The sequence below is a fragment of the Microbacterium sp. PA5 genome (genome assembly GCF_049860775.1).
In the GTDB taxonomy this organism is placed as follows: domain Bacteria; phylum Actinomycetota; class Actinomycetes; order Actinomycetales; family Microbacteriaceae; genus Microbacterium.
Genome location: NZ_CP187567.1, coordinates 1,588,171 through 1,699,064 on the forward strand (window position 1 = coordinate 1,588,171; position 110,894 = coordinate 1,699,064).

Annotated in this window: 114 protein-coding genes and 5 tRNA genes (2 of these 119 only partly in view); 42 read left to right on the forward strand and 77 right to left on the reverse strand. The window is 71.2% G+C overall.

What is annotated here, in order from left to right:
• The 4 genes from ACPWUT_RS07375 to ACPWUT_RS07390 form a co-directional block, all read right to left on the reverse strand.
• On the reverse strand, positions 1–7 hold the beginning of the coding sequence (locus ACPWUT_RS07375; protein ID WP_284527329.1) for an ATP-dependent Clp protease proteolytic subunit. The gene continues 671 nt to the left of window position 1, outside the view; 7 of the gene's 678 nt are visible here — the first part of the coding sequence; the start codon lies at positions 5–7; its stop codon lies off the left edge, out of view.
• Between the two features lie 18 nt (positions 8–25).
• Positions 26–610 (reverse strand): ATP-dependent Clp protease proteolytic subunit, encoded by a 585-nt coding sequence (locus ACPWUT_RS07380; RefSeq protein ID WP_284527330.1) that lies wholly within the window; start codon positions 608–610, stop codon positions 26–28.
• Between the two features lie 166 nt (positions 611–776).
• The gene (tig, locus tag ACPWUT_RS07385) at positions 777–2,252 is read right to left on the reverse strand and encodes a trigger factor (protein WP_425842098.1); all 1,476 of its coding nucleotides are present in this window, start codon (positions 2,250–2,252) and stop codon (positions 777–779) included.
• Between the two features lie 69 nt (positions 2,253–2,321).
• Positions 2,322–2,398: transfer RNA gene (locus ACPWUT_RS07390), tRNA-Pro, on the reverse strand.
• Positions 2,399–2,491: 93 nt separating this feature from the next.
• Between ACPWUT_RS07390 and ACPWUT_RS07395 the strand changes: the two genes are divergently transcribed.
• A tRNA-Gly gene (locus tag ACPWUT_RS07395) sits at positions 2,492–2,565 on the forward strand.
• Positions 2,566–2,580: 15 nt separating this feature from the next.
• Here ACPWUT_RS07395 and ACPWUT_RS07400 read toward each other — a convergent pair.
• The gene (locus ACPWUT_RS07400; RefSeq protein WP_425842101.1) at positions 2,581–3,117 is read right to left on the reverse strand and encodes a gamma carbonic anhydrase family protein; all 537 of its coding nucleotides are present in this window, start codon (positions 3,115–3,117) and stop codon (positions 2,581–2,583) included.
• 148 nt (positions 3,118–3,265) lie between these two features.
• Between ACPWUT_RS07400 and ACPWUT_RS07405 the strand changes: the two genes are divergently transcribed.
• A complete protein-coding gene (locus ACPWUT_RS07405; RefSeq protein ID WP_284527333.1) occupies positions 3,266–3,748 on the forward strand; it encodes a Dps family protein in 483 nt (160 codons plus the stop codon).
• A gap of 68 nt (positions 3,749–3,816) precedes the next feature.
• On the opposite strand, the gene ACPWUT_RS07410 is transcribed toward ACPWUT_RS07405, so the two are convergent.
• The 4 genes from ACPWUT_RS07410 to ACPWUT_RS07425 are packed head-to-tail and all read right to left on the reverse strand — an operon-like array spanning position 3,817 to position 7,459.
• Positions 3,817–5,313 carry an amidohydrolase family protein gene (locus ACPWUT_RS07410; protein ID WP_425842105.1) on the reverse strand — a complete coding sequence of 499 codons (1,497 nt, stop codon included), beginning with the start codon at positions 5,311–5,313 and terminating at the stop codon, positions 3,817–3,819.
• The gene (locus tag ACPWUT_RS07415) at positions 5,310–5,960 is read right to left on the reverse strand and encodes an FMN-binding negative transcriptional regulator (protein ID WP_425842108.1); all 651 of its coding nucleotides are present in this window, start codon (positions 5,958–5,960) and stop codon (positions 5,310–5,312) included. The genes ACPWUT_RS07410 and ACPWUT_RS07415 overlap by 4 nt, the downstream gene beginning before the upstream one ends.
• Before the next feature lie 15 nt (positions 5,961–5,975).
• On the reverse strand, positions 5,976–6,971 hold the full coding sequence (locus ACPWUT_RS07420) for an Fpg/Nei family DNA glycosylase (protein WP_425842111.1): 996 nt from the start codon (positions 6,969–6,971) through the stop codon (positions 5,976–5,978).
• Positions 6,971–7,459 (reverse strand): ribose-5-phosphate isomerase, encoded by a 489-nt coding sequence (locus ACPWUT_RS07425; RefSeq protein ID WP_284527337.1) that lies wholly within the window; start codon positions 7,457–7,459, stop codon positions 6,971–6,973. Before ACPWUT_RS07425 ends, ACPWUT_RS07420 begins: the two co-directional genes overlap by 1 nt.
• Positions 7,460–7,514: 55 nt before the next feature.
• Between ACPWUT_RS07425 and ACPWUT_RS07430 the strand changes: the two genes are divergently transcribed.
• From ACPWUT_RS07430 to ACPWUT_RS07475, 10 genes are all read left to right on the forward strand, one after another.
• Positions 7,515–7,886, forward strand: a complete 372-nt coding sequence (locus tag ACPWUT_RS07430; RefSeq protein ID WP_284527338.1) for an ArsR/SmtB family transcription factor — start codon at positions 7,515–7,517, stop codon at positions 7,884–7,886.
• Positions 7,883–9,571, forward strand: a complete 1,689-nt coding sequence (locus ACPWUT_RS07435) for a SulP family inorganic anion transporter (protein ID WP_425842117.1) — start codon at positions 7,883–7,885, stop codon at positions 9,569–9,571. The genes ACPWUT_RS07430 and ACPWUT_RS07435 overlap by 4 nt, the downstream gene beginning before the upstream one ends.
• Before the next feature lie 71 nt (positions 9,572–9,642).
• A complete protein-coding gene (pepN, locus tag ACPWUT_RS07440; RefSeq protein WP_425842120.1) occupies positions 9,643–12,183 on the forward strand; it encodes an aminopeptidase N in 2,541 nt (846 codons plus the stop codon).
• A 108-nt stretch (positions 12,184–12,291) separates the two neighbouring features.
• Positions 12,292–13,224 (forward strand): ABC transporter ATP-binding protein, encoded by a 933-nt coding sequence (locus tag ACPWUT_RS07445; protein WP_284527340.1) that lies wholly within the window; start codon positions 12,292–12,294, stop codon positions 13,222–13,224.
• A complete protein-coding gene (locus ACPWUT_RS07450; RefSeq protein WP_425842123.1) occupies positions 13,221–14,042 on the forward strand; it encodes an ABC transporter permease in 822 nt (273 codons plus the stop codon). The genes ACPWUT_RS07445 and ACPWUT_RS07450 overlap by 4 nt, the downstream gene beginning before the upstream one ends.
• Positions 14,043–14,052: 10 nt before the next feature.
• On the forward strand, positions 14,053–15,405 hold the full coding sequence (locus ACPWUT_RS07455; protein ID WP_425842126.1) for a sensor histidine kinase: 1,353 nt from the start codon (positions 14,053–14,055) through the stop codon (positions 15,403–15,405).
• Positions 15,402–16,073 carry a response regulator gene (locus ACPWUT_RS07460; protein WP_284527343.1) on the forward strand — a complete coding sequence of 224 codons (672 nt, stop codon included), beginning with the start codon at positions 15,402–15,404 and terminating at the stop codon, positions 16,071–16,073. The genes ACPWUT_RS07455 and ACPWUT_RS07460 overlap by 4 nt, the downstream gene beginning before the upstream one ends.
• 42 nt (positions 16,074–16,115) lie before the next feature.
• Positions 16,116–17,207, forward strand: a complete 1,092-nt coding sequence (locus ACPWUT_RS07465; RefSeq protein WP_425842129.1) for a mechanosensitive ion channel family protein — start codon at positions 16,116–16,118, stop codon at positions 17,205–17,207.
• The gene (locus ACPWUT_RS07470; protein ID WP_425842132.1) at positions 17,204–17,674 is read left to right on the forward strand and encodes a globin; all 471 of its coding nucleotides are present in this window, start codon (positions 17,204–17,206) and stop codon (positions 17,672–17,674) included. Before ACPWUT_RS07465 ends, ACPWUT_RS07470 begins: the two co-directional genes overlap by 4 nt.
• On the forward strand, positions 17,671–19,356 hold the full coding sequence (locus tag ACPWUT_RS07475) for an FAD-binding dehydrogenase (protein WP_425842135.1): 1,686 nt from the start codon (positions 17,671–17,673) through the stop codon (positions 19,354–19,356). Before ACPWUT_RS07470 ends, ACPWUT_RS07475 begins: the two co-directional genes overlap by 4 nt.
• Positions 19,357–19,457: 101 nt before the next feature.
• Here the strand turns inward: ACPWUT_RS07475 and ACPWUT_RS07480 are convergent, their stop codons facing one another.
• Positions 19,458–20,129, reverse strand: a complete 672-nt coding sequence (locus ACPWUT_RS07480; RefSeq protein ID WP_425842138.1) for a hypothetical protein — start codon at positions 20,127–20,129, stop codon at positions 19,458–19,460.
• Positions 20,130–20,211: 82 nt separating this feature from the next.
• On the opposite strand from ACPWUT_RS07480, the gene ACPWUT_RS07485 reads away from it, so the two are divergent.
• Positions 20,212–21,057 (forward strand): acyl-CoA thioesterase, encoded by an 846-nt coding sequence (locus tag ACPWUT_RS07485; RefSeq protein ID WP_284528007.1) that lies wholly within the window; start codon positions 20,212–20,214, stop codon positions 21,055–21,057.
• A 15-nt stretch (positions 21,058–21,072) separates the two neighbouring features.
• On the opposite strand, the gene ACPWUT_RS07490 is transcribed toward ACPWUT_RS07485, so the two are convergent.
• Genes ACPWUT_RS07490 through ACPWUT_RS07505 form a run of 4 tightly spaced genes read right to left on the reverse strand, consistent with a single transcriptional unit; the run spans position 21,073 to position 24,307 of the window.
• Positions 21,073–21,552, reverse strand: a complete 480-nt coding sequence (locus ACPWUT_RS07490; RefSeq protein ID WP_284527348.1) for an acyl-CoA thioesterase — start codon at positions 21,550–21,552, stop codon at positions 21,073–21,075.
• Positions 21,545–23,224 carry an energy-dependent translational throttle protein EttA gene (gene ettA / locus ACPWUT_RS07495; protein ID WP_425842143.1) on the reverse strand — a complete coding sequence of 560 codons (1,680 nt, stop codon included), beginning with the start codon at positions 23,222–23,224 and terminating at the stop codon, positions 21,545–21,547. Before ettA ends, ACPWUT_RS07490 begins: the two co-directional genes overlap by 8 nt.
• A 24-nt stretch (positions 23,225–23,248) precedes the next feature.
• Positions 23,249–23,764 carry a DUF6993 domain-containing protein gene (locus ACPWUT_RS07500; RefSeq protein WP_425842146.1) on the reverse strand — a complete coding sequence of 172 codons (516 nt, stop codon included), beginning with the start codon at positions 23,762–23,764 and terminating at the stop codon, positions 23,249–23,251.
• Positions 23,765–23,803: 39 nt separating this feature from the next.
• Entirely contained in the window at positions 23,804–24,307 is a 504-nt protein-coding gene (locus ACPWUT_RS07505; protein ID WP_425842149.1) for a single-stranded DNA-binding protein, read from the reverse strand.
• 173 nt (positions 24,308–24,480) lie between these two features.
• Here ACPWUT_RS07505 and ACPWUT_RS07510 point away from each other — a divergent pair, with 173 nt between their 5' ends.
• Entirely contained in the window at positions 24,481–24,750 is a 270-nt protein-coding gene (locus ACPWUT_RS07510; protein ID WP_284527352.1) for a hypothetical protein, read from the forward strand.
• Here ACPWUT_RS07510 and ACPWUT_RS07515 read toward each other — a convergent pair whose 3' ends face one another.
• A complete protein-coding gene (locus ACPWUT_RS07515; protein WP_425842152.1) occupies positions 24,751–26,172 on the reverse strand; it encodes a PLP-dependent aminotransferase family protein in 1,422 nt (473 codons plus the stop codon).
• Positions 26,173–26,234: 62 nt separating this feature from the next.
• Between ACPWUT_RS07515 and ACPWUT_RS07520 the strand changes: the two genes are divergently transcribed.
• On the forward strand, positions 26,235–26,849 hold the full coding sequence (locus tag ACPWUT_RS07520; RefSeq protein ID WP_425842155.1) for a YczE/YyaS/YitT family protein: 615 nt from the start codon (positions 26,235–26,237) through the stop codon (positions 26,847–26,849).
• 15 nt (positions 26,850–26,864) lie between these two features.
• Here ACPWUT_RS07520 and ACPWUT_RS07525 read toward each other — a convergent pair whose 3' ends face one another.
• Complete coding sequence (locus ACPWUT_RS07525) at positions 26,865–27,077, reverse strand: methyltransferase (RefSeq protein WP_284527355.1); 213 nt, start codon at positions 27,075–27,077, stop codon at positions 26,865–26,867.
• 130 nt (positions 27,078–27,207) lie between these two features.
• On the opposite strand from ACPWUT_RS07525, the gene ACPWUT_RS07530 reads away from it, so the two are divergent.
• The 6 genes from ACPWUT_RS07530 (at position 27,208) to ACPWUT_RS07555 (ending at position 29,212) form a co-directional block, all read left to right on the forward strand.
• Positions 27,208–27,280 (forward strand) — tRNA-Arg (locus tag ACPWUT_RS07530).
• Between the two features lie 56 nt (positions 27,281–27,336).
• Positions 27,337–27,960, forward strand: a complete 624-nt coding sequence (orn, locus tag ACPWUT_RS07535; RefSeq protein ID WP_284527356.1) for an oligoribonuclease — start codon at positions 27,337–27,339, stop codon at positions 27,958–27,960.
• 34 nt (positions 27,961–27,994) lie between these two features.
• Positions 27,995–28,070, forward strand: a tRNA-His gene (locus ACPWUT_RS07540).
• A 25-nt stretch (positions 28,071–28,095) separates the two neighbouring features.
• Positions 28,096–28,446, forward strand: coding sequence for a metallopeptidase family protein (locus ACPWUT_RS07545; RefSeq protein WP_425842159.1), 351 nt, complete (start codon positions 28,096–28,098; stop codon positions 28,444–28,446).
• On the forward strand, positions 28,443–28,727 hold the full coding sequence (clpS, locus tag ACPWUT_RS07550) for an ATP-dependent Clp protease adapter ClpS (RefSeq protein WP_284527358.1): 285 nt from the start codon (positions 28,443–28,445) through the stop codon (positions 28,725–28,727). Before ACPWUT_RS07545 ends, clpS begins: the two co-directional genes overlap by 4 nt.
• Complete coding sequence (locus ACPWUT_RS07555; protein ID WP_425842163.1) at positions 28,724–29,212, forward strand: DUF2017 family protein; 489 nt, start codon at positions 28,724–28,726, stop codon at positions 29,210–29,212. Before clpS ends, ACPWUT_RS07555 begins: the two co-directional genes overlap by 4 nt.
• 24 nt (positions 29,213–29,236) lie before the next feature.
• On the opposite strand, the gene ACPWUT_RS07560 is transcribed toward ACPWUT_RS07555, so the two are convergent.
• Genes ACPWUT_RS07560 through gatC form a run of 6 tightly spaced genes read right to left on the reverse strand, consistent with a single transcriptional unit; the run spans position 29,237 to position 34,797 of the window.
• The gene (locus tag ACPWUT_RS07560; RefSeq protein ID WP_425842165.1) at positions 29,237–29,794 is read right to left on the reverse strand and encodes a hypothetical protein; all 558 of its coding nucleotides are present in this window, start codon (positions 29,792–29,794) and stop codon (positions 29,237–29,239) included.
• Positions 29,778–30,098: a hypothetical protein gene (locus ACPWUT_RS07565; protein ID WP_284527361.1), complete on the reverse strand. Its 321-nt coding sequence runs from the start codon at positions 30,096–30,098 to the stop codon at positions 29,778–29,780. Before ACPWUT_RS07565 ends, ACPWUT_RS07560 begins: the two co-directional genes overlap by 17 nt.
• Positions 30,099–30,154: 56 nt before the next feature.
• Positions 30,155–31,414: a DNA polymerase IV gene (locus tag ACPWUT_RS07570; protein ID WP_425836188.1), complete on the reverse strand. Its 1,260-nt coding sequence runs from the start codon at positions 31,412–31,414 to the stop codon at positions 30,155–30,157.
• A gap of 34 nt (positions 31,415–31,448) precedes the next feature.
• Positions 31,449–32,978 carry an Asp-tRNA(Asn)/Glu-tRNA(Gln) amidotransferase subunit GatB gene (gatB, locus tag ACPWUT_RS07575; RefSeq protein ID WP_425836191.1) on the reverse strand — a complete coding sequence of 510 codons (1,530 nt, stop codon included), beginning with the start codon at positions 32,976–32,978 and terminating at the stop codon, positions 31,449–31,451.
• Positions 32,978–34,501 carry an Asp-tRNA(Asn)/Glu-tRNA(Gln) amidotransferase subunit GatA gene (gatA, locus tag ACPWUT_RS07580; protein ID WP_425836194.1) on the reverse strand — a complete coding sequence of 508 codons (1,524 nt, stop codon included), beginning with the start codon at positions 34,499–34,501 and terminating at the stop codon, positions 32,978–32,980. The genes gatB and gatA overlap by 1 nt, the downstream gene beginning before the upstream one ends.
• Positions 34,498–34,797 (reverse strand): Asp-tRNA(Asn)/Glu-tRNA(Gln) amidotransferase subunit GatC, encoded by a 300-nt coding sequence (gatC, locus tag ACPWUT_RS07585; protein WP_425836197.1) that lies wholly within the window; start codon positions 34,795–34,797, stop codon positions 34,498–34,500. Before gatC ends, gatA begins: the two co-directional genes overlap by 4 nt.
• A gap of 95 nt (positions 34,798–34,892) precedes the next feature.
• Between gatC and ACPWUT_RS07590 the strand changes: the two genes are divergently transcribed.
• Entirely contained in the window at positions 34,893–36,605 is a 1,713-nt protein-coding gene (locus ACPWUT_RS07590; protein WP_425836199.1) for a long-chain-fatty-acid--CoA ligase, read from the forward strand.
• Between the two features lie 16 nt (positions 36,606–36,621).
• Here ACPWUT_RS07590 and ligA read toward each other — a convergent pair whose 3' ends face one another.
• From ligA to ACPWUT_RS07605, 3 genes are read right to left on the reverse strand one after another with little or no spacing between them, the layout of a single operon-like run.
• Positions 36,622–38,940, reverse strand: a complete 2,319-nt coding sequence (ligA, locus tag ACPWUT_RS07595) for an NAD-dependent DNA ligase LigA (protein ID WP_425836201.1) — start codon at positions 38,938–38,940, stop codon at positions 36,622–36,624.
• Between the two features lie 49 nt (positions 38,941–38,989).
• A complete protein-coding gene (gene mnmA / locus ACPWUT_RS07600) occupies positions 38,990–40,087 on the reverse strand; it encodes a tRNA 2-thiouridine(34) synthase MnmA (RefSeq protein ID WP_425836204.1) in 1,098 nt (365 codons plus the stop codon).
• A 42-nt stretch (positions 40,088–40,129) separates the two neighbouring features.
• Positions 40,130–41,299 (reverse strand): cysteine desulfurase family protein, encoded by a 1,170-nt coding sequence (locus ACPWUT_RS07605; protein WP_425836207.1) that lies wholly within the window; start codon positions 41,297–41,299, stop codon positions 40,130–40,132.
• A gap of 66 nt (positions 41,300–41,365) precedes the next feature.
• Here ACPWUT_RS07605 and glgX point away from each other — a divergent pair, with 66 nt between their 5' ends.
• From glgX to glgB, 3 genes are all read left to right on the forward strand, one after another.
• A complete protein-coding gene (gene glgX, locus ACPWUT_RS07610) occupies positions 41,366–43,456 on the forward strand; it encodes a glycogen debranching protein GlgX (protein ID WP_425836210.1) in 2,091 nt (696 codons plus the stop codon).
• An 84-nt stretch (positions 43,457–43,540) separates the two neighbouring features.
• Positions 43,541–45,592, forward strand: a complete 2,052-nt coding sequence (locus tag ACPWUT_RS07615) for a maltotransferase domain-containing protein (protein ID WP_425842220.1) — start codon at positions 43,541–43,543, stop codon at positions 45,590–45,592.
• Positions 45,589–47,724, forward strand: a complete 2,136-nt coding sequence (glgB, locus tag ACPWUT_RS07620) for a 1,4-alpha-glucan branching protein GlgB (RefSeq protein ID WP_425836213.1) — start codon at positions 45,589–45,591, stop codon at positions 47,722–47,724. Before ACPWUT_RS07615 ends, glgB begins: the two co-directional genes overlap by 4 nt.
• Positions 47,725–47,751: 27 nt before the next feature.
• Here the strand turns inward: glgB and ACPWUT_RS07625 are convergent, their stop codons facing one another.
• Positions 47,752–48,693 (reverse strand): tetratricopeptide repeat protein, encoded by a 942-nt coding sequence (locus ACPWUT_RS07625; protein ID WP_425836216.1) that lies wholly within the window; start codon positions 48,691–48,693, stop codon positions 47,752–47,754.
• Positions 48,690–50,477 carry a glycosyl transferase gene (locus tag ACPWUT_RS07630; protein WP_425836219.1) on the reverse strand — a complete coding sequence of 596 codons (1,788 nt, stop codon included), beginning with the start codon at positions 50,475–50,477 and terminating at the stop codon, positions 48,690–48,692. Before ACPWUT_RS07630 ends, ACPWUT_RS07625 begins: the two co-directional genes overlap by 4 nt.
• A 172-nt stretch (positions 50,478–50,649) precedes the next feature.
• Between ACPWUT_RS07630 and ACPWUT_RS07635 the strand changes: the two genes are divergently transcribed.
• Entirely contained in the window at positions 50,650–51,729 is a 1,080-nt protein-coding gene (locus ACPWUT_RS07635) for an AI-2E family transporter (RefSeq protein WP_284527374.1), read from the forward strand.
• A gap of 18 nt (positions 51,730–51,747) precedes the next feature.
• Here the strand turns inward: ACPWUT_RS07635 and ACPWUT_RS07640 are convergent, their stop codons facing one another.
• The 9 genes from ACPWUT_RS07640 to rpsB all read right to left on the reverse strand — a co-directional run bounded on the left by ACPWUT_RS07640 (position 51,748) and on the right by rpsB (position 58,395).
• Positions 51,748–52,461 (reverse strand): alpha/beta hydrolase, encoded by a 714-nt coding sequence (locus tag ACPWUT_RS07640; RefSeq protein WP_425836223.1) that lies wholly within the window; start codon positions 52,459–52,461, stop codon positions 51,748–51,750.
• Position 52,462: 1 nt separating this feature from the next.
• Positions 52,463–52,753, reverse strand: coding sequence for a hypothetical protein (locus tag ACPWUT_RS07645; RefSeq protein WP_284527376.1), 291 nt, complete (start codon positions 52,751–52,753; stop codon positions 52,463–52,465).
• A gap of 4 nt (positions 52,754–52,757) precedes the next feature.
• The gene (locus ACPWUT_RS07650; RefSeq protein ID WP_284527377.1) at positions 52,758–53,495 is read right to left on the reverse strand and encodes a lytic transglycosylase domain-containing protein; all 738 of its coding nucleotides are present in this window, start codon (positions 53,493–53,495) and stop codon (positions 52,758–52,760) included.
• Positions 53,496–53,555: 60 nt separating this feature from the next.
• Complete coding sequence (locus ACPWUT_RS07655; RefSeq protein ID WP_425836227.1) at positions 53,556–54,116, reverse strand: DivIVA domain-containing protein; 561 nt, start codon at positions 54,114–54,116, stop codon at positions 53,556–53,558.
• Positions 54,113–55,138, reverse strand: coding sequence for a phosphatidate cytidylyltransferase (locus ACPWUT_RS07660; protein WP_425836229.1), 1,026 nt, complete (start codon positions 55,136–55,138; stop codon positions 54,113–54,115). Before ACPWUT_RS07660 ends, ACPWUT_RS07655 begins: the two co-directional genes overlap by 4 nt.
• 7 nt (positions 55,139–55,145) lie before the next feature.
• Positions 55,146–55,700 (reverse strand): ribosome recycling factor, encoded by a 555-nt coding sequence (frr, locus tag ACPWUT_RS07665; RefSeq protein WP_284527380.1) that lies wholly within the window; start codon positions 55,698–55,700, stop codon positions 55,146–55,148.
• Positions 55,701–55,755: 55 nt separating this feature from the next.
• Positions 55,756–56,475 (reverse strand): UMP kinase, encoded by a 720-nt coding sequence (gene pyrH / locus ACPWUT_RS07670; protein WP_425836232.1) that lies wholly within the window; start codon positions 56,473–56,475, stop codon positions 55,756–55,758.
• Between the two features lie 86 nt (positions 56,476–56,561).
• On the reverse strand, positions 56,562–57,389 hold the full coding sequence (gene tsf, locus ACPWUT_RS07675) for a translation elongation factor Ts (protein ID WP_284527382.1): 828 nt from the start codon (positions 57,387–57,389) through the stop codon (positions 56,562–56,564).
• Between the two features lie 97 nt (positions 57,390–57,486).
• Positions 57,487–58,395: a 30S ribosomal protein S2 gene (gene rpsB / locus ACPWUT_RS07680; protein ID WP_284527383.1), complete on the reverse strand. Its 909-nt coding sequence runs from the start codon at positions 58,393–58,395 to the stop codon at positions 57,487–57,489.
• A 266-nt stretch (positions 58,396–58,661) separates the two neighbouring features.
• On the opposite strand from rpsB, the gene ACPWUT_RS07685 reads away from it, so the two are divergent.
• Positions 58,662–59,216: a murein hydrolase activator EnvC family protein gene (locus ACPWUT_RS07685; RefSeq protein WP_425836236.1), complete on the forward strand. Its 555-nt coding sequence runs from the start codon at positions 58,662–58,664 to the stop codon at positions 59,214–59,216.
• A 29-nt stretch (positions 59,217–59,245) separates the two neighbouring features.
• Here the strand turns inward: ACPWUT_RS07685 and ACPWUT_RS07690 are convergent, their stop codons facing one another.
• The 10 genes from ACPWUT_RS07690 to ACPWUT_RS07735 all read right to left on the reverse strand — a co-directional run bounded on the left by ACPWUT_RS07690 (position 59,246) and on the right by ACPWUT_RS07735 (position 66,942).
• Positions 59,246–59,827, reverse strand: coding sequence for a hypothetical protein (locus ACPWUT_RS07690; protein ID WP_425836239.1), 582 nt, complete (start codon positions 59,825–59,827; stop codon positions 59,246–59,248).
• Between the two features lie 31 nt (positions 59,828–59,858).
• Positions 59,859–60,773, reverse strand: coding sequence for a tyrosine recombinase XerC (locus ACPWUT_RS07695; protein WP_284527386.1), 915 nt, complete (start codon positions 60,771–60,773; stop codon positions 59,859–59,861).
• 41 nt (positions 60,774–60,814) lie between these two features.
• Positions 60,815–61,996, reverse strand: a complete 1,182-nt coding sequence (gene dprA / locus ACPWUT_RS07700) for a DNA-processing protein DprA (protein WP_425836243.1) — start codon at positions 61,994–61,996, stop codon at positions 60,815–60,817.
• On the reverse strand, positions 61,993–63,537 hold the full coding sequence (locus tag ACPWUT_RS07705; protein ID WP_425836246.1) for a YifB family Mg chelatase-like AAA ATPase: 1,545 nt from the start codon (positions 63,535–63,537) through the stop codon (positions 61,993–61,995). Before ACPWUT_RS07705 ends, dprA begins: the two co-directional genes overlap by 4 nt.
• Positions 63,534–63,896, reverse strand: coding sequence for a YraN family protein (locus tag ACPWUT_RS07710; RefSeq protein WP_284527389.1), 363 nt, complete (start codon positions 63,894–63,896; stop codon positions 63,534–63,536). The genes ACPWUT_RS07705 and ACPWUT_RS07710 overlap by 4 nt, the downstream gene beginning before the upstream one ends.
• Positions 63,897–64,002: 106 nt before the next feature.
• Positions 64,003–64,326: a DUF2469 family protein gene (locus tag ACPWUT_RS07715; protein WP_144807996.1), complete on the reverse strand. Its 324-nt coding sequence runs from the start codon at positions 64,324–64,326 to the stop codon at positions 64,003–64,005.
• A gap of 38 nt (positions 64,327–64,364) precedes the next feature.
• Positions 64,365–65,024: a ribonuclease HII gene (locus ACPWUT_RS07720; protein ID WP_284527390.1), complete on the reverse strand. Its 660-nt coding sequence runs from the start codon at positions 65,022–65,024 to the stop codon at positions 64,365–64,367.
• Entirely contained in the window at positions 65,021–65,773 is a 753-nt protein-coding gene (gene lepB / locus ACPWUT_RS07725) for a signal peptidase I (RefSeq protein WP_284527391.1), read from the reverse strand. Before lepB ends, ACPWUT_RS07720 begins: the two co-directional genes overlap by 4 nt.
• A gap of 167 nt (positions 65,774–65,940) precedes the next feature.
• A complete protein-coding gene (gene rplS / locus ACPWUT_RS07730) occupies positions 65,941–66,288 on the reverse strand; it encodes a 50S ribosomal protein L19 (RefSeq protein ID WP_284527392.1) in 348 nt (115 codons plus the stop codon).
• A 162-nt stretch (positions 66,289–66,450) separates the two neighbouring features.
• Positions 66,451–66,942: an MFS transporter permease gene (locus ACPWUT_RS07735; RefSeq protein WP_284527393.1), complete on the reverse strand. Its 492-nt coding sequence runs from the start codon at positions 66,940–66,942 to the stop codon at positions 66,451–66,453.
• 53 nt (positions 66,943–66,995) lie between these two features.
• Here ACPWUT_RS07735 and map point away from each other — a divergent pair, with 53 nt between their 5' ends.
• Both map and ACPWUT_RS07745 read left to right on the forward strand, forming a co-directional pair.
• The gene (gene map, locus ACPWUT_RS07740; protein WP_284527394.1) at positions 66,996–67,778 is read left to right on the forward strand and encodes a type I methionyl aminopeptidase; all 783 of its coding nucleotides are present in this window, start codon (positions 66,996–66,998) and stop codon (positions 67,776–67,778) included.
• 10 nt (positions 67,779–67,788) lie between these two features.
• Positions 67,789–68,880, forward strand: a complete 1,092-nt coding sequence (locus ACPWUT_RS07745) for an alpha/beta hydrolase (protein ID WP_284527395.1) — start codon at positions 67,789–67,791, stop codon at positions 68,878–68,880.
• A gap of 18 nt (positions 68,881–68,898) precedes the next feature.
• Here the strand turns inward: ACPWUT_RS07745 and trmD are convergent, their stop codons facing one another.
• The 4 genes from trmD to rpsP are packed head-to-tail and all read right to left on the reverse strand — an operon-like array spanning position 68,899 to position 70,881.
• Complete coding sequence (gene trmD, locus ACPWUT_RS07750) at positions 68,899–69,594, reverse strand: tRNA (guanosine(37)-N1)-methyltransferase TrmD (protein WP_284527396.1); 696 nt, start codon at positions 69,592–69,594, stop codon at positions 68,899–68,901.
• A gap of 1 nt (position 69,595) precedes the next feature.
• Complete coding sequence (gene rimM / locus ACPWUT_RS07755; RefSeq protein WP_425836257.1) at positions 69,596–70,213, reverse strand: ribosome maturation factor RimM; 618 nt, start codon at positions 70,211–70,213, stop codon at positions 69,596–69,598.
• Between the two features lies 1 nt (position 70,214).
• Positions 70,215–70,445 carry an RNA-binding protein gene (locus ACPWUT_RS07760; protein WP_284527398.1) on the reverse strand — a complete coding sequence of 77 codons (231 nt, stop codon included), beginning with the start codon at positions 70,443–70,445 and terminating at the stop codon, positions 70,215–70,217.
• Positions 70,446–70,449: 4 nt separating this feature from the next.
• Positions 70,450–70,881 carry a 30S ribosomal protein S16 gene (gene rpsP / locus ACPWUT_RS07765; RefSeq protein WP_284527399.1) on the reverse strand — a complete coding sequence of 144 codons (432 nt, stop codon included), beginning with the start codon at positions 70,879–70,881 and terminating at the stop codon, positions 70,450–70,452.
• Between the two features lie 183 nt (positions 70,882–71,064).
• Between rpsP and ACPWUT_RS07770 the strand changes: the two genes are divergently transcribed.
• A complete protein-coding gene (locus ACPWUT_RS07770; RefSeq protein ID WP_284527400.1) occupies positions 71,065–72,228 on the forward strand; it encodes a glutamate--cysteine ligase in 1,164 nt (387 codons plus the stop codon).
• Here the strand turns inward: ACPWUT_RS07770 and ACPWUT_RS07775 are convergent.
• The 4 genes from ACPWUT_RS07775 to ACPWUT_RS07790 form a co-directional block, all read right to left on the reverse strand.
• Positions 72,222–73,925, reverse strand: a complete 1,704-nt coding sequence (locus ACPWUT_RS07775) for a glycosyltransferase (RefSeq protein WP_425836262.1) — start codon at positions 73,923–73,925, stop codon at positions 72,222–72,224. The genes ACPWUT_RS07770 and ACPWUT_RS07775 overlap by 7 nt on opposite strands.
• Positions 73,925–75,100, reverse strand: a complete 1,176-nt coding sequence (locus ACPWUT_RS07780; protein ID WP_284527402.1) for a hypothetical protein — start codon at positions 75,098–75,100, stop codon at positions 73,925–73,927. Before ACPWUT_RS07780 ends, ACPWUT_RS07775 begins: the two co-directional genes overlap by 1 nt.
• Positions 75,101–75,199: 99 nt before the next feature.
• On the reverse strand, positions 75,200–76,750 hold the full coding sequence (ffh, locus tag ACPWUT_RS07785) for a signal recognition particle protein (protein ID WP_284527403.1): 1,551 nt from the start codon (positions 76,748–76,750) through the stop codon (positions 75,200–75,202).
• An 87-nt stretch (positions 76,751–76,837) separates the two neighbouring features.
• On the reverse strand, positions 76,838–77,788 hold the full coding sequence (locus tag ACPWUT_RS07790; RefSeq protein WP_425836266.1) for a TetR family transcriptional regulator: 951 nt from the start codon (positions 77,786–77,788) through the stop codon (positions 76,838–76,840).
• 58 nt (positions 77,789–77,846) lie between these two features.
• Between ACPWUT_RS07790 and lipB the strand changes: the two genes are divergently transcribed.
• Positions 77,847–78,488 (forward strand): lipoyl(octanoyl) transferase LipB, encoded by a 642-nt coding sequence (lipB, locus tag ACPWUT_RS07795; RefSeq protein WP_425836269.1) that lies wholly within the window; start codon positions 77,847–77,849, stop codon positions 78,486–78,488.
• Positions 78,485–79,504, forward strand: a complete 1,020-nt coding sequence (gene lipA, locus ACPWUT_RS07800) for a lipoyl synthase (RefSeq protein ID WP_425836272.1) — start codon at positions 78,485–78,487, stop codon at positions 79,502–79,504. The genes lipB and lipA overlap by 4 nt, the downstream gene beginning before the upstream one ends.
• Here lipA and ACPWUT_RS07805 read toward each other — a convergent pair.
• The 4 genes from ACPWUT_RS07805 to smc form a co-directional block, all read right to left on the reverse strand.
• Complete coding sequence (locus ACPWUT_RS07805; RefSeq protein ID WP_425836275.1) at positions 79,501–79,887, reverse strand: MmcQ/YjbR family DNA-binding protein; 387 nt, start codon at positions 79,885–79,887, stop codon at positions 79,501–79,503. The two genes, lipA and ACPWUT_RS07805, sit on opposite strands and share 4 nt — an antisense overlap.
• A 6-nt stretch (positions 79,888–79,893) precedes the next feature.
• Positions 79,894–80,394, reverse strand: coding sequence for a DUF2004 domain-containing protein (locus tag ACPWUT_RS07810; protein WP_284527408.1), 501 nt, complete (start codon positions 80,392–80,394; stop codon positions 79,894–79,896).
• A 59-nt stretch (positions 80,395–80,453) separates the two neighbouring features.
• Positions 80,454–81,326, reverse strand: a complete 873-nt coding sequence (gene ftsY / locus ACPWUT_RS07815; RefSeq protein WP_425836279.1) for a signal recognition particle-docking protein FtsY — start codon at positions 81,324–81,326, stop codon at positions 80,454–80,456.
• An 89-nt stretch (positions 81,327–81,415) separates the two neighbouring features.
• A complete protein-coding gene (gene smc / locus ACPWUT_RS07820; RefSeq protein WP_425836282.1) occupies positions 81,416–84,916 on the reverse strand; it encodes a chromosome segregation protein SMC in 3,501 nt (1,166 codons plus the stop codon).
• Positions 84,917–85,292: 376 nt separating this feature from the next.
• Between smc and ACPWUT_RS07825 the strand changes: the two genes are divergently transcribed.
• The 3 genes from ACPWUT_RS07825 to ACPWUT_RS07835 all read left to right on the forward strand — a co-directional run bounded on the left by ACPWUT_RS07825 (position 85,293) and on the right by ACPWUT_RS07835 (position 87,809).
• Positions 85,293–85,553, forward strand: coding sequence for a hypothetical protein (locus ACPWUT_RS07825; RefSeq protein ID WP_284527411.1), 261 nt, complete (start codon positions 85,293–85,295; stop codon positions 85,551–85,553).
• Positions 85,554–85,644: 91 nt separating this feature from the next.
• Positions 85,645–86,730 carry a GNAT family N-acetyltransferase gene (locus ACPWUT_RS07830; RefSeq protein WP_284527412.1) on the forward strand — a complete coding sequence of 362 codons (1,086 nt, stop codon included), beginning with the start codon at positions 85,645–85,647 and terminating at the stop codon, positions 86,728–86,730.
• Complete coding sequence (locus ACPWUT_RS07835; protein WP_284527413.1) at positions 86,727–87,809, forward strand: GNAT family N-acetyltransferase; 1,083 nt, start codon at positions 86,727–86,729, stop codon at positions 87,807–87,809. Before ACPWUT_RS07830 ends, ACPWUT_RS07835 begins: the two co-directional genes overlap by 4 nt.
• A gap of 9 nt (positions 87,810–87,818) precedes the next feature.
• On the opposite strand, the gene mutM is transcribed toward ACPWUT_RS07835, so the two are convergent.
• The 6 genes from mutM to ACPWUT_RS07865 are packed head-to-tail and all read right to left on the reverse strand — an operon-like array spanning position 87,819 to position 92,900.
• The gene (gene mutM / locus ACPWUT_RS07840; RefSeq protein WP_425836287.1) at positions 87,819–88,739 is read right to left on the reverse strand and encodes a bifunctional DNA-formamidopyrimidine glycosylase/DNA-(apurinic or apyrimidinic site) lyase; all 921 of its coding nucleotides are present in this window, start codon (positions 88,737–88,739) and stop codon (positions 87,819–87,821) included.
• A complete protein-coding gene (rnc, locus tag ACPWUT_RS07845) occupies positions 88,732–89,424 on the reverse strand; it encodes a ribonuclease III (RefSeq protein ID WP_284527415.1) in 693 nt (230 codons plus the stop codon). Before rnc ends, mutM begins: the two co-directional genes overlap by 8 nt.
• A 14-nt stretch (positions 89,425–89,438) precedes the next feature.
• Positions 89,439–89,648, reverse strand: a complete 210-nt coding sequence (gene rpmF / locus ACPWUT_RS07850) for a 50S ribosomal protein L32 (protein WP_050721097.1) — start codon at positions 89,646–89,648, stop codon at positions 89,439–89,441.
• A 2-nt stretch (positions 89,649–89,650) separates the two neighbouring features.
• On the reverse strand, positions 89,651–90,214 hold the full coding sequence (locus ACPWUT_RS07855) for a YceD family protein (protein WP_425836294.1): 564 nt from the start codon (positions 90,212–90,214) through the stop codon (positions 89,651–89,653).
• A 9-nt stretch (positions 90,215–90,223) separates the two neighbouring features.
• Positions 90,224–90,721, reverse strand: coding sequence for a pantetheine-phosphate adenylyltransferase (coaD, locus tag ACPWUT_RS07860; RefSeq protein ID WP_284527417.1), 498 nt, complete (start codon positions 90,719–90,721; stop codon positions 90,224–90,226).
• A 19-nt stretch (positions 90,722–90,740) separates the two neighbouring features.
• Complete coding sequence (locus tag ACPWUT_RS07865; RefSeq protein ID WP_425836297.1) at positions 90,741–92,900, reverse strand: ATP-dependent DNA helicase RecG; 2,160 nt, start codon at positions 92,898–92,900, stop codon at positions 90,741–90,743.
• Between the two features lie 61 nt (positions 92,901–92,961).
• Between ACPWUT_RS07865 and ACPWUT_RS07870 the strand changes: the two genes are divergently transcribed.
• Together ACPWUT_RS07870 and rsmD are read left to right on the forward strand one after the other, a co-directional pair.
• Positions 92,962–93,546 (forward strand): 1-acyl-sn-glycerol-3-phosphate acyltransferase, encoded by a 585-nt coding sequence (locus tag ACPWUT_RS07870; RefSeq protein WP_284527419.1) that lies wholly within the window; start codon positions 92,962–92,964, stop codon positions 93,544–93,546.
• Positions 93,543–94,124 (forward strand): 16S rRNA (guanine(966)-N(2))-methyltransferase RsmD, encoded by a 582-nt coding sequence (gene rsmD, locus ACPWUT_RS07875; RefSeq protein ID WP_425836301.1) that lies wholly within the window; start codon positions 93,543–93,545, stop codon positions 94,122–94,124. Before ACPWUT_RS07870 ends, rsmD begins: the two co-directional genes overlap by 4 nt.
• Positions 94,125–94,147: 23 nt before the next feature.
• Here rsmD and thiL read toward each other — a convergent pair whose 3' ends face one another.
• The gene (thiL, locus tag ACPWUT_RS07880) at positions 94,148–95,131 is read right to left on the reverse strand and encodes a thiamine-phosphate kinase (protein WP_425836304.1); all 984 of its coding nucleotides are present in this window, start codon (positions 95,129–95,131) and stop codon (positions 94,148–94,150) included.
• Positions 95,132–95,153: 22 nt separating this feature from the next.
• Between thiL and ACPWUT_RS07885 the strand changes: the two genes are divergently transcribed.
• Positions 95,154–95,633, forward strand: coding sequence for a DUF3515 family protein (locus tag ACPWUT_RS07885; RefSeq protein ID WP_425836307.1), 480 nt, complete (start codon positions 95,154–95,156; stop codon positions 95,631–95,633).
• Positions 95,634–95,636: 3 nt separating this feature from the next.
• Here the strand turns inward: ACPWUT_RS07885 and ACPWUT_RS07890 are convergent, their stop codons facing one another.
• The 7 genes from ACPWUT_RS07890 to ACPWUT_RS07920 all read right to left on the reverse strand — a co-directional run bounded on the left by ACPWUT_RS07890 (position 95,637) and on the right by ACPWUT_RS07920 (position 103,257).
• Positions 95,637–96,722, reverse strand: a complete 1,086-nt coding sequence (locus ACPWUT_RS07890) for a D-alanine--D-alanine ligase family protein (RefSeq protein WP_284527423.1) — start codon at positions 96,720–96,722, stop codon at positions 95,637–95,639.
• Entirely contained in the window at positions 96,622–97,758 is a 1,137-nt protein-coding gene (locus ACPWUT_RS07895; protein WP_284527424.1) for an NAD(P)H-dependent glycerol-3-phosphate dehydrogenase, read from the reverse strand. Before ACPWUT_RS07895 ends, ACPWUT_RS07890 begins: the two co-directional genes overlap by 101 nt.
• On the reverse strand, positions 97,748–98,506 hold the full coding sequence (locus ACPWUT_RS07900) for a lysophospholipid acyltransferase family protein (RefSeq protein ID WP_284527425.1): 759 nt from the start codon (positions 98,504–98,506) through the stop codon (positions 97,748–97,750). Before ACPWUT_RS07900 ends, ACPWUT_RS07895 begins: the two co-directional genes overlap by 11 nt.
• Positions 98,507–98,512: 6 nt before the next feature.
• Positions 98,513–99,886 carry a UDP-N-acetylglucosamine 1-carboxyvinyltransferase gene (murA, locus tag ACPWUT_RS07905; protein ID WP_284527426.1) on the reverse strand — a complete coding sequence of 458 codons (1,374 nt, stop codon included), beginning with the start codon at positions 99,884–99,886 and terminating at the stop codon, positions 98,513–98,515.
• Between the two features lie 66 nt (positions 99,887–99,952).
• A complete protein-coding gene (gene leuD, locus ACPWUT_RS07910; RefSeq protein ID WP_425836313.1) occupies positions 99,953–100,549 on the reverse strand; it encodes a 3-isopropylmalate dehydratase small subunit in 597 nt (198 codons plus the stop codon).
• Positions 100,549–102,009: a 3-isopropylmalate dehydratase large subunit gene (gene leuC, locus ACPWUT_RS07915; protein ID WP_425836316.1), complete on the reverse strand. Its 1,461-nt coding sequence runs from the start codon at positions 102,007–102,009 to the stop codon at positions 100,549–100,551. Before leuC ends, leuD begins: the two co-directional genes overlap by 1 nt.
• Positions 102,010–102,135: 126 nt before the next feature.
• On the reverse strand, positions 102,136–103,257 hold the full coding sequence (locus tag ACPWUT_RS07920; protein ID WP_425836319.1) for a TerC family protein: 1,122 nt from the start codon (positions 103,255–103,257) through the stop codon (positions 102,136–102,138).
• 218 nt (positions 103,258–103,475) lie between these two features.
• On the opposite strand from ACPWUT_RS07920, the gene ACPWUT_RS07925 reads away from it, so the two are divergent.
• Entirely contained in the window at positions 103,476–104,036 is a 561-nt protein-coding gene (locus ACPWUT_RS07925) for an RNA polymerase sigma factor (protein WP_284527430.1), read from the forward strand.
• On the forward strand, positions 104,033–105,196 hold the full coding sequence (locus ACPWUT_RS07930) for a DUF4349 domain-containing protein (RefSeq protein ID WP_425836322.1): 1,164 nt from the start codon (positions 104,033–104,035) through the stop codon (positions 105,194–105,196). Before ACPWUT_RS07925 ends, ACPWUT_RS07930 begins: the two co-directional genes overlap by 4 nt.
• A 52-nt stretch (positions 105,197–105,248) precedes the next feature.
• Here the strand turns inward: ACPWUT_RS07930 and ACPWUT_RS07935 are convergent.
• Positions 105,249–105,324, reverse strand: a tRNA-Glu gene (locus ACPWUT_RS07935).
• A gap of 144 nt (positions 105,325–105,468) precedes the next feature.
• Between ACPWUT_RS07935 and ACPWUT_RS07940 the strand changes: the two genes are divergently transcribed.
• On the forward strand, positions 105,469–106,107 hold the full coding sequence (locus ACPWUT_RS07940) for an MBL fold metallo-hydrolase (protein ID WP_284527432.1): 639 nt from the start codon (positions 105,469–105,471) through the stop codon (positions 106,105–106,107).
• Between the two features lie 67 nt (positions 106,108–106,174).
• On the opposite strand, the gene ACPWUT_RS07945 is transcribed toward ACPWUT_RS07940, so the two are convergent.
• The 4 genes from ACPWUT_RS07945 to ACPWUT_RS07960 are packed head-to-tail and all read right to left on the reverse strand — an operon-like array spanning position 106,175 to position 110,258.
• Positions 106,175–106,444, reverse strand: coding sequence for an HPr family phosphocarrier protein (locus ACPWUT_RS07945; RefSeq protein WP_284527433.1), 270 nt, complete (start codon positions 106,442–106,444; stop codon positions 106,175–106,177).
• Between the two features lie 31 nt (positions 106,445–106,475).
• A complete protein-coding gene (locus ACPWUT_RS07950) occupies positions 106,476–108,503 on the reverse strand; it encodes a PTS fructose transporter subunit IIABC (RefSeq protein ID WP_284527434.1) in 2,028 nt (675 codons plus the stop codon).
• A 25-nt stretch (positions 108,504–108,528) separates the two neighbouring features.
• Positions 108,529–109,479, reverse strand: coding sequence for a 1-phosphofructokinase family hexose kinase (locus ACPWUT_RS07955; RefSeq protein ID WP_425836327.1), 951 nt, complete (start codon positions 109,477–109,479; stop codon positions 108,529–108,531).
• Positions 109,476–110,258, reverse strand: a complete 783-nt coding sequence (locus ACPWUT_RS07960) for a DeoR/GlpR family DNA-binding transcription regulator (RefSeq protein ID WP_284527436.1) — start codon at positions 110,256–110,258, stop codon at positions 109,476–109,478. The genes ACPWUT_RS07955 and ACPWUT_RS07960 overlap by 4 nt, the downstream gene beginning before the upstream one ends.
• A 347-nt stretch (positions 110,259–110,605) precedes the next feature.
• Here ACPWUT_RS07960 and ACPWUT_RS07965 point away from each other — a divergent pair, with 347 nt between their 5' ends.
• Positions 110,606–110,894, forward strand: the beginning of a protein-coding gene (locus ACPWUT_RS07965) for a hypothetical protein (RefSeq protein ID WP_425836331.1). It continues 1,553 nt past the right edge of the window; the window shows 289 of its 1,842 coding nt (coding positions 1–289); the start codon lies at positions 110,606–110,608; its stop codon lies beyond the right edge, outside the window.

Genomic DNA, 110,894 nt, shown 5'->3' on the forward strand with positions numbered 1-110,894 from the left:
TGTTCATTCTGGGTGTCCTCCGGTCTCAGTTCTCGGTGCCGCCGCCGCCGATGACATCGGCAGCGGACTCTCGGATGTGGTCGACGAAGCCGTACTCCAGGGCCTCCTCGGCTGTGAACCAGCGGTCGCGGTCGCCGTCGGCGTTGACCTGTTCGACCGACTTCCCGGTCTGCGCGGCGGTGATCTCGGCGAGTCGCTTCTTCATGTCCAGAATCAGCTGGGCCTGCGTCTGGATGTCGCTCGACGTGCCGCCGAACCCGCCGTGGGGCTGGTGGAGCAGCACGCGGGCGTTCGGCGTGATGTACCGCTTGCCCTTGGTGCCCGCCGTCAGCAGCAGCTGCCCCATGGAGGCGGCCATGCCGATGCCGACGGTGACGATGTCGTTCGGCACGAACTGCATCGTGTCGTAGATCGCCATGCCCGCGGTGATCGAGCCGCCGGGCGAGTTGATGTAGAGGTAGATGTCCTTCTCGCTGTCTTCAGCGGCGAGGAGGAGGATCTTCGCGCAGATCTCGTTGGCGTTCTCATCGCGCACCTCCGACCCGAGCCAGATGATGCGGTCTTTCAACAGCCTGTCGAAGACGCTCGTCGCGACAAGTGGTTCAGCCATGGATGCTCCTGATTCCGGGTTGTCCGTTCGCCATCGAATCTACCGACGCGCCGGGACCGACCCGCCCGTGTTCGCCGTCGGCATAGTGCGGCCGGCGACGGACGCCTGCGGGAACGACGAGGGGGCCGCATGCCGTGGCACGCGACCCCCTCGTGGGGCGGCAGAGTTACTCCGCGTCGGCCTTCTTCGCCGCCGGCTTCTTGGCGGGGGCCTTCTTCGCGGGGGCCTTCTTGGCCGGAGCCTCGTCCTCGGCGCTCTCGGCGTCGGCGGGCTCGGCAGCCTTCTTCGCGGCAGCCTTCTTGGCCGGAGCCTTCTTGGCGGGCTTGTCCTCAGCCGGCGCCTCGGGGGCCTCGGTCTCGTCCTCGTCCGTGGCGACGAAACCGGTCAGGTCCACGGCCTTGCCGTTCGTGTCGACGACCTTGACCTTGCCGAGGGCGATCGCGAGGGCCTTGTTGCGGGCCACCTCGCCGACCATCAGCGGCAGCTGGCCGCCCTGCTGCAGTGCGTCGACGAACTCCTGCGGAGCCATGCCGTACTGCGCGGCGGACTGGATGAGGTACTGCGTGAGCTCGTCCTGCGAGACCTGGACGTTGCTGCTCTCGGCGAGCTTGTCGAGGATCATCTGGGTGCGGAACTGCTTCTGGCTCGCCTCGGTCACCTCGGCGCGGTGCACGTCGTCCTCGAGGCGGCCTTCGCCCTCGAGGTGCTGGTGCACCTCGTCCTCGACGAGCTGAGCCGGGACGGGGATGTCGACCTTCTCGATCAGCGCGTCGACGAGCTTGTCGCGGGCGGCCGCGCCCTGCACGTACACCGACTGCTCCGAGAGGCGAGCGGCGATGCTCTCGCGCAGCTCGGCGATGGTGTCGAACTCGCTGGCGATCTGGGCGAAGTCGTCGTCGGCCTCAGCCAGCTCGCGCTCCTTGACGGACTTCACCGTCACGGCGACCTCGGCCTCCTCGCCGGCGTGGTCGCCGCCGACGAGCTTCGAGCGGAACGTGGTCTCCTCCCCCGCGGTGAGCGACTCGACGGCCTCGTCGATGCCCTCGAGCAGTTCGCCCGAGCCCACCTCGTACGAGACGCCCTCGGCACGGTCGATCTGGTTGCCGTCGATCGTGGCGATGAGGTCGAGCTCGACGAAGTCGCCGGTGGCGGCGGGGCGGTCGACCGTCACGAGCGTGCCGAAGCGGCCGCGCAGGCGGTCGAGCTCGGCCTCCACGGCGGCGTCGTCGGTCTCGACGGCGTCGACCTCGAGCGTGATGCCGTCCAGGTCGGGCAGGTCGAACTCGGGGCGCACGTCGACCTCGACCTCGACCTTGAGGTCGCCGGAGAAGTCCTTGTCGCTCGGCCAGTCGATGACCTCGGCGGCCGGGCGGCCGACGGTGCGGACGTCGTTGGCGGCGACGGCTTCGCGGTAGAAGCCGTCGAGGCCCTCGCTGACCGCGTGCTCGATGACGGCGCCGCGGCCGACGCGCTGGTCGATGATCGGCGCGGGCACCTTGCCCTTGCGGAAGCCGGGGATCTGCACGTCCTGAGCGATGTGCTCGTAGGCGTGCGCGATGCTGGGCTTCAGCTCGTCGGGGGTGACCGTGATGTGCAGCTTCACCCGCGTCGGGCTGAGCTTCTCTACGGTGCTCGTGACCATGCCTGTTCGTTCTCCTCATGTCCGGCCGCACGCGTGCGCGTCCGTTGGTGATCTGGGTTCTGGGGGCCGTGGTCGGGGCGACAGGATTTGAACCTGCGGCCTCCCGCTCCCAAAGCGGGCGCTCTACCAAGCTGAGCTACGCCCCGGGGCGCGCATATCCACATGCGCCGAAAACGGCCGTGGCAAGTCTAGCCGACATCGCCCTGTACACTCTTTCGAGGCGCCGTCATGGCGACCTCGGGGATGTAGCTCAATGGTAGAGCCTCAGTCTTCCAAACTGATGGTGCGGGTTCGATTCCCGTCATCCCCTCCACACCGTTCCCCGTCCTCAGGCGGGCTCGGCCGCCGCGTGGTTCACCGCATGCTGCCGGTACAGCTGCGCATTGCGGAGGATGCCCGCGCGTTCCTCGTCCGTGAGCGCGCGCCGCACCTTCGCCGGCACGCCCGCGACGAGCGAGCCGTCGGGGATCTCCATCCCCTCCAGCACCACCGCTCCCCCGGCCACGAGGCAGCCGGCGCCGACGCGGGCGCCCGAGAGGATGACGCTCCCCATGCCGATGAGCGTCCCGTCGCCGATGGTGCAGCCGTGGACGACGGCGTTGTGTCCGACCGAGACGTCGGCGCCGATGAGGGCCGGGTGACCGGCGTCGACGTGGACCGTCACGTTGTCCTGCAGATTGCTGCCCTCGCCGAGGACGATCGCGGCGCTGTCGCCTCGGAGCACCGCGTTGTACCAGACGCTCGAGCCCGGGGCGAGGGTGACGTCGCCGACGATGCGTGCTCCGGCGGCGACGAAGGCGCTCGCATCGAGCGCCGGCGCACGCCCGGACACCGAGAGGACGCGGGCATCGGCGGAGACGGTCATGCCTGCGACCCTACACACCGGCATGCGCCCGCCACACCCGCGGAAACACGCGGTAAGACGAGCCTTCTCTTGCTTGCGGAATGCCTGACGCCGAGTAGCGTTTGCTTCAGAGCAGGCGAGACCTGCGCATACGGAGGCGAAGACTGACATGACCAAGACGAACACCATTCCCGCGACCATCGCCGGCACCGAGGCTGCCACCAGCACCGCTCAGCTCCTGAGCCCTGTCGTGCTCGGGCTCCAGGCCCTCGCCGTCAACGGCAAGCAGGCGCACTGGAACGTGCGCGGCAGCAACTTCATCGCCATCCACGAGCTGCTCGACACGCTCGTCGCCAACGCGCAGGCGTCGGCCGACCTGGCCGCCGAGCGGATCGTCGCCCTCGGGCTGCCGATCGACGCCCGCGTGTCGACGGTCGCCGAGAAGACCTCGACGTCGGTGCCCGCCGGGTTCGCCCCGTGGCAGGACGAGATCAAGGCCGTCATCACCGACATCGACAGCGTGCTCGTCGACGTGCAGGCGGCCATCGACGGGCTCGACGAGACCGATCTCACCAGCCAGGACGTCGCGATCGCGATCAAGGCCGGCCTCGACAAGGACCGCTGGTTCCTCTTCGCGCACATCGCGGAGTGATCTGAACGACCGCGAAGGCCCCGGGATGCGAACTCCCGGGGCCTTCGTCATATCTGCGTGCGAGTGCGTCAGCCCAGGTGGGTCAGGCGGCCCGAGAGCAGCGTGGCCGCGACGCGGATGCCGCGCATCTCCGGCTCGCCGGCGGTGAGCGGGTCGCGGTCGATGACGGCGAGGTCGGCCACCATGCCCGGCTGGAGCGCGCTCCCCGTCGCGGACCCGCCCTCGGTGGACGCTGCCAGGGCCGTCGCCGCGTCGAGTCCCTGCTCGGGGCGCCAGGCCGGCCTCCCATCGCGCGTGCGGTGCACGGCGGCCGCCATCGCCGCCCACGGATCCAGCGGTGAGACGGGGGCGTCGGACCCGAACAGGAGGTTCGCCCCGGCGTCGGCGAGGGCGCGCAGCGGGTACGGCAGGGCGGTCTGCTCGGCCCAGATCGAGTCCGTCATGTCCCGGTCGTCGATCGCATGCTCGGGCTGGACGCTCGCTCCGACCCCGAGTCGCGCGAACCGTGCGAGGTCGGCGTGGGCAACCAGCTGGGCATGCTCGATCGTGCCGTGGGCGCCCGTGGCCGCGAACGCATCGAGGGCATGGGTGTTCGCGAGGTCGCCGATGGCGTGCACCGCGCAGGCGAGACCCGCTCCCGTGGCGCGGGTCATGAGCTCCTGGAGCTCGTGCGGCGGCACCGTGAGGACACCGTGGTTGTGGGGATCGCCCGGGTAGGCGTGCGAGCACGCCGCGGTGCGCGTGCCCAGCGAGCCGTCCGTGATGACCTTGAACGGCCCCATGCGCACGAGCCCTGCGGGATCGAGCGCGTCGCCGGTCTCCAGCCCCTCGCCGATCGCGCGTTCCAGCAGTGCCGGATAGACGCCGAACGAGACGCGTGTCGCGTCGAAACCCGCGGAGAGGCGACGAGCCCACGCCTCGGCGTTCCAGGCCATGTCGAGATCGACCACGCCGACGATGCCGCGGGACGCGGCCTCGCCGAGCGCCCGCGCGACGAGCGCGTCGCCGACGGCGGGGTCTGCCGCGTTCAGTCGCCGCGAGATCTCGAAGGCCGGCTCCTCGCGCAGCACCCCGTCCGGCGCGGAGAAGCCCTCTCGACGGAGCGCCGCCGAGTTCAGCCACACGCTGTGGACATCGGCGTTGATGAGATACGTCGGCACCTCGCCGGTGACGGCGTCGAGGACCTCCAGCGTCATCGCGTCCGGCCAGAGCGCATCGCGGAAGCCGGTGCCCACCTTCCGTCCGTCGCCCAGTACGTCTGCCGACGCCATGAGAGCCGCAGCCTCGGCGGCGCTGCGCGCCGCACCGAGGTCCTGGCGCTGCGCCACGAGCGCCCACTGGACCGTGTGGACGTGGTGGTCCCACAGGCCCGGGATGAGCCACATTCCAGAGGCGTCCAGCACGCGGCCCGCGCGCGGGAGAGCGCCTGCCGGCGCGATGTCCACGATCCCGCCGTGGCGCAGGTGCACGTCGACGGGGTCGTCGCCGAAGGGGTCCAGACGATCGGCGCCGGTCAGGCGCACCCCGGCGATGACCGCGGGCTCGTCGCCCCGCGCGAGGCTCATCGCGCGCTCCGCGCCTCGCGCAGCGCGTCGTGCGCGCGGCGCATCTCGCCGGCCAGCCGCGGGTCGGCATAGGGGCTCGCGCCCGCCTCCAGCTCTTGCACGATCGTGTCCACGACTTCGTCGGGGCGGTTCTGGCTGAGCTTGCGCTTGGCCACCACCCTGGTCGGGGTCAGGCGGAAGCCCACGGTCCCGCGCTCGAGGCGTCGGACGTACTCCGGGTCGTTGGGCGGCTCCCACAGCAGCCGCGGGCCCGGCATCGACCTCTCGAAGTGGGCGACGAGTCGATCCAGCACGACGAGGTTCTCCTCCGCCGTCAGGATCTCCGGCACCCCGGCCAGGTGCACCGAGACGAAGTTCCACGTCGGAACCTCGGGACCGGGCGGGTACCAGCCCGGGGAGATGTAGCCGTGGGGCCCCTGCACGACCACCAGGAGCTCACGCTCCCCCAGGCCGTGGATCAGATCGTCGGGCTTGCCGACGTGCCCCACGATCGTGAGGTCGTCGCGGTCCTCGTCGAGGAGCACGGCGTAGTGCGAGGCGACGAGCCCATCGGCCGTGTCGCTCACCAGCGTCACCCAGGGATGATCGGCGATCACACGGCGGAGCTCGGCCACGTCGGTCATCGCGAAGCTGGGGTTCTGTCTCATGTCATCCTCACGGGTTCATCGCTGGCAGGACGGGCACCAGTACAGCTTGCGCGCACCCATCTCCTCGAGCACGATCGCGGTGCCGCACACCCGGCAGGGCAGCCCGGCGCGGTGATAGACCCAATGGCGATCGTCGCGGCTCGCCATGGCGCGCCGGTAGGCCTCGGGGTCGAGGTCGTCCATGGTCATCATCTGCCCGGTCTCGACGCCGATGGCGAGCAGGCGCACCCAGTCCCGCCACAGCTGGCGCACCGTCTCCTCGGGAACGTCGCGTCCGGGCGTGTGGGGGTCCAGCCGGGCACGGAACAGCAGCTCCGCACGATAGACGTTGCCGATCCCGCTCACGACGTTCTGGTCCATGAGGAGGAGCCCGATGGGCGTCGGCGTGCGCCGGACGACGGCGACGAAGCGCTCCTCGCCCTCGGCGACGCCGTCGACCAGCGGATCCGGGCCCAGCTTGGCGATCGTGGCCTGCACCTCGTCGGGGGTCTGCAGCTCGCACGCCGTGGGGCCCCGGAGGTCGGCGCACGTCACCTCGGTCAGCAGGCGCAGGCGGACCTGGCCGACCACGGGCGGCGGCCACGTTCCGGCCTCGTCGGCGAGCCCCGTCGTCTGCTCGCTCATCCGCACATGGACGCGCGCACGCCGCGGGGCGCCGATGGAGCTCAGCGAGTTCTCGCCGGCCGCGTCGAAGACGGGGTCGAGGTCGGTCCCGCGCTGGTTCGTCTGCCCCATGCGTCCGTTGGCCGACGCGATGGTCGGATCCACGAGGATCTCCCCGGCGAAGTCCCACGCGCCGTACATCCCCAGGTGCACGCGCAGCCACAGGTCGTCGTCGAACTCGAGGAACATCTGCTTGCCGACCGCGCGCACCCGGGTGGCGGTCCGGCCGTCGATGATCGCGGCACCCTCCGAGAAGCGGCCCTGCGGACTGGACGCGCCGACGCGCTGACCGACGATGTTCCGATCGAACTGACGCGCGATGCGGTGGACCGAATGCCCCTCGGGCATCAGACCGCGCGGGGGTCGGGAGCGAGGGTCCCGTCGGTCTCGTACGCCGCGAGCTGCGCGATGCGGCGCGCGTGGCGCTCCTCGCCGGGGAACGGCGTCGCGATGAAGCGGTCGATGAACGAAACAGCCTCGTCGAACGTGTGCTGACGCGCACCGATGGCGATGACGTTCGCATCGTTGTGCTCACGAGCGAGCTCCGCCGTCGCGAGGTTCCACACCAGGGCGGCGCGCACGCCGCGGACCTTGTTGGCGGCGATCTGCTCGCCGTTGCCCGAGCCGCCGAACACCACTCCCAGGGTCTCGACGCCCGCCGTCTGATCGCGCACGACCGCCTCGGCGGCCCGGATGCAGAACGCGGGATAGTCATCGAGCGGATCGAACTCGATCGGCCCGTGGTCGACGACGTCGTGCCCCTGCGCGGCCAGGTGGTGCTGCAGCTGCGTCGAGAACTCGAGCCCCGCGTGATCGGTGGCGATGTGGATGCGCATGGCTCCATCCTAGGAGCGCGGAGAGGGGCTCAGTCGCCGATATGATGATTCCATCATGTCACTAACTCCGCGGCAGCGTCCGCTGTACGAGGTCAAGGCGAACCTCTTCAAAGGCCTGGCGCACCCGTTCCGCATCCGGCTGCTGGAGCTGCTCGCCGCGGCACCGGAGGTCACCGTCGCCTCGCTGCAGGAGGAGACCGGTCTGGAGCCTTCGCACCTGTCGCAGCACCTCGCGGTGCTCCGGCGCCATCGGCTCGTGCTCAGCGAGCGCCGGGCGCGGCACGTGTACTACCGGCTCGCCGACCCCGCGGTCGCACGATTGCTGGCGACGGCGCGCGAGCTGCTGATCGGCGTCCTCGTCGAGGAGCGGACGCTGCTCGACGACGCGCGCACGCTCCCGACCATCGGCGACGGACCCGTCGGATGACGGATGCGCCGATCCCTGCGGGCTCCTCGTGGGTCCGGGCGGCGGCGCGTGGGCGCGCCCTGCTGCCGTCGCGGGGCGATTACGCCGGGCTCCGGCGCACCTGGCGTGGCGACCTCCTTGCGGGCCTCACCGTCGGCATCGTCGCGCTTCCGCTGGCACTCGGGTTCGGCGCGAGCACCGGACTGAGTCCCGAGGCAGGGCTGGTCACCGCGATCGTCGCGGGGATCGTGGCGGCCGTGTTCGGCGGGTCGCCCGTGCAGGTATCCGGACCGACGGGGGCGATGGTGGTCGTCCTCGTGCCGATCGTCGCGGCGCACGGACCGGGCTCCGTGGTCGTGGTGACCCTTCTCGCCGGCGCGATGGTGGCTGCCGCGGGCGTGCTGCGGCTCGGCCGGGCGGTCTCGGTCATCCCATGGCCGGTGATCGAGGGCTTCACGCTCGGCATCGCGGTCATCATCTTCTTCCAGCAGGTGCCGAGCCTCGCCTCGGCGCATCCTTCGCCGGCCGGCGCGCACAGCGCCAACGCGATCGTCGCCGCATTCCAGGCGCTCCGCGACCTGGATGCCGGCTACGTGCCGTGGGCGGTCGCCGCCGCAGCGATCGTCGCGGCGATCATGTGGATCGCCCCCCGGATCCACCCGGCCGTCCCGGGGTCGCTCATCGCCATCGTGGTCGTCACGATCCTCGTCTCCCTGGCACCCACGCCGCTCGCCGTGATCGGCGCCCTGCCTGGAGCGCTGCCGGCGCCGTCGGTGCCCGCCGTCGATCCGGCCCTCCTCCCGCAGCTGCTCGTCCCGGCGGCGACCGTGGCGGCCCTCGCGGCCATCGAGTCCCTGCTCTCGGCCCGCGTCGCGGCGTCGATGGCCGACACCGGGCCGTACGACCCCGACCGCGAGCTGGTCGGTCAGGGACTCGCCTCCGTCGGCGCGGCGCTGTTCGGCGGGATGCCGGCGACGGGCGCGATCGCGCGCACGGCGGTGAACGTGAGGTCGGGCGCGCGCAGCCGGGTGGCCGCCGCCTTCCACGCCGTCGTGCTGCTGCTGATCGTGCTGCTCGTCTCGGGGCCCGTGGGCCAGATCCCCCTGGCTGCGCTGGCGGGGGTGCTGATGGTCACGGCGGTGCGCATGGTGCACGGCGGCACGGTGCGCGCGATCGTCTCGTCCACACGCGCGGATGCCGTCGCCTTCGTCGTCACGGCGACCATCACCGTCGCCTTCGATCTCATCGTCGCGGTCGTCATCGGCATGGTGCTGGCCGGCGTCGTGGCGCTTCGCAGCATGTCGCGCGCCTCCGGCGTCCACCGGGAGGAGCTCGCGGGCGACGCGCTGCCCGGCGACGAGAGGATCGCGGTGATGCGGTTCGACGGTCCCCTGCTGTTCGCGGCCGCCGACCGCGTGTTCGAGCAGATGCGGGCGGTGGGCGGGGTCTCGGTGGTGATCCTGCGGATGAGCCAGCTCGAGGTCGTCGATGCGACCGGCGCACGGATCCTCGGCGACATCGTGCAGCTGCTGGAGCGCCGCGGCGTCACGGTGCTCATCAAGGGAGTGCAGCCGCGCCACGAGGGTCTCTTCCGCACCGTGGGGGTGCTCGCCTCGCTGCGCCACCACCGTCATCTCTTCACCTCCCTCCCCGACGCGATCGCGCATGCCCGCAGCCATGTGCGGCGGGAGGCGGCGTCCGCGTAGGCTTATCAGGTTGCCGCCGGCGCCAGCAGCGCCTGCCCTGGCATCCACCCTCACCCTTGGGAGACACACACGTGCCTGGAGAGAACCTCACTCGCAGCGAGGCGCAGGAGCGCCGCACCCTCGTCGACACGGTGTCGTACGAGGTCGCCCTCGACCTGACGACCGGACCGGAGGTGTTCCGCTCGCGGGCGGTGATCCGCTTCGCCGCCACCGAGGGCGCCTCGACGTTCGTGGACCTCATCGCGCGCACCGTCCACGAGATCACGCTCAACGGACGCACGATCGACCCCTCGGCGTTCGCCGATTCCCGCATCGCGCTCGACGGTCTCGCCGCCGACAACGAGCTGATCGTCGATGCCGACTGCCTCTACACGAACACCGGAGAAGGCCTCCACCGCTTCGTCGACCCCGTCGACGGCGAGGTGTACCTGTACTCGCAGTTCGAGGTGCCCGACTCCCGCCGTGTGTTCGCGGTGTTCGAGCAGCCCGACCTCAAGGCGACGTTCCAGTTCACGGTCACCGCGCCCTCTGCGTGGAAGGTCGTCTCCAACTCCCCCACCCCGGAGCCCGTCCCGGCGGGCGAGGGCACGTCGACGTGGACGTTCGAGCCGACGCCGCGCATCTCGTCGTACATCACCGCCCTCGTCGCGGGTCCGTACGAGGCGACGTTCTCGGAGCTGACGAGCGCGTCCGGCCGCGTGATCCCCCTCGGCGTGTACGGCCGCAAGAGCCTGTGGCAGCACCTCGACGCCGACTACATCTTCGACAAGACCCGTCAGGGCTTCGCCTACTTCGAGGAGAAGTTCCAGGTTCCGTACCCGTTCGCGAAGTACGACCAGCTCTTCGTCCCCGAGTTCAACGCGGGGGCGATGGAGAACGCGGGTGCGGTGACCTTCACCGAGACCTACGTGTTCCGCAGCAAGGTCACCGACGCGGTCAAGGAGCGCCGCGTGGTCACGATCCTCCACGAGCTCGCCCACATGTGGTTCGGCGACCTCGTCACGATGAAGTGGTGGAACGATCTGTGGCTCAACGAGTCCTTCGCCGAGTGGGCGTCGACGATCGCCACGGCCGAGGCCACCGAGTGGACCGAGGCGTGGACGACCTTCAACGCGATGGAGAAGACCTGGGCCTACCGTCAGGACCAGCTCCCCTCCACCCATCCCGTCGTCGCCGAGATCAACGACCTCGAAGACGTGCAGGTGAACTTCGACGGCATCACCTACGCCAAGGGCGGCTCGGTCCTCAAGCAGCTCGCGGCGTGGGTCGGCATCGAGGAGTTCTTCGCCGGAGTGGCCGCGTACTTCCAGAAGCACGCCTGGGGCAACACGGAGCTGTCCGACCTGCTCGTCGAGCTCGAGGCCACGAGCGGCCGCGAGCTGACCACGTGGTCGCGCAAGTGGCTCGAGACCGCCGGCGTCAACACGCTCTCGCCAGAGATCAAGGTGGACGGCACCGGGACGATCACGCGGTTCGCCATCGTCCAGACGGCGCCGGCGGACTACCCGACGATCCGCCCGCACCGCCTCGGGGTCGGCTTCTACACGCTCCAGGGCGACCTCGTGCGCACGCACCACGTGGAGATCGACGTGGACGGCGACCTCACCGAGGTCCCCGAGCTCACGGGCATCCGCCGCCCCGACCTCGTGCTTCTCAACGACGGCGACCTCGCCTACGCCAAGATCCGCCTCGACGACACCTCGCTGCAGACGGCCATCGCGCACCTCGGCAAGATCAGCGACCCGCTTGCGCGCTCGCTCGTGTGGGGCGCCGCCTGGGATCAGACCCGCGACGCCGAGGCGTCCGCGTCCGACTACGTCGATCTGGTCCTGCGCAACATCGGCGCCGAGACCGAGTCGACCACCGTCCGCACCACGCTCGCGCAGCTGCAGCTCGCCGCGAACGCGTATGTCGCGCCCGACAAGCGCGAGGCGACCCGCGCGAAGGTCGCCGACGCGCTGTGGCGACTGGCGCAGGACGCCGAGGAGGGCAGCGACAGCCAGCTGCAGTTCGTGACGGCGTTCGCCTCGGCCGCGGCCACCCCCGCCCACGCGGAGCAGGTGCGCGCCCTGCGCGACGGCGAGACGGTGCTCGACGGTCTCACCATCGACGCCGACCTGTCCTGGGCCCTGCTGGTGTCCCTCGCGGCGGCGGGCGCGGTCGACGCGTCGGACATCGACGCGGCCCTCGCGGCCGACAACACGGCCAAGGGCGGCGAGTTCGCCGCTCAGGCGCGGGCCGCGCTGCCGACGGTGGAGGCGAAGCGCGTCGCGTGGTCGTCCCTGGTCGATTCGCCCGACCTTCCGAACACCGTCGTGCGCTCGGCCGCGCTCGGATTCGTCCACCCCGCCGGCGTCGAGTCGCTCACGGCGTTCGTCGACGCGTACTTCGAGATGCTGATCCCGATCTGGGAGTCGCGCACGTACCAGATCGCGAACTACCTCATCACCGGCCTCTACCCCGCCCCCCTCGCGAACACCGCCCTGCGCGACGCGACCCGGCGGTGGCTCGAGGCGAATCGGGACGCGGCGCCCGCCCTGCGGCGCCTCGTCAACGAGAACCTCGCCGGCGTCGAGCGCGCGCTGGCCGTTCAGGAGCGCGACGCGCAGTAGTCCCGCGCCACGACGACGAGGGCGTCCCCCTGCGGGGGGAGGCCCTCGTCGGCTTTCCGGTACCTCCGGCGGATGCGCCGTGCCCGCGGTGCGCCGTAGCGTCGAAGCATGATCGTCGCAGAAGGCCTCACCAAGAGATTCGGGGACACGGCAGCCGTGTCCGATGTCTCGTTCACCGTCCAGCCCGGGAAGGTCACCGGGTTCCTCGGACCCAACGGCGCGGGCAAGTCCACCACGATGCGCATGATCGTGGGCCTGGATCGTCCGACCGCCGGTCACGTGACCGTCAATGGGGCGCCGTATCGCACCTCCCGCGCACCGCTCACGGAGGTGGGTGTGCTGCTGGACGCGAAGGCCGTGCACACGGGACGCAGTGCCCGCTCGCACCTGCGCGCGATCGCAGCGACCCACGGGCTCCCGAAGTCGCGCGTCGACGAGGTCATCGACCTCACCGGGATCGGCTCGGTGGCGCGGCGTCGCGCCGGCAAGTTCTCGCTCGGCATGGGACAGCGGCTGGGAATCGCCGCCGCCCTCCTCGGCGATCCGCAGACGCTGATCCTCGACGAGCCGGTCAACGGACTCGACCCCGAGGGCGTGCGCTGGGTGCGCCAGTTCGTCCGCTACCAGGCCGCCCAGGGACGCACGGTGCTGCTGTCCAGCCACCTCATGAGCGAGATGTCCCTCACCGCCGATCACGTCATCGTGCTCGGTCGCGGCCGCGTGCTCGCCGACGCGCCCCTCGACGAACTGGTGGCCGCATGGACGGCGACCACCGTCCTCGTTCGCACGCCGCGCCCCTCCGAGCTCGTCGAGGCGCTGTCGACCGCCGGCGTCACCGTCACCACGCCGGAGACCGGCGTGCTCCACGTCGAAGGCGTCACTGCGGCGGCGATCGGCGACACCGCCGCGGCCGCCGGCATTCCTCTCCACGAACTCACCCCCACGGCCGGCTCCCTGGAGGACGCGTATCTCGCGCTCACCGGCGATGCCGTCGAGTACCGCACCGCCGACGTCACCGACCCGCACCAGGAGCAGTCATGACCGCCACCACCGTCACCACAGAGACCCGGTCCCCCGTCGCCGCGCCGGCTCCCGCGGGCGCCCGTGCCCGCCTCACCTTCGCCCGGGTGGTGCGCAGCGAGGCGATCAAGCTGTTCTCGCTGCGCTCGACCTGGTGGTCGATCGGCGTCGCCGCCGTGCTGTCGGTGGGGATCTCCCTGCTCATGGCCGCGGCCTCGGCCGATTTCGGCCCCGGGTTCCCCCCGGTCCTGGCGATCGTGGCGCCGATGCAGTTCACGATGCTCGTCGCCGGCATCCTGGGGGCGATCGCCGTGACCGGCGAGTACTCGACCGGGATGATCCGCTCCACCCTGACGGCTGTGCCGCAGCGCGGGGTCGTCCTGGCGGCCAAGGCGCTCGTCATGGGCGTCTTCCTCGCCGTGGCCTCTGCGGCCATCTTCGGCCTCGCGGTCGTGGCGACGTCGGGCCTGCTGAGCACCCAGATCGACTGGAGCGACCCCGCGTCGTCGACGGTGCCGATCGGGTACGGCGTGCTGTCGATGACGGCGTTCGCCCTGCTGGGCGTGAGCTTCGGCTTCATCATCCGCAACGGCGCGGGCGCCATCGCGGCGACCGTCGGCCTGCTGTTCGTCGCCCCGATCGTCGTGAGCCTGTTCTCGATGTTCGGGACGGCATGGGAATGGGTCACCGACCTCGGCCAGTACCTTCCGATGAACGCCTCGCAGACGCTCACGAGCGTGGGCGCGGAGGACACCGTGCCGGCGCTGATCGCGATCATCGCCTGGGTCGTCGCCGGGCTGCTCGGCGCATGGGCGGTCCTGCGCACGCGTGACGCGTAGAGTCGAGGCCGTGTCGACGCGCAGCCGCAGTGCGCCTCCGCTGGAGGACGACCTGCGGCTGCCGCGTCCGCCCGGGGCGATCCGCCGCTTCTGGTCCCGTCACCCCGTCCTCGCCGACGTCCTGCTGGCCCTGCTCGCGCTGCTGCTGACGCTCACCCCCGCATCCACGTTCCGCGAGTCCGGCGGGTCGCCGCACCCCGCGGGCCTGCCGCTGGTCGTGCTGACGGTCGTCGCCTGCGGTCTGCTGCTGCGCCGCCGGCAGTGGCCGCTCACCGTGTTCATCGCCTCCTACGTGCTCGCCGGCGCCTTCCTGTTCGCACCGACGCCGATCGGCTCCGTGCTGCTGCTGTTCACGAGCTATGCGCTGGCGGTCTACCGGTCGTCGCGCGACGCCTGGCTCGGCTTCGGGATCGGCATCGGCTCCCTCGCAGCCCTGGCGGGCGGGCTCACCCTCACCGGCGTGATCGATCTCTCGGTCGCCCTCAACAGCGTCGTCAGCGAGCTCATGCTGTCGCTGGTGGGCACCCTGATCGGCGTGAACGTCGGCGGCCGGAAGCGCTATGTCGAAGCGATCATCGACCGCTCCCGCCAGCTCCTGCGGGAGCGCGATCAGCAGGGACGGATCGCCGCGGCCGCCGAGCGCGCCCGCATCGCGCGGGAGATGCACGACATCGTGTCCCACTCCCTCACCGTCATCGTCGCCCTCACCGAGGGCGCCTCGGCGACGCCCGATGTCGACCGGGCCCGTGCCGCCACGGCGCAGGCCGCCCAGACCGCGCGCAGCGCCCTTCGTGAGATGCGCTCCATGCTCGGGGTGCTGCGCGATGATTCCGGAGGGGACGCGCCGCTGCTGCCGGCCGACGAGGACCTCGTCGCGAGTGCGGTCGAGTCGGCGCGCGGCGCGGGGTTCCCCGTCACCCTCCGCACGGCCACAACCCGCACCGCTTCCCGCGCGCTCCCCTGGCAGGTGCGCTTCGCCGTCGGACGGGTGGTGCAGGAGGGGCTCACCAACGCGATGCGGCACGCTCCGGCCGCCACGTCGATCGATGTGAGCGTCACCGTCCGAGACCGTGACGTGCGGGCGGAGGTGCGCAACGACGGCGTCGTCGAAGCGCCCACGGCCGGCGGCTACGGCCTGCGCGGCCTGCGCGAGCGGATCGCCCTGGTCGGCGGCACACTCACCGCGGGCCGCGTCGGCGCAGGCACCTGGCAGCTGATCGCGGAGATCCCCTGCGCCGACGACGAGCCGGACGACGTCCTCACCCTCGACGACGGCCCTGCCGATCCCGCGGCATCCCCCGGGGCCCTCCCTCCCGGCGGGCCTTCGTCGCCCGATTCCCCCTCACCCGCGGAGAGACCATGACAGACACGGTTCGCATCCTGCTCGTCGACGACCAGGAGCTCATCCGCGTCGGCTTCCGGCTCGTCCTGGAGGCGGAGCCCGACCTCGTCGTCGTCGGAGAAGCCGGTGATGGAGAGGAGGCCCTGCGCGAGGCCGTGCGCCTGCATCCCGACGTCGTGCTGATGGACGTGCGCATGCCGCGCACCGACGGCATCGAGGCGACCGCACGACTGCGGGATGCCGTGCCCGACAGCCGAGTGATCGTCCTCACCACCTTCGATCTCGACGAATACGCGTTCGGGGCGCTGGATGCGGGCGCGAGCGGTTTCCTGCTGAAGGACGCCCAGCGTGCGGAGCTCATCGGAGCGGTGCGCGCCGTGCATCGCGGCGATGCGGTGCTGTCGCCACGGGTGACCAGGCGCGTCATCGACAGGCTCGGACACATCGACACGGCGCCGATCGGTCCCGATCCGGCCGCCTCGCTGACCGAGCGCGAGCGCGACGTGTTCGTCGCGATGGGCCGGGGACTGACGAACGCCGAGATCGCCGCCGAGCTCTACCTCGGGGAATCGACCGTGAAGACCCATGTCGGTCGCGTGCTGGCGAAGCTCGGCGCCCGGGACCGCATCCAGGCGGTCATCCTCGCTCACCGGTGGGGGCACGCGGGCGTGCGGCGCGACGCGGACTGACCCCGCAGCGTCGGGCCGGTGGCGCTGGCTAGGATCGGAGCGATGATACTCGACGCAGCAGACCCGGGCATCTGGACCGAGCTCGGCAGGATCGCGACCCAGGTCGGCCTCCGCGCCGCGGGGATCGCCGCGATCGTCGTCGGCGCGGTGCTGCTCTCCTGGCTGCTGCGCATCGTGATCCGCCGTGTCGTGCGACGGATCGTCGCCGGCGCCAAGTCCAAGGCCAACGTCGACGACACCCGCGCGATCGAGGCATCGCCCCTCGCCCAGGTGCGGCTCGTCCAGCGCACCCGCACGCTGGGGACGATCCTCCAGAACATCGTCAACGTGACGATCGTCATCATCGCCGTGATCCTGTGCGTCCAGGTCATCAATCCGGATGTGCTCGGCTCGTTCGCCCTCCTCTCCGCGGCCATCGGTGCGGGGCTCGGATTCGGCGCGCAGAACATCGTCAAGGATGTGCTCAACGGCATCTTCATCGTCGCCGAGGATCAGATCGGGATCGGCGATGTGGTCGATCTCGGCCTCGCCACCGGCATCGTCGAGTACGTCAGTGTGCGCATCACCCACGTCCGCGACGTCAACGGGACGCTCTGGTACGTCCGCAACGGCGAGGTCACCCGGATCGGCAACATGTCGCAGGGCTGGTCGCGGGTCATCATCGACCTCGCGGTACCCGTCGACGCGGTGATCGAGGACGTCGAGAAGGCGATGCTCGACTCGGCGAAGAGCCTCGCGAAAGACCCGAAGTGGCGCACCCGCATCATCGAGCAGCCCGAGCTGTGGGGGCTGGAGTCGGTCTCCGGCGATGCGCTCGTCATCCGTCTCGTGATGAAGACGCGGGCCAATGCCAAGGACGACGTCGCACGTGAGCTCCGCATGCGCCTCAAGCGCGCGATCGACGCGATGGGGATCACGCTGCCGCAGCTGAACTCGATCACCCTCAGCGGCCTCGAGGGCGCCCAGCGGGTCCGCGGCGCGAATCCGCCGAAGACCAAGCCCACCCCCGTCGCCGGCGCCGAGGCGCGCACGCCCGACGCGAAGCCGGTGTGGCGCCCCAAGCGCAAGGGCTCCGCGGCACCCGCCGCGAAGGACGACGGCGCGACCGCGCCCACCGAGAGCGACACACCGTGAGCGACGACGCGCGTCTGAGCTTCTACGACGAGGTCGGGGGCCACGAGACCTTCGTGCGCCTCGTCGACGCCTTCTACCGCGGCGTCGCCGACGACGAGGTGCTCCGGCCGATGTATCCGGAGGAGGACCTCGGTCCTGCCGCCGAGCGCCTGACACTCTTCCTCGAGCAGTACTGGGGCGGTCCGTCCACCTACAGCGAGCGGCGCGGGCACCCCCGGCTGCGCATGCGTCATCTGCCGTTCCACGTGAACCCGGACGCGCGCGACCGCTGGCTGGCGCACATGCGCACAGCCGTGGAGGAGCTCGCCCTCCCGCCGCTGCACGAGGAGACGCTGTGGGATTACCTGCAGCGGGCCGCGTTCGCCATGGTGAACACCTTCGAGCCGACCGCGATCGGACCCGCGCAGGGAGCGCGCGGCGCCGGCACCCTTCCCCTCCATCCCGACACGACGAAGGAGTCGTCATGACAGCACGCCCGGGCACAGGCGCCGATGGGCGGTACTCGGCCGATGTCCTGGTGATCGGCTGGGGGCTGGCCGGTCTCGTGGCCGCGGGAGAGGCCGTGGCCGCCGGCAAGCAGGTGGTGATCGTCGATCAGGAGCCCCGCACGAACCTGGGCGGGCAGGCGTTCTGGTCCTTCGGCGGACTGTTCTTCGTCGACTCGCCCGAGCAGCGCCGGATGGGCATCACCGACTCCCTGGAACTCGCCCGGCAGGACTGGTTCGGCACCGCGGGCTTCGACCGCGACGAGGATCTGTGGCCGCGCCGGTGGGCCGACGCCTACCTGGAGTTCGCGAACGGGGAGAAGCGCGCCTGGCTGCGGGAGAAGGGTGTCGGGTTCTTCCCCGTCGTCGGATGGGCCGAGCGTGGCGGGTACACGGCGACCGGGCCGGGGAACTCCGTGCCGCGGTTCCACATCACCTGGGGCACGGGACCGGGGCTGGTGGCGCCGTTCCAGGCGGCCGTCGAGCAGGCCGAGACCGCGGGGCGGCTCACGGTGCTCCCCCGCCACAAGGTCACGCAGCTCACGGTCGACGGCGGCGCGGTCACCGGCGCCCGGGGCGACGTGCTCGCTCCGTCGGGCGCGCGGCGCGGAGAGGCGACCTCGCGCGAGATCGTCGGGTCCTTCGAGATCTCCGCTGCGGCCACCGTGGTGAGCTCCGGCGGCATCGGGGGAAACCACGATCTCGTCCGCGCGCAGTGGCCGGAGCGTCTGGGCACGCCTCCCGGCACCATGCTGTCCGGTGTGCCCGCCTACGTCGACGGCTCCATGCAGCCGATCTCCGCCGCCGCCGGCGCACGTCTGATCAACGGCGACCGCATGTGGCACTACGTCGAGGGCATCCAGAACTGGGATCCGATCTGGCCCACCCATGGCATCCGCATCCTCCCCGGCCCGTCCTCGATCTGGCTCGACGCGACAGGCGCACGGCTCCCCGTGCCGCTGTTCCCCGGGTTCGACACGCTCGGCACCCTCGCGCACCTGCGGGCGACCGGCCATGACCACTCGTGGTTCGTGCTGTCGCAGTCCATCGTCGAGAAGGAGTTCACCCTCTCGGGGAGCGAGCAGAATCCCGATCTCACCGAGAAGGACGTGCGCCTGCTGCTCTCGTCGAGGCTGGGGAAGGGCGCGTCAGGACCGGTCCAGTCCTTCCTCGACCACGGGGCGGACTTCGTCGTCCGGCGCACCCTCGACGAGCTCATCGCGGGCATGCGCGCACTCCCCGGCGGCGACGCTCTGGACGCCGAGCGCGTCCGCCGGGAAGTCGTCGCGCGTGATCGCGAGATCGACAACGACTTCACGAAGGACGCGCAGATCGCGATGCTGCGCTCGGCGCGCGCCTACCGGGGTGATCGACTGGTGCGCACCGCCAAGCCGCACCGCATCCTCGATCCTGCGGCGGGGCCGCTGATCGCCGTCAAGCTGCATGTTCTCACCCGCAAGTCGCTCGGCGGCATCGAGACGGATCTGTCCGGGCGGGCGCTCGGAGCGGAGGGCGAGCCCATCCCCGGGCTCTACGCGGCCGGAGAGGCATCGGGCTTCGGCGGCGGCGGGGTCCACGGCTACCGGGCCCTGGAGGGGACCTTCGTCGGCGGCTGCCTCTTCTCCGGCCGGGTCGCGGGACGGGCAGCGGCCGCGGCCGTCTAGGCGGCCGGCGCCTCGCGCGACGCCCACCCGATGGCGGTTCCCGGGCTGCACACGGGTTCGAGCGACGGATCGTCGGGCGACCGGGTGGTCACAGTGCCGCGTCAGCGGCTCCCGGTCGCACGGACGGCGGTCAGTCCCGAACGGACGGTGCTCCGCGCGAGCACGTGGCCGCGAGTGAGGCTCACCCGGGTCCAGGGCCCGCTGCGGCGGATCGCCGCCGTCTCCTCCCCCGCGATGAAGCCCAGCGCGAACGCGGCGAACGCCACGCCCTGCGGAAGGCCCGCGATCTCGTCGTCCTCCGGCCCCCACACCGCGGCGCGCACCGTGCGCACGACGTCTTCGCCGGCGTCGGTGGGGACGGCCCGCGCGACCGCGGCGATCCCGCCCTGCGCGCGTACGGCGAGCGTCGCCGCGTCGATCTCACCGGCGGCCGTCCACCCGGTGCGGGGCGGCGAGATCCCCGCCCACGGCGCGGACCGGCCGGTGTCGGGCAGCAGGACGGCTGTCGCCGATTCCGCGTCGGCCTCCAGGGCGCTCGCCTCCACGACGAGGTCGCAGACGAGCTCCGGGTCGACGGCGAGGAACCGCATGCCCAGCACCGTGGGCGTCTCGTCCAGCAGCGAGGCGGGTGCCAGCGGAGCCGAGGCCAGCGCCAGCACCCCGGCTTCGGCGCGCAGCCGTACGAGGCCGTCGCCGAGGAGCGCGGCGCGCCGCGCGAACGTCACCGCGTCGGCGGCGGCGAGCGGATCGGCGAAGAGGAGGCGTGAGGGCACCCGCCCTAAACTACCAAGGGCGCCCGCGACTGCGGCGCCGGGAGGAGGACCCGTGCCGCACGAGCTCGATCCGGTGGACGCCATGCTGGCGGTGCTCGATCTGTCATCCGGCGACGCGCGGACCACCGAGGACATCTTCACCGGGATCTCGCACCCGATGCCGAGCGGGCGCATCTTCGGCGGGCAGGTGCTGGCGCAGGCGATCCTCGCCGCCGACCGCACCACCGGCGACGACCGGGTGCCCCACTCGATGCACGGCTACTTCCTCCGGCCGGGAGACGCCGGGCAGGGCCTCACCTTCTCTGTCGACCGCATCCACGACGGTCGGTCGTTCTCGACGCGGCGGACGCAGGCCTTCCAGTCGGGCGTCCCGATCTTCTCGATGATCGCCTCGTTCGAGCGCGAGGACCCGGGACTGGATCACCAGGCGGCGCTGCCCGAAGGCATCCCGTCGCCCGATGAGCTGATCGCCCACAGGGGCGAGACGCTGCGTCACCCGCACTCGCAGCGTCTGCTGGACCAGAGCCCGATCGAGGTGCTCCACGTCTCGGGCGATCTGTACGGGGACGCGCCCGCGTCCCACGAGCCGCATCAGGCGGTGTGGATGCGCACGCGACGTCCGATCGGCGACGAGCCGGCCCTGCACCGCGCCGTCCTCGCGTATCTCAGCGACCTCACGATCCAGGAGCCGGTGCTGCGTGCGCACGGGGTGTCCTGGCTGCGGCCCGGACTCAAGGTCGCGAGCCTGGATCACGCCATGTGGTGGCACCGGCCCGCGCGCGTCGACGAGTGGCTGCTCTACCTGCAGGAGTCGCCCAGCGCCCGCGGCGGACGCGGGCTCTCCACCGGGCGCCTCTTCGACCGGGACGGGTCGCTGGTCGCCTCAGTGGCCCAGGAGATCATGATCCGCGTGCCGGCGGACTCATGACCCGCTCAGCCGGCGTCAGCGGCGGTGACCGTAGACGATCGGTTCGCCGAGGTAGGGCGTCCACGCATCGCGCATGCGGTCGCTGAGACGCATCGGCCGACCGGTCTGCGCGTCCACCATCACCACGACGGACGTGGCGCGCGCGTAGAGGCGCTGCGGGTCGTCGCCGAGGGGGCTGAAGACCTCGTAGCAGACCTCGATGCTCGACCCGCCGATCTTGCCGAACCACATCTGGATGTCGAGCGGCTCGCGGCGGTAGGGCACCGGGGCGAGGTACTCGATCTCCTGACGCGCGATGAGGGTGAGCACGCCGGAGGCGATGCCGCTCTCGATCACGGCCGTGTCCGGTGCCGTGTCGCCCGCCTCGGGCGTCCAGAACACGCGGACGCGCGCCTCCTCGAGCAGCTTCAGCATCGACGTGTTGTTCACGTGGTTGAACGCGTCGAGGTCGCCCCATCGCAGGTGGATGGGGACGTGCAGGCGCGTCTCAGTCACGGGTGAGCTTGCGGTGCGTCGAGCGGTGGGGTGCGGCCGCGTCGGCGCCCAGACGCTCGACCTTGTTGGCCTCGTACGCCTCGAAGTTGCCCTCGAACCAGTACCACTGATCCGGCTTCTCGTCGGTGCCCTCGTAGGCGAGGATGTGGGTCGCGATCCGGTCGAGGAACCATCGGTCGTGGGTGATGACCACGGCGCACCCGGGGAACTCCAGCAGCGCGTTCTCGAGGGATCCGAGGGTCTCGACGTCGAGGTCGTTGGTCGGCTCGTCGAGGAGCAGCAGGTTGCCGCCCTCCTTGAGCGTGAGTGCCAGGTTGAGCCGGTTCCGCTCGCCGCCGGACAGGACGCCCGCCTTCTTCTGCTGGTCGGGGCCCTTGAACCCGAACTTGGAGACGTACGCCCGCGAGGGGATCTCGGTCTTGCCGACCGTGATGATGTCGAGGCCGTCCGAGACGACCTCCCACAGCGTCTTGTTCGGGTCGATGTTGGCGCGGCTCTGGTCGACGTAGCTGATCTTGACCGTCTCGCCGATCTTGAGGTCGCCGCCGTCGAGCGGCTCGAGGCCCACGATCGTCTTGAACAGCGTGGTCTTTCCGACGCCGTTGGGACCGATCACCCCGACGATGCCGTTGGGCGGAAGGCTGAAGCTCAGCCCGTCGATGAGGTTCCGGTCGCCGAAGGACTTCGACAGCTTCTTCGCCTCGATCACGACACTGCCGAGACGGGGACCGGCGGGGATCTGGATCTCCTCGAAGTCGAGCTTGCGCGTGCGCTCCGCCTCCGCCGCCATCTCCTCGTAGCGCGCGAGGCGTGCCTTCGACTTGGTCTGGCGGCCCTTGGCGCTCGAGCGCACCCACTCCAGCTCGTCCTTGAGACGCTTGGCGAGCTTGGCGTCCTTCTTGCCCTGGATGTCGAGGCGCTCGGCCTTCTTCTCCAGATACGTCGAGTAGTTGCCCTCGTAGCCGATCAGCCGCCCGCGGTCGACCTCGGCGATCCATTCCGCCACGTTGTCGAGGAAGTACCGGTCGTGGGTGATCGCGATCACCGCACCCTTGTACGAGGTGAGGTGCTGCTCCAGCCACAGCACGCTCTCGGCGTCGAGGTGGTTGGTCGGCTCGTCGAGGAGCAGCAGGTCGGGCTTCTGCAGGAGGAGCTTGGCCAGGGCGACGCGGCGCTTCTCACCGCCCGAGAGGGGGGCGATCGCGGCGTCGCCCGGCGGAGTGCGCAGGGCGTCCATCGCCTGCTCGAGCTGGGAGTCGAGGTCCCAGGCGTCGGCAGCGTCGATCTCCTCCTGGAGGCTGCCCATCTCGGCGAGAAGGGTGTCGAAGTCGGCATCGGGGTCGCTCATGAGGCCGGAGATCTCGTTGAAGCGGTCGACCTTGGCCTTGATGGCGATGCCGTCCTGGATGTTCTCGAGAACGGTCTTGGACTCGTCGAGCTCCGGCTCCTGCATGAGGATCCCGACGGTGAAGCCCGGAGACAGCTTGGCCTCGCCGTTGGAGGGCTGGTCCAGCCCCGCCATGATCTTCAGGATGGTGGACTTTCCCGCGCCGTTCGGACCGACCATGCCGATCTTCGCGCCGGGGAGGAAAGCCATCGTGACGTCGTCGAGAATGAGCTTCTCGCCGACAGCCTTGCGGGCACGGACCATGGAGTAGATGTACTCAGCCATAACGGACCAAGTCTACGGTGCCGTTCACCAGTCGATGGGCCGCGTCTCCCCCACCAGGCAGCCGCCGGTGGGCAGGTGCGGCAGGACGACGGCGGCGGGCTTCTTCGTCGAAGGACCCACCTGGCCGACCAGACACGCGTCCGTCCACCGCACCGAGAACTGGATGCTGTCGGCGGGGATCCCCACGGATGAACGGTCCTTCGTCACTTCCATCGACGCCTTGTCGAACCCGGCGCGCACGAGCGCGTCGATGTACGCGCGGCCCTTCACCCTGTCGTCGGTCTTCCACACCTTCTCCACGACCTCGGTGAACAGCGGCAGGTTGTCCTCGGCGCTGCCGTCGGGGTCGAGCGCAGGCTCTGTCGGCGAAGGGGTGGGGGTCGGTGACGACGGCGTCGCCGCGTCGGTGGGCGAGGCGACCGTCTCCGAGGCCGCAGGACCCGGGCCGGGCTGCGCGTCGGGAGCGCATCCGGTGAGCGCCGCGATCGCTGCGAGCACCGCCACAGCGACGACGCAGGGGCGGGGGTCGAGTCGGCGCACGCACCGAGTCTACGGCGCGCCGGTGTCGGTCCCGACGGCTCAGAACGGGGTGGGGTCGCTGCCGAGCGCGGGGGCCCATGCGCCGCTCTCCTCCCCGCTGGCGCCCGGCTCCTCGTCTCGGGACCGGGCGTCCCCCTCACCCGGCGCGCGTCCGCCGTCGGACGCCGTCGTGCTCTCTGCCCGCACAGGCGCGGTGCGCCGGTAGACGGTCGTCCCCCACAGCAGGTCGTGCCCCAGGGCAGCCGCGTCGATCTCGGCCGCGACGCCCTGTCGGCCGTTGGCCTCCCACTCGCGCAGCTTGAACGATCCCGACACGATGACGCGGTGCCCCTTGCGGATCGACTCGGCGGCGTGCTCGGCGAGTCCGCGATAGGCGGACACCGCGTACCAGTTCGTCTGACCGTCCACCCAGGTGCCGGTCGCCTCGTCGCGGCGGCGGACGTTCGTGGCGAGGCGGAAGTGGAAGACGGGGATGCCCGTCGAGGTCTGCCGCCGCTCCGGGTCGGTCGCCACGGTTCCCACCACGGTGATCTGATCGCTCATCTCCTGCACTCCTTCCGCGGAGTCCGTCCCCGCCTCGCCACAGGCTGTCGGGCGCCCGGAACCCGCGTTCCCTGATCCGCACGAGCAGTGGACAACGGCACCCGGTACGCGGATGGGGAGGAGACGGGGCGATGTCGGCGGTCGAAGCTATGTTCGAACCACAGGAGGACGACATGACCCCGACACCCACCATCGAACCGGCGCAGATCGACGCCGGAGCGCCTCAGAGCGCCGGAGCGCTACGACTGCTGCCCGTCGCCGACAGGCTCTGGCGCGTCGTCGAATCGCACGGCCGGGTGATCGGCCACCTCCAGGTCCGCGGCGATCGCGCACAGCGACGCTTCGTGGCACTGCGCTTCCACGCGGGCGACCGTCGCTTCCGTGAGGTCGGTGCCTTCTGGACGCGGGCCGAGGCGCTGGAGTGCCTGCGACTCTCGCGCTGATCAGACGACGGCTGCTCCCCAGGGCGTCGAGGCCGCGGCCGGGGCGGCGGCGCGCACCGCCGGCCAGATGTCGCCGAGGATCGCCACGGCACGGCGAAGGTCCTCCGGCGGTGCGGTGAAGGGAATCCTCAGATGCCGCTCGTGCCCGCCGTCAGGCGAGAACCGCGGACCGGCGGACAGGTGGAGTCCCCGCGCGCGTGCCGCCATGACGAGACCCGAGCTGAGCGGCGCGTCGAGCTCGACCCACACGCAGACGCCGCCTGCGACCTCGGGCACCCGCCACTCCGGGACGGCGGTCCTCAGGGCATCCACCAGCGCGTCGCGGCCCTCGCGCAGCAAGAGGGCACGCTGCGCGAGCACTTCCGGCATGCGCCGCAGGAGTCGCACCGACACGGCCTGCTCGAACTCCGGTGTGCCGAGCTCACGCGACGGGCGGGCGGCCACGAGCCGTCGGATGAGCGTCGGCTCGGCACGGATCCACCCCACCCTCAATCCGCCCCAGACCGTCTTGCCGAGGGAGCCGATGCGCACGGCCGGGACGTCCGCCAACGCCACCGCGCTCACGGCGCGTGCATCGATCGCCAGCTCGCCGGTGGTCTCGTCGAGCAGCAGCACGGTGCCGGCGTCGGCCGCGGCGCGCGCGATGACGTCCTGCTCCCGGAGGCTCATCGATCGACCCGTCGGGTTCTGGAAGTCGGGCATCAGGTACGCGATCGCCGGACGGGTGCGGGCGATCGCCTGCGCGGCGCGGTCGATGTCCCATCCGGCGTCGACGGAGACCGGGATGCTCACCAGCCGCGCTCCCGCCATCCGAAGGGCCTCCGCGGCGTGCGGGTAGGTCGGTGTCTCGATGGCGGCCCGCTCACCCCGGCGCAGGAGCGTCTGGGCGAGGAGATGGATCGCGCTCTGCGCCCCGGTGGTCACCATCACCTCGTCGGGTGCGGTGGGGAGCCCTCTGGCGGTGTAGCGGTCGGCGATCGCGGTTCGCAGTTCGGCGGAGCCGACGATGTCGTAGCCCGACCGCGCCACGAGCGCCGCGGTGTCCAGGGCGGTCTCGCTCATGATGCCGGCGAGCCCCGGCCACGCGGCCGGGCTCGCCTGTGAGAGGTCGAGGTCGTCCACCCCGACGGCGTCGCGCGGCGGCACCCTGCGCCCGAGTGGCAGGGTGACGCTTCCCGAGCCTCGCAGGCTCTCGATGTGGCCCGTCTCCCGCAGGCTGCGATACGCGGCGGCGACGGTGGTGCGACTGATGGCCAGCGCGTGGGCGAGTTCCCGCTCGGCGGGCAGCGCGGTCCGCGGCGCCAGGCGGTTGTCGAGGCACAGCAGCCGGATGCCGTCGGCCAGCGCCTCGTAGGCGGGCTCGCGCGTGCGCCACCCGCCGAGGGCGAGAGAGAGCATCCGAGCGGTGATCCGGGAGTCCATGCGGCCACGCTAGTGGAATTGGACTGGTCATTGGCGTCCAATTCTGCGATTGGATGGGACCCATGATCCTCCGCTCGATCCAGCTGCTCGTCGGTCTCGTCCTCTTCGGCGTCGGCTGCGCGGTCATGGTCCAGGCGGGGATCGGGCTCGATCCGTGGACCGTCTTCGCTCAGGGCGTCTCGCGCCAGACCGGCATCGGGATCGGCTGGGTCACGAACATCGTCGGCTTCCTGGTGCTGCTGGCGTGGATCCCGCTGCGTCAGAAGCCCGGGATCGGCACCATCGCCAACATCCTCCTCGTGGGAACGAGCATGCAGCTCGCGCTGGGCGTCGTGCCCGTCGCGCGCGGCTTCGTCGTCCAGGTGCTGGTGTTCCTGGCGGGGACCGCGCTCGTCGCACTGGCGTCGGGGCTCTACATCGGGGCCAACTTCGGCCCTGGCCCGCGAGACGGTCTGATGACCGGCCTGAACTCACGGTTCGGCTGGCCCATCTGGGCGTCCCGGTTCGGGGTCGAGGCGTTCGTGCTCGTGGCCGGCTGGCTGCTCGGGGGCACGGTCGGACTCGGCACGGTGCTGTTCGCGGTGCTCATCGGGCCCGCCGTGCACCTCGCACTGCCGTGGTTCGACCGGCGGCCTCGGCACACTGCGACCGCGGCGGTCGCGCAGCCGGCGGTCTGAGCGCGGGTCGCGAGGTCAGTGCTCCCGGAACTGCGGCCAGTCGGCGCCGGGGGTCATGTGCCCGTGCAGCGCGTTCTTCGCGATGTCCATGGTGGGGTAGCTGCCGAGCGTCGAGGACGCCCCCGCCATCGTGACGATGTACTCACCGTCCGTGCGGCGGATGCTCCCGACGACCTGGCCCTCCGCTCCATAGGCGAGCCAGAGGGCGGATGTGGTGGTGGCGGTCATGGTGCGCTCCTTCCGTCCCGTCGAACGCTACGCCTGCCGGTTCCCGAACGCCATGGGGTGGGACGTCGCCGGTCCGGGCCGGCTCCACCCCATCGGCACCGGGGCGGTACGGTAGAGGACGGTTCCCTTCCCCTCCATAGCTCAGTGGACAGAGCGAGCGGTTTCTACCCGCCAGGTCGGGGGTTCGAATCCTCCTGGAGGGACCCGTCGCAGGGCCCGTGACGCCCGCCGCGTCGGACCCGCTCGTTAGGATGGCCCCATGGTGGCTGCAGCGGAGAACGACCGGCTCGTCTGGATCGACTGCGAGATGACCGGGCTCGATCTCGCGGTCGACCAACTGGTCGAGATCGCGATCATCGTCACCGACTACGAGCTGAAGATCCTCGACCCCGGCTTCCAGGTCGTCATCAAGCCCGACCCGTCGGCGCTCGAGCACATGAACGACTTCGTCACGCAGATGCACCGCTCGTCCGGACTGCTCGATGAGATCCCCCATGGAGTCAGCGTGGCCGAGGCCGAGTTCCAGTCGCTGGAGTACATCCAGCGCTTCGTCCCGGAGGGGAAAGCTCCTCTCGCGGGCAACACCATCGGCACCGACCGGATGTTCCTCGCGCGGTACATGCCCCGTGTCGACCGGTGGCTGCACTACCGGAACGTCGACGTGTCCAGCATCAAGGAGCTCTCCCGGCGCTGGTACCCGCGGGCGTACTTCCAGGCTCCCGCGAAGGACGGCGGCCACCGCGCGCTAGCCGACATCCGCGAGTCGATCCGCGAGCTCGCCTACTATCGCGAAGCCGTGTTCGTGCCCGAGCCGGGACCGACCAGCGAGGCGGCGCGCGACGTCGCCGCTGCGACCGTGTCGTCGTTCGGTCCCGTGCTGTAATACAATCGTGTGGTTGCCCGCATGCGGGCGCATGGTGGGTATAGCTCAGTTGGTAGAGCACCTGGTTGTGGTCCAGGGGGTCGCGGGTTCAAGTCCCGTTACTCACCCCATGTACATCCCCGGTGAGGCGTGGCGATGATCGAGATGGATGCCGATGCATTCGAGGCGCTCGTCGCCGCCGAACTCGATCGTCTGCCGGGCGAGATGGTCGACGGCCTCGACAACGTCGTCTTCGTCGTCGAGGACCGCCCCGAGGACGGATCCCTCGATCTCTTCGGCCTGTACGACGGCCTGGCTCTCACGGAGCGCGACCGCTACGGCTCGGGTGAGCTCCCCGACCGCATCATCGTCTACCGGCAGCCGCACCTGGACGCGTGCGACGACGTCGACGGCCTGCGCGACGAAGTGCACACGACGCTCGTGCACGAGATCGCCCACTTCTACGGGATCGACGACGAGCGACTGCACGAGCTGGGGTGGGCATGACTCTTCCGCTCGAAGACACCCGACTCGACGTCGACGCACGGGAGGATCCGCCGTGGGAGACCGTCGTCTGGAACGACCCCGTGAACCTCATGTCGTATGTGACCCACGTGTTCCGGGAGTACTTCGGGTTCAGCGCCGAGCGGGCGCACGAACGGATGCTCGCCGTCCACCACCTCGGCCACGCCGTGGTGGCCGAGGGCGCCCGGGAGCAGATGGAGCTCCATGTCCAGGCCATGCACGACTACGGCCTGTGGGCCACCGTGCGGAAGGGAAGCCGGTGACCGAACGGATCGTCGTGCTGGAGCTCGCACGACTGGAAGCAGCCCATCTCACCGACCTCATCGAGCAGTTCGCCGCGTTGCTCGACGGCGGGACCGGCGACGATCCGGCGGTGGCGCGCCTGGTGCCCGATGCGTACCGCGACGACCCCGACTCCAGTGCGGAGTTCCGACGGCTGACGGAGGACGATCTCCTGCAGCGACGGCGCGACGACGTCCGCGATGTCCTGGCCACCCTCCTGGTCGACGGCGCGCCCCTCACGATCGACACGGTCGACGATGAGACCGCGACCACGTCGATGACCGTTCCGCTCGACGAGACCCAGTCGGCGGCGTGGCTGCGCACACTCGCGGCGCTCCGTCTCGTGCTGGCCTCCCGGCTCGACATCACCGACGAGGGCGACCACGACGAGACCGATCCCCGCTTCGGCGTATACGACTGGATCGGCTACCGGCTGGAAGGCCTCCTGCAGGCTCTCGACGACTGACCGCACCCGATCGGCCCCAGCCGGTCACGGCACGGCGACGACGATCCCCGCGAGGGACGCCGGGTCGTGCTGACGGACGTGCGCTTCCTCCTGGGCGGCCCAGCGGTCCCAGTGCGGACGATAGGTCTCGCCGTCGCGATCGAGTGCGCGCCGCCGGCGCGAGGCCTCCGGCGACTCCAGCCACACCTGGACGTCGCTGAGAGCGCGGCTGGCCGGTGTGAGGACACCGGAGCCCTCGATGACCAGGGCGCCCTCGGCCGGGACCGTGTGCGACTCCGCGGGCCTTTCCGCCGCCCAGTCCCAGCGATGCCACCGACCGGCGCGCCCCTCCGCGCGCGGAAGGAGCACCCCCGCGCGCACCTGCTCGGCCCCCGCGGCGAGCCCATCCCAGCCCGGATACAGCGAATCCAGTGCCAGCAGCGTCGCATCCAGGCGGGTGGCCACGAGACGGGCGAGCGTGGTCTTGCCCGCACCGGACCGGCCGTCGATCAGCACGACGGGACGCGCGAGGCCGGCGACGGTACGCTCGATGTCAGCGGCCGCCGCCGCGATCGAGGCGGCGACGTCAGCGCTTGAGGGCACGGATGACGCGGCTGAGCGCGCGTCCGGCCACCCACACGAACGGGATGCCGATCGCGAGCAGGGAGACGAGGTTCGGCTCGAAGCGGAGGTCGTCGCCCTTGCGCACGTAGGCGCCGAGCGGAACAGCGAACCCGCCGCCTCCGCCGCCGCCGTTGCCGTCGGTGTCCTCGCCGGCGCCGAAGCCCGACCACGACAGGGCGACGGGCACGAGGCGGATGCCGTCGACGTCCTGCTGTTCGCCGTACACGCTGTTGACGCCGAGTGAGGTGGCCTGCTTGCCGAGTTCGAGTGCGAGATTGGGCATGGTCATACCGTAGCCGCACGGCGCGGTGCGCGCGCGGGGGTTGCCGACGGCCCGGATCAGTGCTCCGGAGGAAGACGCGGGTTGGTGGGGAGCGCGTTCACGTCGCGCCGGGCGCCGAGGATGCTGGCGCGGGTGACCGCCGCCTTGCCGAAGCGGGCCCGGGCTCCGTCGAGTGCCTCGTCCACTGCGCGCCACTCCGCGTCGTCGTCCCACAGCGCCAGCATGCCGCCCGACGTGCTCCGCAGCCGTTCGCCGCGGACGCCGACGAGGCGCACCGGCTGGTCGAGAGGGAGCTGCGCGAGCAGCTCGATCGCCACGTCGCCGATCCGCTGTCCGACGTTGGTGGCCTCGGGCAGGGTCACCGACCGGGACACGGTGGTGAAATCCGCGTACCGGAGCTTCAGCGCTATGGTCTGAGCCTCCCACTGTCCGTCGCGAAGCCGCGCGGCCACCCGGTCGGAGAGGCGACGAAGCTCGCTGCGCAGCACGATGGCGTCGGACACGTCCTCGAGGAACGTCTCCTCGTGACCGACGCTCTTCTCGACGTGAACGGTGTCGACCTCGCGCGGATCGATGCCGTGCGCGAGCTGCCACACCCGCTCCCCCGTCGCGGCGCCGAGCGCACGTTCGAGCACGTGCCGAGGGCTGGCGAGCACATCGGCGACGAGCCGGATGCCACGGCCCTCGAGCGCCTCCGCGGCCTTCGGCCCCACGCCCCAGAGCGCGCGCACCGGCCGCGCCGCGAGGAAGGCCTGGGTGTCGGCATGCGAGACGATCAGCAGGCCGTCGGGCTTGGACAGCGTGGACGCGATCTTCGCCACGTGCTTGGTGGAGGCGACGCCGACGCTGCAGGTGAGCCCGGTCTGCTCCCTCACCCGGCGCCGGAGCATCACCGCGATCGTGCCCGGGCTTCCCCACAGACGGCGGGCGCCGCTCACGTCCAGGAACGCCTCGTCGATGGACAGCGGCTCCACCAGTGGGGTGATCTCGTGGAAGATGTCCATGACCTGGCGCGACAGGGCGGCGTAGCGCTCGAAGTGCGGGACCACGACGATGGCCGACGGACACAGCCGCAGCGCCTGGCCGACGGACATGGCAGCCCGCACCCCGAAGCGGCGCGCCTCGTACGAGGCGCTGGCCACCACTCCTCGCCCCTCGACGCCGCCGACGATGAGCGGCTTCCCGCGCAGCGACGGGTCGTCGAGCACCTCCACCGACGCGTAGAACGCGTCCATGTCCACGTGCAGGATCCGGGTGCCCGAGTCGTCGGCGTCGTCCGACGAGACGACGCGCCCTGATCCGTCACCGCGTCCCATGGATCCATTGTCCGGCACGCCCCCGACACGGGGGCTACTGCGCGGCGCGCTCCAGGACGAGTTCGCGCACGCGCGCCGCGTCGGCCTGTCCGCGCATCGCCTTCATCACCGCGCCGATCACCGCGCCGGCGGCCTGCACCTTGCCGTCGCGGATCTTCTCGAGCACGTCCGGCTGAGCCGCGAGGGCGTCATCGATCGCCGCGATCAGGGCGCCGTCGTCCGACACCACGGCAAGGCCGCGGGCGTCGACCACCTCCTGGGGCGAGCCCTCGCCGGCGATGACGCCTTCGAGCACCTGGCGGGCCAGCTTGTCGGTGAGCGTCCCGGCGTCCACGAGCAGCTGCAGCGCAGCGACGTCCGCCGGCGAGACGAGCGAGGTCGCCTCGACGCCGCGGGTGTTCGCGATCCGGGAGATCTCACCCGTCCACCACTTCCGCGCGGCCGCAGGGCTCGCTCCGGCGGCGACGGTCGCCTCGACCTCGGCCAGCAGTCCGCCGTTCGCGACGTCCTGGAACTCGAGGTCCGTGTATCCCCACTCGGCCTTCAGCCGGCGCCGTCGCACGGCGGGCGCCTCGGGCAGGACGGCACGCAGCTGCGCGATGAGCTCTTCGGACGGAGCGACCGGCAGCAGGTCGGGCTCCGGGAAGTAGCGGTAGTCGTCGGCGTCGGACTTCGGACGGCCCGGCGACGTCGTGCCGGTGTCCTCGTGCCAGTGGCGGGTCTCCTGCGTGATCGAGCCGCCGCCGGCGAGGATCGCCGCCTGACGCTGGATCTCGTAGCGCACCGCCCGCTCGACCGAGCGCATGGAGTTCACGTTCTTGGTCTCGGTGCGGGTGCCGAGCGGCGGAAGCGGCTCCCCCTCGGCGACGCGCGGGCGCAGGGACACGTTGGCGTCGCAGCGGAGGTTCCCCCGCTCCATCCGGGCTTCCGAGATCCCCAGCGACAGCACGATGTCGCGGATCGCCGCCACGTACGCCTTCGCCACCTCGGGAGCGCGGTGCTCGGTGCCGTAGATCGGCTTCGTGACGATCTCCACGAGCGGAACGCCCGCGCGGTTGTAGTCCACGAGCGAGTACTCAGCGCCCTGGATGCGGCCGGTGGCACCGCCGACGTGGGTCAGCTTGCCCGCATCCTCCTCCATGTGCGCGCGCTCGATCGGCACCTCGAGGCGGGTGCCGTCGGCCAGTTCGATCTCGACCTGCCCCTCGAAGGCGATGGGCTCGTCGTACTGCGAGATCTGGTAGTTCTTCCCGAGGTCCGGATAGAAGTAGTTCTTGCGCGCGAACCTGCTCGACGGCGCGATCTGGCAGCCGAGGGCGAGGCCGAGGCTGATCGAGTAGCGCACGGCCGTCTCGTTGACGACCGGCAGGGAGCCCGGAAGCCCCATGTCGACCGGTGCGACGAGGGTGTTGGGCGCCGCGTCGTGGTTGTCCGCGTGCGCCGGGTTGCCCGCCGACGAGAACATCTTCGTCGCCGTGTTCAGCTCGACGTGCACCTCGAAGCCGAGCACCGGCTCGAAGCGCGCGATCGCCTCGTCGTAGTCCATCAAGGCGGTCTTGGCCATCAGAGGGCCCGTCCTTCCGTGCCGAGAGCGGGCGCCTTGTCCAGGAGCGGCCCGCCCCACTGATCCACCAGCAGCGCCTCGAGTCCCGCGCCGACGCGGTAGAGCCGCGCGTCCTCGCGAGCGGGCGCGAGGAACTGGATGCCGACCGGCATCCCGTCCTCCTCGGCGAGCCCGGACGGGATCGAGATCCCCGGCACGCCGGCCAGGTTGGCGGGGATGGTCGTCACGTCGTTGAGGTACATCTGCAGCGGGTCGTCGATCTTCTCGCCGAGGCGGAACGCGGTGGTCGGCGCCGACGGCGTCGCGATCACGTCCACCTTCTCGAAGGCGGCGTCGAAGTCCCGCTGGATGAGCGTGCGGACCTTCTGGGCGCTGCCGTAGTACGCGTCGTAGTAGCCCGCGGACAGCGCGTAGGTGCCCAGGATGATCCGCCGCTTCACCTCGTCGCCGAACCCCGCGTCGCGGGTGACGGCCATGACGTCCTCGACGGTGCCGCCGGGTACGTCGACCCGCAGACCGAACCGCACCGAGTCGAACTTGGCGAGGTTGCTCGAGGCCTCGGCGGGGAGGATGAGGTAGTAGGCCGCGACGCCGTACTCGAAGTGCGGTGCGCTGATGTCGACGATCTCGGCGCCGTGCGCCTCCAGCAGGGCGAGCGCGGCGCGGAACGACGCGGAGACACCGGCCTGGAAGCCGGAGTCGGGCAGTTCGGAGATGACCCCGACCCGCAGGCCCCGAAGCGCCGCGCCGGTGGCTCCCTCGCGCGCCGCGGCGGCGAAGGACGGCCAGGTGTCGCTCAGCGACGTCGAGTCGTGGGGGTCGTGACCGCCGATGACGTCGTGCAGGAGCGCCGAGTCGAGGACGGTGCGCGAGACCGGCCCGACCTGGTCGAGGCTGGACGCGAGAGCGATGGCGCCGAACCGGCTCACGCCGCCGTACGTCGGCTTCATGCCGACCGTGCCGGTGACATGCGCGGGCTGACGGATCGACCCGCCGGTGTCGGAGCCGAGGGCCAGCGGCGCCTCGAAGGCGGCGACGGCGGCGGCGGACCCACCGCCCGAGCCGCCGGGGATCCGGTCCAGATCCCAGGGGTTGTGGGTCGGGCCGAACGCCGAGTGCTCGGTGGAGGAGCCCATCGCGAACTCGTCCATGTTCGTCTTGCCGAGCGGGATGAGGCCGGCGGCGCGGGAGCGCGAGACCACCGTCGCGTCATACGGCGACAGGTAGCCCTCGAGGATCCGGGAACCGCTGGTGGACGGCATGTCCGTGGTCACCAGGACGTCCTTGATCGCCAGCGGCACACCGGCGAGCTCACCGAGCTGCTCGCCCGCCGCGCGGCGGCGATCGATATCGGCCGCGGCGTCGAGGGCGCCCGCGTTGACATGGAGGAAGGCGTGCACGTCCGCGTCGACGGCGGCGATGCGATCCAGGTGGGCCTGCGTCGCCTCGACGCTCGACACCTCGCCCGAGGAGAGGCGCGCCGCGAGATCGGCGGCGGTCAGCCGTGTCAGGTCCGCGCTCACTGCTCCTCCCCCAGGATGGCGGTGACGCGGAAGCGCCCGTCGGCGGAGTCGGGAGCGTTCTGGAGGACCTGCTCCAAGGTCAGCATCTCGCCGACGGCGTCCGGACGATAGACGTTCTCCAGCGGGATCGGGTGACTGGTCGCGGGGACGTCGGCCGAGGCCACCTCCGAGACCTTCGCGATGTTGTCGACGATCACGGCGAGCTGACCGGTGAGGCGCTCGACCTCCTCGTCACTCAGCTGGATACGGGCGAGCACGCCGAGATGGCGCACGAGATCTGGGCTGATTTCCGACACCACGACAGTCTAGTTGCGGCGCGCCCCCGGTCCTGTCCGGGCCTCCCCGGCGCGCGCCCCTGCCGCCGGCATTCGCACCGTCGTAGGCTGGCCCCGTGACGACCGCCTACGAGCCGCCTCGCCCCTGGATCGCCAGCTATGCCACGGGGGTACCCGCCGACATGGAGCCGGTGACCGGCTCGCTGCTGGACATCGTCGCCGCCTCCGCACGCGACTACCCCGATGCCGTCGCCCTGCAGTTCTTCGGCCGCGAGACGACCTACCGCGACCTCGAAGCGGCGATCTCCCGCACCGCCGCCGGGCTGAAGGCGCTCGGCGTCGGCCCGGGCGACCCGGTCGCCATCGTGCTGCCGAACTGCCCCCAGCACATCGTCGCGTTCTACGCCGTGCTCCGGCTGGGCGCGGTGGTGGTCGAGCACAATCCCCTCTACACGCCGCGTGAGCTGCGCAAGCAGTTCGAGGACCACGGCGCGAAGACGGCGATCGTGTGGAGCAAGGTCGTCGAGACCGTGCAGCAGTTCCCCGCTGACATCGCGGTGACCCACGTCGTGAGCGTGGACATCACGACGGCGATGCCCCTGTCGCTCCGGCTGGCACTGCGGCTGCCGATCGCCAAGGCCCGCGAGTCCCGCGCCGCCCTCACCACCCGGGTGAGCGGCGCGATCCCGTGGGACCGCATCGCGCAGAGCGCTCCGCTGCCCGCGGGGCACCCCTACCCGCAGACCGACGACCTCGCGATCATCCAGTACACGAGCGGCACGACGGGGACACCCAAGGGCGCCATGCTCACGCACCGCAACCTGCTCTCCAACGCCCGGCAGTCGCAGCTGTGGGTCCCGTCCATCCAGCGGGGAAAGGGCTGCGTCGTCTACGCCGTGCTGCCCATGTTCCACGCGTACGGACTCACCCTGTGCCTCACCTTCGCGATGTCGATGGGCGCCCGCCTCGTGCTGTTCCCGCGGTTCGAGCCCGACATGGTGCTCGAGGTCACCAAGAAGCACCCTGCGACCTTCCTCCCCCTCGTGCCCCCGATCGCCGACCGCCTCCTGTCCGCTGCGCGCGAGGCCGGCGTGTCGCTCGCCGGCACCGAAGTGGCCATCTCTGGCGCGATGGCGCTCCCCCACGAGCTGGTCGTGCCCTTCGAGGAGGCCACGGGCGGGTATCTCGTCGAGGGATACGGACTGTCGGAGTGCTCGCCCGTCCTCATGGCCAACCCCGTCGCGGACAACCGGGTACCGGGGACGGTCGGGCTGCCGCTGCCGGGCACCGAGTGCCGGGTGGTCGACCCCGACGAGCCCACGCGCGACGTCGCACAGGGCGAGCGCGGTGAGCTGCTGGTGCGCGGACCGCAGGTCTTCTCCGGCTATTACGGACGGCCGGAGGAGACCGAGAGCGTGTTCGTCGACGGCTGGTTCCGCACCGGCGACATCGTCACCATCGACGACGGCGGGTTCGTCCGCATCGTCGACCGCATCAAGGAGCTGATCATCACGGGCGGCTTCAACGTCGCGCCGACAGAGGTCGAGAACGCCCTTCGTCAGCACCCCGAGGTGGAGGACGCCGCCGTCGTGGGCCTGCCGAGCGATCGCTCGGGAGAAGAGGTCGTCGCGGCGGTCGTGCTGTCTCCGGGCGTCGACCACCCCGACATCGAAGGGATCCGCGCGTACGTGCGGGGTGTCCTGACGCCGTACAAGGTCCCGCGGCGGGTGTTCGTGGTCGACGAGCTCCCGAAGTCGCTCATCGGCAAGGTGCTCCGACGCCAGGTGCGGGATTCGCTGCTCGCGCTCGCGCAGCCGTCCGACGGCTGACCCGACGGCTTCGGAATCAGGCGCCGCCGGCCTCCTCGAGCCCGGCGGGCCCCTGCTCGACCAGGATCTTGAACTGGGCCGCGTCGATGATGCGGATGCCGAGCTCCTCGGCTTTCGACAGCTTCGAGCCTGCGCCCGGGCCTGCCGCGACGAAGTCCGTCTTCTTCGAGACGCTCGAAGCCGCCTTGCCGCCCGCGGCCATGATCGCCTCCTGCGCTCCCTCGCGCGAGTAGCCCTCGAGGGAGCCGGTGGCGACGACGGTGATTCCGTCCAGCACACCGCCCGCCGCGGCCGCCGCGCCCGGCCCGGGGTGGCCCGGGATCCACAGGCGGGCACCAGCCGCCGTCCACCGTTCGACGATCTCGCGGTGCCAGTCGACCTCGAACCACTCGATCAGCGCGTCGGCGATGATGCCGCCGACGCCGTCGACGGCGGCGAGCTCGTCGCGGCCGGCGGCGCGGATCGCGTCGAGGGAGCCGAACCACTGGGCGAGGGCCCGCGCGGCCACAGGCCCGACGTGACGGATGTTCAACGAGACGAGGAACCGCCACAGATCCTTCGTCTTCGCCTTCTCGAGTTCGTCGAGCAGCTTCAACGCGGCGGCGGAAGGCTGCGGGCCGGTGAGACCCTCCTTCTTCTCGGCCGTGGTCGCATTGCGCTGGAAGGGACGACGCGTCTTGACCGTGCCGTCGGCATCCTCCTTGGCGAGACCCGTCTCGGCGTCGCGCACGATCACCTCGATGGGCACCAGCTGCTCGAGGGTCAGCTCGAACAGCCCGGCCTCCGTCTGCAGCGGCGGGACGGCCGGGACCTCGGGCTGCGTCAGCGCCGCCGCCGTCACCTCGCCCAGCACCTCGATGTCGAGGGCGCCGCGGGAGCCGATGTGCTCGACGCGGCCGCGCACCTGCGCCGGGCACGTGCGCGTGTTGGGGCAGCGCAGGTCGATGTCGCCCTCCTTGGCGGGGGCCAGGGTCGCACCGCACTCCGGGCAGTGGGTGGGCATCACGAACGCCCGCTCCGTGCCGTCGCGGAGCTCGGCGACCGGCCCGAGCACCTCGGGGATGACATCGCCGGCCTTGCGCAGCACGACGGTGTCTCCGATCAGCACGCCCTTCTGCTTGACCACCTCCTGGTTGTGCAGCGTGGCCTGTCGGACGACGCTGCCGGCGACCCGGGCGGGGGCCATCACCGCGAAGGGCGTGGCACGGCCCGTCCGGCCCACCGAGACGACGATGTCGAGCAGCTTCGTGTTGACCTGCTCCGGCGGATACTTGTAGGCGATCGCCCACCGGGGTGCCCGACTGGTCGCGCCGAGCTCGTCGTGCAGCGCGAGCTCGTCGACCTTCACGACGACGCCGTCGATCTCGTGCTCGACGTCGTGCCGGTGCTCCCCGTAGTGGGCGACGTACTCGCTCACGCCCTCGACGTCCTCCCACGTGCGGAAGTACGGACTCGTGGGCAGGCCCCACCCGGCGAGGAGCTCGTACACCTCGCTCTGGGAGGCCACCGGCGGCCTCTCCCAGGCGCCGATGCCGTGGACGAACAGCCGCAGCGAGTCGAGCCGTGCCTGCCCCGCCTCGCGCTCGAGACCCGACTTCTTCTCCAGCTGCTGACGCAGACCGCCGCTGGCGGCGTTGCGCGGGTTGGCGAAGGCCGGGAAGCGGCGCAGCGCCGCCCGGTCGGCCTTCTCCTGGTCGACGCCGCGTGCGGTCGCGTCGGCGATGACGCGTTCGCGCATGCGCGCCTGGAGGGCGTTCAGCTCTTCGAAGGCGGCGACCGGGATGAAGACTTCGCCGCGCACCTCGACCAGCTCCGGGTGCCCGAAGCCGGTGAGCCGCTGCGGCACGCCCGAGACGCGCACGGCGTTCACGGTGACGTCCTCGCCCACGCGGCCGTCGCCGCGCGTGGCCGCCGAGACGAGGACGCCTCGCTCGTAACGCAGGCTGATCGCGAGTCCGTCGATCTTGAGCTCGGTGAGCCAGCGCACCTCGCGACCGGCGGCGTTGCGCGTCTTGACGCACCATTCCGTGAGCTCCTCGGGACTGAAGACGTTGTCGAGGCTGAGCATGCGCTCGGCGTGCTCGACGGGAGCGAACATCGAGTTCTCCGCCGCGCCGACGCTGAGCGTCGGGGAGTCCTGGCCCTGGAGCTCGGGGTGCAGGCGCTCGATCTGCTCGAGGCTGCGCATCCATCCGTCGTAGGTGGCGTCGTCGACCAGCTCCGCGTCGCGGCCGTAGTACGCCTCGCGCGCATCGAGGATGAGGCCGGTCAGCCGCGCCGCCTCGGCACGCGCGTCGTCGAGCGGAAGGGAGTCGAGGTCAGCGGCATCCGTCACCCCGTCAGTCTAGGAGCGACCTCCGACACCGCGACCGGCACGAGCGACCTCAGCCGCCGACGGGCACCGCCGACACCGTCCGGGCGATCGTGAACTGGCCGAGCACGCGCGTGCCGACGTAGAGCACCGCCGTCTGACCCGGCGCCACGCCGTCGAACGGCGACGCGGGACGCACCACGATCTCGTCGCCGACGATCTCGGCCTGCGCCGCCACCGGCTCCGCATGGGCCCGGATCTGGACCTCGCACGCGAACGAGGAGGCCGACGGCGGTCGCCCGGTCCAGCTCCGGCGCGTGCCGGCGATCTCGGCCGTCGCCAGCGCCTCCCTGGGCCCCACCACGACGGTGTTGGTCACCGGGCGCACCTCGAGCACGAACCGCGGCTTGCCGTCCGGGGCGGGAACGCCCAGCGAGAGCCCGCGCCGCTGGCCGACGGTGAACGCGTGCGCGCCCTCGTGCGCGCCGACGACGGCGCCGCTGCGGTCGACGATGTCGCCCTCCGCCGTGCCGACCCGCTCGGCGAGCCACCCGCGGGTGTCGCCGTCGGGGATGAAGCAGATGTCGTGGCTGTCCGGCTTCTGGGCGACCGTCAGTCCCCGCTCGGCGGCTTCGGCGCGCACGAGGGCCTTGGTCGGGGTCGTCCCGAGCGGGAAGTACGTGTGCGCCAGCTGCTCGGCGGTCAGCACGCCGAGCACGTACGACTGGTCCTTCGCCGCGTCGGAGGCGCGGTGGAGCTCGCGTCCCTCCGGACCGTCGACCAGGAGCGCGTAGTGGCCGGTGCACACTGCGTCGAAGCCGAGCTCGACGGCGCGCTCGAGCAGCGCCTCGAACTTGATCTTCTCGTTGCACCGCATGCAGGGGTTCGGCGTCCTGCCGGCCCGGTACTCCGCGACGAAGTCGTCGATCACGTCATCGCGGAACCGCTCGGAGAAGTCCCAGACGTAGAACGGGATCCCCAGCCGGTCGGCCGCGCGCCGCGCGTCCATCGCGTCTTCGATCGTGCAGCAGCCGCGGCTGCCGGTGCGCAGCGTCCCGCCGGCCCGGGAAAGGGCGAGGTGGACGCCCACGACCTCGTGCCCGGCGTCGACGGCACGCGCCGCGGCGACTGCCGAGTCGACGCCGCCGCTCATCGCCGCGAGGATCTTCATGCGTCCAGTCTACGAAGCGCCGGGCAGCCGGGGCCGCGGCACTCAGCGCGATCCCGCGGCGACGGCGCGTGCGTAGGCGGCAGGGAGGGCGGCGAGGAGGCTGTCGACCTCGTCGGCCGTGGACGTGCGCCCCATCGTGAAGCGCAGCACCGAGCGTGCGGCCCGCTCGTCGCGACCGAGCGCGCGCACGACGTGCGACGGCTCCGCGACTCCCGCCTGGCACGCCGATCCGGTGGAGACGGCCACCTCCGCCTGGTCGAGCAGGAAGAGGAGCGTCTCCCCCGCCGCGCCGGGGAAGAGCACGTGGACGTTGCCCGGCAGCCGGAGGTGCGGATCGCCCAGCAGCTCCGCCTCCGGGATCGCGGCGCGAATGCCGTCGACGAGCCGTTCACGCAGCCCGACCAGGCGCGCGGCCTCCGCCTCGCGCCCGCGTTCGGCGGCGGTCAGGGCCGCGGCGAAGGCGGCGGCGCCGGCGACGTCCTGCGTCCCCGAGCGCAGTCCCCGCTGCTGCCCGCCGCCGTGCAGCAGGGGCGACAGGCGCGCGTGGCGCGACACGACCAGCGCACCGGTGCCCACCGGCGCGCCGATCTTGTGGCCGGAGACGCTCAACGCGACCAGGCCCGTGGAGGCGCGTCCCTCTCCTCGCCAGGCGGCGAAGCGGACGTCGACAGCGCCGGCGGCCCCGACGGCGTCGAGGTGGAGGGGGACGGCTCGCGCAGCCGCGGCCCCTGCGAGCGCCGGCGCGTCCGAGACCGTGCCGACCTCGTTGTTGGCGATCAGCGCCGTGGCGAGGGCGGCGCCGGGAAGCGCCGACGCGAACGCGTCCACGGGGACGGCGCCCGTCGCCTCGAGGGGCACGGCGACGACCCGCGCGGCCTCGGCCGCGTGCAGCCACTCGACGGCGTCCATCGTGGCGTGGTGCTCACCGTCGGGCAGCACGATCGCGTCGGAGCCCGCGCGGCGTGCCCACCACAGGCCCTTGATCGCCAGATTGACGGATTCGGTGCCCCCGGAGGTGAACACCACCTCGATGGGATCGCAGTCCAGCGCGGCGGCGACGTCTTCGCGCGCCTGCTCGAGGATGCGCCGGGCGCGCTGCCCCGGGCCGTGGACGGACGAGGCGTTGCCGACCACGTCGACCGCGTCGAGCCACGCGGCGCGCGCCTCCGGACGCAGCGGGGTGGTCGCGGCGTGATCGAAGTAGGCCGTCACCCGCTCACCTCCTCCGCCCTGCGGATCCGCGCGTGGTCGGCGCGCGGCGTTACTACTGTAGATCGCATGCTTCCCGTGCCGGACGTCGCCGACGCCTCCTTCCTGTCGCCCGCGCTCGACCGCCTCGGGGTCACCCAGGGTCCCGACGGCGGCACCCTCCGGGTGTGGTCCGGCGCCGCGACCGCCGTCGAGCTCGTCCTGTTCGACGAGGTGGACCTCGACTGGATCATCGACACGCTGCCGCTGACGCGCCGACCCGGCGACGACGGCGCCGGCGAGGTCTGGGAGGTGACCACCCGCGCCCTCACGCCGGGCGCGCGCTACGCGGTCCGCGTGGACGGGCCGCACGGCCCGGGAGACACCTTCAATCCGCAGACGCTGCTCATCGAGCCCTATACGAAGGGACTCGTGTCGGGGGGCCTCGGAGATTGGCGCTCGGTCGTCGTCGACGAGTCGTTCGACTGGGGCGGCGTTTCCAAGCCCGCGGTCGCCTGGGATCGCACGGTGATCTACGAGGCGCACGTGAAGGGGCTGACCAAGAGGCATCCGGCGATCCCGCCCGCCCTGCACGGCACGTACGCGGGTCTCGCCCACCCGGCCACGATCAGCCACCTCCAGGCGATCGGGGTGACGTCCGTGGAGCTGCTGCCCGTCCACGCGTTCGAGAGCGAGCCCCGGCTCCTCCAGCACGGGATGACGAACTACTGGGGCTACAACACCCTCAACTTCTTCACCCCGCACGCCGACTACGCCACGGCCGCCAGTCGCGCGGCGGGCCCCGACGCGGTGCTCCGCGAGTTCAAGACGATGGTGCGGGATCTCCACGCCGCGGGAATCGAGGTCATCCTCGACGTCGTCTACAACCACACCTCCGAGGGCGAGCTCGGCGGACCGCGCTCGAGCCTGCGCGGCATCGACGGGCGCGCGTACTACCGTCAGCACGACGACGGCGCCTACATCGATGTGACGGGCTGCGGGAACTCCCTCGACACGTCGACCGATGCCGCGGCGCGCCTGATCGTGGACTCGCTGCGGTACTGGGCGGGCGAGCTCCAGGTCGACGGATTCCGGTTCGATCTCGCCGCCACCCTGGGGCGCGGCGCCGACCACTCCTTCTCCCCCGACCACCCGCTCATCCGTGCCATCGTGGAGGACCCTGCCCTGGCGGGCGTGAAGATGATCGCCGAGCCGTGGGACGTCGGAATGGGCGGATGGCAGACCGGCAACTTCGGTCCCGGGTGGGCGGAGTGGAACGACCGCTACCGCGATCGCGTGCGCAACTTCTGGCTCAGCGACGTGGACTACGCGCGTCGCGCGGGGACGGCTCCCGTCGGCATCGGTGGCTTCGCCACCCGCCTCGCCGGCTCGTCCAACACGTTCTCGCAGGCACGCGGTCCTCTGGCCGGCGTCAACTTCGTGACGGCGCACGACGGCTTCACCCTCCGCGATCTGGTGTCCTACGACGTCAAGCACAACCTCGGCAACGGCGAGCACAACCGGGACGGCGCGGACATGAACCGTTCCTTCAACCACGGCGCCGAGGGCTCCACGGAGGACGAGGCCATCCTCGCCCGGCGCCGGAAGGCCATGCGGAACCTCCTCGGCACGCTCCTGCTGTCGGCGGGGGTTCCCATGATCACGGCCGGTGACGAGTTCGGACGCACTCAGCGCGGGAACAACAACGCCTATTGCCACGACTCGCCCCTCACGTGGGTGTCGTGGGAGCACGCGCCCTGGCAGCAGGACCTCGCCGCTCACGTCGGCCGCCTGCTGCAGCTGCGCCGCGACAACCCCGCCCTCCGGCCGTCGCGGTTCGCCCACGAGGCGCAGACCGTGCCGAGCGCCTCGGTCATCGACTGGTACGACGAGCACGGTGAGACCATGTCCGGCGACCGATGGACCGATCCGGCGCACCGGACACTCCAGTACGTCGCGCAGTCGACGCCCGAGAACGAGCAGCCCAACCGCATCCTGCTCATCGTGCACGGGAACGAGCGTCCGGTCGACGTCACCCTCCCCCGCATCGACGGCGTCCGGCGCTACGTCGCCCTCTGGTCGAGTCTCGATGAGCGCCCGACGGCGGAGGAGCCGGTCTTCGAGCCGGGCGACGTCGTCTCCCTCCCCGACACCGCGATGCACCTGTTCCGCGTCGAGTAGCGGCCGCCACGGCGTGCGGCGGTGTACCGCCGCTCGCAACGGAGGTAGGTTCGAGACGTGGCCACGACGACGAACACCACCGGAATGGTGCGCAGCACCGCACAGATCCCCCTCCGCCCGGCGGTCGCGTGGCAGGCCGAGGCGGGCACCCGCAACGGGCGCATCCCGCTGGTGCTGCCGCGGCCGACGACACCGGATCCGCGCTTCCCCGCCAGCGCCTTCGTCGGCGAGGCGGTGCCGTTTCAGGTGACGGCGTTCCGCGAGGGCCACGACGCGATCGGGGTGCACGTCCGGCTCACCTCCCCGAGCGGCGCGGAGTCGCTCCACCGCCTCACCGCCCTGGGCGACGGGTTCGATCGGTGGCGGGTCGGCGTCGCGCCCCTCGAGCAGGGTCTGTGGAGCTTCCGGTTCGAGGCGTTCGGGGACGACTTCGCGACCTGGCAGCACGCGGCGGACGTCAAGATCGCCGCCGGCGTCGACACGTCTCTCATGCGCGAGTCGGGCGCCCTCCTGTTCCTGCGCGCCGCGGCCGAGAAATCGCGGCCCGCCGCCGAGCGCCGCGCGCTCACCGACGCAGCGGCGAGCCTTCGCGACGCGGAGCGCGACGACACGGCAGCGCTGGCGATCGTGCGCGATGCGTACTTCGCGAGCGTGTTCGCCGCCCGTCCGCTCCAGTCCCTGCTGACGGTCGGACCCGAGCTCTCCCTGCTCGTCGAGCGCGAGCGGGCGGGCGTGGGCGCCTGGTACGAGTTCTTCCCGCGCTCCGAGGGCGCTCGACGCCTGAAGGACGGCACCGTCAAGAGCGGGAACTTCCGCACCGCCAAGAACCGGCTGCCGGCGGTGTCCGCCATGGGCTTCGACGTGCTGTACCTGCCGCCCATCCACCCGATCGGCACGCTCAACCGCAAGGGTCCCAACAACACCCTCACCGCCGGTCCCGGCGACCCCGGGTCGCCGTGGGCCATCGGCTCGGCCGCGGGCGGCCACGACGCCGTGCATCCGGAGCTCGGCACGCTCGCCGACTTCCGCGCCTTCGTGCGGGCCGCGGCCGCCGAAGGGCTCGAGGTCGCCCTCGATCTGGCGCTGCAGGCCGCTCCCGACCACCCGTGGGTGACAGCCCATCCGGAGTGGTTCACGACGCTTCCCGACGGCTCCATCGCCTACGCGGAGAATCCCCCCAAGAAGTACCAGGACATCTATCCGATCAACTTCGACAACGACCCCGAGGGCATCCGGGCGGAGGTGCTGCGGATCGTCCGCCACTGGATCGCCCAGGGCGTGAAGATCTTCCGCGTCGACAATCCGCACACCAAGCCGCTGCAGTTCTGGGAATGGCTCATCGGAGCGGTCACGGCCGAGCACCCCGACGTCGTGTTCCTCGCCGAGGCGTTCACGCGCCCCGCACCGCTGCAGGCCCTGGCGTACAGCGGCTTCCAGCAGAGCTACTCCTACTTCACGTGGCGGAACACCAAGACGGAGCTGGAGGAGTTCTTCCGGTGGATCTCCGACGAGACGGCCGACTTCATGCGGCCCAATCTCTTCGTCAACACGCCGGACATCCTCACCGAGTACCTCCAGTACGGCGGGCGCCCCGCGTACAAGATCCGCGCCGCCCTCGCCGCGACGGCGGGAGCCAGCTACGGCGTCTACGCCGGGTACGAGCTGTTCGAGAATGTCGCCCGGCCGGGATCCGAGGAGAACATCGACAACGAGAAGTACGAGTACAAGCTCCGCGATTGGGCCGGCGCCGAGGCCACCGGCGACTCGCTCGCCCCGTACCTGACCCGGTTGAACGAGATCCGGCGCGCACACCCCGCTCTCCGCCAGCTGCGGGGACTGACCGTGCACTGGAGCGACGACGAAGCGATCCTCGTCTACTCCAAGCACCTGCCGGCCGAGCTGTCGCCGGACGGGGTCGCCGACACGATCATCGTGGTGGCCAACGTCGACCCCCACTCGACCCGCCAGACCATGGTGCACATCGACAGCACGGCGTTCGGCGTGCCGCGAGGGCACGATTACGACGTCGAGGATCTCGTGACCGGCGCCCGATGGACCTGGAACCAGGACGCCTTCGTCCGCCTCGACGCGTTCGCCGAGCCCGTCCACATCCTGCACGTGAAGGGGTCCCGATGACCACGCCCTCAGATTCGCTCCTCGACGCGGTCGCCACCGGATCCCACCACGCCCCCCACGACGTCCTCGGCGTCCACCGCGACGGCGAGGGCTGGGTCATCCGGGCCCGCCGGCCGATGGCGGCGACGGTGACCGCGGTCACCGCGGCGGGCGTGCGCATCCCCCTGGAGCACGTGCGGTCGGGCGTCTGGGCGGGGTCCACCGACGCCGATCCCGGCGCCTACGACCTCCTGGCGACCTACGACGGCGGTCCCGAGCATCGCGTCGACGATCCGTACCGCCACCTGCCGACGCTCGGGGAGATGGATCTGCACCTGATCCGTGAGGGACGGCACGAGGAGCTGTGGCGGGTTCTCGGCGCGCACGTCCGCCACTTCACCGGGGCGGCGGGCGTCTCGTTCGCCGTCTGGGCGCCGAACGCACGGGCGGTGCGGGTCGTCGGCGGCTTCAACGGCTGGGACGGCCAGTCCCACGCGATGCGCTCCCTCGGATCGAGCGGGGTGTGGGAGCTGTTCATCCCCGGCCTCGGTGCGGGGGCCACGTACAAGTACGAGCTCCTCTCCGCCGACGGCCACTGGATCCTCAAGGCCGATCCCATGGCGCAGGCGGCCGAGCTGCCTCCGGCCACCGCGTCGGTGGTGACCGAGAGCGCCTACGCGTGGGGCGACGACGACTGGCTGACCACGCGCTCGTCGCGTTCGCCCGTCGACCAGCCCATGTCGACCTACGAGCTGCACCTCGGCTCGTGGCGTCCCGGCCTCGGCTACCGCGACGCCGCCGATCCCCTCATCGAATACGTCACCGCCGCGGGCTTCACCCACGTGGAGTTCCTCCCCCTGGCCGAGCACCCGTTCGGCGGCTCGTGGGGCTACCAGGTGAGCGGCTACTACGCGCCGACGAGCAGGTTCGGCAGCCCCGACGACCTGCGCTATCTCATCGACCGCCTGCACCAGGCCGAAATCGGCGTGATCATGGACTGGGTGCCGGGTCACTTCCCGAAGGACGAGTTCGCCCTTGCGCGCTTCGACGGTCGCGCGCTGTACGAGCACCCCGATCCCCGTCGCGGCGAACACAAGGACTGGGGCACGCTGATCTTCGACTACGGCCGGAACGAGGTGCGCAACTTCCTCGTCGCCAACGCCCTGTACTGGTTCGAGGAGTTCCACGTCGACGGCCTGCGGGTCGACGCGGTGGCTTCCATGCTCTACCTCGACTACTCGCGCGAGGCCGGCGAGTGGGAGCCGAACATCCACGGCGGGCGCGAGAACCTCGAGGCCATCCGGTTCCTCCAGGAGGTCAACGCGACGTCCTACAAGCGCTACCCCGGCATCGCCATGATCGCCGAGGAGTCGACGAGCTTCCCCGGGGTCACGGCCCCCACCGACCAGGGCGGTCTCGGCTTCGGCTTCAAGTGGAACATGGGCTGGATGAACGACTCGCTGGAGTACATCAAGCGCGATCCGATGTACCGCTCGCACCACGAGGGCGAGATGTCGTTCTCGTTCGTCTACGCGTTCACCGAGAACTTCGTGCTGCCCATCAGCCATGACGAGGTCGTCCACGGAAAGGGCACGCTGTTCACCCGCATGCCGGGCGATCACTGGCAGAAGCTGGCCAACATGCGCGCCTATCTCGCGTACATGTGGGGCCACCCCGGCAAGCAGCTGCTGTTCATGGGGCAGGAGTTCGGCCAGATGTCCGAGTGGTCCGAAGGCCGTGGGCTCGACTGGTGGATGCTCGATCAGCCCGCGCACCAGCAGCTGCTCTCGTTCGTGGGCGCCCTCAACCACCAGTACGCCGAGCACGCCCCCCTGTGGTCGCGCGACAGCGACGGGTCCGCCTTCGCCCGCCTGGGCGCGCCGTCGTGGAACCCGAACGTCATCGCCTTCGCGCGCCGCGACAACCACGGCAACACCGTCGCGGTCGTCAGCAACTTCTCCGGCGCCCCGGTGTACGACTACACGCTTGACCTGCCTGAGCGCGGCGAGTGGCGCGAGGTGCTCAACTCCGACGCGGCCGCATTCGGCGGATCGGGAGTCGGCAACCTCGGTGCGGTGCACACCGACCACCGCGGGCAGGCCACGATGACCCTGCCGCCGCTGGGCGTGCTCTGGCTGGCGCACCGCGCCTGACGCGCAGGCCGGTGCGCGGGCCGACGCTCAGAAGAGCAGGCTCGCCAGCCGGCCGCGCGCTCGCACGACGCGCGCGTCCGCGTCGCCGATGAGCCCGAACAGTTCGAGCAGACGCTCACGCACCGGCGCGCGCTCGTCGGTCGGCAGCTCGGAGAAGAGCGTCAGCAGGCGGTCGAACGCGTCGTCGACGTGTCCGCCGGCGACGTCGAGATCCGCGACCGCCAGCTGGGCGGCGACATCGTGCGGGGCTGCGGCCGCCGCGGCGCGCGTCTCCTGCAGGTCCAGTGCCTGCACCCGGGAGAGCAGACGCACCTGGCCGAGGCCGGCGCGAGCGTCCTCGTCACGCGGGTTCTCCGCGAGCGCGGCCTCGTACGAGGCGATGGCGGTGGCGTAGTCGCCGGCTTCGATCGCGTCGAACGCGGCCTGATGCAGGGGCGGCAGGGCCGCGGGCTCCTCATCGGCGTCGGCCACGGCGTCGGAGCCGCTCACGGGCACCGTGCCGGTCACACCGTGCTGCGCGGCCAGCTGGAGCAGCTGCCCGAGCACCTCGCGAACCTGAGCTTCGGGGACGGCGCCGGTGAACAGCGGCACCGGCTGCCCCGCGACGAGAGCCACGACCATCGGGATGGACTGGGCCCGGAAGCCCTGAGCGAGCTGCGGGTTGGCGTCGACGTCGACCTTGGCGAGCACCAGACGACCCGCCAGCTCCTGGACGACCTTCTCCAGGATGGGGCTCAGCTGCTTGCAGGGACCGCACCACTCGGCCCACAGGTCCACGACCACGGGCACCGTGCGCGACAGCTCGAGCACCTGCGCGAAGGTGTCGTCTGTCGCGTCGAAGACGAGCGAAGGTCCACCGGCGGGCGCGCCGTCCGCCCCCGCCGGCGCGGGCTGCGCGGCGGGACGGGAACGGAGGGAGGACAGGTCGACGGCCCCGCGCAGAACGGCGCCGGGGGTGGGATCGGTCACTTCTTCTTCACCACCTTGGCTGAGAGGATGTCGGACGAATAGCCGAGGAACCGGATGCGCTCCGTCGAGCTCTGCGACGGGACGAAGAAGAACAGCTGGTCGGCGTAGCTGCTCCGGAAGCCCGTCGAGGACTGGGTGACGCCGCTCAGCGTCTTGACCACTTCGTTGTCGTCGACCTTGATCACGGCGTCCTCGTTGGTCGGGGTCACGGTGTCGTTCTCGTTCACGGTGACCGCAACGATGGCACCGCTGTCGAGGGTCGCCATGGCGACGGGGTTCGTCGACCCGGCCGACGCCGAGAACGAGATCTTGCCGGTCTTGGACCCGGTCTTGTTGAAGTCCTCGACGCGCGCGGCGCGGTTGTCGGCCACGAGCGTGCGGAACGTGTCGGTCTCCGCATCGAACATGGGAGCGAACTCGCTGTCATCGCCCTTGTCCAGCACGTCCGCGTAGGCGGCTGCGAGGTCCTGCGGGGCGATGAGGAGGAAGGCCGAGTCGGGCTGGACCTTCGGTGCGCCGATGTAGGGCGGGGCGACATTGAGGCTCGCGTCGGCGACCATGTTCGCGACGTACGACAGCTTGTAGTTCGACCATGCGTCGCGCTGCGTGACGGTCATGATCGTCGCGACGCCCGAGTCGGCGTCCTCCACGACGGCGAAGAAGGTCCGCGGCCAGCCCTCGAAGGCCTCCGGCAGCAGGATCTTCAGCGCGCTCGTGGGGATGGCCGGAAGCGGCTCGTGATCGTCGAGCTCCTTGCGCAGCGTGTAGTTGGTCTTGCGCGCCGCCAGAGCGGGACCCTCGAGGCGGACCGCCGCCTGCGCGGCGCTGTTCTTCTCGTCGGCCGCGGCCACCTGGGCGGAGATGCGGGTCAGGATGCGCTCCGCCTGGGCCTCGGTCACTGCCGGCGGGTCGTCCTGTCCCTCGGGCACGACGACCGTCGCCGACGGCGTCGGCGTCTCCGACGGACCGAACTGGGGCCACGAGTCCGCCGAGCACCCCGACACGAGGAGGGCGGACACGACGACGACCGGAAGCGCCACGAAGCCGCGGCGGCCCCCGGAGAGCTGTCGGCGGGACGGCGAAGAGCTGATCACGCCCTTGTCGGCGGAGGCCTCACTGAGATCGATCGGCTCGGTGCGCGCGATCGGCAGGCCCTTGCGGCGAGGGCCGCGCGAGCGACGCACGTGCCGCACGCCCAGGATGTACAGCACGATGCCGATCGCCAGCATGATCCCGCCGCCCACGATGAGCGGCCCCGCCCAGGGCGTGGTCACGCCTGTCGGCCAGGTGACGGAGAGCTGCGCCGGTGCCGGTTCCACCCCGTCGGCGGCAACGAGCACGCTCATGTCGGCGGGCAGCTGGAGCGGCGCGATCAGCACGTCCTCCTGCTGGAACTCGTCGACCCAGAGGTCGGAGCCGAGGGGCGACAGCGGCTCGGAGGGCTCCGCGTCGGCCTCCTCCTGCGCGGCGGCGACGCTCTCGGTGACGATCTCCTCACCCTCGCGGGTGACGTGGACGTAGTCGCTGCGTGCCAGCCAGGCCATCATGTCGTCGGTGCGCCCGTAGGCGGCGAAGATCTCGCCGTCCCCCTGGGCGCGCAGGGTCTGCGACCCGGTGTGTCCGCTCAGGACGCCTCCGTCGACCAGCACGTACGGGGTCGACTCGGCGATCTCGATGGACTGGGTCTCGGTCTTCGGTCCCTGCAGCACGGTGCGCTGGGCGATGCCCGCACCGATCATCACCGTGGCGAGCACGAACGCCGCCACCGCCCAGACAAAACGCACGAAAGGTCACCTTCCTGCACCACGCGGCGACGTCAGAGGCCGCCCTAGTGTGCACAATCGACGTTCCAGACTAGCGAAGTGACCTGAATGTCGCCCGGGAGGGGGTGGCGCTCACCCCGGGATGGGGCGGCCCGCGTAGTGTGGGGCCACCACGACAGGCAAAGGGCTCCCGTTGAAGATCCAGCATCCGTTCCGCACCGCGCTGATTGCCACCCTCGGCGTCGGCGTCGGCATCCTGCTCATCACCAGCGTGCAGACGCTCTCCACGGTCCTCCTCTACGTGGGCACCGCCCTGTTCCTGGCTCTCGGACTGGACCCCCTCGTGTCGTGGCTGGAGCGACGCGGCCTCCCGCGATGGGGCGCACTGCTCATCACCTTCGCGGCGGTCCTCGCCGCTTTCGCGGGAATCATCCTGATGGTGGTGCCGATCATCGTCGGGCAGATCAGCCAGCTCGTCACCGAGATCCAGAAGCTCGTCACCAGCGCCGTCGACCAGGAGTGGGATCCGATCACCGCGTCCAAGGACTGGCTGCACGACATCTTCCCGGCGCTCAACGTCGACCAGGTCTTCGAGTACCTCTCGGACTGGTACGCCTCGATCGACATCGGGAACGTCGGCACCATGGTGGGCGAGAGCCTCGTCACGATCGGCGCCGCGATCATCGCCGGGTTCACCGGCGCGATCATCGTCCTCATCCTGACGATCTACTTCACGGCCTCCACCCCGTCGCTGAAGGCCGCGGTGTACCAGCTGGTGCCCGCCTCCAAGCGCGCGCGGTTCATCGACCTCTCGGAGCAGATCACCGCATCGGTCGGCTACTACGTCATGGGGCAGGTCTCGCTCGGCGTGATCAACGGCGTTCTCAGCGCCATCTTCCTCTCGATCATCGGGGCCCCGTTCCCGGCCGTGCTCGCCGTGATCGCGTTCTTCTTCTCGCTGATCCCGCTCGTGGGCACCCTGACCGGCTCGGTGATCATCGTGCTCACGTGCCTCATCCCGGGGCTCGGATCGCCGCTGACGGCGCTCGTGGCCCTCATCTGGTACGTCGTGTACATGCAGGTGGAGGCGTACCTGATCTCGCCGCGGATCATGAACCGCGCCGTCTCGGTGCCCGGAGCCGTGGTCGTGATCGCCGCGCTGGCAGGTGCCTCGCTCGGCCAGCTGCTCGGAGCGCTGGTGGCGATCCCCGTCGCCGCCAGCATCCTGATCATCTACCGCCAGGTCGTCATCCCGCGTCAGAACGAGCTCTGACGCCCGGCCCGGGCGCGTTCAGGCGTCCGGCCACTCCGTCGCGAGGGGCAGGGCGTCGGGGTTGACCGCGGCCACGATCTCGGTGAGCACGCGGCGGGTCTGGTTCTCCCCCACCCACAGGTGCTTGCCGCCTTCGACCGCGATCACGGTCGCGTGGGGAATCGAGGCGAAGCGCTCTCGCGCCGCGTCGGGACGCAGATAGTCGTCGAGCTCCGGTACGACCACCACCACGGGGCGGTCGACCTGTGCCCAGGCGGCGACTTCCTCCGCGCTGGCGCGATGAAGCGGCGGAGACAGCAGGATGATCCCCTCGATGTCGTGATCGCGTCCGTACTTGAGGGCGAGCTCGGTGCCGAACGACCACCCCACGAGCCAGGGCCGGGGCAGTCCTCGCTCCTGCACGAACGAGACAGCCGCCGCGACGTCGAACGACTCGGCACCGCCCCCGTCGAAGTGCCCGCCGCTGGTCCCGCGCGGCGACGTCGTTCCGCGGGTGTTGAAGCGCAGCACGGCGAGGTCCGCCTGCGCCGGCAGGCGGCCCGCCGCCTTGCGCAGGATGTGCGAGTCCATGAACCCGCCCGCCGTCGGCAGCGGGTGCAGGGTGACGAGCGTCGCCACCGGCGGACGGCTCTCGGGAAGAGCCAGCTCGCCGACCAGCGTCACCCCGTCGAGCGTGTGCAGCTCGATGTCCTCGCGCCGCGCCGGCAGCAGGACCGGTCCCCTGATCTCCATGTCAGCCGATCCTCCAGCAAGCGGTGTGCCAATGACGGCGCGCGGCGAGGTCCGCCGCGTCGCCCAGGACTCCGTCGGCGCGCCACACGACGACGTGCGCGGTCCCGACGCCGACCTCGCGCCCGCATCCCGGGCAGGTGTACGGCTTCTGCGCCTGCGCGGCGCTCACCGGCTGAACGGTCCACTCGACGCCGCGCCGGGTCTCCGTGCGCTTCCACCCGCTCAGCAGACGGGCGAACGCGTCGTCGGACGAACCGGCATCGTCACGCCGCCGGCGATGGGACCTCGGCATGCGTTCAGTACCAGCCCTTGCGCTGGGAATGATCCCAGGCACCGCACGGCGTGCCGTAGCGCCCCTTGATGTAGCCGAGACCCCAGGCGATCTGCGTTGCGGCGTTGGTCTCCCAGTCGGAGCCGGCGCTGGCCATCTTGCTCCCCGGAAGGGCCTGCGGGATGCCGTACGCACCGCTGCTCTTGTTGTAGGCGTTGACCCGCCAGCCGGATTCCTTCTTCCACAGCGCGACCAGGCAGGCGAACTCGTCGTCGCCCCACCCGCGAGCGGTCACCATCTCGTACGCCGTGGCCTGGGCGCTGCCGGGATCCGGGGAGACGAACGGAGGGGCCCAGCCGCTCGATCGGGACGACGAGCTCGACCCCGTCGACGTCGCCGTCGGGGTCGGCGTGGGCTTCGGCTTCGGCTTGACGTAGACGCTGTAGGTCATGTCGGCCCTGCCGAGGTCGTCGTCGGTGACGGTCGACGCGGCGATGTAGGCCTGAGCATCGGCGATCGAGCTGGCGTAGAGCGACACCGGATCGAGCTCTGCAGCCTCGGCACGCGGGCTCCCTGCTGTGAGCGGCAGCACGTAGCCGCCGGCGAAGGCAGCGGCGGCGAACACCGCGAACACCGAGAGCGCCCGGCGGCGGCGCGACCAGCGCGGCGGCTCGGACGAGCTGCGGTTCGATCTCGCGACGGCCCTCGACCGGTTCGCGAGAGACCGCCGTGTCACGGGGATCAGCTCGCCATCAGAAGTCACAGTGACAGCGATTCTACCCGGCGCTCCGGACCGTCGCCACGCCTCGCACGCCGCGCGCCCTCAACCGACCGCGAGCATGACCTCGATGACCGCATCGAGGACGGCGTCGACCTGCACCTCGTCGTAGCCGCCGCGCTGCATGCGGAAGGCGACCGTGCGCACCTGCTCGACGGTGAGGGACTCGCCCGACTCGAGATAGCGGGCGATGCGGTCGGCGACGATGTCGACCTCATCGACGCGGTAGCCCCAGCGCAGCCGGCTGACACGGCGGAATCTCTCCCGCTCGGGACGGCTCAGCCGGTCCAGCACCTCCTGCGCCAGCCGCCGGGACGACCCGACCCACTCCCGCGCGCCGGCCTCGGACAGCGCCTGCTCGCGCTCGCGCGCCGCGAACGCGTCCTCGATCCGCCCCATGGCCGCGTCCACGGCGTCGATCCGATAGCCGTGCTTGACGAGACGGAAGGCGGTGCGCCGGACATCGGCCGCTGTGAGCGGCCCCGCGGTGCCGTCCTCGAAGGATCGGCGGGCGGCGGCGAGGAAGTCGTCCACCTGCGCGGGGTCGTAGCCCTGGACGCGCCCGGTCGTCAGCGGGAAGGGGAGGACCGTGCTGTCCTGACTCATGCGGCCGCCAGCGGAGAGAGAAGGAAGTACATCGCCAGCGCGGTCGCCGCCGACGGGAGGATGGAGTCGAGGCGGTCGAGGACGCCGCCGTGTCCGGGAAGCCATGAGCTCATGTCCTTGATCCCCAGGTCCCGCTTGATCATCGACTCCCCCAGGTCGCCGACCGTCGCCGAGGCGAGCACCGCCACGCCGAAGATCACGCCGGCCCACCACGGGATCTGCAGCAGCAGCATGCCGATGGCCACGGCGGCGGCGATGGCCGCGGTGGCTGCTCCGGCGAAGCCCTCCCAGGTCTTCTTGGGGCTGATGCGCGGCGCCATCGGATGCTTGCCGAACGCGAGCCCCGACGCGTACGCGCCGGTGTCCGCCACGACGACGACCACGATCATGGCCAGCAGCCAGAACTCACCGCCGTCCTGACGCAGCAGCACGAGGGTGAGGCTGGCGAGGAACGGGACGTAGAGCGGAACGAACCCGGCCACCAGCACATCGGAGAGCACGTCGCCGTACCGGCGGCCGTCGCGGGCCGACATCTGCGCGACCATCCGCCACACCACGAGGAAGGCGACCGCCGCGAACGTGGTCACCCAGTGCGTCCAGTGGCCCTCGACGAAGCCCGCGACCATGATGATCGCGCCCATCGCCACCTGGGGCCACACATCCACTCGACGGCCCGCGCTCTGGAGGGCGCGCGAGAACTCGAAAACACCCAGGAGGCAGACCGGGATGGCGAAGATCAGGAACAGCCACTTCACCCACAGGAGCGATCCGAGCACCGCGGCGCCGATCGCCATGCCGCTGAGCGTGGCCAGCAGAAGATTGCGTCCCGTACGCGCGTTGATGCGCTCGTTCACGTGCTCGAAGTCGGCCCGCGCCTTCACGATCTGATGCTCGAACTCGGAGCGAGCCGCGCGCACGTGCGAGTGCAGCGCCGTGACCTCGACCTCGGCGGCACGGCGCGCCTCGGCACGCGTGCGCGGGGCGTCGCCCGCCCCGTGGTCGTCCGAGGGATCGTCGGTCATGGGTGCCTCACACCTCGAGGAGTTCAGCCTCTTTGCGCTTGAGCGCCTCGTCGATCTCGTCGACGTGCGCGCGCGTGATGGCGTCGAGCTCCTTCTCGGCCCGCGCGAGGTCGTCTTCGCCGACCTCGCTCTTGAGCGCGTCGAGCTCGTCCTTGGACTTGCGCCGGATGCCGCGCAGGTGCACCTTGGCGTCCTCGCCCTTGGAGCGCACCAGCTTGACGTACTCCTTGCGGCGCTCCGCAGTCAGCTCGGGCATCGTGACGCGCACGAGATTGCCGTCGTTGGTCGGGTTCGCGCCCAGGTTCGGGGTGTCCCGGATGGCCTGCTCGATCGCCTTGAGCGCCGACTTGTCGTAGGGGGTGATCACGAGCGTGCGCGCCTCGGGGTTGTTCAGCGAGGCGAGCTGCGCGAGCGGCGTCGGCGACCCGTAGTAGTCGACGAGGATCTTCTGGAAGAGCTGGGGGTTGGCACGGCCGGTGCGGACGGTCGCGAAGTCGTCCTTCGCGGCCTCGACGGCGCGGTCCATGCGTGCGGTCGTGTCGGCCAGGGTCTCGGCGATCACGGTCACTCCATTCGTTGTTGCGTCGGTCCAGTCTAGTGCGGTGCAGGGCGCCGACTCAGACGGTGACGAGCGTGCCGATCGACTCGCCCAGCAGCGCGCGCGTCACGTTGCCGGCGGGCTCCATGCCGAACACGCGCATGTCGATGCCGTTGTCCATGCACAGGCTGAAAGCGGTCGAGTCGACGACCTTGAGACCCCGCTGCAGGGCGTCCCCGTAGGTGAGGCGATCGAGCCGGACGGCGTCGGAGTGCGTCTTGGGGTCCGCGGTGTAGACGCCGTCGACGCCGTTCTTGGCGACGAGGACCTCGTCCGCGCCGATCTCGAGGGCACGCTGGGCGGCGACCGTGTCGGTCGAGAAGTAGGGCAGGCCGGCGCCGGCGCCGAAGATGACCACCCGCCCCTTCTCCATGTGGCGCTCCGCACGACGGGGGATGTACGGCTCGGCGACCTGCGTCATCGAGATCGCGGACTGCACGCGTGTGGCGGCGCCCGCCTGCTCGAGGAAGTCCTGGAGCGCGAGGGCGTTCATCACCGTGCCCAGCATGCCCATGTAGTCGGCACGGCCGCGATCCATGCCGCGCTGGCTCAGCTCTGCGCCGCGGAAGAAGTTGCCCCCGCCGACGACGATCGAGATCTCGACCCGGTCCACCGCCGCGGCGATCTCGCGAGCGATCTGGCTGACGATGTCGGGGTTCACGCCCAGCTGACCTCCCCCGAAAGCCTCGCCGGACAGTTTCAGGAGGACGCGTCGGCGTCCGGTGGTCTCATCTGTCACGGGGTTCCTCTCGTCGGTTGCAGGATATCGTCCGATGGGCATCGAAAAGGGGCCCGCATCTTCGCGATGCAGGCCCCTGTTCGAACTTACGCGCCGACCTTGAAGCGGGCGAAGTCGGTGATGGTGATGCCGGCCGCCTTCGCGACCTGCGCGACGGACTGCTTGTTGTCCTTCGCGTAGTCCTGGTCGAGCAGGGCGACCTGCTTGAAGAACGCGCCGACGCGGCCCTCGACGATCTTCGGCAGGGCGGCCTCGGGCTTGCCCTCGTTGCGGGAGATCTCGGTGACGATCTGACGCTCCTTCTCGACCTCGTCCTCGGGGACGTCCTCGCGGGAGAGGTAGGTCGGGTTGGCGAAGGAGATGTGCTGCGCGATGCTGCGCGCCGTCTCGGCGTCGGAGCCGGTGTAGGCCACGACCACGCCGATCTGCGGAGGCAGGTCCTTGCTGGTCTTGTGCAGGTAGATCTCGAAGGCGTCGCCCGAGAGGGTGCGGACGCGGCGGAGCTCGACCTTCTCGCCGATGATCGCGGCCTCGTCGGAGATGAGGTCGGCGACCGTCTGCCCGTTCGCGTCGGCGGCGAGGGCGGCCTCGGCGGACTCGGCGCCCACTGCGGCGGCGGCGGCGAGCACCTTGTCGGCCAGCGCGATGAAGCGGTCGTTCTTCGCGACGAAGTCCGTCTCGGTGTTCAGCTCGATGATGGTGACCTTGCCGTCGACCTCGGCCGCGGCCACGAGGCCCTCGCTGGTCGAGCGGTCGGCGCGCTTGGCGTTGCCCTTCGCGCCCTTCAGGCGCAGGATCTCGACGGCCTTCTCGAGGTCGCCGTCGGCCTCCTCGAGTGCCTTCTTGGTGTCGACCATGCCCGTTCCGAGCTGCTCGCGGAGCGCCTTGATGTCGGCGATGGTGAAGTTGGCCATGGGTGGTGGCTCCTAGTCGTGGTGTCGTGCGAAAGCGGTGGTGATCCCGCTCGGCACCCGGCGTCGCGCGCGGGTGCCGAGCGGGCTCGGTGTCTGATTACTCGGCGGCCTTGTCGGCGGCCTCGTCGGCGGCGGGCTCCTCCGCAGCGGGCGCGGCAGCCTCGTCGGCGGCGGGCTCCTCGGCGACGGCCTCGGCCGGCTCCTCCGTGGCGGCAGGCTCGTCGGCGGCAGCGGCCTCGGTCGCGGAGCCCTGCTCGAGCAGCTCGCGCTCCCAGTCGGCCAGGGGCTCGGCGTCAGCGGACTCCTCGGTCGGCTGGTGACGCTGGATGAGGCCCTCGGCGGCGGCGTCCGCGATGATGCGCGTGAGCAGGCCCACCGAGCGGATCGCGTCGTCGTTGCCCGGGATCGGGAACTGGAACTCGTCGGGGTCGGCGTTCGTGTCGAGGATGCCGATCACGGGGATGCCGAGCTTCTTGGCCTCGTCGATGGCGAGGTGCTCGCGCTTGGCGTCGACGACCCAGATGGCCGACGGCGTCTTCTGCAGGTTGCGGATGCCGCCGAGCGACTTGTGCAGCTTGTCGAGCTCGCGCTTCTTCAGCAGGAGCTCCTTCTTGGTGAAGCCGCTCTCGGCCGGGTTGTCGAAGTCGAGCTCCTCGAGCTCCTTCATGCGGGCGAGGCGCTTGCTCACGGTCGAGAAGTTGGTGAGCAGACCGCCGAGCCAGCGCTGGTTGACGTAGGGCTGACCGACGCGGGTCGCCTGCTCGGCGATGACTTCCTGGGCCTGCTTCTTGGTGCCGACGAAGAGGATCGTGCCGCCGTGGGCGACCGTCTCCTTGGCGAACTCGTACGCCTTGTCGATGTACGACAGCGACTGCTGCAGGTCGATGATGTGGATGCCGGAGCGCTCGGTGAGGATGAAGCGCTTGACCTTCGGGTTCCAGCGCCGAGTCTGGTGTCCGAAGTGGACGCCGCTGTCGAGCAGCTGGCGAATGGTGACGACGGCCATGGCCGTTCTCCTGTTCTTTCGGTTGTTCCCGCGAACCGGATGGTTGCGGAGCCTGGTGCCCCGGCGCACACCCACTCCACCGCTGAGCGATGGAGACCTGGGGTGTGGATGCCGATGTGCGGGCACGCGTAGTCACCCCGACATGCGGAGTGCGCCTCCAGTGTAACAGCCACGAGGCCTCCTCCCCCGCGTGCGACGTCCGTCCCGCGTACACCGATCCGGGCCGCGCGGCGGCAGGGGCGACGCCTCTCCCACACGCTGTCCCCATGCGAACCTCTCTGCGCCCTCGACGTCTGGCCGGTGCCGTTCTCCTCGTCCTGCTCGGGGCGTCTCCGCCGTCCGCCGCGGGCGCGGTCCCGGACGAGATCGACCGCCACGCACGCGCCGCCGTGGTGAGCGGAGAGGAGGAGGCCCGCGCGCCGTGGCAGTGGCCCACCGCGCCCGTCCGCGTCGTGGCCGCGTACGACGCGCCCGCGCACGAGTTCGCCGCCGGCCACCGCGGCGTGGACGTCCTGGCTGCGGCGGGCACGCCGCTGCGTGCGCCGGCCGACGGCGTCGTCGTCTTCGCCGGCACCGTGGTGGACCGTGACGTGGTGACGATCGACCACGGCGACGGCCACGTGTCGACGCTGGAACCGGTGCACGCGGTCGTCCGCCGAGGCGCACAGGTGCGCGCGGGTGACGTGGTCGCCCGGGCCGCCGCCGGCGGGCACGCCGCGCCCGGCTCCGTCCATCTCGGCGTCCGCCGGCACGGCCGGTACATCGACCCCCTCGAGCTGCTCGGCCCGCTTCCCCGGGCCGTGCTGCTGCCGTGCTGCTGAGGTGGCGGGGCGGGGAGGCGATAACCGTCTCAGCCGGGCACGACCTCGTTGCGATCGCCGGTCACATCCGCGGAGCCGATGTCGGCGGCTTCCACCTCGTTGTCGTTGCCGACGATCACGAGGTCGCCGATATCACCGGCGACATCCCACGAGTTCCGGTCACCCCGCACGGCCGCGCGGCCGACCGACCGGAGGTCGAGCTCATTGTCCTGGCCCTCGAGCGTCACGGCCTGCAGCGTCCGCGCCTCGATCTCGTTCCCGTCACCGCGGATCCTGACGGTGGACACCTCGACGCCGGTCAGGTCGATGTCGAGTCCCGTGCCGGCGACGTCGACCCGCCGGCACGAGCCCGTCACGATGAACTCCTCGTCGACCCCCGCAAGGGTGAGCACACCGTCGTCGCACCGGGGCGGCGCCGTGGACGGCGAGGGCGAGACGGAGCCGCCGCCGCCCGGCGGAGCGACAGTGGCGGACAACGGCGGCAGCGCACTCAGCGCCGGTGCCGGCTCAGCGGTGCATCCGCTGACGAGGAACGCGACAGCCCCCAGAAGCGCGACCGATCGCCGTACCCGCGCGCGTTCGCCGGGACGGACGAAGGGGTGCGAGCGCATGCCGCCAGCGTAGATGCCCGCGGCGACGGCGTCAGGCACGCGGGTGCGCGAGCCGATACGTCGCGGTGAGCTTCTCAGCCGAGACGTGGGTGTAGATCTGCGTGGTACCGAGGCTTGCGTGGCCCAGCATCTCCTGCACGGTCCTCAGGTCGGCTCCCCCGTCGAGCAGGTGCGTCGCGGCGGAGTGCCGGAGGGCGTGGGGTCCGAGCGCGACCGCCCCGAGGTCGGGACCGACCAGCCGGTTGACCACGTCGTAGACGGCGCGCGGACCGACGCGGCCACCGCGTGCTCCCAGGAACAGTGCGCGGGCATCGCCCGCCGTCGTGTCGGCGCGCCGGGCGCGCAGAGCGGGACGGCCCCGTACGAGGTACGCGTCCAGTGCTCGCTGAGCAGGCACGCCGTAGGGGGCGATCCGCTCCTTGTCGCCCTTGCCCGTTACCCGGACGGTCGCGCGCTGCGGGTCGAGGTCATCGATGTCGATGCCGCACAGCTCCGACACACGCAGCGCCGAGGCGTAGAGGAGCTCGAGCATCGCCGAGTCCCGCAGGTGTACCGGATCGCCGTCGGCGGCGACCGCCCGCGCACGATCGAGCACGCCCGCCATGGTGTCCGCCGTGGCGACCTTGGGCAGGGATCGTCCGCGCTTGGGCGCCTGCAGGCGGATGCTCGGGTCATCAACCCGCAGGCCGGTCTCGACCGCCCAGGTGAAGAAGGCGCGCGCCGCCGCGGTCCGCCGGGCGATGGTCGCCCGCGCGTCGCCTCTCTTGGTCGCCACCCACAGCCATTCCCTGAGGTGCTCGAGGTCGACATCCTGCAGCAGGGCGACGCCGGTGACGGCAGCAAGGTCACGCAGGTCGGAGCGGTAGGCGCGCACCGTGGCGGGCGACAGACGCCGCACGGTGGCGAGGTGCCGCGCGAACTCGTCGGCGGCGGTGATCAGCTCCATGCTGTCCAGAATGCCGCGCCGCACCGGGGATGCCGTCAGGCTCACCGTGCAGGTGCGCACCATCCATCGCCCACCCGCCGCGCCGCCCCATCCAACGCCAGCAGACCGAGTGCGCTCTCGACGGCATCGATGTCCAGCCCGCTGCGGCGCGCCAGCTCCTCGGGGGTGCGGGCCGCGCGACCACTCAGCGCTTCCTGCACCCGGCTGAGGGTGTCGGCGCTGCTCCCGGGGTCTGCGGGGGTGCTCCTCCAGCCGATCAGTTCCCGCACGTCGTCGGCCGAGGTGATGCACTGCGCGGCGTACTCGCGGAGCAGGCGGTGGCATCCCGCCGACGTCGCACTCGTGATCGGACCGGGCACCGCGCCGAGCGGGCGCCCCAGCGCTGCCGCGTGGCCCGCGGTGTTCAACGACCCACTGCGCCACCCGGCCTCGACGACCACTGTCGCATCGGAGCCGGCGGCGATCAGCCGGTTCCTCGCGAGGAACCTCCACTTCGTCGGTGCCGCACCGCAGGGCGCCTCGCCGACGAGAGCTCCGCCCGAGGCGACCACCTGGTCGAGGAGGGCTCGGTGACCGGCCGGGTAGGCGCGGTCCACGCCGCCTGCCAGCCACGCGACCGTCACAGCTCCCGCCGCCAGTGCCGCCCGGTGCGCCATCCCGTCGATGCCGTACGCCCCGCCGGAGACGATCGAGGCCCTGCCGCGGCCGAGCTCCGCCGCCAGTTCCGCGACGACGTGCTCGCCGTAGGACGTCGCCGCGCGCGCACCGACGAGGGCGACCGTCGCCGCCGGGGCGACCACAGCGCTCACCTCGCCGCGCACCCACAGGCACAGCGGGGCGTGCGGACCGAGGTCGTCCACCCGTGCGGGCCATGGGCCGGCCTCGGGAGTGAGCACCCGCACTCCGGCCCGCTGCGCAGCCGACACCGCATGCGGCGCGTCGCCCGCCCGTGCACGCCAGCGGCGGACGGCGGCGTGCGCGGCCGCGGCATCGAGGCCGCAGCGCTCCATCAGCCGCTCGGAGCCACGCCGGTGGAGGACGAGCTCGAGCGCTTCTCTCGCACCGAGTGCACCCACCAGTGCCCCTGCCACTCCGTCGCCGGGCTCGGTGAGCGCCGCCCACAGCATGCGCGCGTCCAGTGCCTGCAGCCGGCCGAGGTCGTCGTCGGGCCGGGCCAGTCCCTGTGTCCGCCGGCGCACCGCCGCCTCACTCACGTCGATCACGTCGCCGTCGATCCCTTCTTGAGGAAGAGCGCACGCCCGATGTCATCAGCGCGGAGGTGCGCGCGGTCGTCGAGATCGGAGATGGTCCAGGCCAGCCGCAGGACGCGGTCATAGCCGCGCAGGCTCAGCGATCCGCGGCTGAGCGCGGCATCGAGCGGTCGGCGCACGTCCGCGGCCGGCGTGTCGGGGCCCGACCGCAGCCACGCGCCGCTGACCTCCGCGTTCGTGCGCCAGGGCGTCGCTCGCAGCCGGTGGGCCGCGCGTGCCCGCGCCTCGCCGACGCGGCTCCGGGCAGCGGCAGTGGTGACGACATCGCCCGCCGCCACCACGTGCGCGAGCGACACCCGGCGCAGCGACAGTTCGATGTCGACACGGTCCAGGAGCGGACCGCTGAGCCGGCCGAGATATCTCCGGATCGCCAGAGACGGGCAGGTGCAGACGCCTCCCGGCACGCCGTACTGCCCGCACGGACAGGGGTTCGTGGCGAGCACCAGCTGGAACCGCGCCGGGAAGCGAGCGCGAAAGCCCGCACGATGGATCTCGATCTCGCCCGACTCGAGCGGCTGCCGCAGGGCGTCGAGTGCGTGTGCGCCGTATTCGCCCGCCTCGTCGAGGAAGAGCACCCCGCCGCTCGCGCGCGCGATCGCCCCAGGTCGCACGGTGCGGCTGCCCCCGCCCACGAGCGCGGCGACACTCGCCGAATGGTGAGGCGCTTCGAAGGGCGGCGTGCGGGAGAGGACGGTGACCGGCAGGCCCGCGAGCGAGCGCAGCGATGCCGCCTGCAGGGCGGCCGTGTCGTCGAGGTCGGGGAGGATCCCGGGGAGCCGGCGGGCCAGCATCGTCTTGCCCGCGCCGGGCGGACCGGACATCAGGAGATGGTGCCCTCCCGCGGCCGCCACGACCAGCGCGTGGACGGCGTCGCGCTGGCCGATCACCTCGGCGAGGTCGGGAGCCGCACCCCCGGCCGACGGCGCGTCGTCTCGCGACGGCATCGGCACCGGCACCGGTTCCTGATCGACCTCCGCGACCTCGAGCCCGTGCAGGCGCGCGACATCCCGGAGATTGACCGCGCCGAAGACCTCCACGCCGTCGACCAACTCGGCCTCGGCGCGGCACGCGGCGGGAACCACGACGCGGGCGAAGCCCGCTCGCGCCGCCGCCGCGACGGCAGGGAGAATCCCCGGCAGCGGCCTAAGCCGGCCGTCGAGTCCGAGCTCGCCGAGGTGCACGGTGCGGGCCAGCGAACCGGCGTCCAAGGGCAGCTCCGTGGCGAGCGCGGCGATCGCGACCGCCACGTCGAGCCCCGTGCCGTGCTTGGGGAGGCCGGCGGGTGAGAGGTTCACGACGACCCGGCGCCGCGGGAGGGAGAGGTCGCTGTTGCCGCACGCATTGTGGACGCGCTGCTCCGCCTCGCCGATCGACTTGTCCGGGAGTCCGATGATGGTGAACCCCGGCGTCTGGGTCGACAGGTCGGCCTCGACCTCCACGATGTCGCCCAGCAGACCCGTGAGCACCACGCTCCACGTCCGGCCGAGGCTCACCGCAGGTCCTCAAGGTGCTCCAGCACCGCGGTCCGCGGATCCTCGCCCGTGATGCCGATGACGTCGAGACGGAGCCGTCGCCCCCGCGACGACTCCGGGTGCGCGCGCATCCACGCGTGCGAGAGCCGCCACAGGCGCTCGCGTTTGCGCGCGTCGACGGCGTCGAAAGGGTGCCCGAAGGCCTCGCTGCGACGGGTCTTCACTTCGACGACCACGAGATCGGAGCCGTGGAACGCCACGATGTCGAGCTCGCCCTGGGCACAGCGCCAGTTACGTGCGCGCACCTCGTACCCGTGTTCACTCAGATACCGCGCGGCGCGGTCCTCGCCCGCGCGACCGCGCACGTCCTTCTCAGCCATGCGCTCGATGGTGGCCCGCAGCGCCGGTGGCCGGCGCCCGCGGTGCGGCATCGGTGGAGACGCGTGGATCAGCCCCCGCTGTGGAGAGCCCGACGCGCCCGCGTCGTCAGGAGTCGAGCGAGAGCTCGTCGGGGATCTGGAAGTCCCGTCGCTGCAGTTCCTCGACGTTGACGTCCTTGAAGGTCAGCACACGCACCGACTTGACGAAGCGGTCCGCCCGATAGATGTCCCACACCCAGACGTCGGTCATCGAGATCTCGAAGTAGAAGTCGTGCTCGGTGTCGCGGCGGACGACGTTCACGTCGTTGGCGAGATAGAACCGTCGCTCCGTCTCGATCACGTACTGGAACTGCGAGACGACGTCGCGATACTCCTTGTACAGCGCCAGCTCGAGCTCGCGGTCGTAATCCTCGAAGACTTCGTCATCCATGGTGCGTCAATCCTATTGCCCGCGGCGTGCCGCCAGGATCAGAAGAGGGTGGGCGCATCGGCGATCGCCCAGGAGGCACGGTGGTGCGCGCTGAGTCCGTGGGAGCGGATGGCCGCGCGATGCTCGGGACTGGCGTAGCCCTTGTTCCGCGACCACTGGTACACCGGGAGGTCCGCGTGAAGACCCGTCATGAGGTCGTCTCGGGCGACCTTGGCGATCACGGAGGCCGCCGAGGCCGACGCGCAGTCCCGGTCGGCTTTGATGATGGGCTGGACCCGCAGGCCGCTGCCGCCCGCGGGGGTGATGTAGTCGTAGTTGCCGTCGAGGATGATCACGGCGTCCTCGGGAACGATGCCCGCGACACGCAGATCGGCGATCGCACGGAGCGCCGCCAGCCCCAGCGCGCGCATGATCCCGACGCGGTCGATCTCTGCGGCGTCGGCCCAGCCCACGGCGGACGCCGAGACCCACTGGCGCGCGCGACCGGCCACGTCGTGGCGATGGTGCTCCGCGACCAGCTTCGAGTCCCGCAGGCCGACCGGAACACGCCTACGCGCCCCGGCGGCATCCATCACCGCCGCTCCGACGGCGACGGGGCCGGCGAGGGCGCCGCGGCCGACCTCGTCGCACGCGATCACCAGCGGATGCTCCTTGAGCAGCCTCCGCTCGACGGTGAGGCGCGGGACGGCGACGGTCATGGCGCGGAGTCGGGCACGCCCGCGAAGACGTCGTGGTGGAAGTCGATGAGGCCGAAGCGGTCCAGCGGCCAGGTGACGAGGAACGCGCGTCCCACGACATTGTCGAGGGGCACGAAGCCTTGCCCGGGCTGGTCGGTGTTGTAGCGGGAGTCGCGGGAGGCGTCGCGGTTGTCGCCGAGCACCCACAGCGAACCGTCGGGCACCGTGACGTCGTAGGGCACCACCTCGGGCGCGCTCTGCCCCGGAGCCAGGTTGAGGTAGGAGGTCTCGTCGATGGGGATGTCGTTGACCGTCACCTGCCCGAGCGCGTTGCAGCACACGACGTGGTCGCCGGGCACGCCGATGATCCGCTTGATCAGGTGCTCCTTGCTGTCGGGAGCCGAGATGCCCACCAGCGCCAGCACCCAGTCGACGGCTTCGACCAGCACCGAGCGCTCGACCTTGGGCTCCGTGGGGAGCCAGCCGCCGGGATCGCGGAAGACGACGACATCGCCCCGGTCGTATCCGCCGAAGCGCGGGGTCAGCTCGTCGACGAGGATGCGATCGTCGACGCGCAGCGTCTGCTCCATCGAGCTGGACGGGATGTAGAACGAGCGCACCAGGAAGGTCTTGACGAGGAACGAGACCAGGACCGCGATGACGATGATCACCAGCACGTCGCGCAGCAGCGGCCAGACACCGCGGCGCGCGGGACGACGGGGGCGCACCGGATCGGTCGCCGCTCCGGCGGCGATGTTCTCGGGGGTCATTCAGATCCTTCGTCTCTGCAGGAGAAAGGGGCCGCTCTCCTGCGCACCTGTCAAGGGTCGCACATCCCGGCGGACGCGTGTCCACGGCCCACCGGCCGGACGCGTCCGCGCGCGGGAACGACGATGCCCCGGGGGCCGGGCCCCGGGGCATCGTCGATGAGAGCGCGTCAGCGGTCGCGCTTCTCCTTGATCTTCGCCTTCTTGCCGCGCAGGTTGCGCAGGTAGTAGAGCTTGGCGCGGCGCACGTCACCGCGGGTGACGACCTCGATGTGGTCGATTGACGGGCTGTGCACCGGGAAGGTGCGCTCGACGCCCACCTGGAAGCTGATCTTGCGGACGGTGAAGGTCTCGCGCACGCCGTCGCCGGAGCGGCCGATGACGACGCCCTGGAACACCTGGACGCGGGAGCGGTTGCCCTCGGTGATGTTCACGTGCACCTTGACGTTGTCGCCGGGCGCGAAGGGAGGGATGTCGGAGCGCAGCGAGGCCGCGTCGACGGAGTCGAGGATCTGCATGATCGTCACTTCCTGCGACCGCCACAGGTCGATCGCGAGAGTCAGGATTGGAGGATGTGTCGTGCCCGAGGCGACCGTGTCGGCGCCGTGCTCCCCTGAGGCAGAGCCTGTTCAGGGCACAAACAACCATTCTGCCACGGACCCGCGCCGCGACCAAAACGACTACGGAGCCGGCGGCGTGCGGCCCTCGGTGATCACGATGACCTCGGGATCGGACGTGTCCGCGTGCGGCGCCGCCGGAGGGATGTAGCCGATCCCCTCGGAGGTGCGCAGGACGGTCAGTCCCCCGCGTGCCTCGCGCCAGAGCTGCGACAGCGAGCTCCACAGCGCGGCCACGCCCACTCCGACGGTGAGGGCCAGCAGCGGCCACCACCACCGGCTGTCGAAGACGCCGAGAGCGACGATGAGGACGTGCCACGCGCCCAGCAGTCCGAGGTCGAGCCAGGAGACCGCCCGGTCGGCCCGGACCGTTCCGCGCGCGCGGACCAGCAGCGTCAGGATCAGCTGGCCGATGAGCACCACGGGTGCCGAGACGATGACCCACAGCAGCGCCCACGGGTTCGCGCCGAAGACGATCCAGCCCACGAACAGCCAGAGGGGCAGCACGAATGCCGCTGGAATCAGCCACCGGAAGAACGCCTGACGCACCCACATGACCTCGATGCTACGCCGGTCAGCCAGAATGGAACCTGAGTGAAAGGAACCCGATGATCGAACTGCGCACGCCCGCCGAGATCGAGCAGATGCGCCCGGCCGGCCGCTTCGTGGCGGAGGTCCTCGCGACTCTTCGGGACGAGACGACCGTGGGCACGAACCTCCTGGCGATCGATCGGCGCGCCCACGACATGATCCGCCGGGCCGGGGCCGAATCCTGCTACATCGACTACCACCCCTCGTTCGGGGCGAGCCCGTTCGGCAAGGTCATCTGCACCTCCGTCAACGACGCGGTCCTGCACGGGCTCCCCCACGACTACGCGCTCCGCGACGGCGACCTGGTCACCCTCGACTTCGCCGCCTCGGTCGACGGATGGGTGGCCGACTCCGCGGTGTCCTTCGTGGTGGGCACGCCGCGCGACGAGGATCTCGCCCTCATCGACACCAGCGAGCGTGCCCTCGCAGCGGCCATCGACGCCGCGGTGGTGGGGAACCGCATCGGCGACATCTCCCACGCGATCTCCCAGATCGCGCGGGCCGACGGATACTCCATCAACACGGACTTCGGCGGCCACGGCGTGGGGCGCACGATGCACGGCGACCCGCACGTCGCCAACGACGGGAAGCCCGGTCGCGGCTACCCGCTGCGCGACGGACTCGTGCTGGCCCTGGAACCCTGGTTCCTGCGCACGACAGACGAGCTCGTGACCGATCCCGACGGATGGACCCTTCGCAGCGTGGACGGCTCGCGGGGCTCTCATTCCGAGCACACCGTCGCCATCACGACCGACGGACCCATCGTGCTCACGGATCGCAGCTTCCTCGGCGTCCACTGACCCGGCCATCATGAGGCTCGACCCCTACTTCGCCGACCGGCTCCGCAGACATCGTCGCTACCTGCTGCGTCAGGCCCTGCAGCGGCTGCGCACCGCGGGCCCGTGGACTCTGCTCTCGCGGGCGACCGCCTCGGTGACGGGGGCGCCGAGCGCCACCCCGGCCCCTGCTGCCGGGGCGGCGGCGCCGACGCGCGCGGAGCGGTCCGCCCGCGCTCGCGCCCGCCACCGCCGTGCCGCCCTCGCCTGGGACCGCGACGAGCTGGCCGGCGCGGGAACACCCGGCCCGCCGACGATCACGTCCGACCACGTCGTCCCGGTCGCGGGGTTCCCGGACGTCACGGTGCGGGTCTACCGGCCCACCGCCGACGACCGGGTCCGCCCCGCAGCGCTCCACTTCTTCGGCGGCGCCTTCCGCATCGGCGGCATCGACTACCCGACCACGGATGCCGCCTGCCGCCGTCGCGCCGCGGAGGCCGACGTCGTCGTGGTCGCCGTCGCCTACGACCTGGCGCCCGAGCACCGGTTCCCGACGCAGGTGGAGCAGGGCCATGCCGCCCTCGAGTGGCTCGTCCGCGAGAGTGCTGCGCTCGGCGTCGACCCGGCCCGGCTGGCCGTGACGGGCACCTCCGCCGGCGGAGCGATCGCCGCCGCCGTCACCCTCATGAACCGGGACCGCCGCCGCCACCGCCTGCGCCTGCAGGTGCTGGAGGTCCCGGTGACCGACCTCACCGGCAGGCACATCGACGTGCGCCCCACCTGGCGCATGGGCGTGCCGGCGCTGATCGTGCTGCGCGAGCTCCGCTCGATCGCCCGCACCTACCTCGCCTCTCCGGCACAGGCCCGCCACCCCTACGCCTCACCCCTGCGCGCGGCGGACCACACCGGCCTTCCACCCGCTCTGATCCTCACCGCCGAGTACGACACGCTGCGTGGCGACGGAGCCGCCTACGGCGCGGCGCTGCGTCGGAGCGGCGTGGATGCCACGGTGGTGCGGTATCTCGGCGTCACGCACGACACGCCGATCTACACCGGCGCACTGCCCGCGTCGCGCGCGTGGCACGAGCAGGTCATCGGAGCGCTGCGCGGCCTGCACGCGGACTGAGCTCGGCGCGCTCGCGCGTCACTCCGGCAGGAGGTCGGGCCGGCGCTCGCGCGTGCGCTCGAGCTGCTGCGCCCGACGCCAGTCGACGACGCGCCCGTGGTGACCGCTGAGCAGCACGTCGGGGACCTCGTAGCCGCGCCAGGCGGCCGGCTTCGTGTACGACGGATACTCCAGCAGGCCGTCCTCGTGGGACTCCTCGACGAGGCTCTCGGGATTGCCGACGACGCCCGGGATCAGGCGGCCGACGGCCTCGATGATCGCCATCGCCGCCACCTCGCCGCCGTTGAGCACGTAGTCCCCGAGGCTCACCAGTCGCACGTCCCCGCGGGTCGCCGCATAGGCGAAGACGCGCTCGTCGATTCCTTCGTAGCGGCCGCAGCCGAAGACGAGGTGCGGCAGCTCGGCGAACTCACGAGCCGTGGCCTGGGTGAACCGCTCGCCCGCCGGCGACGGGAAGACGAACGTCGGTCGTGCATCCGGCCCGGCGGAGGCGACGATCTCGTCGATCGCCTCACCCCACGGCTCCGGCTTCATCACCATGCCGGCGCCGCCGCCGTACGGCGTGTCGTCGACCGTGCGGTGGCGGTCGTGGGTGAAGTCCCTGAGGTCGTGCACACGCACGTCGATCAGACCCGACGCACGGGCCTTGCCGAGCAGCGACACCTCGAGGACGTCGAAGAAGGAGGGGAAGATCGAGACGACGTCGATGCGCACGTCAGTCCTCGGTCGCCGCGTCCTCGGCGGGACCCTCCGCGGGACGCGGCTCGTCGGCGTCGTCGCCCGGCAGCTCCTCGAAGAGCCCGGCGGGCGGGGTGACCACCACGCGCCCGGCCGCGACGTCGACCTCGGGGACGATCGCGGCGACGAACGGCACCAGCACCTCGCGGTCGGGGTCGCCACTGAGCTTCACGATCAGGAGGTCCTGGGCAGGAAGGTGGTCGACGCGCACCACGCGGCCGATGACGTCACCGTCCCGGACGACCTCGAGCCCGACCAGCTGGTGGTCGTACCAGGCGTCGTCCTCGGCGCCCGCGGTCTCGTCCTGGTCGATCCAGAGGATGGCCCGGACGATCGACTCGGCCGCATCGCGGTCCTCGACGCCGTCGAGGAAGACGACCGGGTGGGAGTTCATCCAGCGGAATTCGCGCACCGTGACGGTCTTGCCGTGCCACGGCGAGGACTCCGGAACCTGGAGGGTGAAGACGGCGCCGGGCACGAAGCGCCCGTCGGGGTCGTCGGTGTACAGCTCGAGCTTGAGGGCGCCCTTGAGCCCGTGCGCCTTGACGAGACGGCCGACGCGCAACTGCGTGCGCGCGGCTCCGGAGGCCGCCATCTCAGTCGTCCGCGACGTCGACGCGCACGCGTGCGCCATCGGCCAGCGCGGTGATGAGCGTGCGCAGCGCCTTGGCGGTGCGTCCGCCGCGCCCGATCACCCGTCCGCGGTCGTCGGGGTGCACGCGCACCTCGAGCACGTCGCCTCGCGGCGACGTCGAAGAACGGACGGTGACGTCGTCGGGGTGATCCACGATCCCCTTGACGACGTGTTCGAGCGCGGCGGCCAGCACGGTCTTACTCGGCCTCGGTGGTCTCTGCCTCGGCGTCGGCCGGGGCGTCGGTCTCGGCGGCGGGAGCGGGCTCCTCGGCCTTCTTCTCGACCTTGGGCTTGATGACCGACTTCTTGGAGTCGTCCACGACGAACTCGGACTTGGCCTCGGCGGTCTTCACGGTCGAGACGGCGTCCTTGTCGCCCTTGAACTTGCCCCAGTCGCCGGTGAGCTTGAGCAGCGCGGCGACCTGCTCGGTCGGCTGGGCGCCGACGGACAGCCAGTACTGCGCGCGCTCGGAGTCGACCTCGATGAACGAGGGCTCCTCGGTCGGGTGGTACTTGCCGATCTCCTCGATGACACGACCGTCGCGCTTGGTGCGCGAGTCGGCCACGACGATGCGGTAGTACGGCGCACGGATCTTGCCGAGGCGCTTCAGACGGATCTTGACAGCCACAATTCTCCTGAATGGTGTTGGGAAGTAATGAACGTCGCCTGGAGAGTGGGGTGCACACCCGGCGGGAGCTCTGAGGGCGGACCGCTGCCGGATAGAGGGTCGAGCAACAGGTCCAGCGATCCATTTTGCCAGATCATGACGCATGCTGCGAACCACCCGCCTCTCCCATGCCAGACTGTCCGCATGACGGTGCCGTTCGCGACATCCGCCCGCTCCTCCGTGGGGCTGGAGTGGGAGATCATGCTTGCCGACCCGGAGACCGGCGATCTGGTCCCCCGCGCCCCGGAACTCCTCCCCGAGCTCGAGGAGCGCACGCAGCTGGAGCGGTACACCGTCACCGGCGAGCTGCTCACCAACACCGTGGAGGTCACCAGCGGCGTGGGCGACACCGTCGCCGCCGCCGTCGACGACATCGCCGACGCGATCGCGCACGTCCGGACCCTCACGACGCCCCGCGAGATCGAGCTGCTGTGCGCCGGGAGCCACCCGTTCGCGCAGTGGTACGACCAGCAGGTGACCGACAAGACGCGGTACCACAACCTCATCGAGCGCACGCAGTGGTGGGGGCGCAACATGATGATCTGGGGCATCCACATCCATGTCGGCGTCGACGACGTGAACAAGGTGTTCCCGATCATCAACGCGCTGGCCGTCTATCTCCCGCATCTCCAGGCACTCTCGGCGTCGAGCCCGTTCTGGGCCGGTGAGCGCACGGGCTACGCGTCCAACCGGGCACTGGTCTTCCAGCAGCTGCCCACCGCCGGCCTGCCCTGGCCGCTCACCTCATGGGCGCAGTTCGAGTCCTACCTCGACGACATGGTCCGCACGGGAGTCATGGCCGACGCCACGGAGGTGCGGTGGGACATCCGTCCCGCGCCGCGCTGGGGCACGATCGAGGTGCGCGCGTGCGACGGCATGTCGACGCTCCCCGAGCTGGCCGCCGTGGCCGCGCTCGTCCAGGTGCTCGTCGAGCACTTCTCCCGGGAGCTGGACGAGGGCCGCGAGCTCCCGACCATCCCGCCGTGGTTCGTGCGCGAGAACAAGTGGCGCGCGGCGCGCTACGGACTCGCCGCGCAGATCATCGTCGATCGCGACGGCACCCAGCGTCCCGTCGTCGATCACCTGCGCGAGACCGTGGCCGAGCTGGCGCCCATCGCCGACCACCTCCACTGCGCGCGCGAGCTCGCGGGCATCGAGACCATCCTCACGCAGGGGGCGAGCCACGCACGACAGATCCTCGTCGCCGAGGCCGCCGACGGCGACCTCCGGGAAGTGGTCCAGCACCTCATCCGCGAGTTCCGCGCGGGGCCCACCCTGCGCGACCACCTCGCGGCACTCGGTCACTGAGACCGCGCGGGCTCCGTCACCCCGATCTCTTCGGCGGCCTCCCTCGTGAGGTCCTCGGCCGGTGCGTCGTGCAGCTCGAACGTCGACATGCCGTGCTCTGTCTTCTGCCAGTAATGCGGCTTCGTGATGAGCTGCCACAGCGCCTTGTACGACGCGGCGGAGTGCAGGAGCCAGTAGACGGGGTTCAGCAGAGCCCAGCCGACCAGCCAGAACGAGCCGCGCTTGTACGGGCCCATCATGTTCAGGTACACCATCAGCCCGTTCCCGATGAGGAAGTTCAGCAGGCACAACCAGAGGACGAGCGGCGGGAACGCGTCGGAGATGTCCAGCCACGGCACCGCGAACGAGGCGATGAGCAGCGCGGTGAACGGGATCACGCCGAGGAACGTCAGCGGCGTGCCGGCGATGAGGAGCGCGAACGAGAAGAACCGGCGGAGTCCGACCTGGGCGATCAGCCGCCCCGGGCGCCGTGCGTGCACGAGCGCGGTCTGCATGTAGCCCTTGATCCAGCGACTGCGCTGACCGATGAAGATCCCCATGCGGCTCGTGGCCTCCTCCATCGTTGTGGAGTCCACCACCCCCACGCGGTAGCCGAGAGCGCTCGCGCGGATGCCGAGGTCGGCGTCCTCCGTCACGTTGTAGGGATCCCACCCACCGAGCTCGCGGAGGGCGGAGGTGCGGAAGTGGTTCGAGGTCCCCCCGAGCGGAATCGGAAGGTCGCGCACGTCCAGGCCCGCGAGCATGTAGTCAAACCAGTAGCTGTACTCGAGCGCGAACATGCGGGTCAGCACGTTCTCCCGCGCGTTGAAGTAGTTGAGCGAGGCCTGCATCACGACGGTGGAGGCGTCGGCGCGCGAGAAGGCGACGACCGTCTTCTTGAGCTGGTCGGGCTCGGGCGCGTCCTCGGCGTCGTAGATCACGAGGAACTCGCCGCGGGCCACCTCCAGACCCACGTTGCACGCACGGGGCTTCGTCTGCGGCGAGCCCTTCGGCACCGTGACCACGAGGAAGTTGTCGGGGGGCGAGGACACCGCGAGCGCATCGCGGGTCTCGTCGTCCTCCTCCTCCACGAGGATGATCACCTCGAGCTTCTCGGCCGGATAGTCGAGCCGTCCGAGGTTCTCGACGAGGCGCCCCACGATGCGCGCCTCGCGGAAGACCGGCACCAGCACGGTGTAGATCGGCAGATCGGCGTCGTCGAGTGCGGCGATCGACTCCGCGTCCACGCGCTGCACGAGGTCGTAGCGGGACCCGTGCAGCGCGACCGAGAACTTGAACAGCGTACTCGCGAGGAAGACGATGCTGGCGACGGCGATCCCGACGATGATCGTCGGCAGCGTCCACAGGACGAGCGCCGCGACCACGAGCACGAGGAGCACGACGAGGCCGACCTGCTGCGAACGCGAGAGCACGCGTCGCGCCGACAGCCCGGGATCCGTCAGGTAGAGACCGTTGGCGGCCTGATCGGCGAAGTCGTCGCGGAACTCGGTGACGACCCGGTCGACGATCGCCCGCTGCGACAGCGGCTGCACCGAGATCGGCGCACCCACGCTCGCGCTGATCGCGGTGCGCGCGGCGCGGCCGAGCTCGTGCGAGGCTCCGATGACGACCCTGTCGCCCTCGCGGCCGATCGGCAGCCAGCCCTCCTGCACATAACGCGTGCGGAGCTCGGGCGAGAGCAGCGTGCCGTCGGACATCATGACAATCCTCCCAGCGCCCGCACCCAGTCGGCGAGGGTCGCCCATTGCAGTGTCGTCAGCCATCCGATCACCCACAGCACGACCGACACGGCGGACGTGAGCAGGGTATGGGCCAGTGTGGTCAGGGTGGGGACGATGGCGATCGCCAGGAGCAGCATCAGCGTGTAGTTGATGCCCGCGGTGCCGGGCGGCGTGAGCCCCAGGATGAAGGCGAGCAGCGTGCTGGCGGTCAGCAGCACCGCGATCAGCGCCGTGCCCGGGAACCGGAGCGCGAAGCTCGTCACCACGAGCAGCAGCACCGGGGCGAAGTAGACGACGCCGGCCGGGGTGGCGAAGAAGGCGAGCATCGCCTCGAACCGATCCGGACTCCAGCTCAGGTCGCCGCGCATCATCGCGAGCGGGCCGGCACCGAACGCGATGCCGAGCAGCGCCAGCGAGACGAACAGGGTGATCGTCGGGAACGCCACCACGTACGCGTTCGCGAACCGCGCGCCGGGTCGCGACTGGATGATGAGCGTGCCGGCGACGGCCGCCACGAGGGCGGAGAAGGTGACGGTGGAGTCGGAGAACGCCGCGCAGGCGAAGAGGATGCCCGCGCGGAACCCTGCCTGCGTGTTCGCCCAGGTCACGAAGCGGACGAGGTCGATCATCCCCAGGCCGAAGAACATCAGGCCGACGATCGCCTCGAAGTTCGTCGTGGCGATGTACGCGAACACGGGCGTGGCGCCGAGGGTCAGGATGAAGACGAGCCGGACGAACACGGGAAACTGCCGCCGGCGCATCGACTGCACGACCAGCTGCAGCATCAGCCCCGCCGCGAGACTTCCCGCGATCGCCAGGCCGAGAGGCCCTCCGGGAACGAGCATGGCGATGAGGCTCGTGAGCGGCGGGTACAGGGCGCCGATCACGGCGACGCCGTCGCTGCCGTCCGCCCCGCTGAGCAGCCGTCCCACGCGCTCGGCCAGGGCGGCGTTGGCCGTCCCCTGCCAGTCGCCCGCCGTGGCCACATGGAACCAGACGGCGACCGCGGCATAGAACGCCGCGATCAGAAGACGCAGGCCCCATCGCGCCCAGGCGTTGCGCGGGAACTTGTCGAGCCGTCCGCTGACGCTCTCACGGAAGAGCGGCGTGTCGCGCTCGAAGACCCTGCTCGTCGAGACCCTGCTAGTCACACTTCCTCTGCCGCATCTCCCCAGACGTCCCCAGTCGACCCACGGGTGTCAGCCTAGCGGCGGACGGCGCGGCGACGCGGGCGCCGGGTCGCGTGTGTCTCAGCCCTTGCCGAAGAGCTTCTGGATCTCGGCGAGGTCGGCTTCGGACGGCTGCGGCGCGCCGCCGAGACCGAAACCGGATCCGCTCGGGGCGGAGGCGGTGGCGGCGAGGCCGGCGTTCTCGGCGGCCCGCTTCGCCGGGTTGCCCGAGCGGGAGCCGCCGCCCTTCTTCTGCTTCGCGCCCCGCTTGCTGGACGCTCCGGGCTTGCCGCCCATCGGGCCCATCCCGGGGATCTGGGGCACCCCGCCGCGCGCGACGGTCTTCATCATCTTCGCGGCCTGGTCGAACCGCTGGACGAGCTGATTGACGTCGGTGACGGTCATCCCCGAACCGCGCGCGATGCGCAGGCGCCGCGAGCCGTTGAGCAGCTTCGGGTTGCGGCGCTCCATGGGCGTCATCGAGCGGATGATCGCCTCGGTGCGGTCGATCTCGCGCTCGTCGAAGTTCTCGAGCTGCTGCTTCATGTTCCCGGCGCCCGGGAGCATCCCGAGCATCTTCTTCATGGAGCCCATCTTCTTGAGCTGCTGCATCTGGTCGAGGAAGTCCTCGAGCGTGAACTGCTCGGTCGCGAGCTTCTCGGCGACCTTCTTGGCCTCCTCCTCGTCGAACGCGGCCTGGGCCTGCTCGATGAGGGTCAGGATGTCGCCGAGGTCGAGGATGCGGCTCGCCATGCGGTCGGGGTGGAAGGCCTCCAGGTCCTCCAGGCCCTCGCCGGTCGACGCGTAGATGATCGGGCGACCCGTGACGGAGGCGACCGACAGGGCCGCGCCGCCGCGCGCGTCGCCGTCGAGCTTGGAGAGCACCACGCCCGTGAAGTCGACGCCGTCCTGGAACGCCTTGGCGGTGTTGACGGCGTCCTGACCGATCATCGCGTCGATGACGAACAGGACCTCGTCCGGGTCGACGGCCCGGCGGATGTCGGCGGCCTGCTTCATGAGCTCCGCGTCGACGCCGAGGCGGCCGGCGGTGTCGATGATGACGACGTCGTGCTGCTGGCGGCGCGCGTGCTCGACACCGTCGCGCGCGACGCGTACCGGATCCCCGACGCCGTTGCCGGGCTCGGGGGCGAAGACGGCCGCTCCGGCGCGCTGGGCCACGACCTGGAGCTGGTTGACGGCGTTGGGCCGCTGCAGGTCGGCCGCCACCAGGAGAGGCGTGTGACCGTCCTTCTCGAGAAGGCGCGCCAGCTTGCCGGCGAAGGTCGTCTTGCCCGAGCCCTGCAGGCCCGCGAGCATGATGACGGTCGGCGGGTTCTTGGCGAACTGCAGCCGGCGCTGCTGTCCGCCGAGGATCGCGACGAGCTCCTCGTTGACGATCTGGACCACCTGCTGGGCGGGGTTCAGCGCGCGGCTGACCTCGTCGCCGAGCGCGCGCTCGCGCACCTTCGCGGTGAAGTCCTTGACGACGCCGAGCGCGACGTCGGCGTCAAGGAGCGCGCGACGGATCTCGCGGACGGTGCCGTCGACGTCGGCGGGCGTGAGCTTGCCCTTGGTCCGCAGATTGCGGAAGGTCTCTGTGAGCCGGTCGGAGAGTGTGCCGAAAGTCGCCATGATGCCCCGATTCTACGGGAGCGGCGCGGAGCGGAGCGGCCGACCGCACCGGGGCGGCCGGTCCGCCCGTCGGGCGTCGCGCGGCGGTCAGGGCGCGTCGAGTTCCTGGAACAGCGTGAGCTGCAGACCCGCGGCCCCGCGGACCCGCGCGTTGCGCGACCGCCACGGCGTCTCACGCGGGCCGGCCTCCAGCAGCGCGCCCGCCTCGAGGACCGACGCGGTGGACTCGATCGTGTCGGCGACCTCCAGACCCACGCGGATCGGATCGCTCGGCGCGTCGCCGTCGGTCTCGACCGCGTCGATGAGGTCGATCTGGGCCGCGTTCGCCAGCTCGAGGGTGGCGCGCCCCGCGTCGAGGATCACGACCCGGGCTCCCCCGTCGCCCTGGAACGCGTCGAGCTCGGTCATCCCGAGCACGTCCCGGTAGAACCGCACCGCCCCCTCGAAATGGTCGGCGCGGGCGACGACGCGCAACTGGCGCACGGCGCGCGGCAGGGTGGCTGCGGCCGCATCGAGTGCGCCGCGCAGCACGTCGGGGAGGGACGTGCTGCCCGCACCACGGCAAGCCCATTCGCCGATGGCCGCGAGCACCGCGCCGCCGTGGGCGGCACCGGCCACCTCGGCGACGACCGCCCCGGCTCCCCCGAGTCGCAGCCGGCGCGACACCGCATCGGCGATGCGACCGCGGCGGCCGGCGGATTCCCGGACCAGTTCGGACTCGATCCCCATCGCGGGCGCGTTCACCAGAGCGAGCGCCAGCGCGTCGGGCGCGAAGCCGCTCGCGATCCCGAGAAGCGCCTCGCGCACGTCCGCACCGTCGGACAGCGAGACCTCGGCCGCGTCGATGCGCGCATCGAGCCCCGCCCAGAGCACGTCGGACTTCGAGGAGAAGTAGTTGAAGAAGCTCGATCGACTCACGCCGGCGCGCAGCGCGATGTCGCCCACCGTGGTGCCCTCGTATCCCTTTTCGAGGAACAGCTCGCACGCCGCCTCGGCCAGGACCTCGCGGGACGACGACTTGGGACGACCGGTGCTCATCTCCCCACCATATCCAGGCTATTGTTGGACGCAGTCCAGCAATCGCGAAGGAGACGGCGTGCTCGACATCCAGACGATCGGCCTCGCACCGACGTACGTTCCCTACGGCGACGGCTGGGAGCTCCAGCGCCGCCTGCACGGCGAGATCGTCGCCGGAGCACGACCCGACACGCTCCTGCTGCTGGAGCATGAGCCGGTGTTCACCGCCGGCGCCCGGACCGCGCGTCACGAGCGCCCGACCGACGGCACGCCCGTGATCGATGTCGACCGCGGCGGGAAGATCACCTGGCACGGGCCCGGCCAGCTGGTCGGGTACCCGCTCGTGCGCCTCGCCGAGCCCGTCGACGTCGTCGCACACGTGCGCCGGCTGGAGGCGGTGCTGATCGAGGTCCTCGCCGCCTTCGACGTCGAGGGCTACCGGGTGGAGGGACGCAGCGGCGTCTGGGTGCGCCGTCCCCTGTCGGAGGACAAGATCGCGGCCATCGGCGTGCGGGTGCAGCGCGGCGTGACCATGCACGGCTTCGCACTCAACTGCGACAACAGTCTGCTCCCGTTCTCCCAGATCGTGCCCTGCGGGATCTCGGACGCCGGGGTCACGACCCTCAGCGAGATCGCCGGCACCGACATCTCCCCCGCCGATGTCGTCGACACGGTCGCCTCGGCCTTCCAGGCCGCCTTCGATTCGGCGGTCGCCGCGTGAGCTGCGGCACCGCCCCGGGCGGGCAGAACGCCGGGCAGGCAGCGCCCGAGGGGCGCAGACTCCTCCGGCTCGAGGTGCGCAACGCGCAGACGCCGATCGAGCGCAAGCCCGACTGGATCAAGACCAAGGCTCGGATGGGCCCCGAGTACCAGGCCCTCCACGCCCTCGTGAAGGACGAGCAGCTGCACACCGTGTGCCAGGAGGCCGGGTGCCCGAACATCTACGAGTGCTGGGAGGATCGCGAGGCGACGTTCCTCATCGGCGGCTCGCAGTGCACCCGGCGCTGCGACTTCTGCCAGATCGACACCGGCAAGCCCGCCGACTACGACATCGACGAGCCCCGGCGCGTCGCCGAGAGCGTCGAGCGGATGCGGCTGCGGTACGCCACCGTCACATGCGTGGCGCGCGACGACCTCCCCGACGGCGGCGCCTGGCTGAACGCGGAGACCGTCCGTCAGATCCACGCGCGCAACCCCGGCACCGGCGTCGAGCTGCTCGCCACCGACTTCAACGGCGACCCGGCGCTGCTGTCCGAGGTCTTCGACGCTCGGCCGGAGGTCTTCGCCCACAACGTGGAGACGGTGCCCCGCATCTTCAAGCGCATCCGTCCCGCCTTCCGCTACGAGCGCTCGCTCGACGTGCTGACCCAGGCGCGCGCCGCCGGACTCATCACGAAGTCCAACCTCATCCTCGGCATGGGCGAGGAGCCGGAAGAGGTCGTGCAGGCGCTGCAGGACCTGCGTGACGCGGGCACCGACATCATCACGATCACGCAGTACCTGCGCCCCACCCCCCGCCACCTCCCGGTGGCGCGGTGGGTGAAGCCCGAGGAGTTCGTGGCGTTCAAGGAGGAGGCCGAGCGCATCGGATTCCTCGGCGTGCTCGCCGGTCCGCTCGTGCGCTCCTCCTACCGCGCCGGACGGCTCTGGGCGCAGTCGATGGCGTCTCACGGCCGTGAGATCCCCGCCCACCTGGTGCACCTGACGGCCGACGGCGGGTTCGCGCAGGCGGTCTAGCCGGCGGATTCCCATTCGCGGACGAGGTACTTCGGCGCCTGCGTGCGCCAGGCCTCGACGAGAAGCTCGGTCAGGTGTCCCGGGTCGATCGCACCCAGCCGGAACGCGATCTTGGGCTCGCCCCACCGCGTCGTCTGCGGCAGGAAGACGGCCGGATCCATCTCCCGCAGCGCCCGGGCGTCGTCGGGGTCGCCGACCTTGGCTCCGACGACAGCCTCGGCGAGGATCACCGCGCGCACCGGCTCGGGGATGCTCGGCCACGGGTGGCACTCCCAGGCGAACAGTCTGCCCCGCACGAACCAGGCCGCACCGCCGGTGGTCTGCCGCTCCTCGGCGCCCGGCAGCCCCAGGACCACCCGCCGGACGTCGTCGACCTCGGGCATCCGCGTTCAGTCGGCGCTGGTGACAGACTGCACGGCGCCGTCGCTGGTGAGGTTCACCAGGAGCACCTCGTCGGTGGCGTCCCGATCGAGCGCGTACTCGAGCACGGCGAACGGGTCGGCACCGCCGTGCTCGTCGGCGAGGATCGTCATGCTCACCAGCTGCAGGGAGCGGATCACGTCGATGTGGACGTCGCCGGAGATGTCCACGAGGAAGTCCTCGATCTCCTCGCCCATCTGCTCCTGCTGCTGCAGGATGTACTCGGTGACCTCGCTGGTGCGATCGTCGAGCTCGGAGACCATGGCGTTGCGCGCCTGCAGATCGATCGCCTCGAGGGAGGAGATCATGGCCGCCGCGACATCCAACGCCGCAGGCGAGACGTCGTCCTGATCGGGCGCGGTCAGATCGACGGTGACCCTCTGGTCGCCGAAGTCGATCGCCTCGCTCCAGAAGATCGATCCGTCCGGCCCCGACTCCAGCAGGCCGAAGTAGTCGTGCTCGATCGCCATGGCCCTATGCAACCACCCTCGCGGCCATCATGCGAGCCCGGTGACGCATGTCGCGGCGCTCAATCGACCAGCGCCGACACGAAGACGTGCGGGGTGAAGCCGGTGAGGTCGCCGATCCCCTCGCCCTGCCCGAGCAGCTTCACCGGGATGCCGGTGCGCTCCTGGACCGCGAGGACGAAACCGCCCTTGGCCGAGCCGTCGAGCTTGGTCAGCACGAGTCCCGTGACGCCCGCGTGCTCGAGGAACGCCTGCGCCTGCATGACGCCGTTCTGCCCCGTGGTGGCGTCCAGCACGAGCAGGACCTCGCTGATCGGGGCGAGCTTCTCCACCACCCGCCGGATCTTGCTCAGCTCGTCCATGAGGCCGCCCTTGGTGTGCAGGCGGCCGGCGGTGTCGACGAGCACGATCTCGGTGCCGGTCTGCACCGCGTGGTCGATGGTCTGGTACGCGACCGATGCCGGGTCCTGCCCCTCGTGCTGCGGCCGGACGATCGTCGCCCCACCGCGTTCGGCCCAGGTCGCGAGCTGGTCGACGGCAGCGGCACGGAAGGTGTCCGCGGCGCCCACGACGACCGACCGCTCGAACCGGCGGAGGTAGGCGGCGAGCTTTCCGATGGTGGTCGTCTTGCCCACCCCGTTCACGCCGACCACCAGCACCACCGCGGGACGCTCCGTCAGCCGCAGGGTCGAGTCGAAGGCCGCGAAGTGCTCCTCGAGGGTCTCCTTCAGCATGCGCTGCAGATCGCGCGGGTCCGTGGTCCGGAACCGGTCCACCTTCTCATGGAGCTCGTCCAGGAGCCGCTCGGTGATGTCGGGGCCGAAGTCCGCCGTCAGGAGGGCGGTCTCCAGGTCCTCCCAGGTGGTCTCGTCGATCGTGGGCTTGACGAACATGCCGCGCAGCGCGCGACCGAGCGACCAGGAGTTCTCCGCCATGCGTCCAGCCTAGGAGTTCGCCCGCACCCGGGCGCGCACCTCGCCGCCTGCCCCGCCGATCGACGCGCACCGAGGCACCGCGGCGGCGGTCAGGACGGCACGTGCTCCCGGACGCGCTGCCCCACGACAGCCGAGACGCCGTCCTGCCGCATCGAGACGCCGTACAGGGCGTCGGCGATCTCCATCGTCCGCTTCTGGTGGGTGATGACGATCAGCTGACTGGAGGCGCGCAGCTGCTCGAAGACGCCGAGAAGCCGACCCAGATTCGCATCGTCGAGGGCGGCCTCGACCTCGTCGAGGATGTAGAAGGGACTCGGCCGCGCCTTGAAGATCGCCGTCAGGAGCGCCACGGCGGCCAGCGATCGCTCGCCACCGGACAGGAGCGACAGCCGCTCGATCTTCTTGCCCACCGGTCGCACGGACACCTCGATGCCGGTGGTGAGCGGATTGTCCGGGTCGGTGAGCGAGATGCTTCCCGAGCCTCCGGGGAACAGGATCGGGAACACCTCGCCGAACGCGACCTTCGTGTCCTCGAACGCCGCGAGGAAGATCGTCTGCATCCGCTCGTCGAGCTCTTCGATGATCGTGAGCAGATCGGCCCGGGTCTGGCTGAGGTCGGCCAGCTGCTCGGTGAGGAAGGCGTGGCGCTGCTCGAGCGCGGCGAACTCCTCCAGAGCCAGCGGATTCACCCGCCCGAGCTGAGCCAGCTTGCGCTCGGCGTCCTGCAGTCGACGCCGCTGCGCGGCGCGGTCGTAGGCCTCGCCGTCCTCCTCGCCCTCGGTGGGGATCAGCTGATCCGGACCATATTCCGAAATGAGAATATCCTCGCTGAGACTGAGCTCGCTGCCCACCCTCTCGAGCAGGGAGGTGACGTGGAGGCGCTTCTCGTGCATCTGCAGCTCGAGCCCGTGGACGCTCTCCGTGAGGCCGCTCAGGCGTTCTCTGACCGACGCGTCCTGGGCGCGCAGGTCGACCAGTTCGGCGGTGACGGCGCTGCGCGCCTGCTCGGCCAGCTGCAGCTCGACACGGGCCTGGGACACCGACCGATCCACGGAGTCGAGCAGCGGCGGCAGCTGCCCGGCGACCTCGGCGGCGATCTCCCGCTGCGCCCGGCGGAGGACCGCCCGCCGGGCCGCCTCCTCCGCGGCGGACCGCTCGCGCTCCCGCTGGCGCTCCAGCTGCACGACCCGGGCCTCCCCGGCGCGCACCCGCTCCTTCAGGGTCTCGACGTCGAGTCGCGCACGCATCTCGCCGTCGCGCGCCTGCTCCAGCTCGGCGAGCAGACCGTCGCGGGCGGAGGCGTCGAGGATGGGGCGGGGTGCGTCCTGGGCCCGCGCGAGTGCCTCCTCGGCCGTCCGCGCAGCCGCCTCGGCGTCGGCGACGGCGGACTGGGCCTGCCGCACCCCGGCCTCCAGTCGCTCGCATTCGGCGATCGCGGCCTCGTGGCGCACCGTCGCCCGGTTCACCTGCTCGCTGTGCGCGGCCAGCGCGGCGTCGTGCTCGCGCAGCGTCTGCAGCGACTCCCGCGTGCGCCGTCGCGCGTCGTCCCAGCCTGCCTGGGCGTCCGCGAGTGCCTCGCGGAGGGAGTCGGCGACGACCACGATCTCGCTCAGCCGGTCGGTCGCGGCATCGCGCTCCGCCGCGAGCTCCAGGCGGGAGCGTCCCGAGCCGGAGCCGGCGCGCACGGTGTACGCGGTGACGATCTCTCCGGCGCGGGTGACGAGGGTGACGGGCGACTCGTCGGCCGGGAGCTCGGCCGTCAGCGCGTGCGCCGCGGCCAGGTCGTCGACGATGTGCACCGACGCGAGCACGCCGCGCACACCGTCCGGAGCCGTCACGACCTCGAGCGCGGGGGTGGCGCCGGCGAGCACCCGCGGTGCAGGAACGGGCCCGCCGTCCGCGAGGGCGATGTCCACGGTGCCGAGATCTGCGTCCTGTGCGGTGCGCGCGACCTCGAGTGCGGACGCCAGATCGACGACGAGCACCCCTTCGGCGAGTGAGCCGAGCGCCGCGGCGATCGCCGCCTCGTAGCCCGCGGTCACCTTGACGGCATCGCCGACGAGACCTCGGATCCCGTCCCCGCCGCGCGCGATCAGCGCCGCGGCGGCGTTGCGCACATCGAGCGCCCGCCCGAGTGCCGCTGCCTGGGCCGTGAGCGACTCCACCTCGCGCTCCGCGGCGTGCAGACGCTCGCGCAGCGCCGTGACCTGCGACTCCGCCTCGCCCGCGTCGCGCTGAGCACGCTCGTAGGCGGCGGCGAACTCGGCCGACGACCCCTCCGGCACGAGCTCGGGCTCCACCCCGGCGAGAGCCTCCTCGGCGTCCACCCGTCGCTGCAGCGCCGCGTCGAGTGCGCGCTGCTGACGCTCGACGGCGCCGCGCACCGCCTCGAGGCGCGACGCGGCGGCCTCCGCCGAACCGCGCAGCGCGGTGAGTCGCATGTCGTGCTCGGAGACGAGGGCGCTCTGCGCCGCGATGTCCGCATCGAGCGCGTCGAGCTCGGCGCGGGCACGGATGACGTCACGCGACGCTGCAGCGGCCGCGTCCTGAGCCGCGCCGAGCCCCGATGCGATCTCGTCGACGTCCACCCGCGCCTCGTCGATGCTCGCCTGGCTCACCGTCGCGACCTCGAGCGCGAGCTGTCCGTCGTCTTCGAGCAGCGCGAGCCGCTGACCCGCCAGCGAGTACAGGCCGCGCAGCCGCTCCTGGACCTGCTCGAGCCCGAACGCCGCCGCACGTGCGCGATCGACCCCCTCGGAGCGCTGCTGAGCCTCCAGCGTGTCGATGCGCAGCTTGAGCTGCTCGGCCTGATCCTGCAGCACGATGCGCTCCGCATGCCGCTCGTGCTCGGTGCGCGCGTGGTCGGCGAGCTGCGTGCGCAGCGACACGAGCTCATCGGCATACAGGCGCGCCTTCGCATCGCGCACGACCGCCGCGATCGTGGCCGCCTCGCGCGCGATCTCGGCCTGCTTGCCCAGCGGCTTGAGCTGACGACGCAGCTCGCCGGCGAGGTCGCTCAGCCGCATCAGGTTGGCTTCCATCGCGTCGAGCTTGCGGAGGGTCTTCTCCTTGCGGCGTCGATGCTTCAGGATCCCGGCGGCTTCCTCGATGAAGCCGCGGCGGTCCTCAGGACTGGCCTGGAGCACGCTGTCGAGCCGGCCCTGACCGACGATCACGTGCATCTCCCGACCGAGGCCGGAGTCGCTGAGCAGCTCCTGCACGTCGAGCAGCCGGCAGGTCTCCCCGTTGATCGCGTACTCGCTGCTGCCGTTGCGGAAGAGGGTGCGGCTGATCGTGACCTCGCTGTAGGCGATCGGGAGCGCACCGTCGCTGTTGTCGATCGTCAGCTGCACCTCGGCGCGACCGAGCGGTCCGCGCGTTGCCGTGCCGGCGAAGATGACGTCCTCCATCTTCCCGCCCCGGAGGGTCTTCACACCCTGCTCCCCCATCACCCAGGCCAGGGCGTCGACGACGTTCGACTTGCCCGACCCGTTGGGTCCGACGATGCACGTGACGCCGGGCTCGAGGGCGAAAGTGGTCGGCTGCGCGAACGACTTGAAGCCTTTGAGCGTCACGCTCTTCAGGTGCATGGGCGGTCGTCCTCCGTCAGGTGTCGCGCAGCTGTCGCGACCACGCTACCGGCACCGCGCTTGACGGCGGTGCCAGCCACGCGCTATCGTCACTCTCCGCGTCAGAAGTCGAGAAAGGAGGTCCCGAAATGATGCACATGAACACCACCGGAGGAATGACTCCGCGTCTCGCGTGCGCCGGGACCATCTCCTTCGGCGCCTTCCAGAACACGCGTACGCACGCGTTCATCTGATCCCCGCAGGGGACGAGTCTGCCCGTTACCGGGCTCGATGACCGTTTCCTGCCCGGGCTGATCCGTCGCCCGTCCCCTCGTGCTGCGGCACGATCTCCGCCGCTCTCTCGGCATCCACCCCTTTTCAGCGAAAGCACACTCTCATGAACACTCTCACCGCGCCGCAGCGCTCGGACCGTCGGCGATCCGACGACACCGTCCCGCTGTCGCATCTCCCGCTGCAGGACCGCACCCCGCGGACTGCTCTGCCCGATCGCGTCGCCCTGCGCGTGGCCCTGGCGCTCCTGCTGTGGAGCACCCGGCCGCAGCTGCAGACCACCGCGACCGCGCGTCGCGCCCAGCGCGACCGCGCAACCCGGGAGCTGGACTGGCAGCTGCGCTGCCACCGACTCCCCCACCTGTGATGCGGGTGCCGGTGCTCCGAAGGCCACACGACCACGGACGCACCGGCATCCGCCCTCTCACCTCTTCACTTCTGACGAACGGATCACCATCATGACCACCATCAACGGACTCGACGTCGAGTTCCGCCCGCTCACGATCCCCGCGCACATCGGCGACGACGACGCCACCGACTTCATCGAGATGACTCGTGTGCGAAACGCCGTGTACGCCGAGATCGGCGGCAACGACGACGACGCCCTCACTCCCACCGAACTCCTGCCTCACTATCAGCCCGACCCCGACGAGACGCGTCTCAGCTGGATGGTCGTCGCCGACGGCGCGGTCGTGGGCCGGGTGGGTGTCGACATCCCGCACGAGGAGGGGTCCCGCTCGGCCTACTGGCTGATCGAACTGCTCCGCTCGCATCAGGGCCGAGGCATCGGCACCGCGGCGTACCCGCTCGTCGAGCGGGCGGCCCGGGAGCACGGCCGGACGGTGCTGCAGTCCTGGGCGCAGCACGCCGAAGCAGACGGCCCGCGGCTGAGCGCGCCGACCGGCTTCGGCACGATCCCGCGCGATCGCGCCGCGCGGTTCTATCTCTCGCAGGGCTACGTGCTCGAGCAGATCGAGCGTCGCAGCGACCTCGATCTCGTGGCGAGCGCACCGACCGTCGAGCGCCTGCTCGCGGATGCGGAGCGCGCCGCCGCGGGATACCGGATCGTGCAGTGGTCGCCGCCGACCCCCGCCGAGCACGTCGCCGGATTCGCCTGGATGAAGTCCCGCATGTCGACGGATGCACCGGCGGCCGGGATGGAGTTCGACGAGCAGGCGTGGGATGCCGACCGGGTGGCACGCCACGATCGCCGCTGGCTCGACGGCGGCATGACGGTGCTCGTGACCGCCGCCCAGCACATCGCGACCGGCGACCTGGTCGCCTTCAACGAGCTCAGCATCGGCGCGGACGGCACACGGCCGACCAACCAGGAGGACACCCTCGTCCTCAAGGAGCACCGGGGCCATCGGCTGGGACAGCTCGTCAAGTGCGCAGCTCTCAAGACCTGGCGGGACATCGCCCCCCGCTCACCGAAGGTGATCACCTACAACGCGGAGGAGAACCGTCCCATGCTGGACATCAACGAGGCGATCGGCTTCCGCCCGGTCGCGTACGAGGGCGCGTGGAAGAAGGTGCTCTCATGACCGTCGAGACGCTGAGCGTCGAGCGGGTGGCGGTGCCGCACGCGATCACGGACGCCGAGGCACGCGACTTCGTCGACATGATCGAGGTCTTCAACCGCGGCGTGGAGTACGACATCGGCCTCGACCACCTGCGGTGGGAGCCGACGGAGATGCTGCCGTCGTGGCTCGACCAGCGCTACATCGCCCGCGGGGGCCACCTCGTGCGGCGCAACGGCGAACCGGTCGGCGCCCTGCAGTGGAGCATGTCTCGGGAGGACGGCGCCCGCAACCTCGAGTTCGATCTCCTGACCGCGCCCGAGGGCCGCGGGCACGGCGTCGAGGAGCTGCTGATGCGGCGGCTGATCGACGATGCGCGGGAAGCGGGACGGACATCGTTGCAGACCTTCTCCCTCCACCGGGTCGACGCTCCCGGCGAGCGGCTCGACGCGCCGACGGGCTTCGGCAGCGTGCCGCGGGACGAATGGTCGCGGTTCTTCCTGGACCACGGCTTCGTGCTGCAGCAGGTCGAGCGCAACAGTGCGTTCGACCTGCGCGGATCGTTGGCGGACGTCCGCCGGATGCTCGATGAGGCGCTCGCCCACGCCGGCGCCGACTACCGCGTGGTGACCTGGACGGGCGCCACCCCCGAGGAGCACCGCGAGGCCTACGCGTACATCCTGTCGCGCATGTCGACCGACGTGCCGATGGGCGACCTCGATCTGCCGGAGGAGACGTGGGACGTCGAGCGGGTCGTGCATCGGGATCGGCGACTGGCCGCGGGCGGGCTCCTCATCGCAGTGGCAGCCGTCGAGCACATCCCGACCGGACGCCTCGTCGCGTACAACGAGCTGGGCATCGGGGAGGACCGCACGCGCCCGACGAATCAGTGGGGAACCCTCGTCGTCACCGAGCACCGGGGACGGCGGCTCGGGACCATCGTGAAGTGCGCCAATCTGCTGCGGTGGGCGGAGCTCGTCCCGACCTCCCCCTTCGTCTCGACGTTCAACGCCGAGGAGAACCGTCCCATGCTCGATGTGAATGAGGCGATCGGCTTCGCGCCGCTGACCGTGGCGGGAGCGTGGCAGCGCGTGCTCGAGTGAGGACGGGGATCAGCGTCGGCGCTGACAGTGGGGGCAGTAGTGGCTCGACCGGTTCGTGAAGGACACGCGGACGATCGGCCGGCCGCAGCGCGGGCACGGCTCGCCGGTCCGGCCGTAGGCCCGCAGCGAGTGGGCGAAGTAACCCGCCTGCCCGTTGACGTTGACGTACTGGGCGTCGAAGCTCGTGCCGCCCTCGGCAAGGGCGCGTTCGAGGACGATCCTCACCTCCTCCAGCAGCCGGTTCACGGTGCGCGCCGGCAGGGCCGAGGCGGCGGTCTCGGGGTGGATCCGTGCGGCCCACAGCGACTCGTCGGCATAGATGTTGCCGATGCCGCTCACGACGGTCTGGTCGAGGAGCACGCGCTTGATGGCGGAGGCGGTGCGCGCCAAGCGGGTGCGGAAGAGGCCGTCGTCGAAGGCGGGGTCGAGCGGATCGCGGGCGATGTGGGCCACCTGCGACGGTGTCGCCGCAGCGTCCGTTCCCCAGCCTCCGGGCGCACCGTCGGAGGTCGGGGTCAGACGGTCCACCGCCAGCGAGCCGAAGGTGCGCTGATCGGCGAAGACGACATCGAGCTCGCCGTGCGCGGGGTGGACGACGTGCAGCCGGATGCGCTCGTGCCGCTCGGCGGCGGACCCGGGCGAACGCAGCAGCAGCTGGCCGCTCATGCCCAGGTGCGCCACGATCGCCTCGCCTTCGCCTTCGCCCTCGCGATCGCGGTCGTCGTCGGCCAGCGGCAGCCACAGGAACTTGCCGCGCCGGGCTGCGGCGACGACACGTCGACCGGAGACCGCAGCCTCGAACGACGCCGGATCGCCGACGTGACGCGTCAGCGCGCGCGGATCGAACACGTCGGCGCCGAGGATGGTGGCGCCCGTGACGGCGGGTGCGAGGCCGGCGCGGACGACCTCGACCTCGGGGAGCTCAGGCACGCGCGGAGAGCTCGCGCCAGACGGCGAGGGCTCCCGCCATCTCCGCCTGCTTCTTGCTCGAGCCCGATCCGGTGCAGGACACCTCGCCCACCGACACGGTCGCCGTGAAGCGGCGGTGATGATCCGGTCCCTCCGCGGTGACCGTGTACACGGGCGGCGCGAGGCTCAGCCGTGCGGCGAGCTCCTGCAGGCTGGTCTTCGGGTCCATCGCCGCGCCGTAGCGCTCCGGGTCGGTCATGAGCGGCTCGAGGAGCCGCAGGACCAGTGCGGTCGCCGCCTCGGGGCCCGCGGAGAGGAACGTCGCGCCGAACACCGCCTCCATCGTGTCGGCCAGGATGGAGTCCTTGTCCCGTCCGCCGGTCTGGTCCTCACCGCGTCCGAGACGCAGGTGCGAGCCGAGCTCGATGCTCCGGGCGACCTCGGCCAGGGCGACGGTCGAGACGACGCTGGCCCGGCGCTTCGCCAGCGAGCCCTCGTCCAGCTGCGGGTGCCGCGTGAAGAGGTGGACGGTGACGGCCTGCCCCAGGATCGAGTCGCCGAGGAACTCGAGGCGCTCGTTGTGCGGGATGCCGCCGTTCTCGTACGCGAAGGACCGATGCGTCAGCGCGAGCGACAGAAGCTCGGGGTCGATATCGACCCCGAGCTTGTCGGCGAGCACCGAGTGCTCGATGAAGACGTCCGTCACGACGTGACCGTCGTTCAGACGTCGGCGACCTTGCGGCCCTTGTACTCGAGGAACAGCTCGGTACCCTGCGAGTCGGTGACGACCTTCGCCTGGTGCGGACGGCTGTAGACGACCTTGCCGTTCTCGACGGTCTTGACGAGCGCGGGGGCCTCGGCCTTCCACTGCGCACGGCGCGAACGCGTGTTGGAGCGGGAGACCTTCCGCTTCGGGGGGTTACCTGCCATGGCTAGCTCTTCTCTGTGTCGTCGGCGGCGGGGCGCACTGCCTCGCCGTCGTGGTCTGGGGTGAGGGCCTTCAGCGCGGCCCAGCGCGGATCGACCGGGGCTTCCGGCACGGCGTCGGACGTCAGCCTCTCGCCCGTGTTCGGATCGAGTCCGGGGCAATCCGGCTGACACACCGGCTGGAAGGGAAGCGACAGGACGATCGAATCCCTGACCAGAGTTTCAAGATCCACGTGGTCGTCTTGAACCTCGAAGTCATTCGCTTCTTCACCAGGATACCCGAAGAGCTCCTGAAACTCGACTTCGAGGGGCTGGGCGATGTCGGTGAGGCACCGTCCGCACACCCCCGTGTACTCCGTGTCGATCTGCGCGGACACGAGGATGCCCTCGTGGACCGACTCGAGCCGGACGTCGAGGTCGATGATCTCGCCCTCCGCGACGGAGACCAGTCCCTCTCCCCACTTCGCGGGCGACGCGACCTCCACACGGTGCTCGCGCATCTCGCCCGGGTGGCGGACGATGTCGCGGACGGGGAAGACGAACGGACCGTTCAGATGCTTGCGTGACATCGGTGCTCCTCAGTTCTCTCGCGCACCCGTGTCGAGGAAGCGCGCGACGGGTGCGGGGACGAACGGCGACACGTCGCCGCCCAGCGCCGCCACCTGACGTACCAGCGAGCTCGACACCATCGCGTGCGCAGGATCGGGCAGCAGGAAGACGGTCTCCACGTGGGCGAGGTGGCGGTTGACGATCGCCATCGGCGTCTCGTAGGCCACGTCGACCTGCGAGCGGATGCCCTTCACGAGCACGCCCGCGTCGACGTCGACGGCGTAGTCGACCAGCAGCCCCATGCTCCACGAGGCGACGACGATGTCGCCTTCGATGCCGGCGTCGGCGACCGACTGCTCCAGCAGGGTCAGGCGCTGAGCCAGCGGGAGCATCGCCTCCTTGCCGGGGTTGTGGACCACCAGGACGTGGAGCTGGTCGTACAGCGAGGCCGCCCGTCGGATGACATCGAGGTGGCCGAGCGTCGGCGGGTCGAACGATCCCGGGACGACCGCGATGCGGTTGTTCATGTCGTCCAGCCTACCGGGGTCAGTTCTTCGCGAGCGCGGCGCGCTCCTGCTGGCCGACCCGTCGATCGATGGCGTCCGCGAGACCGGGATGGGACGCCAGGGTCGGGTCCTCGGCCAGCACGCGCTCCGCGGCCGCGCGGGCGCGGGCGATGAGGTCGGCGTCGGCGACCACCCGCAGCAGGCGCAGCGACGAACGCGCGCCGGACTGCGCGTCGCCCAGCACATCGCCCTCGCCCCGCAGCTCGAGGTCGACCTCCGCCAGCTCGAATCCGTCGCTCGTGCGCGCCACCGCCTGCACCCGGGAGCGCGCCATCGTGCCGACAGCGGCCTCGGTCACCAGCAGGCACAGCCCCGGCAGCCCGCCGCGGCCGACCCGCCCGCGCAGCTGGTGGAGCTGGGAGACTCCGAAGCGGTCGGCCTCGAGGATCACCATCGTGGACGCATTCGGCACGTCGACGCCCACCTCCACGACCGTCGTCGCGACGAGCACGTCGATCTCGCCGCGCGCGAACGCCTGCATCACGGCGTCCTTCTGTTCGGCGGGCATCTTGCCGTGGAGGACCTCGACCCGCACGTCGCGGTACGACTCGTCGCGAGCGAGCATCTCGGCCACCTGCACCACGCCCCACCGGGTGCGCTCCGTCTCCCCCTCGACCGCCGGCGCGGACGGCGCGTCCGGATCCGGCTCCTTGGCCGCGGCGTCGATCGCCGCGCAGACGACGAATGCCTGCCGCCCCAGCGCGACCTCCTCGGTGATCCGCTCCCAGACGCGGGCGAACCACCCCGGCTTCTCGGCCAGGGGTGCCACGAACGTCTCGATGCCCGCACGGCCGGCCGGCAGCGTGCGGATGGTGGACACGTCGAGGTCGCCGAACACGGTCATCGCCACCGTACGCGGGATGGGCGTCGCGGTGAGCACGAGCACGTGCGGCGCGGTGCCCTTGGCGCGCAGCGTCTCGCGCTGCTCGACGCCGAAGCGGTGCTGCTCGTCGACGACGACGAGCCCGAGGTCGGCGAAGGTGGTCGTCGAGCTGAGGAGCGCGTGCGTGCCGACGACGATGCGCGCCTGGCCCGACGCCACCCGCAGCGCCGCCTTGCGTCGCTCGGCGGCGGGGAGCTGCCCCGTGAGGAGCGTGGGCATGAGCTCGGGCGCCAGCCGCGGACCCAGCATGCGCGCGATCGAGCGGAGATGCTGCGCGGCCAGCACCTCGGTGGGGGCGATGAGCGCAGACTGCCCGCCCGACTCCGCGACCTGGAGCATGGCGCGCAGTGCGACGAGGGTCTTGCCCGATCCCACTTCTCCCTGCACGAGGCGGTTCATCGGCCAGTCCGCCTGCAGGTCGGCCTCGATGCGGTCGCCGACGGTCACCTGATCGGGGGTGCGCGCGAACGGCAGCGAGGCGTCGAAGCGCTCGAGCAGCTCCCCCGCCGGCCGTGCGGTCGCCGCCAGCGCCCGCACCTCTTGCCGCTGCTGCAGGAGGGCGGCCTGGAGGACGAAGGCCTCGTGCATGCGGAGCGTGTGACGCGCCGGGTCGATCTGCTCGATGTCGTCGGGGGTGTGGAGGTGCCGCACGGCGGTGAGGGCGGGCAGGAGGCCCTCGGCGCGTCGCAGCGCCTCGGGCAGCGGATCGGGGATCTCGGTCACGCGGCTCAGCACGGCGACGATCGTCTTGTGGAGCTGCCAGCTCGACACGGTGCTGGTGGCGGGGTAGATCGGGATCGGCTGGCGCTGACGCGCCTCCGCGCTCTGGCGCGCCTCGCCCTCGTCGTCGAAGAGCTCGTAGTCCGGATGGGCGAACTGCTTCTGCTGCTTGAACTCCCCCACCTTGCCCGAGAAGATGCCCTGCCGCCCCACGCGGAGGTCGGCCTGCCGCCACTGCTGGTTGAAGAAGGTGAGGTTGACCGTGCCCGCGCCGTCGCTGATGACGACCTCGAGGAGCGTGCCGGGGCGCCCGCGCATCGGGCGCACCGACACCGAGCGCACCTCGGCCACGATCGTCACCTGCTCGCCGACGGGAAGCGACGCGATCGGGGTGAGCTCGCCACGGCGCGCATAGCGGCGGGGATAGTGCGCCAGGAGCTCGCCCACCGTGGTCATGCCGAACGCCCGTCGCAGCGTCGCCGCGGTCTTCGCGCCGACGACCTCCTCGAGGGTCGAGGACAGCGTGACAGGCGGCATGAGTCGAGTCTAGGGAGCGGCGCCGACGCGGGCGCGACCCGCGCCCGCGTACAGTGGACGGATGATCCGACGCGCCGTCGCCCGTGTCTTCTGGACGTTCAGCCGCTGGACCCTGCGCACCGAGCCCGCGCCCGTCGCCCCGACGGTCCTGGTCGGCGCGCCGCACACCTCGAACTGGGACTTCGTCCTCATGCTCGCCATCGCGTGGCGGCTGGAGATCCCGATCCGCTGGCTCGGGAAGGACTCGCTCTTCCGCGGGTGGCGCGGACCCCTCATGCGTCGCCTCGGCGGCATCCCGGTCGACCGGCGCGACGCCGGACGCGTGGTGTCCGAGGTCGTCGCGCGCGCGCACGCCGGCGAGGTCTTCGGCCTGGTCGTGACCCCCGACGGCACGCGCGGGCCGCACACCCACTGGAAGAGCGGCTTCTACCGGATCGCCCGCGAGGCGGGGATGACGCTGACCCTCGGCTACGTCGACCGGACCACCATGACCACCGGCCTGGGCCCCACGCTCGCGCTGACCGGCGACGTCGCCGCGGACATGGACCGCATCCGGGCGTTCTACGCCGACAAGGCCGGTCTCCGCCCCGAGCTGCGCGTCGAACCGCGGCTGCCGTCCGAGGCGCCGCACGGCGTGGGGACGTGACACGGATCATCGCCGGCGCCGCCGGCTCGCTCACCCTGGCCGTCCCCGATGCCGGCACGCGCCCCACCAGCGACCGCGTCCGGGAGTCCCTCTTCGGTGCGCTGGAATCCGCCGGAGTCCTCGCCGGCGCCGTCGTCGCCGACCTGTACGCGGGGTCGGGCGCGCTGGCCCTTGAAGCCGTCAGCAGGGGCGCCGCCTCGGCCGATCTCGTCGAGCGTGCGCCGCGCGCGGCCGCCGTCGCCGAGCGCAACGCCCGCACCGTGCAGCGCGCCGTCCCGGGCGCCGTGATCCGGGTCCACCGCGCCACGGCCGATGCCTTCCTGCGCTCCGCGGCCACGCCCTTCGACGTCGTCTTCATCGATCCGCCGTACGACCTCGGCGAGACCGAGCTCGCCGCGACGCTCGCGCTCGTCGCGTCCCGCCTCGCCCCCGGGGGCCTCGTCATCGTCGAACGCGCGGCGCGATCGCCCGAGCCGACCCTCCCGCGCGGGATGACCAGCGACAGGCACAAGCGCTATGGGGACACCGCGATCTGGTGGCTCACGGCCGACACGAGCGAGCTCGACCCCGAGGAGTAGTCCGCGCGGCCGATGCCGGCGGTTCAGCCGCGGACGGCATCCCAGTCGCGCAGCGGATCCCAGCCGCCGGGACCGGCCGGCGGCACCCCGTCCACGGTGACAGGCGCCGTCCCCCGGGCCCGGACGCGTCCGATGGCCCGGAAGCCCTCGGGCAGCGCCGCGTCCTCGGGGAAGGCCGCCAGGAGCGCGTGATCCTCTCCGCCGCGCAGCTGCGGACCGTCGGCGATGCCGCGGAGGTCGACGGTGACCCCCGACGCGTCTGCCAGGCGGGTCGCATCCAGCAGCAGCCCGTCCGAGACGTCCATCATGGCGGTGGCCCCGGCGACGGCGGCGACCGGCCCGAGACCGACCGGCGGCTCCGGCCGGAGCTGCGCGACGAGGTCGGCGCGGGACGCGTCGTCGAGGACGCCGAGGTCGACCGGCACGGGGAATCCGTCCGGGTCGCGGAATCGATCGAAGAGCACGGCGAGGCCGCGCGCGGCGGCGCCGAGACTGCCGGCGACGGCCACGACGTCGCCGGGGCGGGCGCCGCTGCGCAGGACCGGCGCACGGCCCTCGAGCACGCCGACGGCCGTGACGGCGATCGTGAGCGTGTCCGACGCCGTCAGGTCGCCGCCCTCCACCGCGCATCCCGGGGCGAGCAGATCGCAGGCGGCGCGCAGGCCGCGCGCCAGTTCCGTCACGAAGGCGACGGTCGTGTCGGCGGGCATCGCCAGGGCGACGAACAGGGCCGTCGGCCGCGCCCCCATCGCGGCGACATCGGCGAGGTTCACCGCCGCCGACTTGAAGCCGAGGTCGTGGCCGCTCGACCAGGCGAGCCGGAAGTCCGGACCGTGCACGAGGGTGTCCGTGGTGACGACCACGCGCTCGCCCGGGGCAGCCAGCACGGCCGCGTCGTCGCCCGGCCCGACGACGGCGGCGGAGGCGCCCGACAGCTCCGCCAGGATGTGCGCGAGGAGCTCCCCCTCGGACACGTCGCCGACGGTCGGGCCGTGAGGTGCGCTCATGAGTCCACGGTAGCCTGAGGGGGTGACCCGAACCCGCCGCATGCTCCGGCCCGCGGCCGTCGTCGGCGCCGTGGCCGCCGTCGTGCTCCTCACGGGATGCGCCACCACCGTCTCGATGCAGCCCGCACCGGAAGCCGACTCCCCGGACTGCGCCGCGGTGACCGTGCGGCTGCCCGCCGAGGTCGACGGCCAGCCGCGCGTCTGGACCGACGCCCAGGCGACCGGTGCGTGGGGGGCACCCACGACCGTGCTGCTCACCTGCGGGCTCGAGCCCTCCGGGCCGTCGACGCTGCCGTGCGAGACCGTGGACGGCATCGACTGGCTCATCGACGACACCGAGGCGCCGCGCTACCGGTTCACGACCTTCGGCCGCACCCCGGCGGTCGAGGTCTACCTCGACTACGACGTGGTCAGCGCACGCTCGGTGCTCGGCTCGCTGTCGTCGGCGGTGCGGATGCTGCCGGCGACCGAGTCGGAATGCACCGACCGGCCGTCCGCCTGAGCCTCAGCGCACCCGCGCCAGGTCGATGAGCTCGGTGAGCAGCTCGTCGTAGGGCAGCCCCGAGGCGATCCAGCACTTGGGGAACATCGAGATCGGCGTGAACCCGGGCATGGTGTTCACCTCGTTGACGAAGAACTCCGTGCCGGTGAAGAAGAAGTCCACCCGCGCGAGCCCCTCGCCGCCGACGGCCTCGAACGCGCGCGCGGCGACGCGCTGCATCTCCGCCAGCTCGCCGGGACGGAGGTCGGCCGGGCACACCAGGTCGATGCCGGGCGCGTCGAGATACTTCGCCTCGAAGTCGTAGAACTCGCGGCCGGTGATCACGATCTCCCCGGCGACGCTCACGCGCGGCGGGGCGCCATCACGTCCCTCGAGCACTCCGCACTCGACCTCGCGGCCGGTCACCGACTGCTCGACGAGCACGGTGGCATCCTCTGCGAACGCGACATCGAGCGCCGCGTCGAGCTCGTCCCACGCCGAGACCTTCGAGACGCCGACGCTCGATCCGGCCCGGGCCGGCTTGACGAACACCGGCAGGCCGAGCGCGCGCACGCGCCGCTCCCACAGCTCGCGCTCCCGGGAGAGATCGCTCCGCGTGAAGGCGACCCAGGGCACCACCGGCACGCCGGCGGACTTCAGGATGCTCTTCGTGGTGTGCTTGTCCATGCCGATCGCCGACATCAGGAGCCCGGCGCCCACGTAGGGCAGACCGAGCAGCTCCAGGAACCCCTGCACGGTGCCGTCCTCGCCGAAGCGGCCGTGGAGGATCGGGAAGACGACGTCGACGTCGCCGAGGGACTCCTCCGACCCGTCGGCGCGGACGAGCGTCAGCTCGCGCGACCGGGTCGAGTCCGGCCAGCGCACGCGCGTGCCGTTGTCGACGACCTCCGGGAGGCTCCCCGCTGTCAGCGCGAACTTGTCGGGGTCGTCGTCCTCGAGCACGAAGGCGCCGTCGCGGGTGATGCCGATGGGGATCACCCGGAAGCGATCACGATCGATCGCGCGCAGGACCCCTCCGGCCGTGGCGGAGCTGATCGAGTGCTCGCTCGAACGTCCTCCGAAGAGCACCGCCACTGCCGCCTTGTCCATCCTGCGTCCTCTCGCCCTTCGGCTTGTCGTCGTCGGTCGTCAGATGAGGCGCGATGTCGCGCGGATCCATCGTTCCGTCCAGAACCATCTTGACCTGCTCCACGATCGGCATCTGCACGCCCGCCTCGCGGGCCAGCTGCAGCACCGGCGCCACCGAGGCCAGACCCTCCGCCGTCTGGTTCATCTGCTTGACCACGTCCTGGAAGCTGTACCCCTGCCCCAGCAGCCGGCCGGCCGTGTTGTTCCGGCTGAGCGGCGACTGGCAGGTGGCGATCAGGTCGCCGAGGCCCGCCAGTCCCTGCAGGGTCTCGGGCTCGGCGCCCTGGGCGACCGCGAAGTCGGTCATCTCCACCAGCCCGCGGGTGATGATCGAGGCCTTCGTGTTCTCGCCGTAGCCGACGCCGTCGACGATGCCGATCGCCACGGCGATGAGGTTCTTGAGCACCCCGCCGAACTCCGTTCCCACCACATCGGTGTTCACGAAGGTGCGGAAGTAGCCGTTGCGCGCGCGCAGCGCGACCGCCTCCGCCGTCTCGCGGCTGGAGGAGGAGATGACGGCCGCCGTGGGCTGCTCGCGTGCGATCTCGAGCGCGAGGTTCGGGCCCGAGGCCACGGCGATCCGCGCCGGATCGCAGTGCAGCTCCTGCTCGATGACCTGGCTCATCCGCAGCCCCGACCGCTTCTCGACCCCCTTCATGAGGGACACGATCGGCGCGCCCGTCTGGGCGACGAGCGGCCGCACGGCCTTCAGGTTCTGGCGCAGGGCCTGGCTGGAGATCGCCAGATACACCTGGGTGGAGCCCTCGAGCGCCTCCGACAGGTGGGTCGTGGCGGTCATGCTCCGCGGGAGGTTCACGCCGGGGAGGTACTCGCTGTTGCGGTGCCCCTCGTGGATCTCCTGCGCGAGCTCTGCGCGCCGCGCCCACATGACGACGTCGGCGCCGCCGTCGGCGAGCACCTTGCCGAAGGTGGTCCCCCAGCTGCCGGCGCCGATGACGGCCACCCGCGGCCGCACGCCCTCCTGCCTACGACTCAAGGCGGCCCGTCTCCTTCTGGCCGTGCACGCTCGGGTCCCAGCGCTCGGCGGGAGGGTTCTGCCCGCGGAGGATGCCGAGCAGGCGCGAGATGTCGGCCATGACCACGTCGGTGGCGGCCACCAGGTTCGTCGCCGTCCTCGTGGCGCGGTACTCCTCGAGGTCGAGCGCCGGGCCGAACAGCACGCGGACGCGGCGGCGCGGCGGGAACAGCCGCAGCTTGCCGTAGCGCGGCATGATCTCCTGCACACCCCAGGTCGCGACGGGGATCACGGGCAGGCCTCCGGCGAGGGCGAGGCGGACCGCCCCGGTCTTGCCGCGCATGGGCCACATGTCGGGGTCGCGGGTGAGCGAGCCCTCGGGATAGACGATGACGCCGCGGCCCGACTCGACCAGCTCCTTCGCCTGGGTGATCGTCTGCTTGGCGGCGGCCGCCGTCGATGCGCGTGCGACCGGGATCATGCCGGTGGCGCGCAGCAGCGCACCCAGCACGGGCACGCGGAACAGGCTCTCCTTGGCCATGAACCGCGGGGCGCGGCCCAGCCGCCAGGTGGCCACGGCCGTGATCAGCGGGTCGAACTCGCTGTAGTGGTTCGGCGCGAGGACGTACGCCCCCGACTCGGGCAGGTGCTCGCCGCCCTCGATCTCGATCTTCGCGAACCACCCCACGGCCGGGATGACCACCGCGGCGGCCGGCCAGAACGCACTCGGCCGGGACTTCTCCGCCGACGCGCGGCGACGCGTTCCCATCGCGGCCTAGCCCGCGACCGAGAAGTCGGCGCCGAGGGCGGCCAGCTTGTCGAAGAGCTTCTCGTACCCGCGGCGGATGATGTCCACGTTGCGGATGATCGACTCGCCCTCCGCGGCGAGAGCGGCGATGACGTAGCTGTAGCCGCCGCGCAGGTCGGGCACCACGACGTCGGCGCCGTGCAGCGGCGTGGGCCCGGTGATGACCGCCGCCTGCTCGAGCGCGCGGCGCGGGACCCGGCGGTCGGGAGAGGCGATGCCCTCGGGGTGCACGACGATGTCGGCGCCCATCTTGTTGAGCGCCTGCGTGAAGCCGAGGCGGTTCTCGTACACCGTCTCGTGCACGGTCGAGACGCCCTCGGCCTGGGTGAGCGCGACGATGAGCGGCTGCTGCCAGTCCGTCATGAAGCCGGGGTGCACGTCGGTCTCGACGACCACCGGCTTGAGCGCGCCGCCGCGGCGGAAGCGGATGCCGTCCTCGGCGATGTCGAAGTCGCCGCCGGCCTTGCGGAAGACGTTCAGGAAGGTGAGCATCTCCTGCTGCTTGGCGCCGGCGACGAAGATGTCCCCGTCGGTGGCGAGGGCGGCGCACGCCCACGACGCGGCCTCGTTGCGGTCGAAGATGCAGCGGTGGTCGTAGCCGCGCAGCGACTCGACGCCCTCGATGAAGATGACGCGGTTGGGCTCGTAGGAGATGATCGCGCCCATCTTCTGCAGGACCGCGATCAGGTCCATGATCTCCGGCTCGATCGCGGCGTTGCGCAGCTCGGTCGTGCCCTTCGCGCGCACCGCGGTGAGCAGCACCTGCTCGGTGGCGCCGACGCTCGGGTAGGGCAGCTCGATGTTCGCGCCGTGCAGCCCGTCGGGCGCCGACAGGCGGATCCCGCTCGGGAGCTTGTCGACGATGGCGCCGAAGGCCCGCAGGGCGTCGAGGTGGAAGTCGATCGGGCGGTCGCCGATGCGGCAGCCGCCGAGGTCGGGGATGAAGGCCTGGCCGAGCAGGTGCAGCAGCGGGCCGCAGAACAGGATCGGGATGCGCGACGCCCCGGCGTGCGCGTCGATCTCCTCCATGTGAGCCGAGACCGCCCCGCTCGGGTCCAGCCGCAGCACGCCTTCGCCGTCGTCCTCCACGGTGACGCCGTGGACCTCGAGCAGCGAGCGCACCACCTGCACGTCGCTGATCTCGGGGACGTCGCGCAGCACGCTCGCCGACTCGCCGAGCAGCGCCGCCACCATTGCCTTGGTGGCGAGGTTCTTGGCGCCCTTGACGTCCACGCGGCCGCGCAGCGGCCGTCCTCCCCGGATCGTCAGCACCGTCACCTCGTCTGGTTCGCCGCTGCCTTCCGACGGCGACGGGGCGGACTCGCTCAGGAGGGTGTTCATCCGGTGGACCTCACTTGTATCTCGAGGAAACGACTGCGTGCCCCGTCGTGAGGGGCGTGCTTCGGGCTACGGGACAGGAAGCGTCCGTGGCCGCCACGCCTCACGGCGCGCCTCGAACTGCGCGATCTTGTCCTCATTGCGCAGCGTGAGCCCGATGTCGTCGAGCCCTTCGAGGAGCCGCCACCTAGTGTAATCGTCGATCTCGAAAGCGGTCTCGAACTCACCGACACGGGCGGTGCGCGAAACGAGGTCGACCGTCATCTCGACGCCGGGATCGGCCTCCAGCGCAGCCCAGATGCGTTCGATCTCGGGCTCGCCCACCACGCCCGTCACGAGTCCCTGCTTGCCCGCGTTCCCGCGGAAGATGTCGGCGAACTTGGGGCTCAGAACCACGGAGAACCCGTAGTCGCGCAGTGCCCACACCGCGTGCTCGCGGCTCGAGCCGGTGCCGAAGTCGGGGCCGGCGACGAGGATGCTCGCCCCCGCGTAGGCGGGCTGGTTGAGCACGAATGCGGGATCCTGCCGCCAGTTGGCGAAGAGCGCGTCGTCGAAGCCCGTCTTGGTGACGCGCTTGAGGTAGACGGCCGGGATGATCTGGTCGGTGTCGACGGCGGACCGCTTCAGCGGGACGGCGACACCGGTGTGGGACGTGAACGCGTCCATCAGCGGACCTCCGCCTTCGTCGGTTCGTGGCTGAGAGCGGGCAGATCGCTGGGGCTCGCGAGGCGGCCGAGCACGGCGGTCGAGGCGGCGACGAGCGGCGACACGAGGTGGGTGCGCCCGCCCTTGCCCTGCCGGCCCTCGAAGTTGCGGTTGCTGGTCGACGCGCAGCGCTCGCCCGGCGCCAGCTGGTCGGGATTCATGCCGAGGCACATCGAGCAGCCGGCGAACCGCCACTCCGCGCCGAACTCGGTGATGATCTTGTCCAGGCCCTCGGCCTCGGCCTCGAGCCGCACGCGCGCCGAGCCGGGCACGACCATCACGCGGACGCCCTCGGCCTTGGTCCGACCCTGGATGATCGACGCGAACTGCCGCAGGTCCTCGATCCGGCTGTTGGTGCACGAGCCCATGAACACGGCGTCGACCGCGACGTCCTTCAGCGGCGTCCCCGCGGCGAGGTCCATGTACTCGAGCGCCCGCTCGGCGGCGGCGCGCTCGTTGGGGTCGTCGAACGAGGCGGGGTCGGGCACGACGCCGCTCAGCGACACGCCCTGCCCCGGGTTGGTCCCCCACGTGACGAACGGCTCCAGCTCGTTCGCGTCGAGGAACACCTCGGCGTCGTAGACGGCGCCCTCGTCCGACGGGAGCGTGCGCCAGTAGGCGACGGCGTCCTCCCAGTCCTGTCCGGTCGGGGCATGGGGTCGGCCCTTCACGTACGCGAAGGTCGTCTCGTCGGGGGCGACCATGCCCGCCCGCGCGCCGGCTTCGATCGACATGTTGCAGATCGTCATCCGGCCTTCCATCGACAGCGCGCGGATCGCGCTGCCCCGGAACTCGAGCACGTATCCCTGCCCGCCGTTGGCGCCGATCTTCGCGATGATGGCGAGGACGATGTCCTTGGCGCTCACGCCGGGCTTCAGCTCTCCCTCGACCGTGATCGCCATCGTCTTGAACGGCTTCAGCGGCAGGGTCTGCGTCGCGAGGACGTGCTCGACCTCGCTCGTGCCGATGCCGAAGGCCATCGCGCCGAACGCGCCGTGCGTGCTCGTGTGGGAGTCGCCGCAGACGACCGTGATCCCCGGCATCGTCAGGCCCAGCTGCGGACCCACGACATGGACGATGCCCTGCTCCTTGTCGCCGAGCGAGTGCAGCCGGACGCCGAACTCGGCGGCGTTGCGCCGCAGCGTCTCGATCTGCGTGCGACTGGTGAGGTCGGCGATCGGCTTGTCGATGTCGAGAGTCGGGGTGTTGTGGTCCTCGGTCGCGATCGTGAGATCGAGGCGCCGCACCGGCCTGCCCTCGGCCCGCAGCCCGTCGAAGGCCTGCGGGCTCGTCACCTCGTGCACGAGGTGGAGGTCGATGTAGAGGAGGTCGGGCTCGCCGTCATCTCCCTTGACGACCAGGTGGTCGTCCCAGACCTTCTCGGCCAGGGTGCGCGGGCGATCGGGAATCGAAGTGCTCATGTGTCTCGTACTCCAGGATGGGGGTGTGCCCGCGACGGACTCCGCGACGAGAGAGGGCTCAGAACGAGATCTCGTCGCGGCCGCTAAGGAGAAGACGAGCCAACCGCATCGGCTCAGATTACCACTTCACGACCGGCGGTCGTCCGGCTCGGGCGCGTGCGGGTCGGCCACCGTCGGCGGCGTGCCCTTCTCCTCGGCGACGACCTCCGCGGCGGCCACCGGGGTCGACTCCGCCGGTTCGCCGGCCGCGGCGCCGACCGGCACCGCCGCACGCTCGCGCGCCGAGGCCACCAGGCTGGCGACGGTCGCGACCGCCATCGAGACGACGATCACGCCCAGCGACATCCACGTGGAGATCTCGGGCGCCCACTCGATGTGCTCGCCGCCGTTGATGAAGGGCAGCTCGTTCACGTGCATGGCGTGCAGCACCAGCTTGACGCCGATGAAGGCCAGGATGAAGGCGATGCCGTAATGCAGGTAGCGCAGCCGGTCCAGGAGGTCGCCGAGCAGGAAGTAGAGCTGGCGCAGTCCCATCAGGGCGAAGATGTTCGCCGTGAAGACGATGAACGGGCTCTGCGTGATGCCGAAGATCGCCGGGATCGAGTCGATGGCGAACAGCAGATCGGTGACGCCGATCGCCGCGAACACGATGATCATCGGCGTGAAGATCTTCTTGCCGTCGACGACGGTCCGCACCTTCGCGCCGTCGTACTCGTCGGAGATGTCGATCGTGCGGCGCAGCAGCCGCACGATGAAGTTCTCGCGCTGCGCGTCGTCGTCGTGGGTGCCGCCCGGGAAGGCCTGCCGCCACGCCGTCCACACCAGGAACGCGCCGAAGATGTAGAACACCCAGCTGAACTGCTCGATGATCGCGGCGCCCGCCAGGATGAAGAGGCCGCGCAGGACGAGCGCGATGATGATGCCGACCATCAGGACTTCCTGCTGGTAGCGGCGGGGCACCGAGAACTGGCTCATGATGAGCACGAACACGAACAGGTTGTCGATCGACAGGCTGTACTCCGTCAGCCATCCCGCGACGAACTGGCCGGCGAACTCTCCCCCGGCGAAGATCCACATCAGCAGCGCGAACACCAGCGCCAGCGTGACGTAGAAGACCACCCACAGCGTCGACTCCCGCGTGGACGGGATGTGCGGACGCTTCAGGATGATGAGCAGATCGGCGGCGAGGATCAAGGTCAGCACGACGAGCGAGCCGATCTCGAACCAGATGGGGAGGTCGAGGTCCATACGGGCCTTTCAGAGGGTGACGGAACGCCGAAAGTCTCTCCCCCGCCGAAGCGGCGCGCGCCCGGGCCCCCGACGGTGGGGTCCGTGATGACGGACGCGCGAGGCCGGGATACTCCCTCTCGCCCTGACAGAGTACCGCCCCGCGGCCGGGGCGGAGGACACGCTGAGACCATCGGCTCATTGCCGACACTCCTGTGCTGAGAGACGATATGAACACCATGACCGAGCCGTCGGAGCGCAGCGACGCCGAACTCGTCGCTGCGGCGGCGAGCGGCAGCGAGCACGCCTTCCGCACGATCTACCGCACCTACGTGCGGCCGGTCTACTGGATCGCGCACGGCCTGGTGGGAAACCCCGCCGACGCCGAGGAGGTGACCCAGGAGACGTTCCTGGCCGCGTGGCGGAAGCTGCCCGGCATGGAACTGGCGGGCGACTCGCTGCTGCCCTGGCTGGTCACCATCTGCCGCTTCCAGTCCGCCAACCGCATCCGCCGCCAGCAGCGCGACCGCACCCACACCGCCGCCGCCGTCGAGGAGACGCTCCCGTCGACCGTCGACGTCGAGCAGCAGGTGGTCACGTCGCAGCTGGTGGACCGCATCCTGCGCGAGGTCGCCACGCTCAGTCCCCTGGATCAGCAGATCTTCCGGCTGTGCGCCGCCGAGGGATACGCGTATCAGGCCGCCGCCGAGCAGCTCGGCGTGACCCATGGTGTCGTCCGCAATCGCCTCTCCCGGATCCGCACCCAGTTGCGGACCGCCGTCGAACCGGAGGGGACGTGAACGAGGACATGGACACCGAGGACGTGACGCTGCCCGAACTCAGCGACGCGCGCATCGACGAGATCGAGGGCGTGCTCTTCCGGGCGATCGGACGGGAGCGACAGCGCGACGTCGCGGCACAGGAGCGCGCGCGACGTGCGCGGCGCGGGCGGCTGTGGCTCGGAGCCGGGGGCGCCGCCGCCGTCATCGTCATCGCCGCCGTGCTCGCGCCGTCGATGCCGGCGATCATCGGCGGGATGGGAGGCGGAAGCGACGCGTCGACCGCAGAGGGCGCCCCCGACATCGCCCCTGCCGACGGCGGGGATCTCGGCGGCGCGGTCGATCAGGGCGGAAACGGCACGATGTCCGGCGAGGGCGCTTCCGAGGAGTCGGGCACCGCGCGAGAGATCATCGCGACCGCCTCGGCCACCGTCCGCGTGGCGGACGCCGAGGCGGCTGCGACCCGGGTCGGCGAACTCGCGACGGGCGCGGGCGGCTACGTCGAGGCGATGAGCGTGGGCGGTGAGCGAGCGGTCCCCTACGACGACATGGTCGACGGAGGGATGGTCGACGACGGGATGGGCGGCGATGCCGTGACGACGCCGTCGCCGTCGAGCGCGTGGATCACCGTCCGCGTGCCGGCGGCCGAGCTCGCCGACGTGACCGCCGCGCTGTCGGACGTCGGAGAGGTCACCGCCTCGCAGATCGACCGCCGCGACGTGACGTCGGAGGCGATCGACCTGCGCGCCCGTGTCGAGGCGCTGGAGGCGTCGGTGGCCCGCCTGACGGATCTCGTCGGCGAGGCGGAGTCCACCGCCGATCTCATCGCCGCCGAGGACGCGCTCGCGACGCGCCAGTCCGACCTCGAGGCCTACCAGCAGCAGCTGAAGTACCTCGACGAGCAGGTCGGGATGTCGACGCTCACGGTCTCGCTGTTCGAGCCGAGCCCCGTCGTGACGGCCGACCCCGCCGGGTTCGGCGACGGTATCGCGGCGGGCTGGGGCGGGCTCGTGGCGACGCTCAACGGTCTCGTCATCGCGCTGGGGTTCCTTCTCCCCTGGCTCGCCGTCATCGCCGTCGCCGCGACGATCGTGTGGGGCGTCCGCCGAGCGATCCGACGGCGGCGAACCGCGGCCGCCGCTGCCGGCACGCCCGATTCGGACGCTCCCCCGGCCGGCTGAACGCCGCCGGAGACCACGAAACGCCCGTCCAGTGGACGGGCGTTTCGTGTGTTGGTGACCCCAGCGGGATTCGAACCCGCGTTACCGCCGTGAGAGGGCGGCGTACTAGGCCGCTATACGATGGGGCCGATCAGGCAACCGTTCGATTATGCCATGGTCTCCGCGCCTCGTCCAAATCGAGGCCGCACCCGCGACGGGAGGCCGCGGCACGCCGACTCCGACGCACCGTGCGCGTCGTTGACTCCGACCCTCGGGGCGCGTTGACTGAGGGGATGCGCGTCACGAAGCACGAACATGCCTGCCTCCGCATCGAATCCGAGGGTCGTACGCTCCTCGTCGATCCCGGCGGCTTCACCCTCCCCCTCCACGATCTGCGCCGTGTCGTCGGTGTGGTGCTCACGCACGAGCACCCCGACCACTGGACGCCCGAGCATCTGCAGCGGATCGTCGACGCCTTCCCCGACGTGCCCATCTACGCTCCCGCCGGCGTGGCGGCGGCGGCCGCCGGCTTCCGGATCTCCGTGGTCTCCCCCGGCGACCGCGTCGACGTCGAGCCCTTCACGCTCGAGTTCTTCGGCGGCACCCACAACGTGATCCACTCCTCGATGCCGACCGTCGACAACGTGGGCGTCCTCGTCGACGGCACGTTCTACTACCCGGGCGACTCGTACGCGGTGCCCGCGGGCGTCGAGGTCGGACTGCTGGCCGCTCCCATCGGCGCCCCCTGGCTGAAGATCGGCGAGGCGATGGACTTCGTGCTGGAGGTGGCGCCGCGGCGCGCCTTCGGCACGCACGAGATGACGCTCTCGCGCATCGGCCTGGACATGCACCGTCAGCGCCTGACCTGGGCGACCGAGCAGGGCGGCGGCGAGTTCGTCGCGCTCGAGCCCGGCGAGAGCATCGACCTCTAGCCCCCGTACGGGAAAAGACGGATGCCGCGGGCTCTCGCTCCGCGGCATCCGTCTTTCGCTCTGAGGATCACTCGGCGTCGTGGTCCGTCTCCAGGAACGCGACCAGGGAGTCCAGCGCCTCTTCGGCGCCCTCCCCCTCCGCCTTGAGGGTGACGACCGTGCCCTGCGTCGCCCCGAGGCCCATCAGCGTCAGGATGCTGCCGGCGTTCAGGTCGGGACCGCCCTCCACGGCGATCGTCACGGGCACACCGGTCGCCTGGACCGCCTGGACGAAGAGCTTGGCGGGGCGGGCGTGCAGCCCGGAGCTGCTCGCGACGGTGGCGGTGCGTTCTGCCATGGTGTTCCTCCTTGGATCGGTGACTACGAGCCTATGCCGTGACGGCGGTGGCCGGCACCTCGGCATTCCCGTCGATAACCTCCGCGGCAGGGCGGCGGTGCGCGAAGCGCTTGAGCAGCACGACGAGCACGGCGCTGACGACGGTGCCGATCGCGATCGAGAGCACCCACAGCCAGAAGTTGTCGATCGCGAAGAACACGAACACACCGCCGTGCGGGGCCTTGGAGGTCACGGCGAACGCCATCGACAGTGCTCCGGTGACCGCGCCGCCCACCATCGCCGCGGGGATCACGCGCAGGACGTCGGCGGCGGCGAACGGGATCGCGCCCTCCGAGATGAAGGCGGCCCCCAGCAGCCAGGCCGCCTTGCCGTTCTCGCGCTCCGGCTCGGTGAACAGCTTCCGGTCGAGCACCGTGGAGGCCAGCGCCATCGCGAGGGGCGGCACCATGCCCGCAGCCATGACCGCCGCCATGATCTGCAGGTAGCGCTCGTCGCCGGCGATCCCGGCGGCGAGGTTCGCCGTCGCGAAGCCGTACGCGACCTTGTTGACGGGCCCGCCGAGGTCGAAGCACATCATGAGGCCGAGGATCACGCCGAGGATCACGACGCCCGCGCCGGTGAGGCTGCCGAGCCAGTCGTTGAGGACCGTCATGAGCCACGCGATCGGGCCGCCGAGGACCATCAGCAGCAGGCCCGAGGCGAAGATCGAGGCCAGGAGCGGGATGATGACGACCGGCATCAGGCCGCGCAGCCAGCGCGGGACCTCGAGGCGGTTGAGCCACCAGGCGGCCAGACCGGCGAGCAGACCGCCGACGATGCCGCCGAGGAAGCCGGCGCCCATGAACGCGGCCACCGCACCGGCGACGAAGCCGGGCGCGATGCCCGGGCGGTCGGCCATGCCGTAGGCGATGTAGCCCGCCAGCGCCGGCACGAGGAAGCCGAAGGACAGGCCACCGATCTTGAACGCCACGGCGCCCAGGTAGACGGCCAGCGAGTTGTCGCCGAGCGCCCAGAGGGTCGAGGACGCCAGGACGTCGTCGGCGTTGAAGGCGATCTCGTAGCCGCCCAGGAGGAAGCCGAGGGCGATGAGGAGGCCGCCGCCGGCGACGAACGGGATCATGTAGCTGACACCGGTGAGGAGGGCCCGCTTGACGCTCCCGCCGAGGGAGGTCGGCGCCGCCGTGGCGGTCGCACCGGTCGCCGCGGCCGCGCTCACGCGGGCCGCCCCGGGGTTCTTCGCCGCCGCCACCGCCTCGGCGATGAGCTGCGCGGGCTGCTCGATCCCTCGCTTCACCCCCGAGCGGACGACGGGCTTGCCCGCGAAGCGCTGCTGCTCGCGCACGTCGACGTCCACGGCGAAGATCACCGCGTCGGCCTGATCGATGATGGCGGGATCGATCGCCTTGTACCCGCTGGAGCCCTGGGGCTCGACGACCAGGTCGACGCCCTCCTTGGCGCCCGCGGCCGACAGCGCGTCGGCCGCCATGAAGGTGTGGGCGATCCCCGTGGCGCACGCCGTGACCGCGACGATGCGGGCCGGACGGCCGTCGATCTGGTGCGCCGCATCTGCAGCGGCCGCGGAGGGAGCCGCGGCCGCGGCCGGGGGTGCGTCAGAGACGGCGGCGCGCACGAGGGCGACGATCTCCTCGGCGGTGCTCGCCGAGCGGAGCCCCGCGGTGAAGTCGTCGCGCATGAAGCTGCGCGCGAGCTTCGACAGCACGGCGAGGTGCTCCTCCGCGGCGGTGTCGGGGGCCGCGATCAGGAACACGAGGTCAGCCGGACCGTCGGGGGCGCCGAAGTCGACGCCCGGCTTCAGACGCGCGAAGGCGAGGGTCGCCTCGGTGACGGCCGCGCTCTTCGCGTGGGGGATGGCGATGCCGCCGGGGAGTCCGGTCTCGTCCTTCTCCTCTCGCGCCCAGGCGTCTCGCGCCAGCGCGCCGGCGTCGGTGGCGCGCCCCTGCGCGGCGACGCGCGCCGCGAGGGCGTCGATGACGGCGCGCTTGTCTGCGCCGAGCGGCTCGTCGAGACTGACGAGAGCCGCGGTGATGATCTCTGACACGGTGACCTCCAGTGGTCGATTTGTCTTAGGTGAGGAGCGGACGGACCGGCACGTCGCCGGGGGGAAGGTCTGCGGGGGTGGGCGGCTGGGTGCCCGGCAGCGAGGCGCCAGCGGACCCGTAGCGGATGCCGCCGCGCACGCGGTCGGCGGGCTCCGCGCCCGCGGCGACGGCGAGCAGGAAGCCGGCCAGCGAGCTGTCCCCCGCTCCCACGGTGCTGCGCACCTGGATCGGGGGCGGCGTGCCGTGCCACGCGCCGTCCGCGGTGACGAGGACCGCGCCCTCACCGCCGAGCGTGACGAAGGCGGCACGGACCTGCCCGGGGACGAGGCGACGCGCCACGGCCAGGACGGCGTCGGCCAGGGGCGCGCCGGGGTCGAGGGCGACGCCGGCGAGCTCGGCGAGCTCGTCCTCGTTGGGCTTGATGAGGTCGGCGCCGCCGTCGGACACGACGGCGTGCAGGGCCGGCCCCGAGGTGTCGACCGCGATCGCCGGCGCGTGGGCACCCCAGCGGTCGCGGACGGCATGGATGACGCGCACGTAGTAGTCGGCGGGCAGTCCCGGCGCCAGCGACCCCGCCAGCACGAGCCAGTCGGCCCCGCCCGAGGTCTCGACCACCGCGTCGGTGAGAGCCTGGGCATCGGCCTCGGTGAGCGCGATACCCGGAAGGTTGAGCTTGGTCGTGACGCCCTCGGGATCGGCGATCGTGATGTTGGCGCGCGCGGGCCCGTGGACGCGGACCGTCCGGACAGGAAGCCGCGCGCCGCGCAGCGCCGCGGCGAACGGGTCGCTCTCGTCGAGCGGGAGCACGGCCACCGTGGGGTGGCCGGCGGCGGCGATCACGCGGGCGACGTTGATGCCCTTGCCCCCGGCGTCCTCCCGGCCGCCGATGGCCGCCTGCACCTCGCCCACGCGCAACGGCTCGCCGAGGCTGATCGTGCGATCGAGCGACGGGTTGGTGGTGACGGTGACGATCATGCGACGAGGACCTCCACATCGGCCTCGTCCAGCGCGCGGGCGAGTTCGCCGTCCGGCGCGGCGTCGGTGATGAGCACGTCGACGGCGGCCAGCGGTGCGAAGGACACGAGCAGCTCGGCGTCGAACTTCTCCGCGTCGGCGACGACGACGATCCGGCGGGCTGCGGCGACGATGGCGCGCTTGACGGCGGCCTCGTCGGGGTCGGGAGTGCTGAGACCGAATGCACCGGAGATGCCGTTCACGCCGACGAAGGCCGTGTCCGGCCGCAGGCGCGAGACGGCCTCGACCGTCTGCGCCCCGACCGCAGCGGCCGTGAGTCCGCGGACGCGCCCGCCGATGGCGGTGAGCCCCAGGTGCGGCACCCCGGCGAGGGTGTGGGCGACGGTCATCGAGTGGGTCACCACTTCGAGAGCTCCGGCGACCCGGCTCTCGCGGGCGAGGATCTGCGCGATCGCCGCGGTTGTCGTGCCGGCGTCGAGGTACACGGCGCCGTCGAGGCCGGAGCCGAGTAGCTCCACGGCGGCCTGCGCGATCGCCTGCTTGGCGCCGCTGCGCACGCCGGCGCGCTCGGCGAACGAGGACTCGACGGTGCTGACGCGGGAGCGGCTGACGGCGCCGCCGTGCACCCGGCGCACGAGTCCGGTGCGCTCGAGGTGCGCGAGGTCGCGGCGCACGGTCTCGGTGGTGACCCCGAAGCGATCGGCGAGGTCGACCACTGCGACACGACCGTCGGCGGCGATGAGCTGCTCGATCTGCTGCTGGCGCTCCGTTGCGTACATGTGGTCCTCCTCGAACAAGCCACACATTACAACACAGTCCCACATATCACAACAGCCAGCACGTCGCCGCCGGGTGGGCCCGCTTCGCGTGCGCCCCGGGCTCGTTTTGTGAATGGTCTACAAGACACTCAGCGCCACCTTGCGTGAGACTTGGTGCCACCGCGCAGAACATCGCCGGCGTCCCCGGCATCGCCCCGACGGGCTGTTAGCGTCGTCACGCTTCACGACACATCCACGGTGCGCAGCGACGCTCACCGGGAGTCCGGTCCCCCGAAGACCGGCGTCGACGGGTCCCCCTGGAGCGTCCTCGCGCCTGCCCTCGGCAGGCCCTCACGATGGAGTCCTCAATGACGAGAACCCCTGCACACGTCCACGGTCTGGGCATGCGCATCACCGTGATCGTGCTCGGCGTGCTGCTGGCCGCCATGACGATCCTGTACTTCACCACCATCGGGAAGATCGCCGACGGCGCGGTGCGCCTGGACGCCGGCGCCAGCCAGGCCGACGACGGCTCCCGTCAGGTCACCGACGGCGCAGCGCGCCTGGCGCGCGGCGCGGGCGACCTGGCCGCGGGAGCGGAAGAGCTCGGCGCGGGCGCCGTCGCGGCGGCGGACGGCGCCTCCGATCTCAGCGCGG

Coding starts and splice junctions, on each gene's coding strand:
- ACPWUT_RS07380 (WP_284527330.1), bottom strand. CDS start 610: ATGGCTGAACCACTTGTCGCGACGAGCGTCTTCGACAGGCTGTTGAAA.
- tig (WP_425842098.1), bottom strand. CDS start 2,252: ATGGTCACGAGCACCGTAGAGAAGCTCAGCCCGACGCGGGTGAAGCTG.
- ACPWUT_RS07400 (WP_425842101.1), bottom strand. CDS start 3,117: ATGACCGTCTCCGCCGATGCCCGCGTCCTCTCGGTGTCCGGGCGTGCG.
- ACPWUT_RS07405 (WP_284527333.1), top strand. CDS start 3,266: ATGACCAAGACGAACACCATTCCCGCGACCATCGCCGGCACCGAGGCT.
- ACPWUT_RS07410 (WP_425842105.1), bottom strand. CDS start 5,313: ATGAGCCTCGCGCGGGGCGACGAGCCCGCGGTCATCGCCGGGGTGCGC.
- ACPWUT_RS07415 (WP_425842108.1), bottom strand. CDS start 5,960: ATGAGACAGAACCCCAGCTTCGCGATGACCGACGTGGCCGAGCTCCGC.
- ACPWUT_RS07420 (WP_425842111.1), bottom strand. CDS start 6,971: ATGCCCGAGGGGCATTCGGTCCACCGCATCGCGCGTCAGTTCGATCGG.
- ACPWUT_RS07425 (WP_284527337.1), bottom strand. CDS start 7,459: ATGCGCATCCACATCGCCACCGATCACGCGGGGCTCGAGTTCTCGACG.
- ACPWUT_RS07430 (WP_284527338.1), top strand. CDS start 7,515: ATGTCACTAACTCCGCGGCAGCGTCCGCTGTACGAGGTCAAGGCGAAC.
- ACPWUT_RS07435 (WP_425842117.1), top strand. CDS start 7,883: ATGACGGATGCGCCGATCCCTGCGGGCTCCTCGTGGGTCCGGGCGGCG.
- ACPWUT_RS07445 (WP_284527340.1), top strand. CDS start 12,292: ATGATCGTCGCAGAAGGCCTCACCAAGAGATTCGGGGACACGGCAGCC.
- ACPWUT_RS07450 (WP_425842123.1), top strand. CDS start 13,221: ATGACCGCCACCACCGTCACCACAGAGACCCGGTCCCCCGTCGCCGCG.
- ACPWUT_RS07460 (WP_284527343.1), top strand. CDS start 15,402: ATGACAGACACGGTTCGCATCCTGCTCGTCGACGACCAGGAGCTCATC.
- ACPWUT_RS07465 (WP_425842129.1), top strand. CDS start 16,116: ATGATACTCGACGCAGCAGACCCGGGCATCTGGACCGAGCTCGGCAGG.
- ACPWUT_RS07475 (WP_425842135.1), top strand. CDS start 17,671: ATGACAGCACGCCCGGGCACAGGCGCCGATGGGCGGTACTCGGCCGAT.
- ACPWUT_RS07485 (WP_284528007.1), top strand. CDS start 20,212: ATGCTGGCGGTGCTCGATCTGTCATCCGGCGACGCGCGGACCACCGAG.
- ettA (WP_425842143.1), bottom strand. CDS start 23,224: ATGGCTGAGTACATCTACTCCATGGTCCGTGCCCGCAAGGCTGTCGGC.
- ACPWUT_RS07505 (WP_425842149.1), bottom strand. CDS start 24,307: ATGAGCGATCAGATCACCGTGGTGGGAACCGTGGCGACCGACCCGGAG.
- ACPWUT_RS07510 (WP_284527352.1), top strand. CDS start 24,481: ATGACCCCGACACCCACCATCGAACCGGCGCAGATCGACGCCGGAGCG.
- ACPWUT_RS07515 (WP_425842152.1), bottom strand. CDS start 26,172: ATGGACTCCCGGATCACCGCTCGGATGCTCTCTCTCGCCCTCGGCGGG.
- ACPWUT_RS07520 (WP_425842155.1), top strand. CDS start 26,235: ATGATCCTCCGCTCGATCCAGCTGCTCGTCGGTCTCGTCCTCTTCGGC.
- ACPWUT_RS07525 (WP_284527355.1), bottom strand. CDS start 27,077: ATGACCGCCACCACCACATCCGCCCTCTGGCTCGCCTATGGAGCGGAG.
- orn (WP_284527356.1), top strand. CDS start 27,337: ATGGTGGCTGCAGCGGAGAACGACCGGCTCGTCTGGATCGACTGCGAG.
- ACPWUT_RS07545 (WP_425842159.1), top strand. CDS start 28,096: ATGATCGAGATGGATGCCGATGCATTCGAGGCGCTCGTCGCCGCCGAA.
- clpS (WP_284527358.1), top strand. CDS start 28,443: ATGACTCTTCCGCTCGAAGACACCCGACTCGACGTCGACGCACGGGAG.
- ACPWUT_RS07565 (WP_284527361.1), bottom strand. CDS start 30,098: ATGCCCAATCTCGCACTCGAACTCGGCAAGCAGGCCACCTCACTCGGC.
- ACPWUT_RS07570 (WP_425836188.1), bottom strand. CDS start 31,414: ATGGGACGCGGTGACGGATCAGGGCGCGTCGTCTCGTCGGACGACGCC.
- gatB (WP_425836191.1), bottom strand. CDS start 32,978: ATGGCCAAGACCGCCTTGATGGACTACGACGAGGCGATCGCGCGCTTC.
- mnmA (WP_425836204.1), bottom strand. CDS start 40,087: ATGAAGATCCTCGCGGCGATGAGCGGCGGCGTCGACTCGGCAGTCGCC.
- glgX (WP_425836210.1), top strand. CDS start 41,366: ATGCTTCCCGTGCCGGACGTCGCCGACGCCTCCTTCCTGTCGCCCGCG.
- ACPWUT_RS07615 (WP_425842220.1), top strand. CDS start 43,541: ATGGTGCGCAGCACCGCACAGATCCCCCTCCGCCCGGCGGTCGCGTGG.
- glgB (WP_425836213.1), top strand. CDS start 45,589: ATGACCACGCCCTCAGATTCGCTCCTCGACGCGGTCGCCACCGGATCC.
- ACPWUT_RS07640 (WP_425836223.1), bottom strand. CDS start 52,461: ATGGAGATCAGGGGACCGGTCCTGCTGCCGGCGCGGCGCGAGGACATC.
- ACPWUT_RS07645 (WP_284527376.1), bottom strand. CDS start 52,753: ATGCCGAGGTCCCATCGCCGGCGGCGTGACGATGCCGGTTCGTCCGAC.
- ACPWUT_RS07655 (WP_425836227.1), bottom strand. CDS start 54,116: ATGAGTCAGGACAGCACGGTCCTCCCCTTCCCGCTGACGACCGGGCGC.
- ACPWUT_RS07660 (WP_425836229.1), bottom strand. CDS start 55,138: ATGACCGACGATCCCTCGGACGACCACGGGGCGGGCGACGCCCCGCGC.
- tsf (WP_284527382.1), bottom strand. CDS start 57,389: ATGGCCAACTTCACCATCGCCGACATCAAGGCGCTCCGCGAGCAGCTC.
- rpsB (WP_284527383.1), bottom strand. CDS start 58,395: ATGGCCGTCGTCACCATTCGCCAGCTGCTCGACAGCGGCGTCCACTTC.
- ACPWUT_RS07685 (WP_425836236.1), top strand. CDS start 58,662: ATGCGAACCTCTCTGCGCCCTCGACGTCTGGCCGGTGCCGTTCTCCTC.
- ACPWUT_RS07690 (WP_425836239.1), bottom strand. CDS start 59,827: ATGCGCTCGCACCCCTTCGTCCGTCCCGGCGAACGCGCGCGGGTACGG.
- ACPWUT_RS07695 (WP_284527386.1), bottom strand. CDS start 60,773: ATGGAGCTGATCACCGCCGCCGACGAGTTCGCGCGGCACCTCGCCACC.
- ACPWUT_RS07710 (WP_284527389.1), bottom strand. CDS start 63,896: ATGGCTGAGAAGGACGTGCGCGGTCGCGCGGGCGAGGACCGCGCCGCG.
- ACPWUT_RS07715 (WP_144807996.1), bottom strand. CDS start 64,326: ATGGATGACGAAGTCTTCGAGGATTACGACCGCGAGCTCGAGCTGGCG.
- ACPWUT_RS07720 (WP_284527390.1), bottom strand. CDS start 65,024: ATGACCGTCGCCGTCCCGCGCCTCACCGTCGAGCGGAGGCTGCTCAAG.
- lepB (WP_284527391.1), bottom strand. CDS start 65,773: ATGACCCCCGAGAACATCGCCGCCGGAGCGGCGACCGATCCGGTGCGC.
- rplS (WP_284527392.1), bottom strand. CDS start 66,288: ATGCAGATCCTCGACTCCGTCGACGCGGCCTCGCTGCGCTCCGACATC.
- ACPWUT_RS07735 (WP_284527393.1), bottom strand. CDS start 66,942: ATGTGGGTGCGTCAGGCGTTCTTCCGGTGGCTGATTCCAGCGGCATTC.
- map (WP_284527394.1), top strand. CDS start 66,996: ATGATCGAACTGCGCACGCCCGCCGAGATCGAGCAGATGCGCCCGGCC.
- ACPWUT_RS07745 (WP_284527395.1), top strand. CDS start 67,789: ATGAGGCTCGACCCCTACTTCGCCGACCGGCTCCGCAGACATCGTCGC.
- rimM (WP_425836257.1), bottom strand. CDS start 70,213: ATGGCGGCCTCCGGAGCCGCGCGCACGCAGTTGCGCGTCGGCCGTCTC.
- ACPWUT_RS07770 (WP_284527400.1), top strand. CDS start 71,065: ATGACGGTGCCGTTCGCGACATCCGCCCGCTCCTCCGTGGGGCTGGAG.
- ACPWUT_RS07775 (WP_425836262.1), bottom strand. CDS start 73,925: ATGTCCGACGGCACGCTGCTCTCGCCCGAGCTCCGCACGCGTTATGTG.
- ffh (WP_284527403.1), bottom strand. CDS start 76,750: ATGGCGACTTTCGGCACACTCTCCGACCGGCTCACAGAGACCTTCCGC.
- ACPWUT_RS07790 (WP_425836266.1), bottom strand. CDS start 77,788: ATGAGCACCGGTCGTCCCAAGTCGTCGTCCCGCGAGGTCCTGGCCGAG.
- ACPWUT_RS07805 (WP_425836275.1), bottom strand. CDS start 79,887: ATGCCCGAGGTCGACGACGTCCGGCGGGTGGTCCTGGGGCTGCCGGGC.
- ACPWUT_RS07810 (WP_284527408.1), bottom strand. CDS start 80,394: ATGGCGATCGAGCACGACTACTTCGGCCTGCTGGAGTCGGGGCCGGAC.
- ftsY (WP_425836279.1), bottom strand. CDS start 81,326: ATGGCGGAGAACTCCTGGTCGCTCGGTCGCGCGCTGCGCGGCATGTTC.
- smc (WP_425836282.1), bottom strand. CDS start 84,916: ATGCACCTGAAGAGCGTGACGCTCAAAGGCTTCAAGTCGTTCGCGCAG.
- ACPWUT_RS07825 (WP_284527411.1), top strand. CDS start 85,293: ATGAACACTCTCACCGCGCCGCAGCGCTCGGACCGTCGGCGATCCGAC.
- ACPWUT_RS07830 (WP_284527412.1), top strand. CDS start 85,645: ATGACCACCATCAACGGACTCGACGTCGAGTTCCGCCCGCTCACGATC.
- ACPWUT_RS07835 (WP_284527413.1), top strand. CDS start 86,727: ATGACCGTCGAGACGCTGAGCGTCGAGCGGGTGGCGGTGCCGCACGCG.
- rpmF (WP_050721097.1), bottom strand. CDS start 89,648: ATGGCAGGTAACCCCCCGAAGCGGAAGGTCTCCCGCTCCAACACGCGT.
- ACPWUT_RS07855 (WP_425836294.1), bottom strand. CDS start 90,214: ATGTCACGCAAGCATCTGAACGGTCCGTTCGTCTTCCCCGTCCGCGAC.
- coaD (WP_284527417.1), bottom strand. CDS start 90,721: ATGAACAACCGCATCGCGGTCGTCCCGGGATCGTTCGACCCGCCGACG.
- ACPWUT_RS07865 (WP_425836297.1), bottom strand. CDS start 92,900: ATGCCGCCTGTCACGCTGTCCTCGACCCTCGAGGAGGTCGTCGGCGCG.
- ACPWUT_RS07870 (WP_284527419.1), top strand. CDS start 92,962: ATGATCCGACGCGCCGTCGCCCGTGTCTTCTGGACGTTCAGCCGCTGG.
- thiL (WP_425836304.1), bottom strand. CDS start 95,131: ATGAGCGCACCTCACGGCCCGACCGTCGGCGACGTGTCCGAGGGGGAG.
- ACPWUT_RS07890 (WP_284527423.1), bottom strand. CDS start 96,722: ATGGACAAGGCGGCAGTGGCGGTGCTCTTCGGAGGACGTTCGAGCGAG.
- ACPWUT_RS07900 (WP_284527425.1), bottom strand. CDS start 98,506: ATGGGAACGCGTCGCCGCGCGTCGGCGGAGAAGTCCCGGCCGAGTGCG.
- murA (WP_284527426.1), bottom strand. CDS start 99,886: ATGAACACCCTCCTGAGCGAGTCCGCCCCGTCGCCGTCGGAAGGCAGC.
- leuD (WP_425836313.1), bottom strand. CDS start 100,549: ATGGACGCGTTCACGTCCCACACCGGTGTCGCCGTCCCGCTGAAGCGG.
- leuC (WP_425836316.1), bottom strand. CDS start 102,009: ATGAGCACTTCGATTCCCGATCGCCCGCGCACCCTGGCCGAGAAGGTC.
- ACPWUT_RS07920 (WP_425836319.1), bottom strand. CDS start 103,257: ATGGACCTCGACCTCCCCATCTGGTTCGAGATCGGCTCGCTCGTCGTG.
- ACPWUT_RS07925 (WP_284527430.1), top strand. CDS start 103,476: ATGACCGAGCCGTCGGAGCGCAGCGACGCCGAACTCGTCGCTGCGGCG.
- ACPWUT_RS07940 (WP_284527432.1), top strand. CDS start 105,469: ATGCGCGTCACGAAGCACGAACATGCCTGCCTCCGCATCGAATCCGAG.
- ACPWUT_RS07945 (WP_284527433.1), bottom strand. CDS start 106,444: ATGGCAGAACGCACCGCCACCGTCGCGAGCAGCTCCGGGCTGCACGCC.
- ACPWUT_RS07955 (WP_425836327.1), bottom strand. CDS start 109,479: ATGATCGTCACCGTCACCACCAACCCGTCGCTCGATCGCACGATCAGC.
- ACPWUT_RS07960 (WP_284527436.1), bottom strand. CDS start 110,258: ATGTACGCAACGGAGCGCCAGCAGCAGATCGAGCAGCTCATCGCCGCC.